The 115,343-nt window shown below is 53.9% G+C and carries 108 protein-coding genes and 3 pseudogenes (2 of these 111 only partly in view); 65 read left to right on the top strand and 46 right to left on the bottom strand.

Going from position 1 to position 115,343, the window contains the following annotated elements:
* From tssM to PW844_RS11300, 3 genes are all read right to left on the bottom strand, one after another.
* Positions 1-731: the beginning of a type VI secretion system membrane subunit TssM gene (gene tssM / locus PW844_RS11310; protein WP_299451635.1), read on the bottom strand. The gene continues 1,384 nt to the left of window position 1, outside the view; the window shows 731 of its 2,115 coding nt (coding positions 1-731); its start codon is at positions 729-731; its stop codon lies beyond the left edge, outside the window.
* Positions 731-1,945, bottom strand: coding sequence for a type IVB secretion system protein IcmH/DotU (gene icmH / locus PW844_RS11305; RefSeq protein ID WP_299451634.1), 1,215 nt, complete (start codon positions 1,943-1,945; stop codon positions 731-733). Before icmH ends, tssM begins: the two co-directional genes overlap by 1 nt.
* Positions 1,946-2,030: 85 nt before the next feature.
* The gene (locus PW844_RS11300) at positions 2,031-2,519 is read right to left on the bottom strand and encodes an SH3 domain-containing protein (protein ID WP_208717176.1); all 489 of its coding nucleotides are present in this window, start codon (positions 2,517-2,519) and stop codon (positions 2,031-2,033) included.
* Between the two features lie 498 nt (positions 2,520-3,017).
* Between PW844_RS11300 and PW844_RS11295 the strand changes: the two genes are divergently transcribed.
* From PW844_RS11295 to PW844_RS11250, 10 genes are all read left to right on the top strand, one after another.
* Complete coding sequence (locus PW844_RS11295) at positions 3,018-4,238, top strand: nitrate regulatory protein (protein WP_299451630.1); 1,221 nt, start codon at positions 3,018-3,020, stop codon at positions 4,236-4,238.
* 265 nt (positions 4,239-4,503) lie between these two features.
* Positions 4,504-5,754: a CmpA/NrtA family ABC transporter substrate-binding protein gene (locus tag PW844_RS11290; protein ID WP_299451628.1), complete on the top strand. Its 1,251-nt coding sequence runs from the start codon at positions 4,504-4,506 to the stop codon at positions 5,752-5,754.
* 11 nt (positions 5,755-5,765) lie between these two features.
* Positions 5,766-6,632 carry a nitrate ABC transporter permease gene (gene ntrB / locus PW844_RS11285; protein ID WP_299451626.1) on the top strand — a complete coding sequence of 289 codons (867 nt, stop codon included), beginning with the start codon at positions 5,766-5,768 and terminating at the stop codon, positions 6,630-6,632.
* Positions 6,633-6,644: 12 nt separating this feature from the next.
* A complete protein-coding gene (locus PW844_RS11280; protein ID WP_299451624.1) occupies positions 6,645-7,433 on the top strand; it encodes an ABC transporter ATP-binding protein in 789 nt (262 codons plus the stop codon).
* Positions 7,434-7,443: 10 nt separating this feature from the next.
* A complete protein-coding gene (gene nirB / locus PW844_RS11275) occupies positions 7,444-11,508 on the top strand; it encodes a nitrite reductase large subunit NirB (RefSeq protein ID WP_299451622.1) in 4,065 nt (1,354 codons plus the stop codon).
* Positions 11,505-14,108, top strand: coding sequence for a nitrate reductase (locus PW844_RS11270; RefSeq protein WP_299451620.1), 2,604 nt, complete (start codon positions 11,505-11,507; stop codon positions 14,106-14,108). The genes nirB and PW844_RS11270 overlap by 4 nt, the downstream gene beginning before the upstream one ends.
* Before the next feature lie 11 nt (positions 14,109-14,119).
* On the top strand, positions 14,120-14,935 hold the full coding sequence (cobA, locus tag PW844_RS11265) for a uroporphyrinogen-III C-methyltransferase (RefSeq protein ID WP_299451619.1): 816 nt from the start codon (positions 14,120-14,122) through the stop codon (positions 14,933-14,935).
* Positions 14,936-15,160: 225 nt separating this feature from the next.
* Positions 15,161-16,315, top strand: coding sequence for a flagellar biosynthesis protein FlhB (gene flhB, locus PW844_RS11260; RefSeq protein ID WP_299451617.1), 1,155 nt, complete (start codon positions 15,161-15,163; stop codon positions 16,313-16,315).
* Positions 16,308-18,395 carry a flagellar biosynthesis protein FlhA gene (gene flhA / locus PW844_RS11255; protein ID WP_299451615.1) on the top strand — a complete coding sequence of 696 codons (2,088 nt, stop codon included), beginning with the start codon at positions 16,308-16,310 and terminating at the stop codon, positions 18,393-18,395. Before flhB ends, flhA begins: the two co-directional genes overlap by 8 nt.
* Position 18,396: 1 nt before the next feature.
* Positions 18,397-18,792 carry a flagellar protein FlhE gene (locus PW844_RS11250; RefSeq protein WP_299451614.1) on the top strand — a complete coding sequence of 132 codons (396 nt, stop codon included), beginning with the start codon at positions 18,397-18,399 and terminating at the stop codon, positions 18,790-18,792.
* Positions 18,793-18,829: 37 nt separating this feature from the next.
* On the opposite strand, the gene argS is transcribed toward PW844_RS11250, so the two are convergent.
* Together argS and PW844_RS11240 are read right to left on the bottom strand one after the other, a co-directional pair.
* On the bottom strand, positions 18,830-20,560 hold the full coding sequence (gene argS, locus PW844_RS11245; protein WP_299451612.1) for an arginine--tRNA ligase: 1,731 nt from the start codon (positions 20,558-20,560) through the stop codon (positions 18,830-18,832).
* A 177-nt stretch (positions 20,561-20,737) separates the two neighbouring features.
* Positions 20,738-20,860 (bottom strand): hypothetical protein, encoded by a 123-nt coding sequence (locus tag PW844_RS11240; protein WP_299451610.1) that lies wholly within the window; start codon positions 20,858-20,860, stop codon positions 20,738-20,740.
* A gap of 314 nt (positions 20,861-21,174) precedes the next feature.
* On the opposite strand from PW844_RS11240, the gene PW844_RS11235 reads away from it, so the two are divergent.
* Positions 21,175-21,735, top strand: coding sequence for a VOC family protein (locus PW844_RS11235; protein ID WP_299451608.1), 561 nt, complete (start codon positions 21,175-21,177; stop codon positions 21,733-21,735).
* Here the strand turns inward: PW844_RS11235 and PW844_RS11230 are convergent.
* The gene (locus PW844_RS11230; RefSeq protein ID WP_299451606.1) at positions 21,732-22,877 is read right to left on the bottom strand and encodes a MalY/PatB family protein; all 1,146 of its coding nucleotides are present in this window, start codon (positions 22,875-22,877) and stop codon (positions 21,732-21,734) included. The two genes, PW844_RS11235 and PW844_RS11230, sit on opposite strands and share 4 nt — an antisense overlap.
* 87 nt (positions 22,878-22,964) lie before the next feature.
* Between PW844_RS11230 and cutC the strand changes: the two genes are divergently transcribed.
* On the top strand, positions 22,965-23,717 hold the full coding sequence (cutC, locus tag PW844_RS11225) for a copper homeostasis protein CutC (RefSeq protein WP_299451605.1): 753 nt from the start codon (positions 22,965-22,967) through the stop codon (positions 23,715-23,717).
* A 767-nt stretch (positions 23,718-24,484) separates the two neighbouring features.
* Here cutC and PW844_RS11220 read toward each other — a convergent pair.
* A complete protein-coding gene (locus PW844_RS11220; protein WP_084875423.1) occupies positions 24,485-24,673 on the bottom strand; it encodes a ribbon-helix-helix protein, CopG family in 189 nt (62 codons plus the stop codon).
* A gap of 384 nt (positions 24,674-25,057) precedes the next feature.
* On the opposite strand from PW844_RS11220, the gene PW844_RS11215 reads away from it, so the two are divergent.
* On the top strand, positions 25,058-25,906 hold the full coding sequence (locus tag PW844_RS11215; RefSeq protein ID WP_084875420.1) for a hypothetical protein: 849 nt from the start codon (positions 25,058-25,060) through the stop codon (positions 25,904-25,906).
* A gap of 51 nt (positions 25,907-25,957) precedes the next feature.
* Here the strand turns inward: PW844_RS11215 and PW844_RS11210 are convergent, their stop codons facing one another.
* On the bottom strand, positions 25,958-27,055 hold the full coding sequence (locus PW844_RS11210; RefSeq protein WP_299451602.1) for a glycerol dehydrogenase: 1,098 nt from the start codon (positions 27,053-27,055) through the stop codon (positions 25,958-25,960).
* Between the two features lie 175 nt (positions 27,056-27,230).
* On the opposite strand from PW844_RS11210, the gene PW844_RS11205 reads away from it, so the two are divergent.
* Positions 27,231-27,851, top strand: a complete 621-nt coding sequence (locus PW844_RS11205; protein ID WP_299451601.1) for a LysE family translocator — start codon at positions 27,231-27,233, stop codon at positions 27,849-27,851.
* Positions 27,852-27,854: 3 nt separating this feature from the next.
* Here PW844_RS11205 and cmoB read toward each other — a convergent pair whose 3' ends face one another.
* The 3 genes from cmoB to PW844_RS11190 all read right to left on the bottom strand — a co-directional run bounded on the left by cmoB (position 27,855) and on the right by PW844_RS11190 (position 30,462).
* Entirely contained in the window at positions 27,855-28,823 is a 969-nt protein-coding gene (cmoB, locus tag PW844_RS11200; protein WP_299451599.1) for a tRNA 5-methoxyuridine(34)/uridine 5-oxyacetic acid(34) synthase CmoB, read from the bottom strand.
* On the bottom strand, positions 28,820-29,548 hold the full coding sequence (gene cmoA, locus PW844_RS11195) for a carboxy-S-adenosyl-L-methionine synthase CmoA (RefSeq protein ID WP_084875409.1): 729 nt from the start codon (positions 29,546-29,548) through the stop codon (positions 28,820-28,822). The genes cmoB and cmoA overlap by 4 nt, the downstream gene beginning before the upstream one ends.
* Before the next feature lie 92 nt (positions 29,549-29,640).
* A complete protein-coding gene (locus PW844_RS11190) occupies positions 29,641-30,462 on the bottom strand; it encodes a DUF72 domain-containing protein (protein WP_299451596.1) in 822 nt (273 codons plus the stop codon).
* Between the two features lie 221 nt (positions 30,463-30,683).
* On the opposite strand from PW844_RS11190, the gene aspS reads away from it, so the two are divergent.
* The 6 genes from aspS to ruvB all read left to right on the top strand — a co-directional run bounded on the left by aspS (position 30,684) and on the right by ruvB (position 36,063).
* Positions 30,684-32,465 (top strand): aspartate--tRNA ligase, encoded by a 1,782-nt coding sequence (aspS, locus tag PW844_RS11185; RefSeq protein ID WP_299451594.1) that lies wholly within the window; start codon positions 30,684-30,686, stop codon positions 32,463-32,465.
* Positions 32,465-32,896 carry a dihydroneopterin triphosphate diphosphatase gene (gene nudB, locus PW844_RS11180; protein ID WP_299451592.1) on the top strand — a complete coding sequence of 144 codons (432 nt, stop codon included), beginning with the start codon at positions 32,465-32,467 and terminating at the stop codon, positions 32,894-32,896. The genes aspS and nudB overlap by 1 nt, the downstream gene beginning before the upstream one ends.
* Before the next feature lie 145 nt (positions 32,897-33,041).
* On the top strand, positions 33,042-33,785 hold the full coding sequence (locus tag PW844_RS11175; protein WP_299451590.1) for a YebC/PmpR family DNA-binding transcriptional regulator: 744 nt from the start codon (positions 33,042-33,044) through the stop codon (positions 33,783-33,785).
* Between the two features lie 37 nt (positions 33,786-33,822).
* Positions 33,823-34,350, top strand: coding sequence for a crossover junction endodeoxyribonuclease RuvC (gene ruvC / locus PW844_RS11170; RefSeq protein WP_084875399.1), 528 nt, complete (start codon positions 33,823-33,825; stop codon positions 34,348-34,350).
* Positions 34,351-34,432: 82 nt separating this feature from the next.
* Positions 34,433-35,047, top strand: coding sequence for a Holliday junction branch migration protein RuvA (gene ruvA / locus PW844_RS11165; RefSeq protein WP_299451588.1), 615 nt, complete (start codon positions 34,433-34,435; stop codon positions 35,045-35,047).
* An 8-nt stretch (positions 35,048-35,055) separates the two neighbouring features.
* A complete protein-coding gene (ruvB, locus tag PW844_RS11160; protein WP_084875393.1) occupies positions 35,056-36,063 on the top strand; it encodes a Holliday junction branch migration DNA helicase RuvB in 1,008 nt (335 codons plus the stop codon).
* Between the two features lie 7 nt (positions 36,064-36,070).
* On the opposite strand, the gene znuB is transcribed toward ruvB, so the two are convergent.
* Positions 36,071-36,856, bottom strand: a complete 786-nt coding sequence (gene znuB, locus PW844_RS11155) for a zinc ABC transporter permease subunit ZnuB (RefSeq protein ID WP_299451586.1) — start codon at positions 36,854-36,856, stop codon at positions 36,071-36,073.
* The gene (znuC, locus tag PW844_RS11150; protein WP_299451585.1) at positions 36,853-37,608 is read right to left on the bottom strand and encodes a zinc ABC transporter ATP-binding protein ZnuC; all 756 of its coding nucleotides are present in this window, start codon (positions 37,606-37,608) and stop codon (positions 36,853-36,855) included. Before znuC ends, znuB begins: the two co-directional genes overlap by 4 nt.
* Positions 37,609-37,685: 77 nt before the next feature.
* Here znuC and znuA point away from each other — a divergent pair, with 77 nt between their 5' ends.
* From znuA to lpxM, 3 genes are all read left to right on the top strand, one after another.
* Entirely contained in the window at positions 37,686-38,654 is a 969-nt protein-coding gene (gene znuA / locus PW844_RS11145) for a zinc ABC transporter substrate-binding protein ZnuA (protein ID WP_299451583.1), read from the top strand.
* A gap of 14 nt (positions 38,655-38,668) precedes the next feature.
* The gene (mepM, locus tag PW844_RS11140; RefSeq protein WP_299451582.1) at positions 38,669-40,003 is read left to right on the top strand and encodes a murein DD-endopeptidase MepM; all 1,335 of its coding nucleotides are present in this window, start codon (positions 38,669-38,671) and stop codon (positions 40,001-40,003) included.
* 126 nt (positions 40,004-40,129) lie between these two features.
* Positions 40,130-41,104, top strand: a complete 975-nt coding sequence (lpxM, locus tag PW844_RS11135; RefSeq protein ID WP_299451580.1) for a lauroyl-Kdo(2)-lipid IV(A) myristoyltransferase — start codon at positions 40,130-40,132, stop codon at positions 41,102-41,104.
* A 40-nt stretch (positions 41,105-41,144) separates the two neighbouring features.
* Here lpxM and PW844_RS11130 read toward each other — a convergent pair whose 3' ends face one another.
* The 4 genes from PW844_RS11130 to PW844_RS11115 all read right to left on the bottom strand — a co-directional run bounded on the left by PW844_RS11130 (position 41,145) and on the right by PW844_RS11115 (position 46,346).
* Entirely contained in the window at positions 41,145-42,083 is a 939-nt protein-coding gene (locus tag PW844_RS11130; protein WP_299451579.1) for an omptin family outer membrane protease, read from the bottom strand.
* A gap of 514 nt (positions 42,084-42,597) precedes the next feature.
* Positions 42,598-43,830 (bottom strand): MFS transporter, encoded by a 1,233-nt coding sequence (locus PW844_RS11125; RefSeq protein WP_299451578.1) that lies wholly within the window; start codon positions 43,828-43,830, stop codon positions 42,598-42,600.
* A gap of 86 nt (positions 43,831-43,916) precedes the next feature.
* Positions 43,917-45,359 (bottom strand): pyruvate kinase, encoded by a 1,443-nt coding sequence (pyk, locus tag PW844_RS11120; protein WP_084875375.1) that lies wholly within the window; start codon positions 45,357-45,359, stop codon positions 43,917-43,919.
* A gap of 108 nt (positions 45,360-45,467) precedes the next feature.
* On the bottom strand, positions 45,468-46,346 hold the full coding sequence (locus PW844_RS11115) for a MurR/RpiR family transcriptional regulator (RefSeq protein ID WP_299451701.1): 879 nt from the start codon (positions 46,344-46,346) through the stop codon (positions 45,468-45,470).
* A gap of 364 nt (positions 46,347-46,710) precedes the next feature.
* On the opposite strand from PW844_RS11115, the gene zwf reads away from it, so the two are divergent.
* Positions 46,711-48,186 (top strand): glucose-6-phosphate dehydrogenase, encoded by a 1,476-nt coding sequence (gene zwf / locus PW844_RS11110; protein WP_299451576.1) that lies wholly within the window; start codon positions 46,711-46,713, stop codon positions 48,184-48,186.
* A gap of 51 nt (positions 48,187-48,237) precedes the next feature.
* Here zwf and dhaR read toward each other — a convergent pair whose 3' ends face one another.
* On the bottom strand, positions 48,238-50,220 hold the full coding sequence (dhaR, locus tag PW844_RS11105) for a dihydroxyacetone kinase operon transcriptional regulator DhaR (RefSeq protein ID WP_299451574.1): 1,983 nt from the start codon (positions 50,218-50,220) through the stop codon (positions 48,238-48,240).
* Positions 50,221-50,655: 435 nt separating this feature from the next.
* Between dhaR and PW844_RS11100 the strand changes: the two genes are divergently transcribed.
* From PW844_RS11100 to PW844_RS11080, 5 genes are all read left to right on the top strand, one after another.
* A complete protein-coding gene (locus tag PW844_RS11100; protein WP_299451573.1) occupies positions 50,656-51,384 on the top strand; it encodes an MIP/aquaporin family protein in 729 nt (242 codons plus the stop codon).
* A gap of 57 nt (positions 51,385-51,441) precedes the next feature.
* Positions 51,442-52,506: a dihydroxyacetone kinase subunit DhaK gene (gene dhaK / locus PW844_RS11095; RefSeq protein ID WP_299451571.1), complete on the top strand. Its 1,065-nt coding sequence runs from the start codon at positions 51,442-51,444 to the stop codon at positions 52,504-52,506.
* A 73-nt stretch (positions 52,507-52,579) separates the two neighbouring features.
* The gene (gene dhaL / locus PW844_RS11090) at positions 52,580-53,203 is read left to right on the top strand and encodes a dihydroxyacetone kinase subunit DhaL (RefSeq protein WP_299451570.1); all 624 of its coding nucleotides are present in this window, start codon (positions 52,580-52,582) and stop codon (positions 53,201-53,203) included.
* 30 nt (positions 53,204-53,233) lie between these two features.
* Positions 53,234-54,658, top strand: coding sequence for a dihydroxyacetone kinase phosphoryl donor subunit DhaM (dhaM, locus tag PW844_RS11085; RefSeq protein WP_299451569.1), 1,425 nt, complete (start codon positions 53,234-53,236; stop codon positions 54,656-54,658).
* A 139-nt stretch (positions 54,659-54,797) separates the two neighbouring features.
* Positions 54,798-55,436 carry a bifunctional 4-hydroxy-2-oxoglutarate aldolase/2-dehydro-3-deoxy-phosphogluconate aldolase gene (locus PW844_RS11080; RefSeq protein ID WP_299451567.1) on the top strand — a complete coding sequence of 213 codons (639 nt, stop codon included), beginning with the start codon at positions 54,798-54,800 and terminating at the stop codon, positions 55,434-55,436.
* Positions 55,437-55,478: 42 nt separating this feature from the next.
* On the opposite strand, the gene PW844_RS11075 is transcribed toward PW844_RS11080, so the two are convergent.
* Entirely contained in the window at positions 55,479-56,378 is a 900-nt protein-coding gene (locus PW844_RS11075) for a LysR family transcriptional regulator (RefSeq protein ID WP_299451565.1), read from the bottom strand.
* Between the two features lie 119 nt (positions 56,379-56,497).
* On the opposite strand from PW844_RS11075, the gene PW844_RS11070 reads away from it, so the two are divergent.
* Positions 56,498-57,277, top strand: coding sequence for an alpha/beta hydrolase (locus PW844_RS11070; protein WP_299451564.1), 780 nt, complete (start codon positions 56,498-56,500; stop codon positions 57,275-57,277).
* 39 nt (positions 57,278-57,316) lie between these two features.
* Here the strand turns inward: PW844_RS11070 and purT are convergent, their stop codons facing one another.
* Complete coding sequence (gene purT, locus PW844_RS11065; protein WP_299451563.1) at positions 57,317-58,495, bottom strand: formate-dependent phosphoribosylglycinamide formyltransferase; 1,179 nt, start codon at positions 58,493-58,495, stop codon at positions 57,317-57,319.
* 163 nt (positions 58,496-58,658) lie between these two features.
* On the opposite strand from purT, the gene PW844_RS11060 reads away from it, so the two are divergent.
* Positions 58,659-59,312, top strand: a complete 654-nt coding sequence (locus tag PW844_RS11060) for a DUF533 domain-containing protein (protein WP_299451562.1) — start codon at positions 58,659-58,661, stop codon at positions 59,310-59,312.
* A gap of 118 nt (positions 59,313-59,430) precedes the next feature.
* Positions 59,431-61,494 (top strand): prolyl oligopeptidase family serine peptidase, encoded by a 2,064-nt coding sequence (locus PW844_RS11055; RefSeq protein WP_299451700.1) that lies wholly within the window; start codon positions 59,431-59,433, stop codon positions 61,492-61,494.
* On the opposite strand, the gene exoX is transcribed toward PW844_RS11055, so the two are convergent.
* Complete coding sequence (gene exoX, locus PW844_RS11050; protein WP_299451561.1) at positions 61,488-62,156, bottom strand: exodeoxyribonuclease X; 669 nt, start codon at positions 62,154-62,156, stop codon at positions 61,488-61,490. The two genes, PW844_RS11055 and exoX, sit on opposite strands and share 7 nt — an antisense overlap.
* A 3-nt stretch (positions 62,157-62,159) precedes the next feature.
* Positions 62,160-62,390 (bottom strand): DNA polymerase III subunit theta, encoded by a 231-nt coding sequence (locus tag PW844_RS11045; protein WP_084875343.1) that lies wholly within the window; start codon positions 62,388-62,390, stop codon positions 62,160-62,162.
* Between the two features lie 151 nt (positions 62,391-62,541).
* On the opposite strand from PW844_RS11045, the gene copC reads away from it, so the two are divergent.
* Genes copC through PW844_RS11030 form a run of 3 tightly spaced genes read left to right on the top strand, consistent with a single transcriptional unit; the run spans position 62,542 to position 64,181 of the window.
* On the top strand, positions 62,542-62,919 hold the full coding sequence (gene copC / locus PW844_RS11040) for a copper homeostasis periplasmic binding protein CopC (protein ID WP_299451558.1): 378 nt from the start codon (positions 62,542-62,544) through the stop codon (positions 62,917-62,919).
* Positions 62,919-63,800, top strand: coding sequence for a copper homeostasis membrane protein CopD (gene copD, locus PW844_RS11035; protein WP_299451556.1), 882 nt, complete (start codon positions 62,919-62,921; stop codon positions 63,798-63,800). The genes copC and copD overlap by 1 nt, the downstream gene beginning before the upstream one ends.
* 33 nt (positions 63,801-63,833) lie before the next feature.
* Positions 63,834-64,181, top strand: a complete 348-nt coding sequence (locus PW844_RS11030) for a YebY family protein (RefSeq protein ID WP_299451698.1) — start codon at positions 63,834-63,836, stop codon at positions 64,179-64,181.
* 287 nt (positions 64,182-64,468) lie between these two features.
* Here the strand turns inward: PW844_RS11030 and PW844_RS11025 are convergent.
* Together PW844_RS11025 and PW844_RS11020 are read right to left on the bottom strand one after the other, a co-directional pair.
* Positions 64,469-64,714: pseudogene (locus PW844_RS11025) on the bottom strand (phage late control D family protein); the annotation flags it as partial.
* Between the two features lie 2 nt (positions 64,715-64,716).
* Positions 64,717-65,010 (bottom strand): annotated as a pseudogene (locus PW844_RS11020) (phage tail protein); the annotation flags it as partial.
* Positions 65,011-65,167: 157 nt separating this feature from the next.
* Between PW844_RS11020 and PW844_RS11015 the strand changes: the two are divergent.
* From PW844_RS11015 to PW844_RS11005, 3 genes are all read left to right on the top strand, one after another.
* On the top strand, positions 65,168-65,404 hold the full coding sequence (locus PW844_RS11015; RefSeq protein WP_299451554.1) for a hypothetical protein: 237 nt from the start codon (positions 65,168-65,170) through the stop codon (positions 65,402-65,404).
* A 133-nt stretch (positions 65,405-65,537) separates the two neighbouring features.
* Complete coding sequence (locus tag PW844_RS11010) at positions 65,538-65,837, top strand: hypothetical protein (RefSeq protein ID WP_299451553.1); 300 nt, start codon at positions 65,538-65,540, stop codon at positions 65,835-65,837.
* A 17-nt stretch (positions 65,838-65,854) separates the two neighbouring features.
* The gene (locus PW844_RS11005) at positions 65,855-66,295 is read left to right on the top strand and encodes a hypothetical protein (RefSeq protein WP_299451551.1); all 441 of its coding nucleotides are present in this window, start codon (positions 65,855-65,857) and stop codon (positions 66,293-66,295) included.
* Between the two features lie 57 nt (positions 66,296-66,352).
* Here PW844_RS11005 and PW844_RS11000 read toward each other — a convergent pair whose 3' ends face one another.
* On the bottom strand, positions 66,353-66,676 hold the full coding sequence (locus PW844_RS11000; protein WP_367187756.1) for a tail fiber assembly protein: 324 nt from the start codon (positions 66,674-66,676) through the stop codon (positions 66,353-66,355).
* 179 nt (positions 66,677-66,855) lie between these two features.
* On the opposite strand from PW844_RS11000, the gene PW844_RS10995 reads away from it, so the two are divergent.
* From PW844_RS10995 to PW844_RS10985, 3 genes are all read left to right on the top strand, one after another.
* Positions 66,856-68,043: a hypothetical protein gene (locus tag PW844_RS10995; protein WP_299451550.1), complete on the top strand. Its 1,188-nt coding sequence runs from the start codon at positions 66,856-66,858 to the stop codon at positions 68,041-68,043.
* A 485-nt stretch (positions 68,044-68,528) separates the two neighbouring features.
* Entirely contained in the window at positions 68,529-68,849 is a 321-nt protein-coding gene (locus tag PW844_RS10990; protein ID WP_299451697.1) for a hypothetical protein, read from the top strand.
* 96 nt (positions 68,850-68,945) lie between these two features.
* Positions 68,946-69,113, top strand: a complete 168-nt coding sequence (locus tag PW844_RS10985; protein WP_299451548.1) for a hypothetical protein — start codon at positions 68,946-68,948, stop codon at positions 69,111-69,113.
* Positions 69,114-69,173: 60 nt separating this feature from the next.
* Here the strand turns inward: PW844_RS10985 and PW844_RS10980 are convergent, their stop codons facing one another.
* Entirely contained in the window at positions 69,174-69,452 is a 279-nt protein-coding gene (locus PW844_RS10980; protein WP_299451546.1) for a DUF6388 family protein, read from the bottom strand.
* A 538-nt stretch (positions 69,453-69,990) separates the two neighbouring features.
* Here PW844_RS10980 and PW844_RS10975 point away from each other — a divergent pair.
* A complete protein-coding gene (locus PW844_RS10975; protein ID WP_299451544.1) occupies positions 69,991-70,638 on the top strand; it encodes a metallophosphoesterase in 648 nt (215 codons plus the stop codon).
* A gap of 3 nt (positions 70,639-70,641) precedes the next feature.
* Here the strand turns inward: PW844_RS10975 and rsmF are convergent, their stop codons facing one another.
* The 3 genes from rsmF to yebS form a co-directional block, all read right to left on the bottom strand.
* Positions 70,642-72,060 carry a 16S rRNA (cytosine(1407)-C(5))-methyltransferase RsmF gene (gene rsmF, locus PW844_RS10970; RefSeq protein ID WP_299451542.1) on the bottom strand — a complete coding sequence of 473 codons (1,419 nt, stop codon included), beginning with the start codon at positions 72,058-72,060 and terminating at the stop codon, positions 70,642-70,644.
* 80 nt (positions 72,061-72,140) lie between these two features.
* Entirely contained in the window at positions 72,141-74,780 is a 2,640-nt protein-coding gene (locus tag PW844_RS10965) for a PqiB family protein (protein WP_299451541.1), read from the bottom strand.
* Complete coding sequence (gene yebS / locus PW844_RS10960) at positions 74,749-75,993, bottom strand: membrane integrity lipid transport subunit YebS (protein WP_299451540.1); 1,245 nt, start codon at positions 75,991-75,993, stop codon at positions 74,749-74,751. The genes PW844_RS10965 and yebS overlap by 32 nt, the downstream gene beginning before the upstream one ends.
* Before the next feature lie 217 nt (positions 75,994-76,210).
* Here yebS and PW844_RS10955 point away from each other — a divergent pair, with 217 nt between their 5' ends.
* The 4 genes from PW844_RS10955 (at position 76,211) to htpX (ending at position 80,640) form a co-directional block, all read left to right on the top strand.
* Positions 76,211-76,711: a GAF domain-containing protein gene (locus PW844_RS10955; protein ID WP_084875316.1), complete on the top strand. Its 501-nt coding sequence runs from the start codon at positions 76,211-76,213 to the stop codon at positions 76,709-76,711.
* A gap of 96 nt (positions 76,712-76,807) precedes the next feature.
* Positions 76,808-77,488 carry an RNA chaperone ProQ gene (gene proQ / locus PW844_RS10950; protein ID WP_084875314.1) on the top strand — a complete coding sequence of 227 codons (681 nt, stop codon included), beginning with the start codon at positions 76,808-76,810 and terminating at the stop codon, positions 77,486-77,488.
* Positions 77,489-77,507: 19 nt separating this feature from the next.
* Complete coding sequence (prc, locus tag PW844_RS10945) at positions 77,508-79,547, top strand: carboxy terminal-processing peptidase (protein WP_299451537.1); 2,040 nt, start codon at positions 77,508-77,510, stop codon at positions 79,545-79,547.
* A gap of 211 nt (positions 79,548-79,758) precedes the next feature.
* Positions 79,759-80,640: a protease HtpX gene (gene htpX / locus PW844_RS10940; RefSeq protein ID WP_299451535.1), complete on the top strand. Its 882-nt coding sequence runs from the start codon at positions 79,759-79,761 to the stop codon at positions 80,638-80,640.
* A 63-nt stretch (positions 80,641-80,703) separates the two neighbouring features.
* On the opposite strand, the gene PW844_RS10935 is transcribed toward htpX, so the two are convergent.
* Positions 80,704-82,065, bottom strand: coding sequence for an MFS transporter (locus PW844_RS10935; protein ID WP_299451534.1), 1,362 nt, complete (start codon positions 82,063-82,065; stop codon positions 80,704-80,706).
* Positions 82,066-82,255: 190 nt separating this feature from the next.
* On the opposite strand from PW844_RS10935, the gene kdgR reads away from it, so the two are divergent.
* On the top strand, positions 82,256-83,047 hold the full coding sequence (kdgR, locus tag PW844_RS10930; RefSeq protein WP_299451532.1) for a DNA-binding transcriptional regulator KdgR: 792 nt from the start codon (positions 82,256-82,258) through the stop codon (positions 83,045-83,047).
* A 42-nt stretch (positions 83,048-83,089) separates the two neighbouring features.
* Here the strand turns inward: kdgR and PW844_RS10925 are convergent, their stop codons facing one another.
* Positions 83,090-83,326 carry a YobH family protein gene (locus PW844_RS10925; RefSeq protein WP_299451530.1) on the bottom strand — a complete coding sequence of 79 codons (237 nt, stop codon included), beginning with the start codon at positions 83,324-83,326 and terminating at the stop codon, positions 83,090-83,092.
* A 219-nt stretch (positions 83,327-83,545) separates the two neighbouring features.
* Between PW844_RS10925 and PW844_RS10920 the strand changes: the two genes are divergently transcribed.
* From PW844_RS10920 to rlmA, 5 genes and pseudogenes are all read left to right on the top strand, one after another.
* Positions 83,546-83,815, top strand: a complete 270-nt coding sequence (locus PW844_RS10920) for a YebO family protein (protein WP_208715350.1) — start codon at positions 83,546-83,548, stop codon at positions 83,813-83,815.
* A gap of 18 nt (positions 83,816-83,833) precedes the next feature.
* Positions 83,834-84,844: an MBL fold metallo-hydrolase gene (locus PW844_RS10915; protein ID WP_299451529.1), complete on the top strand. Its 1,011-nt coding sequence runs from the start codon at positions 83,834-83,836 to the stop codon at positions 84,842-84,844.
* A 529-nt stretch (positions 84,845-85,373) separates the two neighbouring features.
* Positions 85,374-85,446: pseudogene (locus tag PW844_RS29430) on the top strand (DUF2627 domain-containing protein); the annotation flags it as partial.
* 86 nt (positions 85,447-85,532) lie between these two features.
* Entirely contained in the window at positions 85,533-85,742 is a 210-nt protein-coding gene (cspE, locus tag PW844_RS10905) for a transcription antiterminator/RNA stability regulator CspE (RefSeq protein ID WP_001062678.1), read from the top strand.
* A 139-nt stretch (positions 85,743-85,881) separates the two neighbouring features.
* Positions 85,882-86,688 (top strand): 23S rRNA (guanine(745)-N(1))-methyltransferase, encoded by an 807-nt coding sequence (gene rlmA, locus PW844_RS10900; protein WP_299451325.1) that lies wholly within the window; start codon positions 85,882-85,884, stop codon positions 86,686-86,688.
* Here the strand turns inward: rlmA and PW844_RS10895 are convergent.
* The 4 genes from PW844_RS10895 to manX all read right to left on the bottom strand — a co-directional run bounded on the left by PW844_RS10895 (position 86,685) and on the right by manX (position 89,915).
* A complete protein-coding gene (locus PW844_RS10895) occupies positions 86,685-87,143 on the bottom strand; it encodes a DUF986 family protein (protein WP_299451322.1) in 459 nt (152 codons plus the stop codon). The two genes, rlmA and PW844_RS10895, sit on opposite strands and share 4 nt — an antisense overlap.
* 86 nt (positions 87,144-87,229) lie before the next feature.
* The gene (locus tag PW844_RS10890) at positions 87,230-88,075 is read right to left on the bottom strand and encodes a PTS mannose transporter subunit IID (protein WP_013509404.1); all 846 of its coding nucleotides are present in this window, start codon (positions 88,073-88,075) and stop codon (positions 87,230-87,232) included.
* Positions 88,076-88,090: 15 nt separating this feature from the next.
* Positions 88,091-88,891, bottom strand: coding sequence for a PTS mannose/fructose/sorbose transporter subunit IIC (locus tag PW844_RS10885; protein WP_084875295.1), 801 nt, complete (start codon positions 88,889-88,891; stop codon positions 88,091-88,093).
* A 61-nt stretch (positions 88,892-88,952) separates the two neighbouring features.
* A complete protein-coding gene (manX, locus tag PW844_RS10880) occupies positions 88,953-89,915 on the bottom strand; it encodes a PTS mannose transporter subunit IIAB (RefSeq protein ID WP_299451315.1) in 963 nt (320 codons plus the stop codon).
* A 510-nt stretch (positions 89,916-90,425) separates the two neighbouring features.
* Here manX and PW844_RS10875 point away from each other — a divergent pair.
* Positions 90,426-91,988 carry a TerC family protein gene (locus PW844_RS10875; RefSeq protein WP_299451314.1) on the top strand — a complete coding sequence of 521 codons (1,563 nt, stop codon included), beginning with the start codon at positions 90,426-90,428 and terminating at the stop codon, positions 91,986-91,988.
* 29 nt (positions 91,989-92,017) lie between these two features.
* Here the strand turns inward: PW844_RS10875 and PW844_RS10870 are convergent, their stop codons facing one another.
* From PW844_RS10870 to pabB, 4 genes are all read right to left on the bottom strand, one after another.
* Positions 92,018-93,580, bottom strand: coding sequence for an EAL domain-containing protein (locus PW844_RS10870; protein WP_299451312.1), 1,563 nt, complete (start codon positions 93,578-93,580; stop codon positions 92,018-92,020).
* 242 nt (positions 93,581-93,822) lie between these two features.
* A complete protein-coding gene (locus PW844_RS10865; RefSeq protein WP_299451309.1) occupies positions 93,823-95,187 on the bottom strand; it encodes an L-serine ammonia-lyase in 1,365 nt (454 codons plus the stop codon).
* Between the two features lie 194 nt (positions 95,188-95,381).
* Positions 95,382-95,960: a CoA pyrophosphatase gene (locus tag PW844_RS10860; RefSeq protein WP_299451306.1), complete on the bottom strand. Its 579-nt coding sequence runs from the start codon at positions 95,958-95,960 to the stop codon at positions 95,382-95,384.
* Position 95,961: 1 nt separating this feature from the next.
* Positions 95,962-97,320 (bottom strand): aminodeoxychorismate synthase component 1, encoded by a 1,359-nt coding sequence (gene pabB / locus PW844_RS10855; RefSeq protein ID WP_299451304.1) that lies wholly within the window; start codon positions 97,318-97,320, stop codon positions 95,962-95,964.
* A 111-nt stretch (positions 97,321-97,431) separates the two neighbouring features.
* Between pabB and PW844_RS10850 the strand changes: the two genes are divergently transcribed.
* Positions 97,432-97,617 carry a YoaH family protein gene (locus PW844_RS10850; protein WP_299451302.1) on the top strand — a complete coding sequence of 62 codons (186 nt, stop codon included), beginning with the start codon at positions 97,432-97,434 and terminating at the stop codon, positions 97,615-97,617.
* Positions 97,618-97,630: 13 nt separating this feature from the next.
* Here PW844_RS10850 and PW844_RS10845 read toward each other — a convergent pair whose 3' ends face one another.
* Positions 97,631-97,975, bottom strand: a complete 345-nt coding sequence (locus PW844_RS10845) for a RidA family protein (RefSeq protein WP_021183012.1) — start codon at positions 97,973-97,975, stop codon at positions 97,631-97,633.
* A 124-nt stretch (positions 97,976-98,099) separates the two neighbouring features.
* Between PW844_RS10845 and PW844_RS10840 the strand changes: the two genes are divergently transcribed.
* The 5 genes from PW844_RS10840 to rnd all read left to right on the top strand — a co-directional run bounded on the left by PW844_RS10840 (position 98,100) and on the right by rnd (position 104,522).
* A complete protein-coding gene (locus tag PW844_RS10840) occupies positions 98,100-100,010 on the top strand; it encodes an ATP-dependent DNA helicase (protein WP_299451296.1) in 1,911 nt (636 codons plus the stop codon).
* Between the two features lie 53 nt (positions 100,011-100,063).
* Positions 100,064-100,762, top strand: coding sequence for a tRNA (adenosine(37)-N6)-threonylcarbamoyltransferase complex dimerization subunit type 1 TsaB (gene tsaB / locus PW844_RS10835; protein WP_299451295.1), 699 nt, complete (start codon positions 100,064-100,066; stop codon positions 100,760-100,762).
* A gap of 60 nt (positions 100,763-100,822) precedes the next feature.
* Entirely contained in the window at positions 100,823-101,416 is a 594-nt protein-coding gene (locus tag PW844_RS10830) for a Slp family lipoprotein (protein ID WP_299451293.1), read from the top strand.
* Positions 101,417-101,625: 209 nt separating this feature from the next.
* On the top strand, positions 101,626-103,302 hold the full coding sequence (gene fadD / locus PW844_RS10825; RefSeq protein WP_299451291.1) for a long-chain-fatty-acid--CoA ligase FadD: 1,677 nt from the start codon (positions 101,626-101,628) through the stop codon (positions 103,300-103,302).
* A 98-nt stretch (positions 103,303-103,400) separates the two neighbouring features.
* A complete protein-coding gene (gene rnd / locus PW844_RS10820) occupies positions 103,401-104,522 on the top strand; it encodes a ribonuclease D (protein WP_299451288.1) in 1,122 nt (373 codons plus the stop codon).
* A 54-nt stretch (positions 104,523-104,576) separates the two neighbouring features.
* On the opposite strand, the gene minE is transcribed toward rnd, so the two are convergent.
* From minE to minC, 3 genes are read right to left on the bottom strand one after another with little or no spacing between them, the layout of a single operon-like run.
* Positions 104,577-104,846 carry a cell division topological specificity factor MinE gene (gene minE / locus PW844_RS10815; RefSeq protein ID WP_013509389.1) on the bottom strand — a complete coding sequence of 90 codons (270 nt, stop codon included), beginning with the start codon at positions 104,844-104,846 and terminating at the stop codon, positions 104,577-104,579.
* A 3-nt stretch (positions 104,847-104,849) separates the two neighbouring features.
* Positions 104,850-105,662: a septum site-determining protein MinD gene (gene minD, locus PW844_RS10810; RefSeq protein ID WP_299451286.1), complete on the bottom strand. Its 813-nt coding sequence runs from the start codon at positions 105,660-105,662 to the stop codon at positions 104,850-104,852.
* 33 nt (positions 105,663-105,695) lie between these two features.
* Positions 105,696-106,406 (bottom strand): septum site-determining protein MinC, encoded by a 711-nt coding sequence (gene minC, locus PW844_RS10805; RefSeq protein ID WP_299451283.1) that lies wholly within the window; start codon positions 106,404-106,406, stop codon positions 105,696-105,698.
* A 153-nt stretch (positions 106,407-106,559) separates the two neighbouring features.
* Here minC and PW844_RS10800 point away from each other — a divergent pair, with 153 nt between their 5' ends.
* The 3 genes from PW844_RS10800 (at position 106,560) to PW844_RS10790 (ending at position 108,267) form a co-directional block, all read left to right on the top strand.
* Positions 106,560-106,835, top strand: coding sequence for a YcgL domain-containing protein (locus PW844_RS10800; RefSeq protein ID WP_299451282.1), 276 nt, complete (start codon positions 106,560-106,562; stop codon positions 106,833-106,835).
* A 260-nt stretch (positions 106,836-107,095) separates the two neighbouring features.
* Positions 107,096-107,755 (top strand): fumarylacetoacetate hydrolase family protein, encoded by a 660-nt coding sequence (locus PW844_RS10795; protein WP_084875262.1) that lies wholly within the window; start codon positions 107,096-107,098, stop codon positions 107,753-107,755.
* 65 nt (positions 107,756-107,820) lie between these two features.
* Positions 107,821-108,267, top strand: coding sequence for a YcgN family cysteine cluster protein (locus tag PW844_RS10790; RefSeq protein ID WP_299451276.1), 447 nt, complete (start codon positions 107,821-107,823; stop codon positions 108,265-108,267).
* A 38-nt stretch (positions 108,268-108,305) separates the two neighbouring features.
* Here PW844_RS10790 and dsbB read toward each other — a convergent pair whose 3' ends face one another.
* Together dsbB and nhaB are read right to left on the bottom strand one after the other, a co-directional pair.
* Positions 108,306-108,836 (bottom strand): disulfide bond formation protein DsbB, encoded by a 531-nt coding sequence (gene dsbB / locus PW844_RS10785; RefSeq protein WP_208715330.1) that lies wholly within the window; start codon positions 108,834-108,836, stop codon positions 108,306-108,308.
* Between the two features lie 120 nt (positions 108,837-108,956).
* Positions 108,957-110,480: a sodium/proton antiporter NhaB gene (gene nhaB, locus PW844_RS10780; protein ID WP_299451269.1), complete on the bottom strand. Its 1,524-nt coding sequence runs from the start codon at positions 110,478-110,480 to the stop codon at positions 108,957-108,959.
* 140 nt (positions 110,481-110,620) lie between these two features.
* On the opposite strand from nhaB, the gene fadR reads away from it, so the two are divergent.
* Positions 110,621-111,340, top strand: a complete 720-nt coding sequence (gene fadR, locus PW844_RS10775) for a fatty acid metabolism transcriptional regulator FadR (RefSeq protein ID WP_084875254.1) — start codon at positions 110,621-110,623, stop codon at positions 111,338-111,340.
* Between the two features lie 52 nt (positions 111,341-111,392).
* Here the strand turns inward: fadR and PW844_RS10770 are convergent, their stop codons facing one another.
* The gene (locus tag PW844_RS10770; RefSeq protein WP_084875252.1) at positions 111,393-112,928 is read right to left on the bottom strand and encodes a SpoVR family protein; all 1,536 of its coding nucleotides are present in this window, start codon (positions 112,926-112,928) and stop codon (positions 111,393-111,395) included.
* Positions 112,929-113,433: 505 nt separating this feature from the next.
* Between PW844_RS10770 and PW844_RS10765 the strand changes: the two genes are divergently transcribed.
* Together PW844_RS10765 and dadX are read left to right on the top strand one after the other, a co-directional pair.
* Positions 113,434-114,735 carry a D-amino acid dehydrogenase gene (locus PW844_RS10765; protein WP_084875250.1) on the top strand — a complete coding sequence of 434 codons (1,302 nt, stop codon included), beginning with the start codon at positions 113,434-113,436 and terminating at the stop codon, positions 114,733-114,735.
* A 21-nt stretch (positions 114,736-114,756) separates the two neighbouring features.
* Positions 114,757-115,343, top strand: partial view of a catabolic alanine racemase DadX gene (dadX, locus tag PW844_RS10760; RefSeq protein WP_299451258.1) — the 5' portion only. The gene runs 484 nt beyond the window's last position; 587 of the gene's 1,071 nt are visible here — the first part of the coding sequence; its start codon is at positions 114,757-114,759; its stop codon lies off the right edge, out of view.

Genomic DNA, 115,343 nt, shown 5'->3' with positions numbered 1-115,343 from the left:
TCGGCTGAATCGGTCAGCAGATCGGCCACGCTAATAGTAATGATGACGCCGTTAATCGGCTGACGGGTGCGATAGCGTTTCAGCAAATGGATAAAGTTTTGCCATTCGCTGGCATCGCGTGCACGCTGACTCTCCTGCAATGCATAGCGACCGGCGGTGTCGATCAGTACCGCGCTGTCGGTAAACCACCAGTCGCAATGGCGTGTTCCGCCAACACCACGGATTGCCGCGTTGCCAAGGCTATCGGTAAGGGGAAAATCCAGCCCGGCATTAAGCAGGGCGGTGGTTTTACCGGCACCGGGAGCACCAATGATCACATACCAGGGTAACTGATAGAGATAGTGGCTCTGAAAACGTGCCAGCCAGCTTTGCTGTGGACGTCGGCCAAACTGGGTACGCTTCAGGCGCTGTGCGGCTTCACTGAAACGTTGTGTCAGGAGCGTTTCGGTTGCCAGGCGATCGGTTAACTCTTCACTGCTGTCCTGTTGCAACCGGGTGAGGAGTTTACTGTTAAACCACCCCCGCCAGATTGCCGGGATAAACTGGAACAGAACCCAGCAAAAATAGAGGAAGCCCACCACCAACTGGCGTGGCCACACCGGTTCGAGCGGGCGGGTATCGCCCCAGCTCCATAGCGGACCGAGTATCCACAGCACGCAACTCAGCGCGCTGACACCAATAAAGCTCCACAGCAGGCGGTGGGTTAATAAATGCTGAAGTGATGCGCGCATCACTGGCCTCCCTGATGATTGCTGAGGGTTTCCGGTGCCGCGAATAGGGTGATTTCCACCCGGCGGTTGCGGGCGCGGTTTTCATTGCTGTCGTTGGGCAGCAGGGGATTGCTGTCGCCACGTCCTTCAGCTTTTACATTGTGCCCCTCAGCCAACTGCGGATTGAGCAACTGCGCGACGGCGCGAGCGCGGGCAAAGGAGAATTCATAGCTGGAGGCAAAGCGTCCATCCACGGCACTGTCATCGGTATACACGGAAACCAGCACCGTACCTTTCACGGATTTCATCGCACTGGCGACATGTGCCAGCAGGGCGCGTCCCACCTGATTGACGACCGTACCGTCGGCGGCAAACAGTTTATCGGCGGGGATGATCACCTTGCTACCAAATGCACCATCGCTGACTTCCAGTTGCCCGGCGGCGATCACATCGTTAAGGCGCTGATGCAGGTCAAGCAGTGCCTGGGGGGATGTCGGGCGGCGTCCTGGCGTAATTTGCGGTAACGGTGTTTGATAGATGGCGCGCAGCAGGGGTTCCGCGGCGTTGCCCAGACGCCAGTTCAGGCCACTGTAGATCAGGCAGGCCACCAGGGCCGCCAGTGTGACGCAGGCCCACAGTGGCACCATCGGACGGGATAAGCTGCTCACCAGCGGATGGACCTCCACCAGGCGAGCCATCGCGGCAGCGTTATCCGGACGGGTTTCGGCAATCAAATGCGCCAGGCGCTTACGGATGATTTCGCACTGCGCAGGGCCGTTTTCACTGCCGCGATAGCGGCCTTCGTACCCCAGCAGCAGACAATAGTGGATCACTTCCAGCAGCCACAGATGTTGTTCCGGGCTTTGTGAAATGCGTGACAGCAGTTGAAAGACCTTGTCGCCGCCCCAGCTTTCATTATGGAAAGTGACCAGCATGCCATTACCGGACCAGACACCACGGGTGCCCCACGGCGTTTGCGCGGCGGCTTCATCCAGCAGGCTACACAGGCAATAGCGGGCACCAATGATCATCTCAAACGGTAAACCGGCTTGTTTACAGCGGTTTTCGAACTGGCGAACTTCATCGATGAGTAACTGACGTAGCCCGGCAGGATCGTCATGCGTCGCGGCCTGCCGAATCTGAACGACGGCATTGAGGATTGGGGCTGCGGCAGTCAATAAAAGGTTATCATTGCCCGTGACGTTCGCATCACGTGCAGGAGCGTCCTGAGTCATTAAATCGTGTTCTTCCAGGCAATAGTGAAACTCTCTGCCCGCAGAGAGTCAGCCTTCTGCGGGCAATATGCGCCGGATTCCATGATCAGTCTAAGATCCAGGTCGCGGTATCGTTGGTGCGGCATGCCTTGCTGGCACCCCCCACGTCTACACAGACCTGTTTGCTGCGGCGGGGGCGGGGACGGTCACTGCGCACGGTGGCATCGTAACGGCTGCTTTCGACACCCGCTTTCGGCGGCACGTAGCCAATCAGCTGACCCTGCGCTTCATCCGCAATCGCCAGCCAGCTATGCTCAACCCGGCCTAAAACTTCAAAGGTTTTACCGGTTTCCAGGTAACGCACCACTTTGCCGCTATAGTCGGGTGTGGTCATGATGGATGCGCCATATAAGGCACGAAAGCTCTCATTGACCGGCGTGAATTCGCCAGGTGCTGCCACCGCATGACGATGAACCAGTTTAACCCCATTCACTTCACTGGTTACCAGGGTGTCATCTGTGACTGGCGGCGGCGGCGCTTTACAACTCGCCAGAGTGAGCACCGCCAGCAGTGTTAGCACAAGACTCTTATTCACCATGATCCTCAAATTTCATCAGATTAACTACATAATGGGGAGTCCCGGGTGCCTGTTAACGGGCGCAGGAGGCCGGATTATGCAGTGAGAAAGCCATCAAAAAAACAGACAGATTACAGAAAGATAGTGCTCCCGTCAGTCTACCTAAGACTTTTGAGAATTCAAACCATTGCACCGTATGAAATCCCGTGTTAACGGGGAAAACGGGACGATCGTTGGGTGATAAAAAAACTGTGCGCGTGGGGATAGTTAAGCCAATTTAACTTATTTGATGCTATTCGGCGCTCAGGCCAGCGTAACCGCTTTTGATACCCGTCAGGACCAAAAATAAACGGTAAATAAGATTAATCTATTTTCTATTGTAAAAAAAGATTGCGGCAGTAAACAATTTTCTTACTTTCAGAATATCCGCCCCTGATTCGGCCCGTTGCAATATCAGTTCCGGCATGGCTTTTGCTAAGTCTTTTAGTCGAAAAGGTTATTTGCCAGGAGAATGCGATGACTCAGGCTGTGGATTATTTGCAGGCCAGCCGCGCGAGCGAAATTGCCAGCCTGCAACGGCTGCTGCGTACTGGTGAATTAATCACTGCAATCAGTGAGTTAATTCATCTGTTGCAACGCGAAAGAGGCGTCAGCAACATCTGGTTGTGTTCAGACGGACGTTTATTTGGTGATGAGCTGGAAGCGCGCGCGTTGGATGTCCAGCGTGGTCAACAGCACATGCTCGCCGTGCTGCCACCGGCAGATGCGCAACCAGGCTACAGTCGCTTCTGCCTGTTAATCGCGGCGGGTTTACAGGCGCTGGAAGGATTACCCGCACTGCGGTTGCAGGTACAAAGCCAGCAGCTGGCGCATGCACAGGCGATGGAAGCGTTCAACCACATTATCCGCACCTTACTCAATCTGGTGTTTGAAGCGGCGGATACCGCCAGCGAGCCGGATATTTCACGCGCGCTGATCGCGCTGTTCAGCTTTATGCAGGGGAAAGAACTGGCCGGGCAGGAACGCGCCACCGGCTCTGCGGGTTTTGCCGCCGGACATTTTAGTGAGCAGCAGCGGCAACGGTTGCAGGCATTGATTGAAGCCCAGGAGCAAAGTTTCGCCACCTTCAGCCAGTTCGCCGATGCCTATAATCTGCAACGCTGGCGCGCTATGGCTGATGCGGGAGGGGATATTGAACGTCTGCGGCGTATCGCCTGTACCGGTGCGCATTGTGGCGAGAACGGCGTACTGCAATGGTTCCGGTTGCTCACCGCGCGTCTCGATAAAATGAAACAGGTAGAAGATGGCCTGAGTGCCATGTTAATGAGCTGCTGTCAACGCGCCATCGCCGCCAGTGAGCAGCATGATACCCACGCGCCTGTGCTGGCGGATGAGGCCGGTTTCACCTTATATGTCGCAGGGGCTAACTGGCTGGCGGGGCAGGATATCACGCTGGATAGCAATGGTCTGGCCCCTCAACTGGGCCGTTCGGTGCTGTCGCTGATCCGCGAACAGGCGCAGCGTTTACAAACCCAGGCCGATGAACTGGCCAGCATGCGTGCCTCGCTGGATGAGCGCAAAATCATCGATCAGGCCAAGGGCTGGTTGATGCAACAACATGGCTACAGTGAGCAGGACGCGTGGCAGACGCTGCGTAAAAGCGCCATGAACCAGAACAAACGCATCCTTGAAATCGCTCAGGCGATCCTCGCGGTCGCCGCCACGTTAAAGACATAACCCATTAGAGTTAGCTGCACAAACAATGTGCGTATTTTGCGTCAACGCAGTGCGCACCGCTGAACGAAATAAAGGCTTAGCCGCTTAACTGCCTGAAATGTCGCCCTTCACCTTCCTGGCACAGCCTTTGCAATATCCTGAATGACATTACGCATTTGTTTTGCCAATGGCGGCAGAACGAGTGCTTTGGATAAAGGCGTCCGGCCCCGTGCAATTGCATGTGGGAGGACGCCTTTTTTTATTCCTTTTTTTCAGGGTAAAGCGGATGAGCAAAACGCGGTTTTCGATTTCCCGTCGTCAGTTTTTGCTGGGCAGTGCGGTGGTAGGCAGTAGCTATCTGCTGCCTGGCTTACGCAACGCCGTCTGGGCAGCAGGCAGTGATGCGCCGGAGAAAAGTACAGTGCGGGTGGGGTTTATCCCGTTGACGGACTGCGCACCGGTGGTGATGGCGGCCGTGAAAGGATTCGACAAAAAATATGGCCTCAGCCTGCAACCCAGCAAAGAAGCCAGCTGGGCGGCAGTGCGCGACAAACTGACGTCCGGTGAGCTGGATGCGGCCCATGCGTTGTACGGCATGATCTATGGTCTGCAATTGGGTGTGGCCGGTCCGCAGCACGATATGGCCAACCTGATGACGCTGAACAACAATGGCCAGGCCATCACCTTAGCCAACCAGCTGAAAGGTCAGAAGGTGACCGATGCCGCCAGCCTGAAAACCCTGATCGCGGGCAGCGCCAAAGGCACTTATACCTTTGCTCACACCTTTCCCACCAGTACCCACGCCATGTGGCTGTATTACTGGCTGGCAAATGCCGGGATCGATCCCATTGAGGATGTGCGTACCGTGGTGGTGCCACCGCCGCAAATGGTGATGAACATGAAGATCGGCAATATGAGCGGTTTTTGTGTTGGCGAACCCTGGAACCAGCGTGCCATCAGCGACAACATTGGTTTCACCGCCGCAACCACACAGCAAATCTGGCCGGATCACCCGGAAAAAATCCTCGCCACCCGCTCGCAATGGGTCACGGAAAACCCCAACACCGCCCGTGCGCTTACTGCTGCGGTACTGGAAGCCGCGCGCTGGATTGATGCATCCGACGACAACCGACGCGAAACCGCACAAACCCTGGCAGGGCGCGCCTGGATCAACACCAAACCCGAAACCCTGGAAGGCCGCATGTTGGGTCATTACGAAAATGGTCTCGGTCAGCAGTGGCAGGACGCGCATGCGATGCGCTTCTTCCACGACGGTGAAGTCAGCTTCCCGTGGCTTTCCGATGGCATGTGGTTCCTGACGCAACTGAAACGCTGGGGAATGCTGAAAAGCGATCCGGATTACCCTGGCGTGGCACAGAAAATCAACCGTATCGACATCTATAAGCAGGCTGCGGCTGCGGTGGGCAATGTCACGCTGCCCACTGGCGTCATGCGCAGCAGCACCCTGATGGACGGCAAAGTGTGGGATGGCAGCAACCCTGCCGCCTACGCCGCCAGTTTCGCTATTCACCATTAAGAGGAGTTGCCATGAAATCTGAAGCGCGCACCCTGAAACCTCCGGTCAGCGCCGCCGTTCCGACGGCGCAGGTGATCACTCTCAAGCTTCAAACGGCCCCCAGCATCCGCCAGCCCTGGCTGCTGCAACGGCTGATTCCGGCAGGTTGCGGCATGCTGTTGTTGCTGCTGGTATGGCAAATCGCCGCGTTATCCAGCAAAGGCTTTCCCACACCGTACGCCACCTGGCAGGCAGCACTGACCCTGTTTGCCGACCCTTTCTATAACAACGGTCCAAACGACCAGGGCATTGGCTGGAACGTGCTGGCATCGTTACAACGCGTGGCGGTGGGCTTTGGTCTGGCAGCGCTGGTGGGCATTCCGGCAGGCTTTCTGCTCGGTCGCTTCACCTTTGTCTCCCGCATGTTCAATCCGATCATCGCGTTGCTGCGTCCGGTAAGCCCGCTCGCCTGGCTGCCAATCGGCCTGCTGCTGTTTCAGCGTGCTGAACCGGCCTCCAGCTGGACCATTTTTATCTGCTCCATCTGGCCGATGGTGATCAACACCGCCGAAGGGGTGCAACGCATCCCGCAGGATTACCTCAACGTGGCGCGGGTGCTGCAACTGTCTGAATGGACGGTGATGCGCCGCATCCTGTTCCCGGCGGTGTTGCCCGCAGTGTTGACCGGGGTACGTCTGTCCATCGGTATCGCCTGGCTGGTGATCGTCGCTGCCGAGATGCTGACCGGAGGCCTGGGGATTGGTTTCTGGATCTGGAATGAGTGGAACAACCTCAATGTGGAAAACATTCTGATTGCCATTGTGATCATCGGCGTGGTCGGGCTGTTGCTCGAACAAATACTGATGCTGCTGGCGCGTCGTTTTAGCTGGGATAAATAAGGAGCCTCTCTGATGAATCCGATCATTCGTGTGCAGCAGGTGAGCCAGCGTTTTGCCACGGCTCAGGGTGATTTCCTCGCCCTCGACAACGTCAGCTTTGACATCCATCCGGGAGAAACTCTCAGTCTTATTGGTCATTCCGGCTGTGGCAAATCGACGCTGCTTAACCTGATTGCCGGGCTGACCGCGCCGAGCAGTGGTGTGCTGCTGTGTGACAACCGCGAGATCACCGGTCCTGGCCCGGAGCGCGCGGTGGTGTTTCAAAACCATTCGCTGCTGCCGTGGCTGACGGCGTATCAAAACGTTGAGCTGGCTGTGCAGCAGGTCTTTAAAGGCAAGATGAGTCGCAGCGAGATGGCGGAGTGGATCGAACACAATCTCGGCAGGGTGCAGATGAGTCATGCCATGCATAAACGCCCGGGCGAAATTTCCGGTGGCATGAAGCAACGCGTGGGCATTGCCCGTGCGCTGGCAATGAAGCCGCGAGTGCTGCTGCTGGATGAGCCCTTTGGTGCGCTGGATGCACTGACCCGCGCCCATTTACAGGACAGCGTGATGCGCATCCAGCAGGAACTCAACACCACCATCGTGCTGATTACTCACGATGTGGATGAAGCGGTGCTGCTTTCTGACCGGGTGCTGATGATGACCAATGGGCCTGCTGCGCAGGTTGGCGAAATTCTGGCGATTGATTTGCCACGCCCGCGCTCGCGTGTGGCGTTGGCCGATGAGCCGCGTTATCACCAGTTGCGCCAGCAAATCCTGCATTTCCTCTACGAAAAACAGACGGCGGTCGCGTAAGGAGCCGGGTATGCAGCAGCTGATTGTTATCGGAAACGGTATGGCGGGGATGCGCATGGTGGAAACCCTGTTGCAGCGTGCGCCAGGACGTTATGCGATTACCGTCATTGGCCGCGAACCCGAGGGAAATTACAACCGGGTGCTGCTGTCGCCGGTGCTGGCGGGGGAGAAAACCTTCGCTGAAACCCTGATTCATTCCCCGCAATGGTATGCAGAGAACGGTATCAGGTTGCTGGCGGGGGAAGAGGCCGAGTCGGTGGACATCGACGCCCGACTGCTGCACACCGACCAGCGCACCCTGAGCTGGGACAAGCTGGTATTTGCCTGTGGATCGCAGCCACGGATGCCGTCACTGCCAGGCATCGGACAGCCCCATGTGCTGGGATTCCGCACCTTACGCGATGTGGAAAAAATGCAGGCTGAGGCGGGACCGGTGGTGGTGCTGGGCGGTGGCTTGGTTGGTGTTGAGGCGGCAGCGGCACTCTGCCTGCAGGGGCGCGCAGTCACTTTGCTGCACCATCGTCCCTGGCTGCTGGATCGTCAGCTGGATGCCCACGCCGGGGCACTGTTGCAGCAACATCTGACCGCGCGTGGTATCGACTGCCGTCTCGGGGTGTCGTTGCAGCAGGTGGGATCGCAGCAGGTGACGCTCACCGATGGCAGCCAGATCGCCGCACAGCAGGTGGTGATTGCCATCGGCGTCATTCCGGAGATTGCGCTGGCGCAGGCGGCGGGCGTGCCTTGTCAACGCGGCATTCTGGTGAATCGCCAGTTGCATACCGCGATCCCCGGTATCTATGCCCTGGGTGAATGCTGCGAGATTGACGGGGAAACCTTCGGCCTGGTCGCACCCTGTCTGGCACAGGCGGCGGTGCTGGCCGGAAGCCTGGCAGGGGAGCCGGTGGATGATTTTTATTACCAGGAGAGCGGCACCCGGCTCAAGGTCAGCGGCATCGAGATGTTCAGTGCCGGAGACATGAGTGAAGCCCCTTCGCTGACCAGCTTCGACCCGCTAGCGGGACACTACCAGCGGCTGTTCCTGCGTGATGGCGTGCTTTCAGGCGTGCTGTTGTTTGGTGACAGCAGTCCGGCAGCAACGTTACTCACCCGATTACAACGGACCGAACGCGTTGATATCAATGCGCTGTTTGGCCTGGACAACAATACGACGCAGCCAGTGGCTGCAGGAAGCACAATGATGAGCAAACCCATTCTCGCAGTCGTGGGCCACGGTATGGTTGGCCACCATTTTCTTGAGCAACTGGTCAGCCGCGAGCTGCATCAGCAATATCATATTGTGGTGTACGGCGACGAGCCGCAGATGGCTTACGATCGCGTGCATCTGACCGAGTATTTCACGGGCAAAAGTGCTGACGACCTGTCACTGGTAAGTGACAACTTTTTCCAGCAGCACGGCATTGAGTTGCGTAGCGGTTGCGAAGTTAATGCGATTGACCCGCAGCGCCGCAGCCTGCGCGACAGCCAGGGGAACGAACTGGCGTGGGACAAACTGGTGCTGGCGACCGGCTCAGTGCCGTTTGTGCCACCGGTGCCAGGCCATGACCTGTCGCGTTGCTTTGTCTATCGTACGCTGGCGGATCTCGATGCTATCGCCGCCTGTGCGCGTGGAGCGCAACGCGGGGTGGTGATTGGTGGCGGTTTGCTGGGGCTGGAGGCGGCTAATGCCCTGAAGCAACTGGGACTGGAAACCCACGTAGTTGAGTTTGCCCCACGCCTGATGGCCGTGCAGCTGGATGACGGTGGCGCGCAAATGCTGCGTGGCAAAATCAGCGCCCTCGGGGTGCAGGTGCACACCAGCAAGGCGACGGAAGCGATTGAGAGCCAGCCGGACGGCAGCGTGCAACTGCGTTTCGCCGATGGCAGCCTGCTGGATAGCGACCTGGTGGTGTTTTCCGCCGGGATCCGCCCGCGCGATGCGCTGGCGGGTGCGGCGGGCATTACCCTCGGTGAACGTGGCGGCATCGTCATTGATGATGGCTGTGCGACCAGCGTGCGCGATGTGTATGCCATCGGGGAATGCGCCCTGTGGCACGGACAAATTTTTGGTCTGGTGGCACCCGGTTACCAGATGGCGCGGGTGCTGGCCGGACGACTGGCTCAGGAAGAGACGGCCTTCAGCGGCGCGGACATGAGCACCAAACTTAAGCTGCTGGGGGTGGAAGTCGCATCATTTGGCGACGCTCATGGTCGTACTCCGGCCAGCCAGAACTATCAATGGATCGATAACCCGAAAGGCATCTACAAAAAGCTGGTGGTGTCTGAGGATGGCAAAACCCTGCTGGGTGGCGTGCTGGTGGGAGACAGCAGCGATTACGCCAGCCTGCTGCAAATGATGCTGAACAAAATGGCGCTGCCGGAAGCGCCTGAAAGCCTGATTCTGCCGCAACTGGCGGGGTCGCCGGCCAAAGCACTTGGCGTTGCCGCGTTGCCGGACAGCGCGCAGATTTGCTCCTGCCACAATGTCAGCAAAGGCGACATCTGTACTGCGGTGCAAAGCGGCTGCGGTGATATGGCGACGTTGAAAAGCTGCACCAAAGCGGCCACCGGTTGTGGGGGCTGCAGCGCGCTGGTGAAGCAGGTGATGGAGCATCAGCTCGCCAGTCTCGGCGTTGAAGTGAAGAAGGACATTTGCGAGCACTTTGCCTGGTCACGCCAGGAGCTGTATCACCTGATCCGCGTGGGTGAGATCACCACGTTTGATGAGTTGCTGGCCCAGTATGGTCGTGGTCATGGCTGCGAAATCTGCAAGCCGTTGGTGGGGTCACTGCTGGCCTCCTGCTGGAATGATTATCTGCTTAAGCCCGCGCATCTGCCGTTGCAGGACACCAACGATCGCTACTTCGCTAACATCCAGAAAGACGGCACCTACTCGGTGGTACCGCGCGTACCCGGTGGTGAAATCACTCCGCAGGGCCTGATTGCGATTGGTGAAGTGGCGGCGCAGTACGACCTCTACACCAAAATTACCGGCGGACAACGTATCGACCTGTTTGGTGCGCGTCTCGATCAACTGCCCGCTATCTGGGAAGCGCTGATTGCCGCCGGATTCGAAACTGGCCATGCTTATGGCAAATCGCTGCGCACGGTTAAATCCTGCGTCGGATCGAGCTGGTGCCGCTACGGCGTGCAGGATTCTACCGCCTTTGCCATCGCGCTGGAGCATCGCTACAAAGGCCTGCGAGCGCCGCACAAAATTAAAATGGCGGTATCCGGCTGTACGCGCGAATGTGCGGAAGCACAGAGCAAAGATATTGGCGTAATCGCCACCGATAAAGGCTGGAACCTGTATGTGTGCGGCAATGGCGGTATGAAGCCACGCCATGCTGATCTGTTTGCCAGCGACCTGGATGACGACACCTTGATCCGTTATGTCGATCGCATTCTGATGTTCTATGTCCGCACTGCCGATCGTTTGCAACGTACCAGCGTATGGATGGACAACATGGAAGGCGGGCTGGCGTATCTGCGTGAGGTGGTGATTGACGATGCGCTCGGCATCGGTGCCACACTGGAGCAGGAGATGCAGAGGGTGGTGGATCGTTATCAGTGCGAATGGCACACCACGCTGACCGACCCGTCGCGCCGTGCGTTGTTCAGTGCCACCATCAACAGCGAGCAGCCGGACGAAACCCTGCATTACAGTGAAGTACGTGGCCAGCGTCAGCCGGCGGATAACCTCAGTATCCCGGTCCTGACCCTGCCAGCGGAACCGTGGCACGCCATCTGTGATGAGGCGGCGATACCGCCTGCGGCAGGTGTCGGGGCGCGGCTAGGTCAGCAGCGTGTGGCCTTGTTCCGCTTCGGTAGTGCCATTTATGCGCTGGAGGATATTGAACCGGGTACTCAGGCCAGCGTGTTGTCACGCGGCATTCTCGGTGATGTGGCCGGGGAGCCTGTGGTGATCTCGCCATTGTATAAGCAGCGGATACGCCTGCGTGATGGGCAAAGTCTCGACGACCCCCAGCTGCAATTACGTTGCTGGCCAGTGCGGGTTGAGGGTGGCAAAGTCTGGTTGGGTAATCAGCCGCTGCTGGCCCTGGCGGCAGCATCATGAAAACCACCTGTCCCTACTGTGGCGTGGGTTGTGGCGTCGAGATCCATGCTCCTGATGCCCCGGTCAGTGGCGACCGCCAGCATCCCGCCAACTTTGGCCGCCTGTGCGTCAAGGGGTCTGCGCTGGGGGAAACCCTCGGGCAGGAGGGTCGTTTGCTGTGGCCGCAGGTAAAAGGCCAGCGTGCCAGCATGGGGCAGGCGCTGGATTATGTGGCCACAGGATTGCGTGACATCATCCGTCAGCATGGCCCACAGGCAGTGGCGTTTTATGCCTCCGGGCAACTGCTGACTGAAGATTATTATGTCGCCAATAAACTGATGAAAGGTTTTATTGGGGCCGCCAATATCGATACTAACTCGCGGCTGTGTATGGCCTCGGCAGTGGTGGGGTACAAACGGGCCTTTGGTGCCGATGCGGTGCCTTGCTGCTATGAAGATATTGAGCAGGCGGATCTGGTGATTCTGGTGGGGTCCAACGCCGCCTGGGCGCATCCGGTTGCCTGGCAGAGGCTGGTGCAGGCGAAGCAGCAGCGGCCCGGGATGAAGCTGGTGGTTATCGATCCGCGACGAACCGCCAGCTGCGATCTGGCCGACCTGCACCTGGCCCTGCGTCCCGGCAGCGATAGCGCCTTATTTGCCGGATTACTTAACTGGCTAAGCAGCGAGGGTGGCATCGATAGCAGCATGTTGCCGCACCTCGACCATGTCGAAGCGACGCAGGCGGCCTGTACTGACTGGGATCTGGCCGCCGTTGCCCATGCCTGCCAGCTGGATCAGGCCAGCATCCTTGCTTTCTGGCAGCTGTTCACCGCGCATCCCCGCGTGCTGACGTTATGGTGCATGGGGATCAACCAGTCGCAGACCGGCAGCGACAATAATAACGCCATCCTTAACGTGCATCTGCTGAGCGGCAAAATTGGCCGCGCTGGCTGCGGGCCTTTCTCGCTCACCGGCCAGCCCAATGCCATGGGCGGGCGCGAAGTTGGCGGCCTGGCCAATCAACTGGCCGCGCATATGGGGTTTAGCGTGGAAGAGGTGGCTCGACTGGCTCGTTTCTGGCGCAGCGAGCGGGTAGCCTCTCAGCCCGGACTGAAGGCGGTGGAACTGTTCCAGGCGGTTGAGCGCGGTGAGGTAAAAGCGGTCTGGATTATGGGCACCAATCCGGCGGTGTCGATGCCGGAGGGAAATCGCGTGGCTGAAGCGCTGGCGCGTTGCCCGCTGGTGATTGTCTCGGAGGTGAGTGCGGCCACGGATACCAGCGCTTATGCCGACGTGCTGCTGCCCGCCCAGGGGTGGGGGGAAAAGAATGGCACCGTGACCAATTCGGAACGCCGCATTTCGCGGCAACGCAGTTTTGTTGCGCCCGCCGGGGAAGCAAAGCCGGACTGGTGGTTGCTGGCTCAGGTGGCTCAGCGTCTCGGTTATGAGGACGCTTTTGGCTGGCAGCATCCCCATGAAATCTTTATTGAACATGCAGCACTGTCTGGCTTTGAAAATCAGGGACGTCGTGCGTTTGATATCAGCGCCCTGGCAGAGCTCAGTCGTGAACAGTATGACCAGTTGCAGCCAGTGCAGTGGCCGGTTAATCCGGCTGCCCCGGCTGGTACTTCGCGGCTGTTCAGCGATCGCCGCTTCTTTCATCGAGATGGTAAAGCCCGTCTGCTGCCGGTAGCCATTCCGTTATCTACCCCATCGTCCGAACACTATCCGTTGCTGATGAACACCGGGCGTATTCGCGATCAGTGGCACACCATGACGCGTACCGGAGCGGTGCCGCGGCTGATGCAGCATTACGACGAACCTTTTATCTTGCTGCATCCCCATGACGCGGCGACACATGGCCTGAGTCAGGGCGATCTGACGCGGGTGCAATCACAACTTGGCTGGTGGTGTGGCCGGGTGATTATCGATAACGGCCTGACGCGTGGACAGCTGTTTATCCCGATGCACTGGACGCGTCAGTTCAGCGCCCAGGCGAATGTCGATGGGCTGGTGGCGGCGCGTTGTTGTCCGGATTCCGGGCAACCAGCTCTCAAGCAAACTGCCGTGCGTCTGCAACCGCTGCGTCCGCAGTGGCAGGGCTGGTTGTGGCAGCGCGAGCAGGTGGCTCCTCAGCATGTGGATTATTGGTCACGCGCGCCGCAGCCGGGTGTACAGCGTTATGTACTGGCCGGGCAGGGAGCACCCGCCGATTGGTTACAGCAGCAGCCCGGTGCAACTGAGCTGCAATGGCAGCAAGCCCGTGCAGGTCAGCAGTTGCATCTGTTGGGCTGGCATAATGGTCAGCTGGAGCGGGCATTCTATGCCGCTCCCTGGTTACCAGAGATTGACCATTCCTTTGTCGCGTTGGGATTCAGCGAACATCCAGCAACGGCGCAACAACGTCATGCGCTACTTGGCGGACGGCCTGCGCAGGGGGAGAGCCAGGGACGGACTATTTGCAGCTGTTTTGGCGTCGGTGAAGTCGCCATCCGACGTGCCATTGAGCAGGGTTGCCACTCTCCGGCAGCGCTGGGCGCAACGCTTAAGTGCGGCACCAACTGTGGCTCCTGTATTCCGGAGCTGAAACAACTTATCAGCGCGCTTCAGGTAGCGCAGTAGCGGAGGCCATCATGACCCAGGCAATTGAGACACTGGATAAACTGTTTAACCCGCCGGGATTGGATGCGCCACAGGGTCAGGTATGGCTGGTGGGTGCCGGGCCGGGCGATGTGGAGTTATTGACGCTGAAAGCGCTGCGGATGATCAAAAGTGCGGATGTGGTGGTCTATGATCGGCTGGTCAGTGATGATGTCATGGCGGAAGTACCGGCTAGTACGCTGGCGATTGATGTCGGTAAAAAACCGGGCAGTCATGGGTTAAAACAGGCGCAGATCAATCAACTGCTGGTGGATCTGGCGCGTAGCGGGCGCAATGTGGTGCGTCTGAAGGGGGGCGATCCTTTTATTTTTGGTCGTGGTGGGGAAGAGATGGTTTTTCTCCAGCAGGCCGGAATTGGTTGTCAGGTGGTGCCAGGGATTACGGCCGCTGCAGGTTGTGCGGCAGCCAGCGGTATTCCACTGACCCATCGCGAATGCGCCCAGTCGCTGCGACTGATTACCGGGCACGGTAAAACCGGCGAGCCGCAGCTGGATGATCATAGCCTCGCCGCCACCAATCAGACGCTGGTGTTTTATATGGGGCTGAAATGGAGCGCCAGTATTAGCGTACAGTTGCAGGCGCAGGGGCGAGAACTGACCACGCCGGTTGCCATCATTGAGAATGGCACGCGACCAGAGCAACGGGTACTCATCACCACCCTGGAGCAGCTTAGCGAGACAGTAGCCCGCGAGCAGCCGCAATCACCCGCGTTGTTGCTGGTGGGTGAAGTGGTGCGCTTTTATCGCGCGACCAGCGTCGCAAACGCGGCACATTGCGCTATGGTGTAGCCGCGCGATTTATCACGCCATTTTCTGCGATGCCCTGTCCTGAAAGGGCATCGTTTTGAAATGACTCTTTGCTGATACTTTCCTGAACACCCCGCGATATCATCAGTGCAGGCGGTAATTTCCCTTATGGCTAAATAAGCTGACATTTTCCCCCCTTAATCCACGCTTTAGCGTCCGCGCCTTTTGGCATCCTATGCTCAGAATTCCAGTCAGCAGAGGTATGTCGTGGCTGAAGACAGTAGCGATGAGGACAAAACAGAATCGCCCACAGCGCACCGACTAGAAAAAGCGCGTGAGGATGGGCAGATTCCGCGTTCGCGCGAGCTGACGTCATTACTGATGATGTTATCCGGCATTATGATTTTATGGCTGGGTGGCACCAGCATGGCGCGACGGCTGGCGGCGATGGTGGCGACCGGTTTTCGTTTTGATCATGGCATGGTCACTGATGACAAGGTGATCGTGGCGCATATCAGTACCCTGATTGGCCAGGCGGTGCTGGCGGTGCTGCCGCTGATGGCCGGTTTAGTGCTGGTGGCGATGGCTGCACCTATGCTGCTGGGCGGTATCGTCATCAGCGGTAAATCTCTCAGCCTCGATTTAACCAAACTTAACCCGTTAAGTGGTCTGAAACGTATGGTTTCAGGACAAACCTGGGCTGAGCTGCTGAAAGCCATCCTCAAGGCGGTGTTGGTGGGGGCGGTAGCTGGTTGGTATGTCTGGTCACATTGGCCGGAGATGCTGCGTTTAATCAGTGAATCCCCCATGAACGCGCTGGAACATGGCATGAACATGATCGCCGTGTGCTGTTTGCTGGTGATGCTGGGTTTGATTCCGATGGTCGGCTTCGATGTGTTTTGGCAGTTGTACAGCTACTTCAAAAAATTACGCATGTCACGCCAGGATATCCGCGACGAATTCAAACAGCAGGAGGGCGATCCTCATGTTAAAGGGCGAATTCGTCAGGCGATGCGCGCCGCTGCCCGACGCCGCATGATGGCTGACGTACCCAAGGCCGATGTGATCGTCACCAACCCGACGCATTACTCGGTTGCGCTGCAATATAACGAGAAAAAGATGAGTGCGCCGAAGGTGATCGCCAAAGGTGCCGGAGACGTGGCGCTGAAAATTCGCGAACTGGGCAAAGAACATCGCGTACCCATTCTTGAAGCACCGCCGCTGGCGCGTGCGCTATATCGTCATACCGAAATTGGTCAGTTCATTCCGGGGGCACTTTATGCGGCGGTGGCCGAAGTGCTGGCGTGGGTCTGGCAGCTGAGACGCTGGAAGCGTGAAGGCGGCATGATACCGAAGAAACCTAATAATCTGTCGGTCCCGGCAGAGATGGACATTCCAGGAGAGAACAGAAACGATGGCTAATCTGGCCGAAAAGCTGCGGCTACCGGGCAACTTCAAAGACACACAATGGCAGGTACTGGCTGGTCCGGTACTGATCATGATGATCCTGTCGATGATGGTGCTGCCGTTACCCGCGTTCATCCTTGACCTGCTGTTTACCTTTAACATTGCGCTGTCGATCATGGTTTTGCTGGTGGCGATGTTCACCCAGCGCACGCTGGATTTCGCGGCATTTCCTACCATTCTGCTGTTCTCCACGTTGCTGCGTCTGGCGCTTAACGTCGCCTCGACACGTATCATCCTGCTGGATGGTCATACCGGTGCCGCAGCGGCAGGACGCGTGGTGGAAGCCTTCGGCCACTTTCTGGTCGGTGGTAACTTCGCGATTGGCATCGTGGTGTTCATCATTCTGGTCATCATCAACTTTATGGTTATCACCAAGGGTGCTGGCCGTATTGCTGAGGTGGGAGCGCGCTTTGTCCTTGATGGGATGCCCGGCAAACAGATGGCGATTGACGCCGACCTGAACGCCGGTTTGATCGGCGAAGAGGAAGCCAAACGCCGTCGCTCAGAGGTGACCCAGGAAGCTGACTTCTACGGTTCGATGGACGGTGCCAGTAAGTTTGTACGCGGCGATGCCATCGCCGGGATCATGATCATGGTGATAAACGTGATCGGTGGCCTGCTGGTGGGTGTAGTTCAGCACGGTCTGGATCTGGGGCACGCAGCCGAAACCTATACGCTGCTGACCATCGGTGATGGTCTGGTGGCGCAGATCCCGGCACTGGTCATCTCGACTGCTGCTGGTGTTATTGTGACGCGCGTCAGTACTGACCAGGACGTTGGCGAGCAGATGGTGGGCCAGCTGTTTAACAATCCGCGCGTACTGATGTTAAGTGGTGGGGTGATTGGTTTGCTAGGCCTGGTGCCAGGAATGCCTAACTTTGTATTCCTGCTGTTCACCGCTGGGCTATTGGGTCTGGCCTGGTGGTTGCGTGGCCGTCAAATGCAGCCGAAGAAACAACCGGAAGCGTCCAGCGTGGTGAAAAGTCAGGAGACACCTGCCACGGTTGAAGCCTCATGGACAGACGTCCAACTGGAAGATTCACTCGGTATGGAAGTCGGGTATCGCCTGATTCCGATGGTCGATCATTTGCAAAATGGTGAACTGCTGGGGCGTATCCGCAGTATCCGTAAAAAAGTGGCGCAGGAGGTGGGCTTTCTGCCGCCTGTGGTACATATTCGCGACAACATGGAACTGCCGCCCGCACGTTACCGCATTCTGATGAAAGGGGTGGAAATTGGCAGCGGCGATGCCTATCCGGGACGCTGGATGGCGATTAACCCTGGTACCGCAGCCGGCACCCTGCCGGGTGAGGCGACTGTCGACCCAGCCTTCGGCCTGGCGGCTATCTGGATCGACAGTGCGTTGAAAGAGCAGGCACAAATTCAGGGCTTCACCGTGGTGGAAGCCAGTACCGTGGTCGCAACGCACCTCAATCATCTGATTGGACAATACGCCAGCGAGTTGTTTGGTCGTCAGGAAGCCCAGCAGCTGCTGGATCGTGTGACGCAGGAAATGCCGAAACTCACCGAAGATTTGGTGCCGGGCGTGATCACCCTGACCACGTTGCATAAGGTCTTGCAGAACCTGTTGACGGAGAGAGTGTCGATTCGTGATATGCGCACCATTATCGAAACGCTGGCCGAACATGCACCGGTACAGACCGATCCGCAGGAGCTGACCAGTGTGGTTCGCGTGGCGCTGGGTCGTGCCATCACCCAGCAGTGGTTCCCTGGCAACGGGGAAGTGCAGGTGATCGGTCTGGATGCCACGCTGGAACGTCTGTTGTTACAGGCGTTACAGGGCGGCGGCGGTCTGGAACCGGGTCTCGCCGATCGCTTGTTGCATCAGGCACAGGATGCGCTGCAACGTCAGGAAATGCTGGGTGCGCCGCCGGTGCTGCTGGTTAACCATCCACTGCGCGCATTGCTGGCACGCTTCCTGCGGCGCAATCTGCCGCAGCTGGTGGTGTTGTCTAATATGGAGCTGACGGATAACCGCCAGATTCGTATGACCGCCACCATCGGAGGTAAATAACATGCGTCGCGTCTGGCCGGGTCTGTTGCTGTTATTACCCCTGTGGGCAGTGGCGGCGGACGGTGCGTGGCATGCCAGCGCCAGCGGGCCGACTCTCGGGGCGCGCGGTAACTGGCTGGCTTCTCCGCCGCTGCGTGCCACAACAAAGGTGCAGGGAACGATTTCACAGGTGAGTTGGCGCTATCAGCTGAGCCGTCCGGCACCGTCCGGGCTGGTGGTGCGCCTTTGTGCCAGCCAGCGTTGTGTGCTGCTGGAGGGGGCGAGCGGGACGACGCGCGGTTTGGCGCACATCGCTGCTGATGAAACGTTGCACCTGGCTTTTGGATTTAACGGCCGGGGTGCGGTGCCGCCTGGCCTGCGCGTGGTGAGCAGTGAAGTTACCGTGAATTATCACTAGCCCATAAAAAAACCCGCCTTCTGGCGGGTTTTTCGTATTACATACGTTCGACAGTTTTAATGCCGAGGGTATCGAGACCCTGCTTCAGCGTTTTCGCTGTCAATGCCGCCAGTTGAAGACGGCTATTACGCACCTGCTCATCTTCCGCCGACAGGATCGGGCAGTGCTCGTAGAAGCCCGAGAACTGACCCGCCAGATCGTACAGATAAGCACACATCACATGTGGTGTCCCGTCACGAGCAACCTGAGTAATGACTTCTTCAAATTGCAGCAGACGCGTTGCCAGCTGGGCTTCACGCTCTTCAGTCAGTACGATCTCGCCTTGCAGGCCGTCGGCATCAATGCCGGCTTTACGGAACACCGACAGCACGCGGGTGTATGCATACTGCATGTAAGGCGCAGTATTGCCTTCAAAGGCCAGCATGTTGTCCCAGTCGAAGACGTAATCGGTGGTGCGGCTTTTTGACAGGTCGGCGTATTTCACCGCGCCGATGCCCACCACTTCCGCCAGATCCTGCAACTCCTGCGGTGTCATATCCGGGTTTTTCTCACTGACCAGCGCCAATGCACGTTCAACCGCTTCGTCCAGCAGGTCAGCCAGTTTGATGGTGCCGCCGGTACGGGTCTTGAATGGACGGCCATCTTTGCCCAGCATCATACCAAATGCGTGGTGCTCCAGCGGCACGCTCTCAGGCACGTAACCGGCTTTACGCACGATGGTCCATGCCTGTTGCAGATGCTGATGCTGGCGTGAATCGATGTAGTACAGCACGCGGTCAGCATGCAGGGTTTCGTAACGATATTTCGCACAGGCGATATCGGTGGTGGTGTAGAGATAGCCACCATCTTTCTTCTGCACAATCACCCCCATCGGTTCGCCTTCCTTGTTTTTGAATTCATCAAGGAACACCACGGTTGCGCCTTCACTGATCACCGCCAGACCTTTCTCTTTCAGGTCGGCAACGATGCCCGGCAGCATGTTGTTGTACAGGCTTTCACCCATCACATCTTTACGCGTCAGGGTAACATTCAAACGATCATAAACTTTCTGGTTCTGACTCATGGTGATGTCGACCAGCTTCTTCCACATGGTGCGGCAATATTCATCGCCACCCTGTAATTTCACCACATAGCCGCGCGCGATTTCGGCGAAAGCTTCGTCTTCGTCATAAGTGCGCTTGGCTTCGCGGTAGAAGGCTTCGAGGTCAGCCAGTGCGATATCTTCATGATGTTCGTTCTGCTGTTTTTCCAGGTAGGCAATCAACATACCGAACTGCGTACCCCAGTCACCGACGTGGTTGGCACGGATGACATGGTGGCCGAGAAACTCCAGCGTACGCACCGCAGCATCACCGATGATGGTGGAACGGACGTGACCTACGTGCATTTCTTTCGCCACGTTCGGTGCGGAATAGTCAATCACCACGGTTTCGGGTGCCACGCTGCTAACGCCAAGACGGGGTAATACCAGCGCCTGCGCCGCCTGCTCAGCCAGCCACTGGCGATCGAGGAAGATATTAATGAAGCCGGGACCGGCGATTTCGACTTTGCTGGCAATACCGTGCAGATCAAGATGCTGGATCACCTGCTCAGCCAGCTGACGCGGTGCCTGACCGAGCTTTTTTGCCACCGCCATGATACCGTTCGCCTGGTAGTCGCCAAATTGCACCTTAGCGGACTGACGAACCTGGGGTTCGCAATCGGCAGGCGCACCTGCCGCGATCATTGCCTGACTGACTTTGTCGGAAAGAAGAGCCTGAATATTCACCGCGTTACCTTCATATGCTGAAATGGCCCGCCTGCCATGAGCGAGCCGTTGTCGTCATCCCGCAGAGGCGTTCTCGGGCTGGCGGGACGGAAAAAATAAGAGGGGAAGTATACGTGAAATGATAGAGTGCGTCAGCAATCGGTTCAGAGCGAACAATAGCGGAAATTGCAGCGCCGGTTAACGGCGCCGTGTAAAGCGACGAGGATTTTTAACGCTTTTGTCTTCACGCACCTTCCAGTGGCGGGAAATTGCAAATCCCATCAATGCAATCAGGACCGCGACAACAATGAGCATAGACATAGGGCCATTCCTTTTATTTGAGTAGTCACAAATTTATAAGAAAGGATTTCAGGCTGCAATTGTTTGCAGGCTAAATAAGACTTATCTCATTGTATTAATTATGTTTATTAAAAACAGATGGTTAAGGTGCTTTCATAAAGTAACTTTTGGACCTGGGGTTGCGATTAATCCGAATTGAAAGGCAGTTTTATACGGTTTTACGGGCTTTTAGCGTGGAAATCAGATGATTCCGACAGTTATGCCTGAAGAAATTCAGATTCTGCAAGAGTCTGCATTGATTAAAATATCTAAACTAATCGTAAGGTGATTGACGCATGACGATGATTTTTCCTTCGGAACTGAAGGATTTGGAACAGGACCTGCTGCGCTTTGAACAGGCGTTACTCCAATTTGCTGAACGTTTGGGATTGCAGCTCGATCAACACGAAGCCGATCATGTGGCAGTTCGCTGCCATCAGTACGCTACGGCTGAGCGCTGGAAGCAGGGTTTGTTGCAAATCGGCAGCCAGTTCTCTGAAGCTATGATCAATGGTCGTCCGATTTGTTTGTTCAAACTGCATCAGCCCATGCAGCTGGCGGGATGGCAGGTTGAGGTGATTGAGTTGCCCTGGCCGGGTGAAAAACTCTATCGGCATGAAGGATGGGAACATGTGGAAATTGTGTTGCGTGGTGAGCCGGAAACGCTGGGCATGCGGGCGATGGCGCTGCTGGCCGATGAAGCGCTGATGCAACCGGGAATTTCGTTTAAAACCAGCACCCCGCAGGGCGAAAAGGAGCGTTTGCCCAATCCGACCCTGGCAGTGACGGATGGGCAAACCACCATTAAGTTTCATCCGTGGCGACTGGAAGAGATCGTCGCCAGCGAACAGGCTTAACGTCGGGTTGCCACCGTGCGTTGCAGACGTGCGACGGCTTCCTTCAGCGTGGCGCGGGTACAGCCAAAATTGAAACGAACAAAATTATCGTCGCCAAAATCGCGTCCTGGTGAGAGACCCAGCCCGTGCTGTTCAAACCACCGTGCCGGGCTGGCAACGGCAAGCTTGCTGGCATCGATCCAGCCCAGGTAAGTCGCTTCCGGGGATACCATGCTGAGCTCGGGCAGGGCATTAACCTGTTCCACCAGCCAGTCACGATTGGCGCGCAGATAATCAAGCTGTGCTGCCAGCCAGGCATCCCCCTCCCGCCAGGCTGCCTCTGCCGCGACCAGTGCCAGAATGTCCACCGCAGGCACAATCCCCTGACGCGTCTGATTAAAACGTTTACGTAATTCCGGGTTAGGGATGATCGCCATTGATGCGCCCAGCCCGGCAATGTTGAAGGTTTTCGATGGTGAAATCAGCGTGATGCTGCGCTGTGACGCGTCTTCACTGAGTGATGCAAAAGGAACGTGCTGCACGCCGGGGCTAAGGATCAGGTCGCAATGAATTTCATCAGAGCAGACGATCAAATCATATTGTTGCGCAAAGGCCAGCTGTGCCTGCAACTCGTCACGTCGATAAGCGGTACCGCCCGGATTTTGCGGATTGCACAGCATCAGCAAACGTTCATTACCCTGCATCTGTTCATTGACCACCGCCAGATTCATTAGCCAGCGCTGATTTTCTAAGTGCAGCGGCAAGTGGATTTGACGTCGATCCGCCAGTTTCGCCGCAGCGCGAAACGGGGGATAAATCGGGTCCGGAGCGACGGTGCTTTGCGCGGGGTCGGTAAATGCGCGGACCGAAAGATTCAGGCCACTGACGACTCCCGGCAATAATACAATCCATTCCGGCTGGATATGCCAGCCATAGCGCTGCGCCAGACGGGAAATCGTGATATCAATCAATCCGGTTGGCGTAGCGCCGTAACCAAAAACACCGTGCTCTGCCCGGTTTTTTATCGCAGTAATCACGCATTCCGGGGAGCGAAAATCGGTGTCGGCAACCCATAGTGGCAGTACATCCTGATCGCCATATTTGTGCCATTTCAAACTATCGCTGTGACGGCGGTCTATCCATTGGTCAAAATTGAATGCCATAGTTAGTTTTCCACGTAAACTGTCTTCATTGAGCAGACTAACTTAAGCAATCTTCCCGAGCCAGAAGTCATGTGAAAGGAGAAAAGTATGACGAAACTGGAAATATGCTGCTACGGCATCGACTGTGCAATGACTGCGCAGCTGTCCGGTGCTGACCGAGTGGAACTCTGTAGCGCACCCCGTGAAGGCGGGCTGACACCTTCTGCGGGCGTGCTGGAAGCGGCACGACGGCAGGTGACAATTCCGGTGCATCCGATTGTCCGGCCGCGCGGCGGTGATTTTTGTTATACCGCCCACGAGTTCGAAGTGATGAAATCGGATGTGGCGCTGATGCGTGAACTGGGTTTCCCTGGTCTGGTTATTGGCATGCTGGATGAAGATGCGCACGTGGATATCGCCCGTATGCGCCAGATTATGGCGTTGTGTGACGGCATGGCAGTGACCTTCCATCGCGCCTTTGACTTGTGCCATAGCCCAAAACGTGCGCTTGAGGTACTGAGTGATTTGGGTATTGCGCGCATTCTGACTTCGGGTCAGCAGCAAAGCGCGGAAACCGGAATTCCATTATTGCGGGAACTTAATGAGCAAAACGTGGGTCCAATCATTATGGCCGGGGCAGGGGTGCGTCTTAGCAACCTGCAGAAGTTTCTGGATGGTGGAATCCAGGAAGTTCATAGCTCGGCAAGCCGCTTAGTCGCCTCCCCGATGCGCTACCGCAAAGCTGGGGTGTCGATGTGTTCTGAAGCGGAAACCGATGAATTCAGTCGCTACTGTGTTGATGGTGATGTGGTGGAAGCCATGAAAAGCATGATGCAGATGAACACCGTCCGGGTAGCCTGAAATCACGCCAATTTTGCCGCGCAGCACGCCGAAAGCATGACGTGATGTTTGCAAGTACCAAACCCCAGTTTTTCTTGCTGGGGTTCTTTTTGTCTAAAATAAGCATTAACCTCAGTGAAACCTGGTTATACCACGCCGGTGTCCCCTTACTGCGCGTAGTATCAAATATGACGAATCATAAAAATATAAATCCGTCAACCCGCCAATATTAAACTCACATAATCTCCATATTGTCATTACCATGACGTGCAGAGAAAAGAACTTATTACAACTAAAAGCACGGATGATTTATCAACCACAACATTCGTGTGTCATCAATGTAGTACTTTTGGCTGGGGTAAATGGATATGACCATGATTTCACAGGAGAAACTCGTAACTCTGAATCGCATGCGAAACGGAACGGATTATAAGTTACGAGGTGATAAAGCGGTCGGTGTGGAAGTCAGACATGATAATGTACGAAGAAAACGTAAAGAGGTCACTTGCCGGAGCCTGGCACCATTGATGCGCGAAGGTTTAATTGATTTCGTTGTGGTAGTGAGTGATATGACACGCTATTACGAGGTCAGACTCACAGAAGAGGGTGAGAAGATAATAAGGAGTAAGCCACGATAATCTTATCCGGAATGGCATCCCGTCATCACTTTTAATGATGGATAAAGTATGAAACGTAGCGGCGTGATTTATCGCGCAATATCTTTTCGCGTCAATAATAACCCGCGCGCTAAATCGCACCGCTACGCGTCAGGAGTAGAATATGGTGCGTTATTGCCGTTTTAGCGACTGCTCGTAAATATCAATAGCGTTGGCGATGATGGCTGCCTGAGATATACCGGAATGACTCGCGAGCAACTCGATTCGATCGATGGTGTTCAGGGGGAGTTTATAGGTTTTGGGCTTCATACCACGCTTTTCATCGCTGCGTTTCTGAATGTCGCTGGCTGATTGAATCATGCTTAAACCCTCTGTAGAGTTAGGGATAGTAGGGTACGGCTGTTCTCATTAAGATTGCCTTAGGGATTATAAATGGGCGGCAGTGGGCTTAATCTCATGAATAGCCTCACTATAGTGGGTTAATCAGACTTGACTTTGTTCAGAAGAGTTTTTTTAGTTTTAAAATCTATGAAATCCTGCAATGGCAGAAGCTAACATTAAATAGCGGATATAAACCGGGGTTAAATATTTAAAGCAAACTTTAAATAAATCCTGGCGATTCGTCTTTTACTGTTGTGTGATGAGCCACCTTCCCCCTTTGTGATGATCTCCGCAAGCTGACCGTAGCGCATCATGAAAAAAGATGCTTACATTGAAAGTTAAGGCTATTCACGGATAACCATCATGAAATCCATCCCTTGTGCCGTTTTACTGCTGCTTTTTCCGCTCAGTGGCGCTGCGCTGGCTGTCAGCACCGTCTGTCCGCCGTTGAGCAAGAACATCACCAATAGCAACAACTGGATTATGCTGGGGGGGAATGCGAAAGGCGCTGTGCGCCAGGTGATTGCCGGTGAATTTGGTAAAGACGTTGATTCACAGAAACGTATTCTGGGGCAGTTTGATCCCTGTGGTGATTTGATGGTGGCGGACATTACTTATGATAAAAGCGAAAGTAATGTCGTGCTGAGCATGGAACAACATATTGCGCGTGTGCAGGGCGGCTGGGTGGCGGAGTATGCCTATCTGGTGAAAGTCCTGAAAGAGGGGAAAGAAGTGGTGGTGGATAACCGGCAGGGCACCATTAACTGGCAGATGGGGCAGCGGGGTAACATCATCAGTTCCTCTGACAAATTTACCAGTATGGGCAAAAACGGCTTCACCGATACCACTTACCGTTATGACAAACATTTCCGCGTAGAAAGAAGCGTCGCACGTGGCAGCGATGCGCTGACTAACGGTGAGAGTACCTACAACTGGAATCCACAGGGGCTGGTGATCAGCGCCATCAGCGCACGCAGCAAAGATACCTATACCTATGACAATCAGTGGCGTGAGTTACGTCTGAATGGCACGGCGACCACACCGGTCAGTACCATCCGATCGGTGGATGAATGTCAGTTGTGGGATGAGGTAGGAAATTGCACGCTCAGTTATTTGCACGAAACCGAAGTGTTTGAGAAAGGAACCATCGAGCGTCATCTCAGTTCGGCTTACAAATATCAGTATTGGGATAAACCCACTGAAGAGCAGTAGCGATGGCAACAGCGTAGCGGCGCAATCACTCAGGCCGCTACGCAGACTGGATTATTTAACGGTTTTACTGAACGCATCAACTGCCAGAATGGCATTGGCGATGTCTTCCGGTACCAGATGCGGATTCAGGTTCTTCAGCGTATCGCCTTCGCTATTTGCCAGCGCACCCACCCGCACCAGATTCTCCCAGGACTCATGCTCCAGATGCAGTTCTTTCAGGGTGGTCGGCATATTAATCGAACGATAGAAGCGGATGTAGCGCGCGATCTCTTCATCCGGACGCTGCTCCAGCACCATCTGTGTCAGGGTGCCATAAGCCACTTTTTCACCATGGGTCAGATGGTGGATATCCCCGTCGATAGCGGTAAAGCCATTGTGGATGGCATGTGCGCCAGCCAGACCGGCATTCTCAAAGCCAAGGCCGGAGAGCAGGGTATTGGCCTCTACGACAGCTTCAACCGCTGGTGTTACGCGTTTTTCGCTGACGGCGGTGTAAGCGCTGAATCCCCAGGTCAGCAGCGTTTCCTCACAGGCACGGGCGATCGCCAGTCCGGCGATGGTGGGATCGCCATTGACCATCGATTTGGCATGTGAACGTAACACCGCCTGTGCTTCTACCCAGGTAGCAAGACCATCGGCAATACCGGAGGCGAACAGCCGCACGGGCGCGCTGGCACAGACCGCGGTATCGACCAGTACCAAATCCGGGTTTTTGCTATAGAAGCGATAACTTTCAAACACGCCGCTGTCGGAGTAGATCACGGAAAGCGCGCTACATGGTGCATCGGTGGAGGCTACGGTGGGGACAATGGCGACCGGCAGTTTGAGTTCATCAGCCACGGCTTTCACCGTATCCAGCGTTTTACCGCCACCGAGGCCGACAATCACATCACTGCCGGTAGATTTCGCCAGTTGTGCCAGGCGGTTGATCTCATTGCTGGAGGCTTCGCCATTAAACGGTTGACGACTGAATTCGATGCTGGTGGCCTTTAAAGCCTGCTGTGTCCGCTCGCCAATCAGCTGCCAGACGATGTCGTCGGCCACCAGAAAAGCGTGTTTACCCAGCTCTGCGATAGAGGATCCCAGTTCATCCAGCACGCCAGCGCCCTGCACATATTTCCGTGGTGAAGAGAAAATAAACTTACTCATAGCCATAACTCCTTTGGGTGAGAAAAGAGACTGGCACCAAACTGACATAGAAAAATGACGGTAATTTAACCATTGGTGGCAAGTTGAGAATTATTCTCAGTTAATCACGGGAGGTAACTATCGTCTTCCCCTGGTTGCAGCGTTAAGATAGCGGCAAATTTACAGGGAGCACGCCATGACTTTACTGATTTCATTTCTGTTTGCTATCACCATCCTTACCTTGACACCAGGCTTTGATACCGCACTGGTGCTGCGTACTGCGGCTGCACAGGGCTGGAAACGTGCGTCGGCTACCGCGTTCGGTGTCACGCTGGGATGTCTGGTATGGGGCGTGATGGTGGGTCTGGGTTTGGGTGCGTTGCTGTTGGCTTCAGAAATGGCTTATAACCTGTTGAAGTGGGTGGGGGCAGCGTATCTGCTGTGGCTGGGTGTGAAGTTGTTGTTGAATCCGCGTACTCAGGCGGATGACGGGCAGGTTACCACCACAAAAGAACAACGTTATTTCGCCTGTTTTAGTCGTGGGCTGTTGGGCAACATGCTGAATCCAAAAGTGGGGGTGTTTTACGTCACTTTCCTGCCGCAGTTTATCCCGGCCGGTGCGTCAGTACCGTTGTGGTGTACCCTGATGGCGCTGACCCATATGGCGATTGGTCTGGTGTGGAATGCGGTGCTGATCGGTGGCAGCCACTACTTTGCTGCGCACCTGCGTCGTCCTACCGTGTTGAAAGTGATGGATCGTCTGACTGGCTGCGTATTTATCGGTTTCGCCGCGAAGCTGGCGCTGTCGCGGCGTTAAAGATCAGGGCTTACGTGCGACCAGTACCGCGCGCAGCGGTGCTGGATAGCCTTCCACCGTTTTGCTGCTATCGAGTGGATCAAGGAATTCGGCCAGCGATTCGCTGGTCATCCAGTCGGTCCGGCGTTGTTCTTCCACCGAGGTGACCGCGTAATCAACGATACGCACATCGACGAAGCCACACTTCTCCAGCCAGCTTTTTAATGCGGCAGCGGAAGGAATAAAGTAGACGTTGCGCATCTGCGCATAACGTTCGCCAGGTACCAGTACCGCGTTCTCATCCCCTTCAATCACCAGCGTTTCCAGCACCAGCTCCCCTTCACTGACCAGCTGATTTTTCAGCTGCAGCAGATGGTCCAGCGGCGAACGGCGGTGATACAACACCCCCATCGAAAACACGGTATCGAACGCCTGTAGCGCAGGCAGTTGCTCAATACCCAGCGGCAGCAAATGCGCACGACGATCGTCACCCAACAGCTTGCGTACTGCTTCGAACTGACACAGGAACAACTGCATGGGATCGATACCGACCACCAGCTGTGCACCGGCACCGACCATGCGCCACATGTGGTAGCCACTGCCACAGCCGACATCAAGCACCGTGCGTCCGGCCAGCGGGGAAATGTGTGGCTGTACACGCTGCCACTTCCAGTCAGAACGCCATTCGGTATCGATTTCTGTGCCGTAGAGTGAGTACGGCCCTTTGCGCCACGGCATGAGATTACGTAACAGCTTTTCAATCCCGGCACGCTGACGTTCGGTTAGATCATCCTGTTGTGCACTGACGCTATGCAGTAAATCGAGCTGCTGCGGGACAAGTGCGGGAAGATGCTCAACCGATTTTTCCCAGTTACGGAAATGACCGTGCAGATTTTCCCGCTGCCAGGCCGCCACCTGGGCGGGTAACACTTCCAGCCAGCTGGCAAGCGGGCCAGTGGCGATTTGCTGATAGAATCGACCAAAATCAATCATTTCAGTGCCACCAGCGAACCAAAGTTAAAGCACTGGAACCACAGCTCGGCGTGGGAAAAACCCGCCTGTTTAAGCCGCGCTTTGTGTGCTTCGACGCTATCGGTCAACATAACGTTTTCCAGCATGCTGCGTTTCTGGCTAATTTCCAGTTCGCTATAGCCATTGGCGCGTTTGAAGTCGTGGTGCATGTTGAACAGCAGCTCGCCGACTTCAGCATCTTCAAAGCTGAATTTTTCCGACAGCACCAGCGCCCCGCCAGGATTCAGGCCCTGGGCAATTTTTTGCAACAGCAGCACTCGGGCATCGGGTTCCAGGAACTGCAACGTAAAGTTGAGCACCACCAGGGAGGCGTTTTCGATGTGGATATCACGAATATCCGCCTCCAGCACCTGCACCGGCGTATCGGCACGGAAAGCATCGATATGGCGGCGACAACGTTCAACCATCGCCGGCGAGTTATCAACAGCAATGATCTCACAACCCGGCACATGAATATTACGGCGGACTGAGAGCGTGGCAGCACCGAGCGAACAGCCCAGATCGTAGACTTTGCTGTTGGGCTGCACAAAGCGTTCTGCCAGCATACCAATCATCGAAATAATGTTGGAATAACCAGGCACCGAGCGCTGAATCATATCGGGAAAGACTTCAGCCACGCGCTCGTCAAAGGTCCAGTCACCCAGTTTATCGATGGGTGCGGAAAATAGCGTATCGCGGTCAGACATAATGAAATATCCGGAGAGAAAACGGAAAGGGCGCTATTCTGGCAGAAACTGCCGCAGGCTGCACCCGTTTCCCATGAGTGTAGCCCGAGGCGTCAGAACAGGCTGGATTGCTGAGGCCAGATGGGCAGTGCAGGCAGCCGAGGTTCCAGCTGTTGCAACTGGGGCCACAAGGCGGCAACCAGTGGAAAAACCTCACCCATATCGGGGGTGTGAATAAACAACATCGGATCGCTATCTACCAGCCAGCCGGGCAATTTTGCCAGCCACGGCTGAAACATGGGCACAGATTCATCAACACTATCACTGCCGATAAAACGCACCATCGGCTGGTTGCCGGTGCGCACCGCATGTGGCGGTACGCGAGGCTTTTTTTCCCGCGCATGGATGGCCACGGCGGTTTGTGATTGCGAGGCATGTACCGGGCGGCTATCCAGAATCACCCGATTCACGCCGCGTTGTTGCAAGCCGCGATTAAGCGCACGTTCGGCCTCGCCTTTGGCGAAGAACGCCGCATGGCGCACTTCCACACCATAACTGAAGCGATGCGGCAGGCTATCCAGAAAGTGCCACAAATCATTCAGTTGCGCCGGGGAAAAGGCGGCGGGGAGTTGTAGCCAGTATTGGCCGATACGGTTGGCTAACGGGTCCAGCAGACGCAAAAACTCCGCCAGCAAATCATCGCAGTTACGCAGCGCCGCCTGGTGGCTGATGGTGGACGGGAATTTAAAGCAGAAGCGGAAATCGTCATGGGTCATGTCGCGCCAGCGCAGCACCACTTCCTGTCTTGGTAATGCATAAAGCGTCGTATTGCCTTCGACACAATCGAACAGCTGCGCATAATCTGCCAGCGTTGCCAGACCAAATTGTTTCCAGTGTGCATGCTGCCACTGCGGTAAGCCAATACGTAGCGTCAAAACGAACCCCATACGGAAAAATCAGCGACAGGTTAACCTGTTTTAGTCACACTGGGATAACAACCTGTGACAAAAGCAGATGTTTTAAGCGCTTTGGCGCGGCTCTACTTATCCTGTCAGGCTTTTTCCATTATAATAGCCGCCTTTTTTGCGGCAGCATCTCAGAAGGTTACGCGGCCTGATGCTGCCTGGCTGCAGCGGCGAAGTTAAAAGGATACGTTATGCGTACAGAATATTGCGGACAGCTCAATCTGTCTCATGTGGGTCAGCAAGTCACTCTTTGCGGCTGGGTAAACCGCCGTCGCGATCTGGGTAGCCTGATTTTTATCGATATGCGCGACCGTGAAGGCATCGTCCAGGTGTTCTTCGATCCCGATCGTCAGGAGGCTTTCCAGCTGGCGTCTGAGCTGCGTAACGAATTCTGTATCCAGATCACTGGCACCGTGCGTGCGCGTGATGAGAAGAATAAAAACAGCGAAATGGCGACTGGCGAGATTGAAATCTTTGCCCATGACCTGAACATTATTAACCGTGCTGAGCCGCTGCCGCTGGATTCCAACCAGATCAACAGCGAAGAAGCACGTTTGAAATACCGCTACCTGGACCTGCGTCGTCCGGAGATGGCTCAGCGCCTGAAAACCCGCGCAAAAATCACCAGCTTTGTCCGACGTTTTATGGACAACGAAGGTTTCCTCGATATCGAAACCCCGATGCTGACCAAAGCCACACCGGAAGGTGCGCGTGACTATCTGGTGCCGAGCCGTGTGCATAAAGGCAAATTTTATGCACTGCCGCAGTCACCGCAGCTGTTCAAACAGCTGCTGATGATGTCCGGTTTTGACCGTTACTATCAGATCGTGAAGTGCTTCCGTGACGAAGACCTGCGTGCCGATCGTCAGCCTGAATTTACCCAGATCGACGTGGAAACCTCCTTTATGAGCGCCGAACAGGTGCGTGAAGTGATGGAGCGTCTGATCCGTGAACTGTGGATGGATATCCGAGGCGTGGACCTTGGCAGCTTCCCGCAAATGACCTTCGCCGAAGCGATGCGTCGTTACGGTTCTGACAAGCCAGACCTGCGTAACCCGATGGAGCTGGTGGATGTTGCGGATCTGCTGAAAAACGTCGAATTCCAGGTATTCTCTGGCCCGGCCAACGATGCCAAAGGCCGTGTCGCCGCGCTGCGCGTGCCGGGTGGCGCCACCCTGAGCCGTAAGCAGATTGATGAGTACGGCAAGTTTGTTGAAATCTACGGTGCCAAAGGGTTGGCGTGGATGAAGGTCAACGAGCTGGCAAAAGGTTTTGAAGGTGTACAAAGCCCGGTGGCGAAGTTCCTCAACGCTGAGATTGTGGCCGCGATTCTTGAGCGCACCGGCGCGCAGGATGGCGATGTGATCTTCTTTGGTGCCGATCGCGCCAAAGTGGTTTCCGATGCGCTGGGCGCACTGCGTCTGAAAGTGGGTCGTGACCTGCAAATCACCGATGACAAAGCCTGGGCACCGCTGTGGGTCATCGATTTCCCGATGTTCGAAGCGGATGACGAAGGTGGTCTGGCAGCGATGCACCATCCGTTTACCTCGCCGAAAGAGATGACGGCTGAGCAACTGGCGGAAAACCCGGAGCAGGCCATCGCCAATGCTTACGATATGGTGATCAACGGTTATGAAGTGGGTGGCGGTTCCGTGCGTATCCACAACGGCAAAATGCAGCAGGTGGTGTTCAGCATTCTCGGTATTGCGGAAGAAGAACAGCGTGAGAAGTTCGGCTTCCTGCTGGATGCACTGAAATTCGGCACCCCGCCACATGCGGGTCTGGCATTTGGTCTGGACCGCGTCACCATGCTGCTGACCGGCACCGATAACATCCGTGACGTGATTGCCTTCCCGAAAACCACCGCGGCGGCCTGTCTGATGACGGAAGCACCCAGCGAAGCCAACCCGGCTGCGCTGGCCGATCTCGGGATTCAGCTGGCTCCGAAGAAAGACAAGCTTGAGAATAAATAATGGGCTATAAGCATCCGGTTTCGGTTCTGGTGGTGATTTTTGCTCAGGACTCAGGCCGGGTGCTGATGCTGCAACGCCGCGATGACGAGAGCTTCTGGCAATCGGTCACTGGCAGCCTTGAAGCCGGGGAAAGCCCGCTTCAGGCTGCCCAGCGTGAGGTGCAGGAAGAACTGGCGATTGATGTGGTAACCGAACAGCTGCCGCTGGAAGATTGCCATAAGCAAATCGAGTTCGAGATCTTCCCGCACTACCGCCATCGCTACGCGCCGGGCACCACCCACAACCGCGAACACTGGTTCCGGCTGGCACTGCCCGCAGAGCGCGAGGTTATCCTGAGTGAGCACCTTGCCGCGCGCTGGCTGACGCCCACTGATGCAGCAGCCCTGACTAAGTCCTGGAGTAACCGCCAGGCAATTGAAGAATTTATCTGAATGCCAGCCGCCACGCGTTTTTCTGGCGGCACATTCATTAAAATTTAATGAATTGGGTGCGGTCAAACAGAACTGCACCGCAAATATTGAACAGTCAGGTTAGAAAGATACCCTGCATAAGATTTGAGATCGGAGAGAAATTTTTATGGCTGGACATAGTAAGTGGGCGAATACAAAGCACCGCAAGGCGGCACAGGATGCGAAACGCGGTAAGATCTTCACCAAAATCATTCGCGAGCTGGTGACTGCCGCAAAACTGGGTGGTGGCGATGCCGGTTCCAACCCGCGTCTGCGCGCTGCAATGGACAAAGCCCTGTCCAACAATATGACCCGTGACACCATGAACCGTGCGATTGCACGCGGCGTGGGTGGTGAAGATGATTCCAACATGGAAACCATCATTTATGAAGGTTACGGTCCGGGCGGTTCTGCGGTGATGGTTGAATGTCTGAGTGACAACCGCAACCGTACAGTCGGCGAAGTGCGTCATGCCTTCACCAAAACCGGTGGTAACCTCGGTACTGACGGTTCCGTTTCTTACCTGTTCAGCAAGAAAGGGGTGATCTCCTTCGAACCGGGCAAGGATGAAGATAGCGTGATGGAAGCTGCACTGGAAGCAGGTGCGGAAGATGTGGTGAGCTACGATGATGGTGCTATTGACGTGTTCACGGCCTGGGAAGAACTGGGTGCGGTGCGTGATGCACTGGAAGCCGCTGGCCTGAAAGCCGATAGCGCGGAAGTTTCCATGATCCCGTCGACCAAAGCTGAAATGGATGCGGAAACCGCACCGAAACTGCTGCGTCTGATCGATATGCTGGAAGATTGCGACGACGTGCAGGAAGTTTACCATAACGGCGAAATTTCCGATGAGGTGGCGGAAACGCTGTAATGGCGTTTTCTCAACCCCAGATTGCCGGAGACGCATCATGGCGATAATCCTTGGGATCGACCCTGGTTCGCGCGTCACCGGCTACGGTGTTATCCGCCAGACCGGCCGCCAGCTCAGTTATCTGGGCAGCGGCTGTATCCGCACTAACGTTACCGACCTGCCATCCCGTCTCAAGCTGATTTATGCTGGCGTCAGCGAAATCATCACTCAGTTCTCGCCTGATTTTTTTGCCATCGAACAGGTATTTATGGCGAAAAACGCCGATTCAGCACTCAAGCTGGGGCAGGCACGTGGGGCCGCCATTGTGGCAGCGGTCAATCTCGATCTGCCGGTATTTGAATACGCGGCACGCCAGGTCAAACAAACGGTGACCGGCATTGGTAGCGCGGAAAAAAGCCAGGTGCAGCATATGGTGCGCACCTTGCTGAAGTTACCGGCCAATCCACAGGCGGATGCGGCCGACGCCCTGGCCATCGCCATCACCCATTGCCACGTCAGTCAGAACGCGGCGCGGATGAGTGATAGCAAGCTGGTGCTGACGCGAGGGCGTTTGCGGTCGGGCTAGATGAAAACCTAAGGCTGGATATTCATCCAGCCTTTTTTATGGTATATAAACAGGCTTACTCATAGATTAAGGAAGTGCTCAGGTGATTGGTCGTTTACGAGGCAATATTCTGGAAAAACAGCCGCCGCTGGTGTTAATTGAGGCGCACGGCGTCGGTTATGAAGTGCATATGCCAATGACCTGCTTTTATGAGCTGCCTGAGCTAAACCAGGAAGCGATTATCTTCACCCAGTTTGTGGTGCGCGAAGATGCGCAGCTGCTGTTTGGTTTTAATAGCAAACAGGAGCGTGCGCTGTTCCGCGAGCTGATCAAAGTGAATGGCGTCGGGCCAAAGCTGGCGCTGGCAATTCTCTCCGGCATGTCGGCACAGCAGTTCGTGACGGCAGTGGAGAAAGAAGAGATTGCGGTGCTGGTGAAGTTGCCGGGTGTTGGCAAGAAAACTGCCGAGCGCCTGGTGGTGGAAATGAAGGACCGCTTCAAAGGGATGCACGGCGATCTGTTCGGTGGCGACAACGCCTTTACCCTGACCACGCCATCTGCCGTGCCAGATACCAACGATGCGGAAGCAGAAGCTGTTGCGGCCCTGGTAGCGCTGGGGTATAAACCGCAGGAAGCCAGCCGTATGGTAAGTAAGATTGGCCGACCCGATGCGGACTGCGAAACCCTGATCCGCGAAGCCCTGCGCGCAGCCATTTGAGGTAAAGCATGATTGAAGCTGATCGTCTGGTCTCCGCCAGCAGTGTTAACGAAGAAGAGAACCTCGACCGCGCCATTCGACCTAAGCTGCTGTCTGAATATGTTGGCCAGCCGCAGGTGCGAGAGCAGATGGAGATCTTTATCAAGGCGGCGCAGCTGCGTGGTGATGCGCTCGACCATCTGTTGATCTTCGGCCCGCCAGGCCTCGGTAAAACCACGCTGGCGAATATTGTCGCCAACGAGATGGGCGTCAATCTGCGGACCACCTCCGGACCGGTGCTGGAGAAGGCGGGCGACCTGGCGGCGATGCTGACCAACCTCGAACCCCATGATGTGTTATTCATCGATGAGATCCATCGCCTCTCCCCGGTAGTGGAAGAGGTGCTGTATCCGGCGATGGAAGATTATCAGCTGGATATCATGATCGGTGAAGGGCCAGCGGCGCGTTCCATCAAACTGGATCTCCCACCTTTTACCCTGATTGGTGCCACCACCCGCGCCGGTTCGCTGACTTCACCACTGCGCGATCGCTTCGGGATTGTGCAGCGGCTGGAATTTTATAATGTGGCGGATTTGCAACATATCGTTGGCCGCAGCGCCGCCTGTCTGGGCCTGGCGCTTAGCGAAGAGGGTGCACTGGAAATCGCACGTCGCTCACGAGGGACGCCACGTATTGCCAACCGCCTGTTGCGCCGTGTGCGGGACTTCGCTGAGGTGCGGGCCAATGGTGATATGAGCGGTGAGGTTTCTGCCAGCGCGCTGGATATGCTCAACGTGGATAGCCAGGGTTTTGACTACATGGACCGCAAGCTGTTGCTGGCGATTATTGATAAGTTCATGGGCGGCCCGGTTGGACTGGATAACCTGGCGGCAGCGATTGGCGAAGAGCGTGAAACGATCGAAGATGTGATTGAACCCTTCCTGATTCAGCAGGGCTTTATTCAGCGCACGCCGCGTGGCCGTATGGCAACGCAGCATGCGTATCGTCACTTCGGGATTACCCGCGAAGAACAGTAAACCGGCGTCAGGCCGCCGGTTTCTTCGCCATGCTGATGATAAACAGGATGGCGGCGCAGAGCACCACTGACGGGCCTGCCGGGGTATCGTAAAGCGCGGAAAAGCACAAACCGCCGGTGACGGCCAGAATGCCGATAATCACCGCAAAGCCTGCCATTTGCTCTGGCGAACGTGAGAAGCGGCGTGCGGTAGCGGCCGGGATGATCAGCAGCGAAGTGATAATCAACGCCCCGACAAATTTCATCGCCACACCAATCGTCAGCGCCGTCACCAGCATCAGCATCAGGCGCGTGCGTTGAATGTTGACGCCATCCACCTGCGCCAGTTCCGGGCTGATGGTCATAGACAGCAGCGAGCGCCATTGCCACGCCATCACCGCCAGCACAATCACCACGCCAGCGCCCATCATCCACAGGTCCTGTGGCGTAACCGCCAGCAAATCACCAAACAGATACGCCATTAAATCGACGCGCACACCGGACATCAGGCTGACTACCACCAGACCCAGCGATAACGCACTGTGCGCCATAATACCGAGCAGGGTATCGATCGCCAGATGCGGACGACGCTCCAACCACACCAGCCCCAGCGCCAGGCAAACCGTCACCAGAATCACTGCATAATAGGGATTGACGTTAAACAGCAGGCCGAAGGCCACACCGAGCAGTGAGGCGTGGGCGAGGGTATCACCAAAATAGGACATACGACGCCAGACGACAAACGCGCCCAGCGGACCGGCTGCCAGTGCCAGAAACACACCACCCAGCCAGCCGGGTAACAACAGTTCAATCATGACGGGCCATTTCCTTTACGCAGAACAATTCGTCCCTGTAAATCGTGACGATGATTATGATGATGGCGATAAATAGCCAGCTGCTGAGCACCGCGAGGACCGAACATGGCGATAAATTCCGGATGCTGCGAGACCGCCTCCGGCGTGCCGGAACAGCAGATATGGTGATTGAGGCACAGTACTTCGTCAGTTTTTGCCATCACCAGATGCAGGTCATGTGAAACCATCAGCACACCGCAGTTCAGCTCGCGTCGAAGCTGATCAATCAGGTCATACAATGCGACCTGTCCATTCACATCGACCCCCTGAGTGGGTTCATCCAGCACCAGCAGTTGCGGGTCGCTGAGTAGCGCCCGGGCCAGCAACACGCGTTGCGTTTCACCGCCGGATAATTTCTGTAAAGGTGCATGCAGCAGATGCCCGGCCTGCACACGTTTTAACGCCGGTAAGATGGCGTCCGCGCGGCTGCCACGCGACAGACGCATAAAGCGTTCGACAGTGATCGGCAGGGTAGGGTCAATATGCAATTTCTGCGGCACATAGCCGATACGTAAACTGGCGCTTCGTTTTACGCTGCCGGTGTCAGGCGTCAGCAAGCCCAGCACGACACGCACAAGGGTCGATTTCCCGGCACCATTCGGGCCAAGCAATGTCAAAATTCTTCCTGGCTCCAGTGACAGGCTGACACCCGCCAGGACTGGACGTTGGGAGAATTTCACGGAGATATTTTCGAGCGTAACAAGTGAAGGCATGATATTTACAGGTTGCACAGAATTTCGAATGTTATAATATCACATTCCATCACCTGGTCACGATGGAATGACGCATTATGTTACACAATAAAAAGCGCCTTGCTTTTACCCTTCCTGCGGTCGCGATTGCGGCCTCATTTGCTCTGCCAGCATCCGCTGCGGTCGTTGCCTCAATTAAACCGATTGGATTTATCGCCGCTGCGATTGCTGATGGCGTTACGCCGGTGGAAGTGCTGCTGCCGGATGGTGCGTCTGAGCATGATTATGCACTACGTCCTTCAGATGTAAAACGTATAAAAAACGCAGACTTAGTGGTTTGGGTTGGCCCGGAAATGGAAGCCTTTCTGACCAAGTCAGCCGCGGAACTTCCGGCGAACAAAAATCTGGAAATTGCCGAAATTGCCGGGGTAAAACCGCTGCTGATTACCGGTGCTGATGACGATGATGAGCATGATCATGCGCATGATCAGGCACATGGCGCAGCAGATTCCGCTGACCATGACGCCGTTGATGAACATCATCACGGTCAGTTTAATATGCATCTGTGGATGTCCCCAGAGATCGCAAGGCAATCTGCGGTTGCAATCCACGGAAAATTATTGGAACTTATGCCGCAAAGCAAGGCCAAACTAGACGCCAACCTGCAGCATTTCGAAGCAGAATTAGCGGATACGGACAAACACATTGGCGCGCAGCTTGCTCCGGTGCGGAATAAGGGTTACTTCGTTTTTCACGATGCTTATAGCTACTTTGAGAAACATTACGGTTTATCACCATTAGGGCATTTTACCGTTAATCCTGAGATCCAACCGGGTGCACAGCGTTTAAATCAAATACGAACACAGTTGGTTGAGCAGAAAGCCACATGCGTTTTTGCTGAACCACAATTCAGGCCGGCGGTCATCGATGCCGTGTCACGGGGGACGAATGTGCGTAAAGGTACGTTGGATCCATTGGGCATGGGAATCAGCTTAACCAAAGACAGCTACGTGAAATTCCTCTCACAGCTGTCGAGCCAGTATGCCAGCTGCCTGAATGGAGCATAGAGGAATAGGTAAAAGTGCAGCAGATAGCCCGCTCTGTCGCCCTCGCATTTAATAATTTGCCGCGTCCCCACCGCGTTATGCTGGGGTCATTAACTGTTATTACGTTGGCCGTCGCTGTCTGGCGGCCTTACGTTTATCATCCCACCGATGATTCTACTCCGATCGTCAAAAATGTCCCACTGGACAAATTCGAATTGCAGAATCTGCTGCCGGAAGACAGTGAGCCGGTCGATCAATCGACGCCAGAACCGGAAGAAGACATCCCGGCAGACGATATCGATAAAGACGTGCCGGACAATCCGAACGTGCACGATTATACGGTCTCTGCAGGCGATACGCTGAGTAGCGCCCTCAACCAGTATGGTATCGACCTCGGTGACATCAATGCACTGGTCAGCAGCGATAAAGATCTGCGAGGTCTGCGTGTGGGTCAGCAGCTGAGCTGGACCCTGAACGCCGACGGACAGTTGCAGAGCTTCAGTTGGGAGCTTGATCGCCGCGAAACCCGCACTTATCAGCGCCAGTATGACGGCAGCTTTAAAATGCAGCAGGAGCTGCAAAAAGGCGAATGGCAAAACAGCGTGATGAAAGGCGAAGTGCACGGTAGTTTTGCTGCCAGCGCCCGTAGCGCCGGATTGAGCAGCTCGGAAATCAGTAACGTGATTAAGGCGATGCAGTGGCAGATGGACTTCCGCAAGCTACGTGCTGGCGATCAGTTCAGCGTGCTGATGTCGCGCGAAATGCTCGACGGCAAGAGCGCCCAGAGTCAGCTGGTGGGCGTGCGCCTGCATACCGGCGGCAAAGATTACTATGCCTTCCGTGCCGAAGACGGCAAATTCTATGATCGTAACGGTTCCGGCCTGGCGCGTGGCTTTATGCGTTTCCCGACGGTGAAGCAATACCGTGTATCGTCCAACTTTAACCCACGTCGTCTGAACCCGGTCACCGGCCGCATCGCGCCGCATCGCGGTGTTGATTTTGCGCTGCCGATTGGTACGCCGGTATTAGCGGTGGGTGATGGCGAAGTAGTGATGGCGAAGAACGGCGGTGCAGCGGGTAATTACGTGGCGATCCGTCATGGCCGCCAGTACATGACGCGCTACATGCACCTGAGCAAAGTGCTGGTGAAGCCAGGGCAGAAGGTGAAGCGTGGCGATCGCATCGCACTTTCCGGCAATACCGGACGCTCCACCGGGCCGCATCTGCACTTTGAAATCTGGATTAACAATCAGGCCGTTAACCCACTCACGGCGAAACTGCCACGTATGGAAGGGCTGACGGGTAAAGATCGCAGCAGCTATCTGGCAGATGTGAAAACTTACCTGCCGCAACTGGCACTGCAGCAGTAACGCATTATCACGGGCAAAAACGCAAAACCGACGGATTATTCGTCGGTTTTTTGCTATCTGGCGCACGAAGATTGCAAAATTAGTCATCGTCACTATTATTGAGCGGTCATTGTCAGAGGCGAGTGCATGGAAACCCGTAAAAAAAATAACATTGAGTTTATTCCCGTTTTTCAACGTTCTTTTTTGAAGCCGAAATACTGGGGCAACTGGCTGGCGATTGGTGCGCTGGCCGGTATGGCTATGTTACCCGCAAAAGTGCGTGATCCCCTGTTGGGTGGCCTGGGTAAGCTGGCAGGTAAGCTGGCAAAAAGCGCGCGTCGCCGCGCGTTGATCAATCTGTATTACTGCCTGCCGGAACTGAGCGAAGCCGAGCGCGAAACCATCGTCGATGAAATGTTTGCTACCGCCCCGCAGGCGATGGTGATGATGGCGGAACTCGGCATACGCAACCCGGAGCGGGTGCGTCAGCGTGTTGACTGGTTTGGTCGCGACATCATCGACCAGCTACAGGCCAATAATGAAAACGTCATTTTCCTCGTTCCGCATGGCTGGGGTGTCGATATTCCGGCGATGCTGCTGGCATCTGAAGGGCAGATGATGGCAGCGATGTTCCATAACCAGAGCGATCCACTGATGGATTATGTCTGGAATACGGTACGTCGTCGTTTTGGCGGGCGTATGCATGCGCGTAACGATGGCATCAAACCCTTTATCAGTTCCGTGCGTCAGGGCTACTGGGGTTATTATCTGCCGGATCAGGATCACGGGGCGGAACACAGCGAGTTTGTTGATTTTTTTGCCACTTACAAAGCGACATTACCGGCAGTTGGCCGCCTGATGAAAGTGTGTCGGGCGCGCGTGGTGCCATTGTTCCCGGTGTATAACAGTTCGACACATCGTCTTGAAGTCTATGTGCGGCCGCCAATGGATGATTTGCTGGAAGCGGATGATAAAACGCTGGCGCGTCGAATGAATGAAGAAGTGGAAATCTTTGTTCGCCCGCATCCGGAACAATATACCTGGATTCTCAAGCTGCTGAAGACGCGCAAAGAGGGGGATATTGAACCCTACGTGCGTAAAGATCTTTATCCCCGCAAATAACGCAAAGAACCTGTCGGGTTCATCCCGACAGGTTTAGTGATTAGAAGCGATATTGCAGACCTACCGTCACGGTGTAGTTTTTGTTAGAAATACCCGCTGCATCACCACCTACAGACGCTGACTCGCCGGTTGGCGTGTAGATAACCTGAGTGCCGCCTTTACCTTCTTCATATTTGCTGTAAGTAAATTCAGCAAATACTTTGGCATTCTCGGTGACATAGTAACCTGCATCTACAGACGCACCATAGTAACGGGAGTTGGAGGTTTTCTCGCGGAAGGTCAGGTCACGCAAATAGTGTTCGTCATTATCGTGTGCACGAACCCAATCGCTGAATTTAAACTGGGCGTTAAATTCGAAATCATTGATACGGTAATGTCCGACCAGACCAATATACGGCATGGAGAAACGCTGACTGTAACCAATTCCTGCCTGGCCATTCGGGAAGTCACCCACCAGATCGCCATTATCGTAATTATAAGAACCGCCGGTTGCCGTCCAGCTGAAACGCGTCTCCTGATAACCCGCCACCGCACCGACTTTATAATCGTCGCCCTGCAGGAACCAGCCTTTCACATTCAGGTCGTATTCATTGGCGTAATTCACATCGGTACTCGGATGTGATGAGTGATCGGTCCAGCCTGACTGGTTAGCATTCTGCCAGTCGTAATCATCCATATGACCGGAACCGGAAGCCAGAGAAGTCCAGCCACGGGCATTCAGGGTCAGGAAGGACCAGGCATCCCAGGAGATATCACCTTTCAGGATGGCGACATTTTTAATTTTCCAGTCCAGCTGGCTGATTTTACGCGCATTGCTTGTGTCATAAACCAGCTCTTTGGATTTGCCGCCCAGCATCCCCACCGAGGTGGCGACACTCAGGCTTTCTGGTGAAAAGTTTGGTGTAAATTGCGCAGACTCCGCATAAGCGGTCCCTGAAAGCGCGGCCATCATCATTACCGCAACAGCATTCTTGTTCATGTTATATCCCGTGTTTAATTAAACTAATCCTTAAACTGCGCGCACAGACTAATGTGCAGGGGAATGTCAGGCAAGTGTAAGTTTTTCGCTAAGAAAGCGTGCGATCAGAGTTCAGCAAAATTAACTAATAAAAATTTAAGTCCTGACGATAATAATCGATCGTCCTGTAGAAGGTGGAGGGCGGTGCGGATAATTTACCGATTAAGCAATAAGTTAGTTGAACAGGTAAGTTAATATTCAGGGAGGCTATGCCGGTTGGGAGGAGAGAATTAATTTTTATCGCGAATTAATTTGTCTTCATCATTCAGAACAGCATTTTATTTGCGCGACGAATTAATGGGCAATTTGCGTTATGAGAAAAACAGGTGATAAATTAGCCAAAAATAAAGTTCAACAGATGCCCATGAAATCTTTTCATCATTTTTTTTAACGTAAATTTTTTGCTGAAAATATCACCCAATACCAGGCGTTGAATTATCCGATCCGATCATCTAATACAACGCCTGTTAATTAATCAGACTTCAGTGACCTGGCTGCGGCGTTTGCGTTCTCGCAGAAACAACGTCACCAGACCGAACCACATCACACCGCTGGCGCAGTTTATCCCGCTAAACCACGGTGTGCCGCCGCTGAAATAAGCACTTTTCGCCAGCTCGATGCCGATAGCCAGCGTCAGGATACTGATCATGCCCAGCATCGCGGCAATACTGCCTTTGCCTTCATTGCTGGCGTAGAGGGTGAGACGGTACAAGCCGGCGTTGACCATCCCGGCACCAAAGGCATACAGGCTCAGACCCGCCGTCAGCAACAGATAGCTGTGGCTATTCAGCAGGTTTGCCAGCAGCGCAATGCTCAGGCCAATCAGAATCGGCCATGCGGCGAATTTCACCGGTTGCTCAATCGGCACCCGTCCCGCCAGTTTGCCCAGCGTCAGGTTCCCGGCGATCATTGCCAAAAACACCGGCAATTGCAGCAAGGCGTAATGCAGACGCGACAGACCTTCATCATGCATCAGGATCACCGGCGACAGGGCGACCCAGGTGAGTATCGGGATAAACACCAGGCCAATCGCGAAGGAGCCGTACATCACCTGCTTATCGCGTGCCAGACGACCATAGCCGCGCGCCAGGTTTGGCAGGGCAATCGAGTGACTGCGGTCACCGGCGGTTTCAGGCATGATGCGCCACAGCACGATAAAGGCCACGATGCTACAGGCGGCAAACAACCAAAACATGCTGCGCCAGTCACCGACGCTAAGCCAGGCCGCACCGGCCAGTGGACCTGCCAGCGGGGCGAGCAGCGCCACATTCGCCATTAACGCCATCATGCGCACGGCCAGCGCTTCGGCGAAAGCCTCCTGTACGGCGGCATAGCTGACCGCGCCGATAAAGCACAGGCTGATGCCCTGAATAAAGCGCAGAGTGACAAATTGCTCAATGTTCTGTACCAGGGTGGTGAGCATGCAGGCAGCGGCAAAAAACAAAATGCCGAACAGTAACACCGGACGGCGGCCATATTTGTCGGAGAGTGGACCGAGCAGCCATTGCAGTACCACTCCACCCATCAAATAGGCCGTCAGCGAAGTGGAAACCCATTCCGGCCCGACATTGAATTCACTGGTGACCAGCAACATCCCGGGTTGAATCATGTCGTGGGCGATATAGGTGGCAAACTCAAACAACACCAGCGCCAGCGGAAATAACAGCACGCGGCCGGTGAGTTGGGTTATGGGTTGAAAGCGGGCCATCTGGCCTCCTTGTCAGAGAAAATAAAACGCGACTGCCGGGGCAGTCGCGTTTTCCTTGTTGTTACAGCCGCTGTCAGTGGGCGTATTTAGTCTACGCGCAGCACCCGGCTGGTATTGGTGGTGCCGGTGGTCGCCATCACGTCGCCCTGGGTCACAATCACCAGGTCGCCGGAGACGAGGAAACCTTTGTCACGCAGCAGATTGATGGCGTCGTGAGCGGCGGCAACACCGTCGTTGTTGCTGTCGAAAAATACCGGCGTCACACCACGGTATAACGCGGTCAGATTCAGCGTACGCTCGTGACGTGACATGGCGAAGATCGGCAGGCCCGAAGTGATACGTGATGTCATCAGCGCGGTACGGCCTGATTCGGTCATGGTAATGATGGCGGTAACCCCTTGCAGGTGGTTCGCAGCATACATCGCGGACATCGCAATCGCTTCTTCGATGTTGTCGAACTGCACTTCAAGGCGGTGCTTGGACACGTTAACGCTCGGGATTTTTTCCGCGCCAAGACACACTTTCGCCATTGCCGAAACTGTTTCTGCCGGGTACTGACCTGCTGCGGTTTCAGCTGACAGCATCACCGCATCGGTACCGTCGAGCACGGCGTTCGCCACGTCCATCACTTCAGCACGGGTCGGCATCGGGTTGGTGATCATCGATTCCATCATCTGCGTTGCGGTGATAATGGTGCGGTTCAGCTGACGCGCACGACGAATCAACGCTTTCTGAATGCCGACCAGTTCCGGATCGCCAATTTCCACGCCGAGGTCACCACGCGCTACCATCACCACGTCAGAAGCGAGGATGATGTCATCCATGGCTTCCTGGGTCGCTACCGCTTCTGCGCGTTCCACTTTCGCGACCAGCTTGGCTTCGCAACCGGCATCGCGTGCTAAACGACGCGCATAGTTCATATCTTCACCACAGCGTGGGAAAGAAACGGCCAGGTAGTCTACGCCAATTTTCGCCGCAGTGAGGATATCGGCTTTATCTTTCTCGGTCAGCGCTTCGGCTGACAGGCCACCGCCCAGTTTGTTGATGCCTTTGTTATTGGAAAGCGGGCCACCCACAGTGACTTCGGTGAAGACTTTCATGCCCTGAACTTCCAGCACCTTCAACTGCACGCGCCCATCATCCAGCAGCAGAATGTCGCCTGGCACCACGTCAGCAGGCAGACCTTTGTAGTCGATACCGACTTTCTCTTTGTCGCCTTCACCTTTGCTCAGGCTGGCATCCAGCAGGAAGCGGTCGCCAACATTGAGGAATACTTTGCCTTCTTTGAAGGTCGATACACGAATTTTCGGACCCTGCAGATCGCCGAGAATGGCGACATGGCGACCCAGCTTGGCAGCAATTTCACGCACTTTATTGGCGCGTAGCTGGTGATCTTCCGGGGAACCATGGGAGAAGTTGAGTCGTACAACGTTCGCACCCGCCGCAATGATTTTTTCGAGGTTATTGTCGCGATCGGTTGCCGGGCCGAGGGTTGTAACGATCTTGGTTCTTCTGAGACGTCTGGACATGAAGGACTCCGTTGACTAAGTATCGTGCCCCTGTCATCTGGACACGTTGTGGTCACATATTCTATATGATCGATGGGCTGTGATTCGACTCACATTGTAAATGTGATGTTAATTATTTTGCCGTGCATTGATTTCTGTCTGCACTTGCTTCTCCAGGCGCGAATCTCTCAGCGCCTCTTTAACCCGTTTTAGATTCTCGCGGAAAGAGGTGCCGCGCTCAAGGGTAAAACCCGTTGCCAGGACATCGACCATGGTCAATTGCGCCAGGCGGGAAACCATCGGCAAATAGATATCAGTATCTTCCGGAACATCGAGTGTCAGTGCCAGTGTGGCTTCTGCCGCAAGCGGTGAACCGGGGGACGTGATAGCCAAAACGGTGGAAGCGTTTACACGCGCCAGGCGAGCCAGTTCTATCATATTTTTGGTTCGACCAGTATGTGATATGAGAACAAAAACGTCATTTGGTCCACTATTTATGCAACTCATGCGCTGGATCACAATATCCTCCGACCAGATGACCGGCAGATTAAAACGCAGGAATTTATTGGTGGCGTCATGGGCGACCACGGCGGAGGCGCCGAGACCAAAAAAAGCAATTTTATTGGCACGCGTCAGCGCCCGAACCGCCTGCTGAATCACCGCCATATCCAGCTGCTGGCGCACGCGATTGAGACCGGCCAGCGCCGAATCAAAGATTTTATGGCTGTAGCTCTCAACGCTGTCATTTTCTTCCACGTCCCGGCTGACCCAGTTTGGGCCTTTCGCCAGACTCTGTGCCAGTTGCAGCTTAAAATCGGGAAAGCCTCGCGTACCCATGCGGTGGCAAAAGCGGTTCACCGTGGGCTCACTTACCCCGGCGGCTGCGGCCAGCGTGGCGATGCTGGAATGCATGGCTTGCTGGGGGGCGGCAAGGATTTGCTCCGCGACTTTACGTTCCGATTTGCTCAGCGCCTGCAATTGCGCCTGAATCTGTTCCAGCATATTGATAACCCGATGACCACTCATCACTTTTGCCAATTTCATTTATGGATGAAAGGGCGCTCTGTTAACAACAATATACCGTGTAAACTGCAGTCGCACGCAGTTGCGGATAAATGTAAACGCGATTTTTTTGTCATACTTTGACCCGTGATGGGTTTTGCCCCGACAAAAGCAGAAACAGAAAAAGCGTCAAAAGCGCACGTGACAACACACGTTATTCATCAATCGCGTTCAGAGTTATCACACGTAAGCCTGTGCCCGGGTTGTTCCGGCACAGGGAAAAAAGTACATTGTGCTGTAAGAAAATTACAATAAGGACCCGGTAAATGAGGACGCTCGACCGGGTATATCCTGCAACGAGGAGAGGAAAATGGCGGTAACACAAACAGCCCAGGCATGCGATCTGGTGATTTTCGGTGCCAAAGGCGATCTTGCACGCCGGAAACTGTTGCCTTCACTGTATCAGCTGGAGAAAGCCGGTCAGATTCACGACACCACGCGCATTATCGGCGTAGGCCGCGCGGAGTGGGACAAAGACGCATACACCAAAGTGGTGCGTGAAGCGCTGGAAACCTTCATGAAAGAGAAGATCGATGAAGCGCTGTGGGACAAACTCAGCAGCCGTCTCGACTTCTGTAACCTCGACGTAAACGATACTTCGCACTTTTCTCGTCTGGGCAAAATGCTCGACCAGAAAAATCGTGTCACCATTAACTACTTCGCCATGCCGCCGAGCACTTTTGGTGCTATCTGCGATGGTCTGGGTTCAGCCAAACTGAACGCCAAACCGGCGCGTGTGGTGATGGAGAAGCCGCTTGGCACCTCGCTGGAGACCTCTCAGGAGATCAACAACAGCGTGGGCAAATACTTCGAAGAGAGCCAGGTGTTCCGTATCGACCACTATCTGGGCAAAGAAACGGTACTGAACCTGCTGGCGCTGCGATTTGCTAACTCGATCTTCGTCAACAACTGGGACAACCGCACCATCGACCACGTGCAGATTACGGTGGCTGAAGAGGTGGGTATCGAGGGCCGCTGGGGCTACTTTGATAAAGCGGGCCAGATGCGCGACATGATCCAAAACCACCTGTTGCAGATCCTCACCATGATCGCCATGTCGCCGCCATCAGACCTGAGTGCCGATGCGATTCGTGACGAAAAAGTGAAGGTGCTGCGTTCGCTGCGTCGCATCGATCAGACTAACGTGCGTGAAAAAACCGTACGTGGCCAATACACCGCCGGTTTTGTTCAGGGTAAAAAAGTACCAGGCTACCTGGAAGAAGAGGGTGCCAACAAGCAGAGCGCTACAGAAACCTTCGTGGCTATTCGTGTCGATATCGACAACTGGCGCTGGGCGGGCGTACCGTTCTACCTGCGTACCGGTAAGCGTTTGCCAACCAAGTGTTCTGAAGTGGTGGTGTACTTCAAGAACCCGGAAATGAACCTGTTCAAAGATTCCTACGCTGAACTGCCACAGAACAAGCTGACCATTCGCCTGCAGCCGGATGAAGGTGTGGATATCGAGATCCTGAACAAAGTGCCGGGTCTGGATCACAAACACAAACTGCAGACCACCAAGCTGGATCTCAGCTACTCAGAAACCTTCAATCAGTCGCATCTGGCGGATGCTTATGAGCGTCTGTTGCTGGAAACCATGCGTGGCATTCAGGCGCTGTTCGTGCGCCGCGATGAAGTCGAAGCCGCATGGACATGGGTGGATTCCATCATTGATGCATGGAACGCCGATGCGGATGCACCGAAGCCGTATCAGGCCGGTACCTGGGGACCGGTCGCCTCCGTGGCGATGATCACCCGTGACGGACGTTCCTGGAACGAATTCGAGTAAGAAACAGATAAGCCCGCGATTTAGCGGGCTTTTTTATCTGCAAATATCCCTTCAGGTCTTGTAATCTTCCAGATGAATATTGAAGGCTTTTAGCTTTCTCCACAGCGAGGTACGGCTGATCTTCAGTGCCTCGGTAATCTTCATGGCTCTCCCCTTACACTGGATGGCAGCCTGAATCAGGGCGTCCCGCTCCATATCATTAAGACTGTGCAGACCATGGGCTGGCGGCTCGACACCAATATCGCGAATTCTTTCAATCAGGGAGGAAGGAATATCTTTTGCCCGAATCATGGCGCCATCGCTGTAACTGAAGGCGCGTTCAAGCACATTACGCAATTCCCGGTTATTGCCCGGCCAGCTGTAACGCGTTAACAGTTGCAATGCATCGTCAGACAGTGACACGTTTTTACCTACCTCATGACTCATGATTTTCAGATAACGTTTGATCAGCGGTGGAATATCTTCGCTGCGTTCGCGTAACGGCGGGATATGGATATCAAACGACTGTAACTCATACAGTAAATGGCGGCGGAAGCGGTTTTCATCGACGTATTGATTGATATCGACCGTGGTGGTGGTGATGAGGCGGACATCCAGAGGTACCAGCAGCTGGTTGGCTTTGCTCAGTAGCCCGGTTTTCAGCAGTTGCAGCAGCGCGGTCTGTACTTCTGCCGTCAGATATTCGACATTCTCCAGCAGCAATGTGCCGCCTTTAGCCAGCTCGAATTTAGAAATCACATGCTTGTCACCATTAATAACGCCGCCGAGAAACTCGCTGGTCATCGCTTCACGCAGGATTGCCTGGCAGTTAATGGTGATAAAAGGCTTATCCTGACGCTCGCTGGCATTATGAATCGCCTGCGCCAGGTGCGACTTGCCCAACCCTTCTTCTCCGTGCAGCAGTACCGAACCACGTCCTTTCGCTGCCTGCTGTGCCAGACGCATCACGCGCCGAATCGCATTGGAACTGCCCACATAGTCGAGATCGTCAAAGGTCAGACGCGCCCAGACACCACTGTGGCGATGTACCAGTTCACGGATGCGATCGATGGGATGCAGCAGGGCGATATAGCGATCCGAGCTATTATTGGGGCCTTTAACGATCTTCAGGGAGATCGCCAGTGAAATAAAACTGCCATTAAATTCAATAGCGGTTTCAAACAAATCAACTTCACGGTTGTGTTCAATCGCATTAATGATGTTTTGCGGTAATTTAATAATGTCGTGGATATTTTTCCCGAGGATCTTTTCCCCTTTAACATTAAATAAATCGCTGCCGTGAATATTGAGATACAGAATGGTGCCTTTATTGTCCCAGGCCAGCACGCCTTCTTCCACGCCGTCCAGCAGCGCATGGACTTCGCTGAGATGCTGATTGGATTCGGCCAGAACCAGGTCGGTATTCAGCCTGGCGGTAATTTGTTGTTCGATGGAGTGCACCAGCGCCAGTCCCAGTGTCGGCAGGGTATCATTACCGGTTAGCAGGACAAGACCCACCGCGCCCATCACGGTGCTGTCGCTATCAAAAACCGGTGCGGCGCAAATCGTAAATGCGTGCAGGTGCCGGTTGAAATGTTCATAGCCTCTGACGCTGACCGTTTCGTGCAGCAGCAGGGCGCTGGAAACGGCATTATTGCCCATCATGCCTTCCCGCCAGTAGACACTGGCACGGATCCCCAGTGCTGCCAGGCGGGTGGTCATTGCCGGGGTGGCGTAAAATCGCAGCGTACAACCGGTTTCATCAGTAATGAAGATGGCGCAATCCGGCGTATCAAGATATTCGAATATATCCTCGATAATCGGTGAGGAGATATTAAGCATCTCCGATTTGTTGCGGCACAGCGAGTCGAAGGTGATGCCTTTGGCATAAAGTTGTGGTGGCCAGTGATCATGCCGCTGTTGTCGCCGACAACGCAGCCAGGACTCCTTCAGCCAGGGTTTAATATCGAGACGATCCAGACTGGTGAGGTTGTTAAACTCGCCGGGATCTTTGGCGACAAACGCCCGCCATATCGCTTTCATATTGAGACGCATGCGTTGCCTTCCTGCTGAAAAAGATCCAGCGATTAATATTGAGGTACGCGTCTGTCACGCGAACGTAGCGCTATATGTAGAGTATTTTGGTTCTTTCCAGGAAAAGGACGTAGCAATTTGTGACATCGATCGGCAAATATTTTTCCTCAGTTTAGTCAAGAGAGATTTATTTTTAATTGATTGTATTTAAGATGATTTTTAATTTCCCTGTGGAGGGCTGTGAAGTATCTCACATCTTTGAATACAGTATGATGGCGGTCAAATAACCCGTTTTTTCTTCAGCGTGATGTTTCTTTTTGCAACCTTCTCCGGAAAAAGACTGTTTCCGGATTGAACAAAAAAAACTTTTTTACAGCCTTTTTTCCCCTTCCTATTCTCAACTTGTTCTTGCATAAGACGACCAGCTATATCACCTGTTAATTAAAGGAAAGAAAGATGAACATCTTTTTATCAGAAATGGTCGGCACCATGCTGTTGATTCTGCTTGGCGACGGTGTGGTGGCCAACGTGGTATTAAAACAAACCAAAGGAGGAAGTAGCGGCTGGATTGTCATTACCGCAGGCTGGGGCTTTGCGGTGACAGTCGCTGTTTATGCCGTCGGCTGGGTCAGCGGCGCGCATCTCAATCCGGCGGTGACCCTGGCTGTCTGGCTCCAGGGCGGCATTCCTGCAAGCGTGGTGCCGGTTTACATTATCGGCCAGCTTGTCGGGGCGTTTCTCGGCGCGATTCTGGTCTGGCTCACCTACAAGCGCCACTATGATGTTTCCGACGATAAGGGGTTAATCCTCGCCACCTTTTGTACTGGTCCTGCCATTCGTGACTATAAATGGAACCTGGTCACCGAAATTATCGGCACTGCAATGCTAACGTTTGGCGTGCTGGCCATTTTTAACTCGCACAATGGTATTGCTGGCGGCTTCGGACCCTATGCGGTCGGTGTGCTGGTGTGGAGTATCGGCCTGTCGTTAGGTGGCCCTACCGGCTATGCGATCAACCCGGCGCGTGACCTTGGCCCGCGTCTGGCCCATGCGTTGTTGCCGATAAAAAATAAGGGTGGTTCCGACTGGGGCTATGCCTGGGTGCCGATCGTCGGTCCGTTAATCGGCGGCGCGGCTGGCTCATTATTATACACAATCTTGATTCCTGTCTTTACCACCCATTAACCGTCAGCTCCCTTGTCCGTAAGGTCCAGGCGGGGGAGGGCATACGAGGAAGGATTGATGAAAAAGTTGATCAATAAAGTCGATGATGTGGTCAGGGAACAACTGGAAGGCTTTGCTCTGGCGCATCCGGAATTAATGGTAAATACCGAACCTTTCTATGTCTGTCGTCGTACAGATAAACCGAAAGTGGCGCTGATTTCCGGTGGTGGCTCGGGACATGAACCGATGCATGGCGGATTTGTTGGTTTCGGTATGCTCGACGGTGCCTGTCCCGGACATATTTTTACCTCACCCACCCCCGATCAAATGTATGAATGTGCGCAAAAGGTCAACGGCGATAACGGTATTTTGCTGCTGATTAAAAATTACACCGGGGACATTCTCAATTTTGAAACTGCGGCTGAATTGCTGCACGGTGAAGGCATTCCGGTGCAGGTGGCGGTGATTGACGATGATGTCGCGGTCAAGGATAGCCTGTACACCGCCGGACGGCGTGGTGTTGCTACTACCGTGCTGGCGGAGAAAATACTCGGGGCGGCGGCTGAAGAAGGTTACAGCCTCGATGAATGCGTGCAGCTGGCCACACGTATTGGCAACCGGGGACGGTCGATTGGCGTGGCGTTGTCGGCCTGTACCGTTCCGGCGGCTGGCAGGGCCAGCTTTGATTTGGCCGATGATGAAATCGAGTTTGGCATTGGTATTCATGGTGAGCCGGGTATTCGTCGGGAGAAGTACAGCGATTGCGATACGTTGGTCACGGAGATGGTTAACGAAATTCTCGACAATACTCCCTACAGCCGTGTGTTACGACAATGGGACGGTGATAAAGGCGAGTGGGTGGAAAACAGCCAGACTACCGAACCACTCAATGAACAGGACAGTGTGATTGTGCTGGTCAATGGGCTGGGGGGCACGCCGTTGTCGGAACTGTATGCCGTGTATCGCAAAACGGCAGAGCTACTCATCGGGCGCAACATTCATATTGCCCGTAATCTGGTGGGGACCTTCTGCAGTTCCATCGACATGCAGGGAGTATCGATTACGTTATTGAAAGTCGATGAGGAAATGCTGACGTTGTGGGATTTTCCGGTCAGCACGCCAGCGCTACGCTGGAAAATGTAACGCGGTGTCGCGGCCTGGTCGCTGATGACGGGCCGCTTCGGCACCGGATGAAATCACTCTCCGGGGGATAACAATGGTCGTAACCAAGAAACAGGTAATTGACTGGCTGGATGCGTCGGCAGCGGTGTTTGAACAACAACAGGAGTTTCTGACCAATCTGGATCGTGAGATTGGCGATGCCGACCACGGGTTAAACATGAACCGTGGCTTCAAAAAGGTGAAAGAAAAACTGCCGACGCTGGAAGATAAGGATATCGGCACCATTTTGAAAAATACCGGCATGGTGCTGTTATCAAGTATTGGCGGTGCCAGTGGGCCGCTGTATGGCACTTTTTTCATTAAATCCGCCGAGTGCGTAATGGCGAAAGAAGAACTGACGGTGACAGATTTGTACAACATGTACCGGGAAGGGACGGATCGTATCAGCGCACGCGGTATGGCGCATCCGGGTGATAAAACCATGGTGGATACGCTGTCAGCCATTGTCACGTCGTTGCAAAACCAGCAGGAAGCGCCATTGGCAACGGCATTGAGTAGTACCTTGCAGGCTGCTGAGGCGGCAATGAAAAGCACCATTCCGATGAGGGCAGGGAAGGGACGCGCCAGTTATCTTGGCGAGCGATCCATCGGCCATCAGGACCCAGGTGCCACGTCCAGCTATCTGCTGTTTAAAACACTTTGTGAGGTTGTTGGTTAACAGTTGCAGTCCTCAATAAGGTTATGACATATGGTCAATATTGTGGTGGTTTCTCATAGCAAAAAACTGGCTGACGGGGTTGTTGAGCTGGCGTCGCAAATGACGCAGGGAAAAGTGAAGTTCGCGGTGGCGGCAGGGATGGATGACCCGGAGAATCCGATAGGCACTGACCCGGTTGCAATCATGGCGGCCATTGAGGCTGTCATGGATGACGATGTATTGGTGATGGTCGATATGGGAAGCGCGATTCTCAGTACCGATATGGCGATGGAACTGCTGGGCGAGGAGGCCATGACGCGGGTTCAGGTCTGCGCGGCACCGCTGGTGGAAGGCACTGTCGCAGCGGCGGTGGCAGCGGCGGCGGGTCAGCCCATCGGCCAGGTTATCACCGAAGCACACCAGTCGCTGGCGGCTAAATATGCCCAGCTGAATCAGAGCGACTGGCTGGCCGGTGCACCAGCGCCAGTGAGCGACACCAGCAACTATCCTTTGCACTTTTCCTGGACCATAACCAACCCGACCGGTATCCATGCCCGCCCGGCATCGGCGATTGCCCGTAGCCTGAGTCAATTCGATGCCGATGTACAGCTGGCCAACGGTGATCGCGCGCTCAACGCGAAGAGTATGAACAACGTGGCACGACTGGCTATCAAATGTGGCGATGTGATTACCCTGCATGCGCGCGGGCCGCAGGCGCAGCAGGCGATAGACGCTTTTGCTGCACTGGCCGCGACACAATTCGGTGATGAGGTGCAGGGGACCGTTGCGGTGGACGACGCGAAGAAAAAATCGCCAGCGTGGTTATCTGTCACTGTCTGCCGTATTGAACGAGGTAAGCCGCAGCTCCCGACGCTAACGGCTGAAGCAAAACCACAGGCACTTGCCCGGCTCAGCGATGCAATAACGGCCGCGCAACAGGAGCTGGCGGCATTGGTCACCACCACGGGAAAGCAATTATCTGACAAAGAGGCAGCTATTTTCTCCGCGCATCAGATGATGCTGGAAGATAGCGAACTTTATGATGCGACGTGTGAAAAGATGGACCAGCAAAGTGCGCCTGTTGAGCACCTTTGGCTGGCAACCATCAGCCAGATGGCGGATGAGTACCGGGCCATTGAGGATGCTTATTTACGCGAAAGATATGTGGATGTTTATGACGTCGGTATACGGGTACTGCGGTTGCTACTCGGGCACCCGTTATTGACCTTGCCACAGTGGCACACCCCCACGCTGATTATCGCTAATTATTTGTTGCCTTCCGAAATCATGGCGCTGGATAGTGCCTGGATTGGGGGCATTTATTTTACCGACATTGGTGTCCATTCCCACCCGGCACTGCTGGCAGCCGCACGCGGCATCCCGGTGTATATCGATAGCGCACAGCGTACCCAGGCATATCAGGATGGCACGGTGGTTAAGCTGTCTGGTGATTCCGGCGATATTTTACCGCTGTAGTGATTAAGCAGAATGAACCGTGGTTTCAAAAATACTTCGCAGCCAATAGACGCGAGTCACACGAATCTTGTATGGTACGGCTCAGGAACATCCCACAGACCAGGCTCATGGTCTGACTGAAACCCCCTTAGGAAACGTGATGAAAAACTGGAAAACAAGTGCAGAACAGATCCTGACAACCGGACCGGTCGTACCGGTCATCGTGGTGAACAAACTCGAACACGCTGTGCCGATGGCAAAAGCGCTGGTTGCGGGTGGTGTGCGTGTGCTGGAAGTGACCCTGCGTACCCCTGTCGCGATGGATGCGTTACGCGCCATGATTAAAGAAGTCCCCGAGGCGATTGTCGGGGCGGGTACCGTTATCAATCCTCAGCAATTGAAAGAAGTGACCGATGCTGGTGCACAGTTCGTGATAAGCCCGGGCATTACCGAGCCGTTGCTGCGTGCCGCAGTAGAAGGGCCGGTGCCGTTAATCCCGGGTATCAGCACTGTCTCTGAGCTGATGACCGGTATGGATTACGGTCTGCGTGAGTTTAAATTCTTCCCGGCAGAAGCGAATGGCGGGGTGAAAGCGCTACAGGCTATCGGCGGACCTTTCCCGCAGGTGCGTTTCTGCCCGACGGGTGGCATTTCACCGGCAAACTACCGTGATTATCTGGCGCTGAAAAGCGTGCTGTGCATCGGAGGCTCCTGGCTGGTGCCAAACGATGCGCTGGAAGCAGGCGACTGGGATCGTATTACGCGCCTGGCGCAAGAGGCGGTGGCTGGCACTAAGTAAGCCATAATCGCTCTCCGTTACCGGCAGTGCGCTGCCGGTACATCAATTCTCACTGTTGCTGGCAAACGTTGTTTTAAGCCGTTCAATAAACAAGCGTGTTTTGGTATTTACATACTTTGCATTGGGTGTAATGGCGTGCATTGGAAGCGTTGGGCAAGCCCATGCGGGTAAAACCTGGACTAACTCACCGCTTGAAAGATGGCGATTAAAAACAAAAGCCGGGCCATAAGCGATCCCGGCATGTGCCAGCGCGACTTCCAGCATGATCGCGGTATTGTTGGCGAGAAAACGTCGTTTATCATCTGCCTGAATCCATCCCTGTTTATCATCATAAAAATGCCAGGGCGCGGCATTATGGTTACCCAGGTAACCTATCAGCGTATGACTGTGTAGTTCAGCCGGTGTCGCCGGCGCACCCGCAACGGCCAGATAGGCTGGGGTGGCACAGGCCAGTAATGGGCAATCCGCAATTTTTCGCGCAATTAACTCTGAGTCGGATAGATGACCGATACGGAGCGCCAAATCGATACCATCCTCCACTAAATCGATGAAGCGATCCTGTAACTGCAGTGTAATGTTTACCGCAGGAAAATCGGCCAGAAACTGTGCAATCAACGGGCCGAGATACAAGGTACCAAAAGTCACAGGGGCTGCGATACGTAAGGTTCCGGTTGGATTACTTTGTATGTCTGCCGCTTCACGATTGGCCTCTGTCCAGGCTTCAAGAATATGTTTGCTGCTGGTCATGTATTTTTGCCCAGCGTCGGTCAGACTTAACCGCTGCGTCGTGCGTTCAACCAATCTCGCGGCAACCCTTTGCTCCAGTGAGGCGAGATAACGGCCAGCCATTACTGCTGATAACCCAAGTTTTCTTGCCGCCGCCGCGATGCTGCCTTCTTCCACTGCGGCCACGAATACTGCCAGCTCTGTGAAGCGATCCATAATTTCCCGTGCGTATTTTAAGTATGTAATCTATGAACCATGACGATCATTCCCTATTTAAATGTAATGACGCAAGATCTGTCGCAACAAAATGAACATTTCTCTAAACAGGAGGGAAAATGAAAATTATTGCGAACGGTGTTGAGCTGAATATTACAGAATATGGTCAAGGGGAGACTGCCCTGGTGTTTCTGCATTTCTGGGGTGGATCGTCTTTGACATGGCAGGGAGTCATGGCTCGTTTGAGCGAGGATTTTCGTTGTGTCGCCATTGATGCACGCGGCGCTGGCGCTTCTGCTGCACCTGCCAGTGGCTATAATACTGGCGATCATGCTGATGATGTACAGGCGGTGATTCAGACTCTGGAATTACAACGCTATATCCTGGTGGGGCATTCTATGGGAGGAAAAGTCGCACAGTTGATTGCCAGCCGCCACCCGCAGGGACTGTCTGGTGTGGTGCTGGTTGCCTCATCACCACTTGCGCCCATGTCTATCAGTGACGAGCAGAGGGAAATGATGCGTACGGCTTATGCCAGTGAAGAAGCGGCTCGCTGGACAGTGGAAAATATTCTGATTGCCTCGCCGATCGCGACAGAAGCGAAGCAACAGCTTATTCAGGATGCATTGCGTATGGACCCTTTAGCGGTCAGTGGCTGGCTCGATAGCAGTTCAAAAGAGGATTTGCACGCGGTGGCCTCTGCCATAAGGGTACCGGTGGTGGTAGTGACAGGGGAGCGTGATCAGGTTGACCCACTGACAGTGGTGGAAAGACAAATCGCCGTGCACTTTCCCGGCGCGCCATTGCATATTCTTCCAGATAAAGGGCACCTGTTACCACTTGAAGCGGCATCTGAAGTCGCCGACATCGTGCGCAATTTTACGGCAACCGTGCGATAAAGTTAACAGCGGTGAGCACAAGGCTCACCGCTTCAGGAATTAACCTTCAACTTTCACTGCAGCCGCGCTGGCAATGGCGCGGGCGATGGCATCATCGGTATTTTCACCTGTAGCGAGCGCGACACCCAGGCGACGCTGGCCCGCAATTTCCGGCTTGCCAAACAGGCGCAGTTGCAGACCAGCACCCAGCGCCGCTTCGACATTAACGAAACGCACATTGTTGCTTTCCAGCTGCGGCAGGATCACCGCCGAGGCCGCCGGGCCATACTGGCGAATGCCGCCAATCGGCAGGCCGAGGAAGGCACGCACATGCAACGCGAACTCTGACAGGTCCTGTGAAATCAGCGTCACCATACCGGTATCGTGCGGGCGTGGTGAGACTTCGCTAAAGATGACCTCATCACCGCAGACAAACAACTCCACACCAAACAGGCCGTAGCCGCCCAGTGCTTTCACCACTTTCTCGGCGATGTCCTGGGCGCGTTGCAGCGCCAGATCGCTCATCTGCTGCGGCTGCCAGGATTCACGATAATCGCCGTCTTCCTGGCGATGACCGATCGGGGCGCAGAAATGAATGCCATCCACAGCGCTGATGGTCAGCAGGGTGATTTCGAAATCAAACTTCACCACACCTTCAACAATCACGCGACCGGCACCGGCACGACCACCCTGCTGAGCGTAATCCCATGCTTTGTCCAGCTGGCTTGCATCACGAATAAAGCTCTGACCCTTGCCTGATGAACTCATCACCGGCTTCACGATGCATGGGAAGCCGATGGTGTCAGCGGCGGCGACAAAGTTTTCTTTGCTATCGGCAAACTGGTAGGTGGACGTCGGCAATGCCAGTTCTTCCGCCGCCAGGCGACGAATGCCTTCGCGGTTCATGGTCAGACGTGCCGCGCGCGCGGTAGGCACCACTTTTTGTCCCTGAAGCTCCAGTTCCAGCAATTTTTCCGTGGCAATAGCCTCAATTTCCGGCACCACAAAATCGGGTTTTTCCTGAGCAATCAGCGCGGCCAGTGCATCACCATCCAGCATGTTAATCACATGGCTGCGATGGGCAACGTGCATGGCCGGGGCATCGGCGTAGCGATCGACAGCAATCACTTCCACACCAAGACGTTGGCACTCCAGTGCCACTTCTTTGCCCAGCTCGCCTGAACCTAACAGCATGACACGCGTTGCGGCAGGACGCAGCGCGGTTCCGAGAGTCGTCATAATTTCACCTTAGCAGTCAAAATGCGCGCGCAGTATATACGAAAACGTTTGCGTTCTCACCTTTTCCCCCTGATAAGGTTTGCCTTACTTTTCTCCGCTCTGACATTTCCTGACATCTTCTGCGGCAGCATGTGAAACTGGAATCCTAAACAGGAGTTAAACGATGAATAACTGGCTGCAGCAAATTCAATCGGTACTGAAAAAGCAGGGAGGCGCGGGTCAGGGGAGTGGCCTCAGTGACATGCTGGCACCCGGCGCGTTAGGTGGGCTGGCAGGATTGCTGATCGCGAGTAAATCTTCACGCAAGCTGCTGACCAAATACGGCGGAAAAGCGTTAATTATTGGTGGTAGCGCGGCAGCGGGTGCCGTGCTGTGGAACAAATACAAACAGCGGGTGAGTGAAAGCCATCAGAATGAAGCGGGTTATGGTCAGTTGCAAACACCGCTGGACCAGCGCGCAGCACGTCTGGTGACCGCGCTGGTATTTGCGGCCAAAAGTGACGGACATATTGACGATCGTGAACGTGCGACCATCGAACAAAATATTCAGCAGGCTGGCTATGGCGCGCAGGCGGAAGCGCTGATTCAACAGGCGATGAATCGCCCGCTGGATCCGCACTGGTTGGCTGCGGATGTAAAAAATGAGGAAGAGGCACTGGAACTCTACTTCCTCAGCTGCGCAGCCATTGATCTCGACCATTTTATGGAGCGCAGCTACCTCTCTGCGTTGGGGGATGCATTAAAAATCCCCCAGGATGTCCGCGAGGAAATGCAAAAAGATCTTATTGCGGAGAAAGCGACACTCCCCGCCAGTTAACCTGCTCAGGCCACATCAGTGGCCTTCGTTTACATTTTCCTGCCAGCTAATGGCTTGGCTTCGCGCTCAATCGGTGCCACGCTTGCAGAATGTTGTCTCTTCAGGGAAATGAACAATGATAAATCAGCCCAAGGCCAAAAAAATCCCCCATCAAATGACGCTGCACGGGGAAACGCGCACGGACAATTACTTCTGGTTGCGTGACGATGATCGGCAAAACCCCGAGGTGCTCGACTATCTGCATGCCGAAAATGATTACGGCAAAGCGATGATGGCATCACAGACACACCTGCAGGAGCGGGTGCTGAAGGAGATCATTGACCGCATTCCGCAGCAGGATCATTCCGTACCCTATGTCAAAAATGGCTATCGTTACCAAAGCCGTTATGAAAGCGGCAATGAATACGCAGCTTATTATCGCCAACCCAAAGAGGCTGGCACCGATGCGGAGTGGCAACTGCTGCTGGATGGCAACCAGCGTGCATCGCACAGTGACTTCTACACCATGGGCGCGCTGGCAATAAGCCCTGATAATCAGGTGATGGCGCTGGCGGAAGATTTCCTCTCACGCCGCCAGTACGGAGTCCGTTTTCGTAATCTGCAGAGCGGCAGCTGGTACCCCGAGGTGTTAAGCGATGCATCGTCCAGCCTGGCGTGGGCCAATGATTCACGTACTATCTATTATGTGCGCAAACACCCGCAAACCTTGCTGGCTTATCAAGTCTGGCGTCATGAACTGGGTCATCCACAATCTGATGACCAGCTGGTTTATGAGGAAAAGGATGATACCTTCCACCTTAGCGTGCACAAAACCACCTCCGAACACTTTATTCTGATCGCGTTATTTAGCACCACCACCAGTGAAATCCAGCTGATTGATGCGGAGTATCCTGATGCACAGCCCCAGGTGTTTTGTCCGCGCCGACGCGATCATGAGTACACCGTTGATCACTACAATCATCAGTTCTACATCCGCTCCAATCGCGAGGGTAAAAACTTTGGTTTATACCGCAGCGCCTGGCTGGCGGAGCATCGCTGGAAAACGCTGATCCCGGCGCGCGAGCAGGTGGTGCTGGAGGATTTTCAGCTGTTTACGCATTGGCTGGTGGTTGAGGAGCGTTCCCGCGGCGTTACCAGCCTGCGGCAGATCCACTGGGAAAGCGGAGAAAGCACCGGCATCGCGTTTGATGACCCAACGTATGTCACCTGGCTGGCCTACAATCCCTCACCGGACAGCGATACGTTGCGCTATGGCTACTCGTCAATGACCACGCCAACTACCCTGTTCGAACTGAATATGGAAAGCGGCGAACGTCGGGTGTTAAAGCAAACGCCGGTACCGGGCTTTAATCCTGACGACTACAAAAGTGAACATCACTGGATCACCGTTCGTGATGGCACCGAAGTTCCGGTTTCGCTGGTGTATCATCGCCAGCATTTCCAGCCTGACAACAATCCGTTGCTGGTATACGGCTATGGCGCTTATGGCAGCAGTATGGACGCCAGCTTTGGCACCAGCCGCATCAGCCTGCTGGAACGTGGATTTGTCTATGCGATTATCCATGTGCGCGGCGGTGGTGAACTGGGGCAGCAGTGGTATGACGATGGCAGGCTGCACAACAAGATCAATAGCTTCACTGATTTTATTGATGTGACGGAAGCCCTGGTGGCAAAAGGATTTGGTCACCCGCAACAGCTGTATGCCATGGGGGGCAGTGCTGGAGGCTTACTGATGGGGGCGGTGATTAATATGGCGCCGCAGCTCTACCACGGCGTAGTGGCGCAGGTGCCGTTTGTTGATGTGGTGACGACCATGCTCGATCCCTCTATTCCCCTGACCACCGGGGAATACGATGAGTGGGGCAACCCCGAACAGGCGGAGTATTATCACACCATTAGCCAGTACAGCCCCTATGACAATGTGGCTGCGCAAGCTTATCCACATCTGCTGGTGACCACCGGCCTGCATGATTCACAGGTGCAATACTGGGAACCGGCGAAATGGGTGGCGAAACTGCGTGAGCTAAAAACCAATGATACGTTGCTGCTGCTGTGCACGGATATGGATTCCGGCCACGGCGGAAAGTCGGGGCGCTTTAAATCCTATGAAGGGGTGGCGCTGGAATTTAGTTTCCTGATTGGCCTGGCACAGGGTGTGTTACCCGATCACAGCGACTACTGACCCGTCTTCACGTATTTACGCAGCGCCTGCCGCAACGGTGGGCGCAAATCGCGCACGTTCTCCAGCACCCAGCGCAGATAGCCAGGATCTTTGCGTGCAATGCTACCGATGCTCTGTCCGCGATATTTGCCAAAGGGGAAAACATCATCGGCGACCGGTGCGGGTTGGCAGCGACTCACCATTTGTGCCGCGTCCCAGCCGGATTTTTCCATAATGTGAATCAGCAAGGCGGCGGTGATATAGCAGTCATACAACGCGCGGTGCGCATGCAAATCAGCGGGTGGTGTCACATCCAACTTCAGGCTATGGCGCAGCGCCAGGTTGCCATATTTCTGGCCGGGCCACAGCTGGCGCGCCAGCGTCATGGTGCAAATCCATTCACCAGGCATTTCCGGCAGCATCCGACGATCAAAGCTGGCATTATGCGCGACATAATGGGCGCTGCCATGATAACGGCCAATCGCCTGTTCAATGGGCGGTTTATCCGCCACCATGGCTTCGGTGATGCGATGCACCGCCATTGCTTCACGGCTGATAGGACGATCCGGGCAAACCAAATCACTCATCGGATTGAGGATTTGTCCGTCAATAACGTCTACCGACGCCACCTCGACCACGCCACCCTGCAAACCGCAAGTTTCGGTATCGATAACTCGTAACATAGGTTATTTCTGTTTCGGTTCGTAAGGCAGGCGGGAAAGGCTGAGTGACGCCTGGCGATAATGCATCAAACGCTGGCGAAACCACTCACGTAGCGCTTGCGGTTGCTCCCGCTCCACCAAATCGGCGACGACCGGCATATTGTAGCGCTCTTTGAAAGCCACTCCGGCGGCAGCCAGATCGACATTCACTTTGTCTTTCTCTTCCTGCGACAGCAGGGCAAGGTTTTGACTCATGCTTTTCTCCTGTTAACAGGGGCAAAAGTAATGTTTTCATCGTTAAGGATCAAGGGAAAAGGGATCGCATTGCAGGTCTCGACACCCGAAGATCAGCAGCGTATCCTGCTGCCACGCCTGCGGTGGATTGCCGCAATAAAGAGATGACCTGATGAAGAAGACGACCTTAACCCGCATTGCGGCGCTGTTGCTGGCATCATCCACGCTGGCATTTAGTCAGTTTGCCCTGGCCCATGCTCACCTTAAAACGCCGGTTCCAGCTGACAAATCAACCGTTGAAACCTCACCGCAAGCGCTAACGCTGACCTTTACGGAAGATGTTGAACCCGCTTTTAGTGGCGTGGAGATCCGTAATGCGCAGAATCAGGTCGTGCCAGCAGATAAGGCCACGCTCAATGATAAGCAACATGATCAGCTGATTGTTCCGCTCAGTCAGCCGCTGCCTGCCGGCAGCTATCAGGTAAACTGGCACGTGCTCTCGGTAGATGGTCATAAAACCAAAGGCAGTTATACATTTAGCGTGAAATAATGAGCCTGGGTACGCTGTGGATCAGCCTGCGGGTATTCCACTTTCTATCCGCGTTGTTGCTCACCGGCAGCGCGTTCTACACCGCACTGCTGGCACCGAAGCGTTTCCGTCCAATACTGGCGCAACGCCTGTCAGCCATCCTGAAGTTAAGTGCGGTAGTAAGTTTATTCAGCGCCGTGCTGATGCTCGCGACGCAAACGGGCCTGATGAGTGGTGACTGGCATAACGTTGTAGATAGCGATACCTGGCTGGCGGTTTTAGCGACGCGTTTTGGCCAGGTGTGGCGCTGGGAGATCCTGTTTGCCTTACTCAGCGTGCTGGCATTCCTGCTGCGCGGCAACGTGCGACAGCAATTGTTGTTGCTGACCGGATTATTGCAGCTGATCACGTTAGCCGGGGTAGGGCATGCTGCGATGCACGATGGCTGGCAGGGTACGTTGCAACAAACCAATCATGCATTACATCTGATATCGGCAGCATTCTGGAGTGGGGGCCTGCTGCCACTGCTGCTGCTGATGCGTGAAGCCCGCAAGATAGCGCACCGCACCGATGCCATCCGCAGCATGATGCGTTTTTCCCGCTATGGGCATTTAGCCGTAGCGCTGGCGTTGTTAACGGGCATTTTCAATAGCCTGTTGATTGCCGGCCCACCGCTGCAATGGCACCAAACGCCGTGGAGTGAGTTGCTGATTGCTAAGGTGTTGTTAGTAATGTTGATGGTGACCGTTGCGGTGATCAACCGTTACTGGCTGGTGCCGCGTTTTCGCCTGGCGGGCAGTCGCGCAGCCACAATTTTTATTCGCCTGACGCAGTTTGAACTGCTGTTGGCGGTTGTTGTTATCGGGCTGGTTAGCGTGTTTGCCACGCTGGCTCCAGCCTGAATCATCTATACCGATTGAATGTATGAGGACGACATTTTGCTGAAGAAACTGATTCCAGCTTGTGTGCTGCTGACCCTGTGCAGCCAGGCGATGGCGGCACAGATTATTACCATCAGCCGTTTTGAGATTGGCAAAGACAAATGGCCGTTCACGCGTGAAGAAGTGATGCTGAGCTGTGAGAAGGATGGTGCGTTGTTCGCCATCAACCCCAGCACGCTGTTGCAGTACCCGTTGAATGACAAAGCCGAAGCAAACCAGAAATCGGGCCGTGGCACCACGGAATCCATCAGTTCAATTCAGACGGAAGACAAAGCCCACCCGGGACAGAAGATGAGTCTCGAGCCAATTATCGCCCGCGCTCAGGCGCTGTGCAGTCAGTAATTCCTGTCTGAGAGGCGTGGCAACCCGCTACGCCACCTTCCTGCGCTATTCTGCCGTCGCGATCACAGAGTCGGCAGCTTTCCTTCCCTGATGTGATGGTTGGCTGGAAAATAATCACCTGTGGTCTACCTTTAAAAGGCAAGGCGACCTCGCCTGCATTAATGCCAACTTTTAGCGCACGGCTCTTCAAGAGCCATTTCCCTGGACCGGATACAGGAATCGTATTCGGTCTTTTTTTGTCTGCTGTTTATCATCAATAACTTATCGTAAAATCAATGAGTTGGTGCTTATCCTGTCGCCCTCTGTATCACCCTGGTGTAACCGCTGCCGCTCAGGCTATGCGTGACTTTGCTGATGAGCCACGGCTGTGCATCAATCACTGATTTAAATCCGCTCACCGCAACCGGGGTTTTCGGGTAAAGATCAGCCCGGCCCATTGCCAGGGTGATCGAGAACTCGGCAACACCGCGTTGCAGCTTCTCCCACTTCGCTTTGGCGGCGCGCATGGCCGTGGCTTTGCTGGAATAGACCGTCTGTTGGACGTGGTTTCGGCTTCGTCGTCGCCTTCGGCCACGCGCACCACAACGGTGACGGGTTTCGACTGGTCGGCAATCGCCTGCAACGCTGCGGCCAGCGTGCCTTTGACGCCCGCCTTGCCGACTGCGCCCTGCACGTTGGTGATGAGCACCGGCTCATTCAGCGGGAAAGTAGCCGCATCCGCATCACCAGCGGTGCAGACCATGCCGACGATTGCGGTGGATACGGTGGATACGGTGCGCGTGCCGTCGTTTACTTCAGTGACGCGGACACCGTGATGATAATCTGCCATCTGTTGCACTCCTGGTTAAAGGTGTGCTCAGGGTGGCAGCCCGGGCGGGGCGGGGCATGTGATAGAAGTTTGCTGATTGCTCAGCGGGCAGTTACTCTTGAGCTATCGCTCTGATATCCACTGGTACTACAAACAACCAGTTGAAAATGAGGGAACGATGATGATTGCAGGAACCGCAACGAAAGAACCCGGCAGGTATTACACCTTCCAGTCGCCTTTACCGGCTGATGTCTTTTTTGAAGTCCACCCCCGGACGTTGCCACACAATGCACAACCCGTGCTGGATGAAACCAGCGGCATGTGCATAGGCTATTCAGTCGCCCAGGCTCCGGGACTGTGGCAGATTTACGACACGCAGGGACATTTTCTAAGGCTGGAAGAAGCCCCCTCTTGAAACACCCCTGATAGATCCAACCGATATTGGGCTCATTGCTTTTGGCGTCTTCCGTATTTTCCGTGCGGGGCGTGTGCTGTTTGAAGCGGGTACGCGTTCGGCTGTCAGCGCGAAACTCAGCCAGGCGACAATCATGTTTCTCCGTGCCCGGCTTAAAACCGGGTTATCTGCCCGTAACATTAAAATGACTGAAACAGCCGCCCGGCATATGTACGAACCGGGGCGCTATGTTCCATTACATATTCACGAAAAAGCCATCCGTTATGGTAGACGTATGGCTGATCCTCGTAACGGGGAAGGGATGTTTCGCTACGAAACTGAGATGTATAAACTGAATCGTAAGAGAAATGTCACCGAGTATAAGAAGTACACTCTTGAGGTTGTGGTGCGGGAATCAGACTGGACGATTACCCATTTTAAATATTTTGATTAACCGGCAGGAAAGTACGCATGTTTGATATCAGAAATGAAGAATTCGTCTTCGCGGTCTCACCTTTCGAGCGTGTCGTGGATGACGAAGCCGACCCGGTTAATCACCTCTGGGACTGGATTAAGTTTTTCGTGGAGTTTTCCGTCAGCGGGGTGAAAGTACAGTTTCAGACTGAGTTTACAGTCGGCGAACTCAGGGAACTGCGCAATCAGTTTTCCGTGCATTACAAGGCTGTGATGGCTCAGCAGGAAATTAAATCATTCAGTTTTCGCAGCCAGCTTAATCAGCTGAATATGGTTCTGCGGAAAGTCACAGGTGATGATGCAGTGATTGTTGAATATGTTCTGCGCCCTGAAGAACATGCGGATAGCGTTCAGATAAAGGGCGAATTTGGCATTAATGAAAGCCACTTCCCGGACATCCTCAGACGCCTGGATGAAATGATAACCTGGCCGGAATAACATTCTGATTTCCCGGCTATGCGCATAAGCGCCCCCGCTATAACGGGGGCATTTTTTTTATGCGGGCTTATCCGGCCAGACAATATCTGGGGCGGCGACAGTAACCACTGCCTGAACATCCTGAATATATTTCATCCATTCGGTCAGCTTTTCTTTATCAGCATCGGTAATGATGCCGAGCATCAGCTGCGTCTGCCATGCCTGGATCGTGGTATTGGCGCTGCTGATGAGCGTAATCTTCTGATTATCGGCTTCTGCCACATCGGCCTGTTTCTGCGCATCCGCATCTGTTACCCACTTTTCCCCGTCCCATTTATCAAAGCCGGTGGCAGGTTTTAACGTCGTGGTATCCGCCGGATAATCGCCGGTTTCCGTTCTCACCTGGGAGAATCATCAGCCAGATTTGTCGCGAAAAGGGTGCCAATGTAGATTAGCTTGCACAGGATTTCGTTAATGTTTTCTTATGTGTGCATATTGAGTACATTATTACAAACAAGGTATGGATACACTCTGGAGCTGTCCACCAGTGGATCGGCAAGCAATTCATTAATAGGAATAAAATGCGTAAAGAATATTTAATTTTGGGCTTCGTTTTACTTATTACGTTAATTTTCCCTTTGGTGGTTCTATACCTATATCGAGAGTATGTTACGGGAATACCTGTTACGTTCTCTTTAGAAGGCGTTTCTCGTGACTCTGGGAAATGGTCAGATTTTGGTTCTTTGCTTTCTGGGTTATTTACTTTAAGTGGTGCAGTCGCTGCTTTAGCCGCACTGTTATTTGCAATTTTTCAAAATAGACAGCTCTCCGATGAGGCAAAAAAACGATCTATGACGGATCAGGAAACGGCTAAAAAGAATGAGAATTTTATGCGTTTTCAGCTGGAAAGAATGAATTTTGAAAAGTTTAGGATGCATCAGTTAATGTTTAATGACCTGCTGGATAAGGCGGAAGTTGATGCATTTAATAACTTTGCATTTAAATCCAGGATGATTTTTTACAAAAAAATCTTCACAAATAACTCGTTCTCTCAGTGCGACACAAAGGTAGATTTGACATCTGTGAAAGCCGGATCATTAAAAGATATACTCAACTGCGGGGAAAGTATCAATTCTAAGATGAAATCAGGAGAATACATCGACTCACCTCATGTGTTGGTTGATGACATATCTACTCTCCATTCTCTGCTAATGTTAACGGTTGAGAGAGCTGCAAAGGATGGAGACATCATATTTGCAGGTAAGTTTATTGTACTGAATGTGGTTGACTTGCATAATGACTTTGTGTTTCTTTCCGATGTGGTAAATGCACTTTGTACTTTTTGTGAAGTTGATACGAGGGTGAACTTAACGACTAATCTTAGTCTCGGTAAAACCATTATTGCTCTGGTTAACTATGCAAGTCATTTCGATTTCTCTAAAGTTCAGTTTTCAACGTATTCCTATAGCTTTAAATGCGAGTTATATATTCGTAATCTTACAGAGCTTCATGAAATTTTCACGATAGATAAAAATGTCCCACTGTATCCTTTTTTCAAAAATTTCAATAATTACATTCTTGATGCACTTGGAGCGTCAAACATTCATCATGTGACTTCTATGGATGGTTATTTTCTCTTTTTAGACTCCTTTAGACAACGCGTCGCTTCAGCCATTTCAGAAGCGATGACACATGATGTTAATTTCTTTAATATCGGGGAATATTATTTAGGTGAAATAGATAAAATGCGTGCTCGGATTAAGAATTGAGTCTTTTGATAACCCGTTCTTCAACTGGATAATTGTCCTTTTGACCTAAGCCTGATGGTAGCCGCGCAGTCAATAATGATGCACTTGAACCATGTCCGCTCATCGTCACTTCAGCAACGACGGAACGCCTCATACCAAATGGTTGTGACTAACTTCACGAACGCGAGTAAAACTCTGGTTGTGGGGCTATATTTTTAGGATAAATCTTAGATAATTTACTCGCCCCTTCAAGAGCTAAGCCATAGAGAGTGCCGGAGATAAGCGCCGGGTGGGGTACTAATTATTGGCAAAGGCCGCAGAAATGCGGCCTTTTTCCTTTTTTACCCACGATTTGTGTGATACCTGTTCGACGCCCCCGGAACACTGCCGGAGATAAACAAAACCTGTCTGATGATGCTAATCACTCGATTAGGATCTTTTCGCTATGTTAGCTTAACGTCAAACCAGCCATATAGATGGCGTCGATCAAGATGAGAAGAACCGCAATGTACAAGCCTGCTTGCCTTTTCATCATCCTGCTGCTTAGCGGATGCGCTCTGAAACAGTACCCACAATCCGCAAAGGTAAGTGATGAAGAAGCTAAAAATGATGATTGCGCAACATTGCAGCAGGAAATAGCCAAAAGCCATGATGTTCAGCAGCAGATCGCGAAGACCGGGCAGTTTGATGCGTTAACGGTGATTGGCTTTGTGGGGGATTTTGGTATCGGCAACGGGATTGCTAAAGCCAGAGCCAACCAAAAGGCCACCGAACGATTGCAGCAACTGGAGGCGCTGGAAGCAGTACGTTGCCACAATGCATCATAGATAGCTGTCCAACCGCAAATATCCTGAGAGCCAGCCGGGCAAAAAAATGGTATAAAATGGCGCTTTATTGATGTTGCCTGCTTATAAGGATCCTACATGGCAAATACGCAATACCTTCTCTGGGTGATGATTGTCACATTAACCTTATTATCGGTGTTTATTTCCGCGCTGGTTGGCCGGGCTAAATCGCCACGACTGGGTTTCATTACCTTTGCGGTATTATTTCTGGGCTTTATGGCCGCGATTTTCTTTATCACGCGCTAGCTAATGACTAATCCTCTGCAGCAGGTTGCCGCGCTGTTTGTGTGGCAACCATGCCGGGGGTTAAGAAGCGGGGCGCAGTGCTTTACGGTGTTGTGCGATAAGTTGGTCGGCAAGATAGCGATCTTCTTCGTGTTGAGTAATGTAATACTCGTAAGGATCTTTTATACCCAGACTTTCAATATATTCCAGATGAGCACGTTTTATTTCGCGGTTAATATATTGCACTTCATCCATACCCATATCATCAGCATAAACTGGTGCTTTGCTTTTAATCTCAGCAATTAACAGTTTGTTATTTTGCATAAAGGTTTCCAAATCAATCTTATAATAATCTTTCATAAACGGCTCCCTCTCAAACTGCGTTTGTATAAGCCTGGCAAAAAACGGGGAGGCGATGTGGCTGTGGATGCTTACCATTTCATCTCACCGTTGCCAATTGGCAATGTCCATCGTCAAATTCTAACAATTTGATTTATAGAGAGATTAGTTGTCGGGTTTAAATTTTTTAGTGAGAATGATAGTTAATATCATTTAACTTGATCGGAATACTCCGAAGAATTACAGTAGCTGCCGTCCCTCGCAGAGCTAACACCTTTAATGAGTGCCGGAGATAAGCGCCGGAAGGGACGTTCATCAGGGCTGCAGGATGCGGCCGCTGCTGAATCTGGCAGCGACATCACCCTTATCCCACCACCAGCAAATGTACCAGCCGCGCAAGCGTTTCCAGCAGCAATACGCTGCCGACAAAAATGACTACCAATACGCCAATAAATTGTTTACGGCTGTTCACGCTTCCCTCCGATGCCTGCAGGTCGCCAGGCTATACTTTAAGCCGGATTCACTAAACTTCCAGTAAACCAGCTTTCAGGAGACCAATATGTTTTATCAAACGGTCAATGCGGAAGCATGGCGCCACATCTGGGTAGTTGGCGATTTACACGGTTGTCGCACTCAGCTTGATTCACAATTGATTCTGCATCAGTTTGATACGCAGCAGGATTTATTAATATCCGTCGGTGATTTGATCGATCGGGGACCCGACAGTCCCGGTTGTCTGGCATTGCTGGATGAACCCTGGTTTCGATGTGTACGTGGCAATCATGAACAGATGGCTATCGCGGCGTTGCAGGGCGAGGACCCGATGCTATGGCTGATGAATGGGGGTGAATGGTTCTGGCAATTGCGCGGCAGTGAGGTGATTGCAGCGCGTCATGCGCTAAAGCGTTGTGCTGCATTGCCGCTGATTTTGCATCTGCAACTCGCCGACCGCGTGGTGGTGATCGCCCATGCGGATTATCCGGCCAGTCACTACTCACTGGGGCAAGAGGTTGACTGGCATCAGGTGGTGTGGAGCCGCGACCGGCTGGGGCGACATCAGCGCGGTAACTCGGCAGCAATTGAGGGGGCCAGCGATTTTTATTTTGGCCATACCCCGCTGGAGCAACCGCTCAACGCTGCCAATCAACATTATATCGATACCGGTGCCGTATTCGGCAACCGGCTCACGTTGGTGCAGCTGCAGTAACCTTTACCGAAACAAACGACCATCGCGCACCAGCTCGCGCGGGTAGCTATTCTTGATACGATTGCCGACCTTTTTTGCCAGACCGAGTGTTTGCTGCTGCCAGGTCACAATCACCTCATCCCGTTCGGGCAGATGCTCCGGATGGATATCCTGACCGCGATACCAGCTTTCCGCTTCGGCCTCCGTCAGCGCAAAGGCCAGCGAACTATCTGGCTGTGCCAGAGCGACCACGGCTTCGTGTTGCCAGCGATACCCTTTCGGGAAGGTTTCCGCGAGTTTTATACCGATGCGCGAGAAGCGCACTTTACCCAGCCAGCTTTCCAGCGCGGCGGGGAACAGCCACAATTCTTTATCACGCTGCCATAACAGCAAATTATCGTCCCAGTGCAGACCAACTTTTGCTGCTGCCTGCATCACTTCAGCCGTCAATTTCCGGCTGGCAGGTGAAAAGGGGAGTTTGCCGACTTTATAAGTTGGAGCGGGTAATGTCGGTACGCTGGCGGTTTTACGCAGACGTGCGACAAAGAAGCCTTCGCTGTCGAAGATTTGCGGGAACACATGCAGGAAGCCTTCTGGCGTCAGCGCCTTTTCGGCACCCGCGAACAGGCCATCCAGCGGTATAATTTCGACAGCATCAGGATAACGTTGCTGCAGCCAGCTGATGACCTGCTGATTCTCGATCTGGTTGAGCGTACAGGTGGAATAAATCAGCGTGCCGCCAGGTTGCAGGGCGTGAAAAGCGCTGTCAATCAGGTCGCGCTGGGTGGCGGCGATGTCCTCAGTGCTGGCCAGGGTCCAGTTACGCAGCGCATCGGCATCTTTACGCACTACGCCTTCTCCGGAGCAGGGGGCATCCAGCAGGATGGCATCAAACTGCTCGGGCAATGCCGCACCAAACACACGACCATCGAAATGGGTCAGGGCGACATTGCTGACCCCACAGCGGCTGATATTGGCATGTAACACCTTTACCCGGCTGGCGGAGTATTCATTAGCCAGAATCGCGCCATTATTGTGCATCAACGCCGCCATTTGCGTGGTTTTAGAGCCAGGTGCTGCGGCAACATCCATCACCTGACGCGCATCGGGCGCGGCATCAAACAATGCCGTGACCGGCAGCATCGAGCTGGCTTCCTGAATATAAAACAACCCGCTAAGATGTTCCGCCACGCTGCCCAGCGGCAGCGATTCGTCGTCGCGATCAATCCAGAATCCTTCAGCGCACCACGGAATGGGCGTCAGTCGCCAGCCGTAATGTGCGGTACACGCCAGAAAATCAGACACGCTGATTTTTAAGGTATTCACACGCAAGCTGCGGCGTAACGGTTGCTGACTGATGGCGAGAAAACCTTGCAGTTCTTCATCGTTGGGCAGGCTGGCACGCATCAGCGTGAGGAAATCTTCAGGAAAACGTTCGGACACGGGTTTCTTCCGGGGATAGCAAACAGAGCGCGAAGTGTAACACGCGAAAGAGAATCGGGCAGCCAGGCTGCCCGATTTGCTTAGGGTTGTGCGGGGTCGGGAATCGCGGTTCCCCAGTTGCGCCAGTCTTTCGGCGCTTCATCCTGCAACAGGAAGTGTTTGTTCGCACCCGCCTGCGGTGCCAGTGGCACGGTTGGCGGGGTGGCAAACTGAATCCCGCCCTGAATAAATTGCTGGAAGGTGCCGGTTTTGACCACGCCGCCAATCAGGCCGAAATTCAGGTTATAGCCGGATGCCAGCCAGAACACCGAATTGTTGCGCACCAGATGCTGATATTTCTTACTGATGCGCAACGCCACCTGAACGCGGTCCGCCATATTGCCCAGCGAGGTGCCGGTAACGGTACCGACTTCCACCCCACGGAACAGCACCGGTGTACCCACCGAGAGTGAACCGGCTTCTGTTGCGTCAACAAAGATTGTCAGACCATTGAGATAACGTGAATCGGTAATGGTGCTGTCCTGAAGCTCAAAAGTGCGCGCCTGGGCACCTTTGCCCGGATCGACGTTGACATAAGGTTGCAGTAGGGTCTCAAGATGGTTTACGCCAGCGGCAGAAATCTGCGGAGAGACCACCGAGAAACGGCTGCCGATACGGGCAAAGTCCTGTACGTATTCCGGATACAGTACGGCTTTTGCCACCACCTGGTTGTTGTCGGCACTCAGTGAGAGCGACTCGACCTGGCCGACGTTAATGCCAAGATAACGAATCGGCATGCCGGCTGACAGTTTGCTGGCATCATAGGTGTGCAGTGCAATCTGGCTGCCTACGGCGCGTGCGGCGGTTTCCGAAGCATAAAGTACCCGTTTCACCCCTTTTGCCGCTTGCGCACCGCTCAGGTTATCGAAACTGATGGCACCTTTCAGCGCGCGATTCAGCGGTGATGCCTGCACGGTCAGACCGCTACCATTCAACTGCACCTTGGCACCCCCCTCGGCCCAGAACACGCTTTCGCTGGTGAGCAGTTTGCGATACTGCGGTTCGATATGAATCGAGATTTCAAAGGCATCGGCGCGCGGCACAACATTGACCACTTCACCCACCTGGAATTTACGATACAGCACCACAGAACCGGTCTGAACATCAGGCAGGCTGCTGGCTGTCAGTTTCAGCGTGGCAGGGGGCTGATCGCCAGTAATCCCTTCCTCTGCACGCTCAGCATCGCCATACAATGGGTAACGCATCTGCGGGTTGCCTTTTGCCCCCGGAACCAGACGGATACCGCCATCCACCCATTCACGTGCACTGGCACCCAGTACCTGCATGCCATCAAGGCCGAATTTCACGTCAATGCGGCTGTTAACGATAAATTTGCTGTCACCGTGTACCAGATGGCGATATTCCGGATTGATGGCCACCACAAAACTGATGCCTTTTTCGTCCAGTTCCCGTGAGATGACCTGGCCTATCTTCATGCCGTAGAGCATCACCGGTTGTCCGGCGTCGATACCGTAGGTTTCTGGCGCATTAAGTTGCAGCGTCAGGACATCCGGTTTTTGCAGCAAAGATTCACTGGCCGGTAATACGCTAAAGTGATCCTGCGGCTGACCTTCTCCGGGCACCAGTTCAAAGGTATTGCCGGTTAACAGGCTGCTGAGATTGGTATCTGTCAGGCTGATTTTTGGTGAGCGCATTTCAATGCGGGTGCCCGTGCGCATCAATCCGGCGACGGAGGGATCAACGGTCAATTCCCCGGTCACTTTACCGCCAGGCAGCAAATTCAGCTTGGTTAAGGTGCCCACTTCCAGCCCCTGATACATCAGCGGCGTGCTGTCTGCTTTCAGGTTATCACCGCTCGGCAGGTCGAGGCTGACCTGCACCCCGCGCTGGCTTTGTGCGAGGTCGGGATAGAGCTGGTAGTTTTCATCGGTGTCAGCCTGCTGGCCTTCGTCGGGAGAATCGAAGGCAATGGCACCATTAACCAGTGCCGCCAGACTCTCCAGTTTGACTTTGGCACCACTCAGACTGATATCTGCGTCCACGCCAGAAACATTCCAGAACCGGCTCTGTTTTTTCACCAGGTTAATGAAGCGGCGTTCAATCAGCACATCAATGGTCACGCCATCAGTATTACTGTTGATGCTGTAGTCATAGACCCGGCCAACCGGAATTTTGCGGTAATACACCAGCGAACCGGTATTCAGCGAACCGAGATCGGGTGCACGCAGGTGGATCAATAACTCACCGGTATTCACACGGTATTTCGGTTGCGTATCCAGCGCTGTGAAGTGTTCCTGTGGGTTACCGCTGCCCGGCATCATACTGATGTAGTTGCCACCTACCAGAGCATCTAACCCGGAGACCCCGGCCAGAGAGGCTTTTGGTGTCACCAGCCAGAACTGGGTGTTGTCGCGGAGTGCATCACGCATGTCGCTTTTAATGCTGGCTTTAATCTGGATGCTACGATAGTCATTGCTCAGCACGATACCCTGCACCGTACCCACTTCCACACCCTGATAGCGAATAGGCGTGCGCCCCGGCACGATACCGTCCGCAGTCTGGAAGTTGATGGTGATGATGGTCCCGCGTTCCTGATAATTGGTCCATAACAGCCATGCGGCAATCAGCAAGGCGATAATGGGCAGTAACCAGAACGGCGAAATCTTGCGTTTGTTTCGCAGATTTGCGCTAGTCGGTGTAGTCGGCGTTTCCTGTTGCATGTGCATCCCAGATCAGGCGGCTGTCAAGCCACTCTACAGCCATAATGGTCAGGATGACTGCCGAGCCAAAATAGAGCGCGGCAGGTCCCATGGTAAATGCCAGCAGCTGGTCACGATTGACCAGCGACATGGTTAATGAAATGACGAACAGATCCAGCATCGACCAGCGACCAACCCAGGTCACGGCGCGCAGCAAGCGGATGCGGGTTTTCAGCCCCTGTTCACATTTGAAATGAATACTGAGCAGCAGCGTTAACATCACCAGCACTTTGGTAAAGGGCACCAGAATACTGGCGATAAACACCACCGCTGCCACCGGAATATTGCCGGAAGCCAGGCCGAGAATACCGGAAAAAATGGTGTCCTCGCGCCGCGCCCCGTTAACATACACCACAGAAATCGGCAGCAGATTGGCAGGAATGAGCAGCACGATGGAAGCAATTAATGATGCCCAGGATTTTTGCAGGCTGTGGCGGCGGCGATAATCCAGCGGCGTATGGCAGCGGGTACAGCGCCCGCGATCATCTGCCATACCGGTGTGATGGCAGTTCAGGCAAACCTGCCATTGCTCAGGCGGTGAGGTGGGGACTGCCTGCGGATAATAATGCTCCCACAGTTGCTCGACATTAAGATGAATCAGCGTCAGCACGCTAAGTACCGTCAGTGCAATATAAGCCACCATGCCATAACCCACTTCCAGCGTGGCGTAGTCCTGTACTTTGATGGACGCCACCGCGACGCCGACCAGGTAGATATCCAGCATCACCCATTCTTTCAGCTTCTCCAGCATCAGCAATACCGGACGCAGATTCATCCCCAGCGCGTGACCGATGCCCAAATAGCTAATGCCCGCCACCAGCGTCATGGGGGCACCAATGGTGCAAAACGCCACGATGGATGCGGTGATGACATCGCCTTGCTGCGTCATCTGTACCACCCCTTCCAGCAGGCTGGCATTAATGCGCATACCCAGCAGCCGGATATCCACCAGCGGCAGGGTAAAAGCGAACGGCATCAGCATCAGCATGGTGACCGCCATCGCGGTCAGACGCGTCATTGACCAGTCAAAACCACTCTGAATACGAGCGTGACAACGCGGGCAGTAGGCCGCCTGATGCGATTTAACATCCGGTAAGGAAAAAAGGGTATCGCATTGCGGACAACGCTGATAACGTGCGTGGGGCAACGTCTGGCTGATAGCGTGAATTTTCATAGGGTGACGCAAGTGGCCCATCGTTCGTTACAGTTACCGGCATGTCAGGCAGCAGGTTGCTGGCTGAGACATCTGTGGTGGCATGAAGTTCGATCCACAGAAAGCTAAGGGTATAGTAACTAACACAATGATTCACCTTGTGACGCTGGATAATTAGTGCTTATTTTAACAACTGAGTGACACACGCGGCTTCGCTGCGTCGAATTATGGTTAAACAATGAACAAAAAAGCCTTTTACGAGGATTTAAATCGCGATGCGCGTGCGCTGCTGGCGGGGGAAACCTCTTTCCTCGCTGCGCTGGGTAATTGCAGCGCGTTACTGTTTGAACGCCTGGAAGGCGTCAACTGGGCAGGTTTTTATTTGCTGACTGAAGCGAATACGCTGGTACTGGGTCCCTTCCAGGGCAAAATTGCCTGTGTGCGTATTGCTGTAGGCAAGGGTGTTTGTGGCACGGCGATTGCAGAAGAGAAAGTGCAGCGCGTGGAAGATGTGCACGCTTTCCCCGGTCATATCGCCTGTGACGCCGCCAGTAATGCGGAAATCGTGATTCCTCTGAAAGTGAATGGCACGTTAGTCGGTGTGCTGGACATCGACAGTACGGTTTATTCTCGCTTCGATAGTGAGGATGAAGCGGGGCTGGTGGCCCTTACTGACGGGCTTTGTGAAGTACTGGCGGGCAGCGACATTGAAAAATTTCTTCAACTGACGCGCAGCTAATCGACTGGATCACATAGCATTTGGCGATGTTGTCATTATAATGTCGCCTGTTCATGCCTGCTCTGGTCGGCAAACCCGTTGTAATCAGGAAATTTCATGGAAAATCAACCTAAGTTGAATAGCAGTAAAGAAGTGATCGCCTTTCTGGCGGAGCGTTTTCCGCACTGCTTTAGCGCCGAAGGTGAAGCGCGTCCGCTCAAAATCGGTATCTTTCAGGATCTGGTCGAGCGTGTTCAGGGCGATATGGGCCTGAGCAAGACGCAACTGCGTTCGGCCTTACGTCTTTATACCTCAAGCTGGCGTTACCTTTACGGCATTAAAGCGGGTGCCATCCGTGTTGACCTCGACGGCAACGCCTGTGGCGTGCTGGATGAGCAACATGTTGAACATGCGCGCAAACAGCTGGAAGAAGCGAAAGCGCGTGTTCAGGTACAGCGCGAGCAGCAAAAAGCGAAGAAACGTGAAGCAGGTGAAGAGACGGGCGAACGTCGTCCGCGCAAACCGGCTCCGCGTAAAACCGCTGAAGGTGATGCGCCGCGTAAACCGCGTCCGCAGGCACCGCGTGCCGCCTCTGCTGAACGTAACGCTGCGCCACGCCCACCGCGAGCTAAACCCATCACTGATACCTCAACTTTGCAACCCGGCCAGAATATTAAAGTTAAAGCAGGCAAAAGTGCGATGGACGCAACCATTCTTGAAATTACTAAAGATGGCGTTCGGGTACAGCTCGCTTCCGGCATGGCAATGATTGTGCGCGCAGAACATTTGCAGTTCTGAAACGGAGGCTGACCCTGGCATGAACACTATTTTTAAGATCGGTATGATCGCGGGCCTGCTGCTGGCAGGCCCCAGTTTTGCTGCGGATAACATTACCCGCGCAGATCAGATTCCCCAGTTACACGAAGAACCACAGCATCCCACCGTCAGTGAACGCGTCACCTCGCGCTTTACCCGTTCGCATTATCGTCAGTTCGACCTGAATCAGGATTTTTCTGCGAAAATTTTTGATCGCTACCTGAATCTGCTCGATTACAACCACAATGTGCTGCTGGCTTCAGATATCGCGCAGTTTGCCGATAAGAAGACCACGCTGGGTGATGAACTGCGCAGCGGCAAGTTGGATGTTTTTTACGATTTATACAATCTGGCGCAGAAACGCCGCTTTGAGCGCTATCAGTATGCGCTGAGCGTGCTAAATCGCCCGATGAACTTTACCGGCAATGACACCATCGACATTGACCGCAGCAAATCACCCTGGCCGAAAAGCACCGATGAGCTAAATGCGCTGTGGGATGCGAAGGTCAAATTTGATGAGCTGAGCCTCAAGCTGACCGGTAAAGATGACAAAGAGATTCGTGACACGCTGACCAAGCGTTATAACTTTGCTATCCGTCGTCTGGCGCAGAGCAACAGTGAAGACGTGTTCCAGCTGGCGATGACCGCCTTTGCACACGAAATCGATCCGCATACCAACTATCTGTCACCGCGTAACACTGAGCAATTCAACACCGAGATGAGTCTGTCACTGGAAGGCATTGGTGCTGTGTTGCAGATGGATGATGATTACACGGTAATCAATTCGATGGTGGCGGGTGGTCCGGCGGCGAAGAGCAAATCGATCAGCGTAGGCGATCGTATTGTCGGCGTGGCTCAACCCGGTAAACCGATGGAAGATGTCATCGGCTGGCGTCTCGATGATGTGGTAGCCAAAATCAAAGGGCCGAAAGGCAGCAAAGTGCGGCTGGAAATCCTGCCTGCTGGCAAAGGGACCAAAACCCGCATTGTGACCCTGACGCGTGAGAAAATCCGCCTGGAAGACCGCGCGGTAAAAGGCACGGTGCAGACCGTCGGCAAAGAAAAAGTCGGCGTGCTGGATATCCCGGGCTTCTATGTGGGTCTGACGGATGACGTGAAAGTACAGCTGCAGAAACTGCAGAAGCAGAATGTCGATAGCATCGTGATTGACCTGCGTACCAACGGCGGTGGTGCACTGACTGAGGCGGTATCGCTTTCAGGCCTGTTTATTCCAAGTGGCCCGGTTGTGCAGGTGCGTGACAACAATGGCCGTGTGCGTCAGGACAGTGATAATGACGGCATCGTGTACTACAAAGGCCCATTAGTGGTGTTGGTGGATCGCTTCAGTGCTTCCGCGTCTGAGATCTTTGCCGCCGCCATGCAGGATTATGGCCGCGCGCTGATTGTCGGTGAACCGACCTTCGGTAAAGGTACCGTGCAGCAGTATCGTTCGCTGAACCGTATCTATGATCAGATGCTGCGTCCGGAATGGCCTGCACTGGGTTCTGTCCAGTACACCATTCAGAAGTTCTACCGTATCAATGGCGGCAGCACCCAGCGTAAAGGCGTCACGCCGGATCTGCTGATGCCGACCGGCGTCGAAGCGGCAGAGACCGGTGAGAAGTTTGAAGATAATGCCTTACCGTGGGATAGCGTCAGTGCGGCGACCTACACCAAAACCGGTGATATCACGCCGCTGGTGCCGGAACTGACCAAAGAGCATAACGATCGCATCGCCAAAGATCGCGAGTTCCAGTACATCATGAAAGATATTGCGCGCTTCAACGCGACTAAAGACAAACGCAATATCGTGTCTCTCAATCTTGTCCAGCGCGAGAAAGAGAATCATGATGAAGATGCATTACGTCTGGAACGTATCAACGCGCGTTATCAGGCCGAGGGCAAACCGCAGCTGAAGAGCCTCGACGATCTGCCGAAGGATTACAAAGAGCCGGATCCGTATCTGGATGAAACGGTGAAAATTGCCAATGATCTGGCGCAGCTGGAGAAATCCCAGCCGCAGGCAGCGGGCAGTAAATAATCGTTAGGCGTAAATCACAAGCACCGCTTAATGCGGTGCTTTTTTTTATCCCTTAATCCGCTTAATGTTTGCCAGGCGCAGAGACATTACTGAATGTAAAGTTATGTCTTTTTAGACACTTAAAGATTAAGGTTGCTTGAAATGCTGCGTAATGACCCTAGGATGTATATCCGCGTATAAGCGCGAGCACAACTGAGGAAGATTAACGTTTATGATGCGTATTGCTCTTTTCCTGATCACCAACCTGGCGGTGATGTTGGTTTTCGGACTGATTCTCAGTCTGACAGGAATCCAGTCAAGCAGTGTTCAGGGTCTGATGATTATGGCAGGTCTGTTTGGCTTTGGCGGTGCGTTTGTTTCACTGCTGATGTCCAAATGGATGGCGTTACGTTCAGTCGGTGGTGAAGTGATTGAACAACCCCGTAACGAAACGGAACGCTGGCTGATGAACACCGTTGGCCGCCAGGCTCAGCAGGCCGGCATTGCTATGCCGCAGGTTGCCATTTATCACGCGCCCGATATCAACGCCTTTGCGACTGGTGCACGTCGTGATGCATCGCTGGTGGCGGTATCCACCGGGCTGTTACAAAACATGAGTCGCGATGAAGCAGAAGCGGTTCTGGCCCATGAAATCAGCCATATTGCCAACGGCGACATGGTCACCATGACGCTGATTCAGGGTATCGTGAACACCTTCGTGATCTTCATTTCACGTATCATTGCCCAGGTGGCTTCCGGTTTCCTGTCGGGCAACCGCGATGGTGAAGAAAGCAGTAACGGCAACCCGCTGGTCTACTTTGCGGTAGCTACCGTGCTGGAGCTGGTATTCGGCATTCTCGCCAGCATCATCACTATGTGGTTCTCGCGTCATCGTGAGTTCCATGCCGATGCGGGGTCAGCGAAGCTGGTCGGTCGTGAGAAGATGATTGCCGCGTTGCAGCGTTTGAAAACCAGCTATGAACCGCAGGAGCCGAGTAGCATGATGGCCTTCTGTATCAATGGTAAAGGTAAATCGCTCAGCGAGCTGTTTATGTCACATCCGCCGCTGGATAAGCGAATCGAAGCGTTACGCAGCGGTGCATATATGAAGTAATAGCAACAACGAAAAGGGCGCCTCAGCAGGCGCCCTTAGTTTTTAAGATTCGGCAGTTTCACGCTATTGTGTCATGCGCGCCATACTCACCACCGCAGCGACGCTTGAAAAGACACCGGCCAGAATCAGCGAGGCATGAGTGCCGCTCTCACTGAACAGGTTGAACATCAATGCCACCAGCGCAGCCCCGCTGCTTTGTCCCAGCAAACGTGCAGTTCCTAACATACCACTGGCACCACCACTGCGGTTACGTGGCGCGGAGGAGATAATGGTGTGATTGTTGGGCGACTGGAACAGGCCAAAACCCGCACCGCATAGCATCATGCGCCAGATAATATCGGCATCGGCTGGCTGCGAGGGCAGCAGGGCCAGCAGAAACAGACCGGCCGCAAACATCGCCAGCCCCAGTCCACCCAGCAGACCGGCATGCACCTTCTCAATCAGACGACCGGCGATCGGGGCCATTACCATCGTTGCCAGCGGCCAGGGAGTCAACAGCAGGCCGGTGGACACTTCATCACGTCCCAGCACGTTTTGCAGGAAGAAGGGCAGTGAAACCATTGCCAGCATCTGGGCGCAGAATGAACAGATAGAGGTGCCGAGAGAGAGGGTGAAGATGGGAATGCGCAGCAGATCCACCGGCAGCAGCGGTACCGGCATCGCTAACTGGCGACGAATAAACACCACGCCGACCAACAGCAGCGCCACGACTTCACCCAGTGTCAGCCAGTGATTTTGGCCCTGGGCAAAACCACTCAGCGCCGAGATCAACAGGCCAAAGAACAGCGCGTTCATAATGGCACTGGCCACGTCAAACTTCTGTTGCTTCGCTTTCTGCTGGTTATCCGGCAGGAAACGCAGCGCCAGCCACAGAGCAATAATCCCCAGCGGTACGTTAATCAGGAACAGCCATTTCCAGCTGGCAACTGACAAAATAGCAGCTGCTACCGTCGGACCTGCGGCGGTGGACACTGCCACGATCAACGAGTTGATCGCCATGCCGCGCCCAAGAAAGCGCTGTGGATAGATAATGCGTATCAGTGCGGTGTTAACGCTCATCAGCGCCGCGCCACCGAATCCCTGGAGTACACGGGCAAGGGTGAGCATATTCAGTGACGACGACAGCGCACAGAATAGCGATGTCGCGATAAACAGTGCCAGGCCAGCCTGATAGACGCGGCGATAACCGAGCATGTCACCGAGAAACGACAGCGAAAGCAGCGAGATAACGATGGCGATTTGATAGGCGTTCACAATCCATATCGATTCAGCCGGACTGGCGTTTAATTCGCGTGAGATGGTGGGCAAGGCGACGTTAGCAATCGCGCCATCCAGCACCGCCATCATAATGCCCAGCGCAATAGTAATAATTGCGCCATAACGTTGTGGAACGGGTAAACCATCCTGAAGTGAGGTTGCGGACATAGAAGGAATAAGTGAAGTAAGTGAATATCATCATGCTAATCAATTCTGTGCCGGAAAGCATCGTATTGCATGACAAAAAGTATCTGTGAATGTGTCGCTTAGTGCTGTGCATTGCCGCCTGTGGCCTGAAACGCATATACTGGCACTTCTGTTCCGTTTTTTTTGAAACAACCTCAAAAAAGGATACGCGATGGCGAACGCTGATAACGATAAACAGCCCGATTCCGTTTCTTCGGTGATGAAGGTGTTTGGTATTTTGCAGGCGCTGGGGGAAGAGCGCGATCATGGCATTACCGAGCTGTCTCAGCGCGTGATGATGTCAAAAAGCACCGTCTATCGCTTTTTACAGACTATGAAGTCGCTGGGCTATGTGGCACAGGAAGGTGAAACGGAAAAATACTCGCTGACGCTCAAGTTATTCGAGCTGGGTGCCAAGGCGCTGCAAAATGTTGACCTGATTCGCAGCGCCGATGTGCAGATGCGTGAGCTGTCACGTCTGACCAAAGAGACCATCCATCTCGGGGCGCTGGAAGAAGACAGCATCGTTTATATTCACAAAATTGATTCGCTCTACAACCTGCGCATGTATTCGCGGATTGGACGCCGTAATCCGCTGCACACCACGGCAATTGGCAAAGTCTTGCTGGCGTGGCGCGATCGTAGCGAGGTGCAGGAGATTCTGCGTGAAGTGGAATTTCGTCGCAGCACCGCCAATACTATCGTCAGCGCTGAGGCGTTACTGAAGGTGCTCGACCAGGTGAAGGTACAGGGCTTTGGTGAAGATAACGAGGAGCAGGAAGAGGGGTTGCGTTGCATTGCGGTGCCGGTGTTTGACCGCTTTGGCGTCGTCATTGCCGGTCTGAGCATCTCATTCCCGACGATTCGTTTCTCGGAAGAAGGCAAAAACGAATATGTTGCCATGCTGCATCGTGCCGCACGTGCTGTCTCTGAGCAAATGGGCTATCACTACTATCCTTTTTAAACCGATGCGATAAACGGGCTGCGTTACCAGCCCGTTTACTGATCAGTTATCGACCACGTCACCGCTCTTTTTCAGCAGCGGGCAGTCTGTCACGCCGACAATACCGCTATCGGTATGCAGATACTGTGCAGTGATCATGCCACGTGCAGTCAGGTAGCTGCATTGCAGGCCGAGTCCGGCCGCGTTTTTATTGCTGCCGGTTAACACGCCATAACCCGTAAATAACATTGCCAACCAGATAACGGCGATGACCACTATCGCTCGGATGAATAGTTTCATTTTGTCTCCATGTGATACATAACGCAGCTGTCCAGATGTTGCTGCCATCTCTATAGTAGCAGCATGCCTCGCTTTCCTCGCCAGATCGATCAGAGATAACTGAAAGATGGCGCACAGGAAATTCTGCTTTCCGTTCGTGCCCATTATCTTTTGCCGCCGCAAGGCGTAGAATCAGCAGCTGAGTGAGTATTTGACATTAATCAGTAATCTGAGGCAGTTATGAATGAGTTAGCCGCAAATTCCAGTCCGCTGTTCAGCTATGGCGTACTGGCCATCATTATCGTTGTGGCCTTTATCGCCTGGTTCTTTGTTAACCGGGCCAGCGTGCGGGCCAGCGAACAGATTCAATTGCTGGAAGCGCTACTGGAAGAACAAAAGAAACAAAATGCGCTACTGCGCCGTCTGGCCGACGCACAGCCAGACACTGCAACAAAAAGCGAAGAAGAAAGTGAAAAGCGCGATTTTATTCGCTTAATCCCGGAACGTTGATCATCGAGTGGAGAGGTAATGGCCTGGCAAAATCCCTGGTACGATGCGGCAAAAATGCACCACACGCCGCAGGGCTTCCGTAACCCGGAAGAGGAGTTACGGCATCCCGGGGATTTGCAACGCTGGCGGCGTGAGCGCAAAGAGCAGGGGCTACCTCTGCCACCGCAGGCGGGCTATCCGGCATTTATCAGTGACTGGTGCCAGCCGGCTGATTTAAGTGGTGATGATGATCGCATCTGGTGGCTGGGCCATGCCGCTTTACTGCTGCGTGTTAATCAACGTTACCTGCTGATTGACCCGGCCCTGTCGCAACGCGCGTCACCGCTGCCGTTTGTAGGTCCACAACGTAAAACCCCGGCACCGCTTAGCGTTGCTCAGTTACCCCATCTCGACTACGTGCTGATCTCGCACAATCATTATGATCATCTGGATCGCCCGACGGTGAAGCGTATCGCGCGACAATTTCCGCAGGCGCATTTTCTGGTACCGCTCGGTATGGGAGATTGGTGTCGTCGTCGGGGAGTGCGTCACGTGACTCAGCTGGACTGGTGGCAGAGCATTGAGCTGGCCGGTATCCACTTTACTGCGGTACCTGCACGTCACTGGAGTATGCGTTCTTTCTTTGACCGTAACCGTTCCCTGTGGTGTGGCTGGGTGGTCAGGAATACCACGTTAAATTTCTGGTTTTCGGGTGACAGTGGTTACAGTGAGAATCTCACGACCATCGCCCAGAAGCTGGGGCCATTTAACCTTGCCGCCTTGCCGATCGGCGCTTACGCACCAAAATGGTTCATGCGCGGTCAGCATATGGACCCGGACCAGGCGGTGCAATTGTGGCAGCAAATCGGCAGGCCGGTAACCATCCCCATTCACTGGGGAGTGTTTGAACTGGCAGATGAATCGCTGGATGAACCCCCCGCAGTGCTGGTACAGGCACTGCGCACTGCAGGAGAGACGGGAACCGATTTTTCGCCGTGGAGAATAGGTGAGAGCCGCAGTTCGCCGAATATCGATTCAGATTTGTCCTAAGCTCATTTTGTTAAATTCCGCCAGCTGGTGCGTTTTTTTAACATTTAATTGTTGTGACGTTAGAAAAAAATGAGATAAATGCCAAATCAAATTTGTGCATATATTTGGGGCAGGCACGTTTATATTTTCCTGATTTTGGTGCAAAACTATTAATAAGCTGTACTGAATAAAAACTATTGTACAGGATTTGAACTATGCACATATGTTGCGTCAGACGTTAACATTTTGGTGGATTACATTATCCATGCCATATTTTTGCAATATTTTTTGCGTATGTTTATCTGTTTAAATAGTGGTGAATTGGACAGTTCCCCCTAATTCGACTATAACAATTTTTGGTTGTAATGATACTGATCAATAACCTTTTTTTGTGCAGTATCGGCAAACGACGGCGGAAGCGAAACAGGCAAAGCGTGTGCCCTGGCTAGCAATTATGTGCGGCAAGTCGATGACCTTTTAAAAATGGCTTGCCATTAATTTGCGGATATGTGATAACGATTCGTGGGTTAAACGAGGTACAGTTCTGTTTATGTATGGCATCTTCAGTAAAGAAGTTACGAGTAAAGACGTTGACGTTGAATACCGCTTCCTTGCCGAAACCTTAAATTAGTGCCTCATGCAGTAACGTCTCTGGTTTCTCTGTAAGTCTGCCTCCGGGCAATATAAACACTCTAAGGAATTTGCAAAAATGGCAAAAATTAAAGGTCAGGTTAAGTGGTTCAACGAGTCTAAAGGTTTTGGTTTTATCACCCCTGCTGACGGTAGCAAAGATGTGTTCGTACACTTCTCTGCAATCCAGGGTAATGGTTTTAAAACTCTGGCCGAAGGCCAAAACGTTGAATTCGAAATCCAGGATGGCCAGAAAGGCCCTGCAGCAGTTAACGTCACTGCTATCTGATTTCGTCGCCAGGCTGGGTGCCATGCACCGCTGAAACGAATCTTAAAGCCCCGGTCACTGACCGGGGCTTTTCTTTATCCTTTCTGTTACCAGATGACCAGGTTACACTGCGCCGCGAATCGCTAACCCGGAGTTATCTATGTCTTTGATTTGCCCGCTTTGTCACCAGCCACTTCTGTTGCAGGTCACCAGCTATCGCTGTGATGCCGGACATCAGTTCGATCAGGCCAAAGAAGGGTACGTCAATCTGTTACCGGTTCAGCATAAAGGCTCCCGTCAGCCGGGAGATAGCCCGGAAATGTTGCTGGCAAGACGCGAGTTTCTCGATGCCGGATATTATCAGCCACTGCGCGATCACCTGGCCTCATGGCTGGCGCAGCGTCTGCAGGGTGCCTCAGCGCAACTGCTCGATATTGGCTGTGGTGAGGGCTATTACACCGCAGCAATGGCTGCTGCGCTGCCGTCAGCGCAGGTCTGTGGTCTTGACGTGGCGAAGGCAGCCATTCGCATGGCGGCGAAGCGTTATCGCTCAGTAAAGTTTTGCGTGGCTTCAAGCCAACGACTGCCATTCGCCGATGCTTCACTGGATGCGGTTGTGCGCATCTATGCCCCCTGTAATGAAGATGAACTAAGCCGGGTGGTAAAACAGGGCGGGTATCTGCTGACGGTGACCCCTGGTCCGCATCATTTGCAGCAATTTAAAGCGTTAATTTATCGCGAAGTGCAGCTGCATGTGGCGGAGGAGAAGGCGTATGCCGGTTTTCATCAGGTTGAACAGCAAAACCTGGCTTATACCATGACATTGAGCGGTAAAGCGGCAACCACCTTGCTGCAAATGACACCTTTCGCCTGGCGTGCACGTGAAGACGTGTGGCAAACCCTGGCAGAGGCGACTGAGTTCAGTTGTGACGCGGATTTCACCCTGACGCTCTGGCAGCGCGATTAACGTGCTTCCACCAGCGTGTTGTAGATACGTTCTAAATCGTCGAGTTGTTTCACCGCAATCAGCAGACGCCGCTGCTCCAGCTGCATCACCAGGATGCCATCTTCGGACAGGTTCATACTTTGGATGCGGCGATAATCAATCCATACGCCAGCGAAGAACAGACCGTCGTTTTTCATCAACAGTTTCGGACTGCGCAGCCAGAACAGCCAGACTGCCATAAAGCTCAACACCATCAGCAGGGTGGTGGTCAGTTGCGGCCCCTGATGGCTGACGTTATTCCACAGCAGAATCATTAGCAGCACGATAAAGATAGCGCTATCGATTTTATGGCGGCGGCGCAGCGCCACCCGCAATTTGGTTGGACCATTACGGCGCGGCAGAATGGCTTCATCGTAGATGGCGAACAACAGCAGGCCCGCAACCAACAGGACAATCAGGGCGTCAGTCAGTGACATGATGATTCCTTAACAGAAGTTACCTGAACGTTGGCGCTCAGGTAACGTCAATAAGCAGCCGGGAGACATGCTCCCGGCTAAGTCTTTTACAGGCCGAGCAAACCGATCCAGTAACCGAAAATACCAATCGCAAAGAAGCCGACGATAATCCACAGGGCGTTAACTTTACGGCGCAACAGCCACATACAACCAAAGGTTAACAGCAGTGGGATCAGACCCGGCATCAGCTGATCAAGAATCGACTGAACCGTAGTGACGGTGGTTTTACCGGTCTGGTCAGTGATGCGTGATACCACCAGCGGCACATTGACATGTGTCCACTTGTTTACCAACGCCCCCATGACAAACAGGCCGAGGATGGACGCCCCTTCCGTCAGTTTTTGCAGGAAGCCGCCACCCATATCGCTAACGATATCCACCCCTTTACGATAACCGTAAGCCACACCGTAATAACGGGTAAGCAGACGCGCGATATTGAACAAGAGGAAAAACAACAATGGGCCAAGCAGGCTACCGCTCATGGCGATCCCGGCACCTAACGCCGCAAACACCGGACGTACCGTACCCCAGAAAATCGGGTCACCAACACCGGCCAGCGGACCCATCAGGCCAACTTTAATACCGTTTATCGCACCATCATCAATCGCTGCACCATTGGCACGTTGCTCTTCCATCGCCATGGTGACACCGAGTACCGGTGCGGCCACAAACGGGTGGGTATTGAAGAACTCCAGGTGGCGCTTGATGGCCTGTTTACGGTCATCATTGTTTTCCGGATAAAGACGACGAATTACCGGCACCATTGAGAAGCAGAAGCCCAGCGCCTGCATACGTTCAAAGTTCCACGAACCCTGAAACAGGTTGGAGCGCAGGAACACACCACGGACATCGCCGGGGGTGAGTTTCTTTTGAGACTGAGTTGTATCAACCATGATGTCACCTGTTCCTTAATCGAGTTCGTTGTCGAGGTCGTTTTGCGCAGGACCGGCCGCAGCAGCACCGGCAACACGGTTATATTTCGGTGCCAGCTGGATATACAGCACTGCCATTACCACACCAATCACGCCCAGTGCCACCAGGTTGAAGTTGGTGAAGGCGGCAGTAACGAAGCCGAGGTAGAAGAACGGCATCAGGTAGCCAGCGCGCATCATGTTGATCACCATCGCATAACCAACCACCACAATCATGCCACCGGCGATGTTGAGGCCATTGGTGACCACTTCCGGAATCGAACTCAGCAAGGTGTGTACCGCACTGGTGCCGACGGAAATGGCGACGATTAACGCTGGAATCGCGATACGCATTGCCTGCAACAGCAGAGCGGAAACGTGAATCCATGAAATCGCCGACAGGTTACCTTTCTCGGCCGCTTTATCGGCAGCGTGCTGGAAGGCTACGGTGATAGTACGAACGATAATGGTCAGCACCTGGCCAGCTGCCGCCAGCGGAATCGCCAGCGCGATACCTGCACCGACGCTCTGACCACCGGCAATAACCAGAATGGTTGAGATGATGGAGGCGAGGGCGGCATCGGGGGCCACGGCGGCACCGATGTTCATCCAGCCGAGTGCAATCATTTCCAGCGTACCACCGATTATGATGCCGGTTTTCATATCGCCGAGCACCGCACCAATCAGGGTACAGGCCACCAACGGACGGTGGAACTGGAACTCATCAAGAATCGAACCCATCCCGGCGATACAGGCCACAATAAATATCAAAACGATTTGTAGCGAGGTTATCTCCATTGCATTTCTCCTAAGCAAAGGTCACGAATTTTCGCCCACGTACGCAGGCGCAGATGGCGAATTACGGATTTACCTTCGCAATCAGGTCCATCATTTTCAGTTTCGGGTCGTTAGAAACTTTGCGCACTTCCAGTTCAATACCCCGGTCATTGAGTTTACGGAAGGCGGCAATATCCTTTTCATCGACAGAGACCGCGTTGTTAACCTGAGTTTTGCCCTGACGGAACGCCATCCCGCCGATATTGACCGATTTGATATCCACGCCCTGTTCAACAATACGTTCGACATCGGTAGGGTTGGTGAACAACAGCATGACGCGATCGCGGCCATATTTCGGGTTGTTCCAGACGCGAATCATTTTGTCGACATCCACCACATGCGCGGTGACACCGGGAGGGGCGACCTGGGTGAGCAGTGTTTTACGCACATGGTCGTTGGCAACTTCATCGCTGACGACAATGATGCGTGTGACGTTGGTTTCTTTGGTCCAGCGGGTGGCGACCTGGCCATGAATCAGACGGTCATCAATACGCGCCAGACCAATCTTCATGTGCTCGCCAGGAGCCAGCGGTTTCTGCGGCTGCGGAGCGGCTTTGGCAGCCGGTGCAGCAGGAGCGGGTTCTGCCGTTTCAGTTTTTAGCGCCTTCACGCCTTCACGGCCGGCTTCGACCGCGATGTGAATTAACTCCTCCAGTGAGGGATTGTCATCCCGTCCCATCAGTGTTTCCACCAGCATCGGAATGTTGACCCCGGCGATGACATCATGATCCGGTTTATCAACCACGATGCGGCTTGCCGCGTTGAAGGGACTGCCACCCCAGGTGTCGACCAGGAACAGTACACCTTTTGAGGTGTCCATATTGGCCAGTCGCGCCTGATACTTTTCTATTAGCGTTTCTGCATTTTCGCCGGGAACGAAATCAATCCATCCGACATTTTCCTGCTCACCCAACAGCATTTCTGCTGTTTTTAGCAGTTGTTCTGCCGCCCAGCCATGTGTACCAATTACAATAGCAATGGTCACTTGCTACCTCCGTTCGCATGAGAGATTCTCTGGCTTCGCCGGGAATCGATGAAAATTACCGTTGTTGATTCATGTGGATCGTTTCGGGCTAAGATGAAGAAAAGCATCAATTAATAAGCCAAAACTTTCCGCTGCACAGCGATAAGGTCGCGATTTATTTTAGTGAGTGAAAAAATAATTTATGTGATGTTTGTCAGTTATTGAGAGCGTAACGGGGTTAATTTGTGCTTTTATCTCTCCTCCTTTCAGGCTGTTACTGTTTGTAAATGTAAGAAAATTTTTTGACGCCAGAAATGTAACTGATACATTAACGTTCTGTTTATTCCTCAGGAGTACCGGGCTTTAGCTCACCTTTATGGACCGTCACCGACGTCGCTTCACACGTTCTCCGCGCCAGCTGGCGCATGCTTTCACGCCTTCCGGCGTTATCCAAACCGTTAACGATCTGCTGTCTCGCTTTATTGCGCAGACCGGCTCACGTGTACGCATTCCCCTGGTAAGGAGTCATTGATGGAATTTCTCTTCGACCCCTCAATCTGGGCGGGTTTGCTGACGCTCATCGTGCTGGAGATTGTTCTCGGCATCGATAACCTGGTTTTTATCGCCATTCTGGCGGACAAACTGCCGCCAAAGCAGCGCGATAAAGCGCGTCTGATCGGTCTGTCGCTGGCTCTGGTTATGCGACTTGGCCTGCTGTCACTCATCTCCTGGATGGTGACATTGACGCGACCCCTATTCAGCGTAGGCGATTTCAGCTTTTCCGGGCGCGATTTAATTCTGCTGGTGGGTGGTATATTCCTGTTGTTCAAGGCCACGATGGAACTACACGAGCGACTGGAAAACCGCCATCTGGAGCATCAGGGCAACCGCAGCTATGCCAGCTTCTGGGCAGTGGTGACGCAGATTGTGGTGCTTGACGCGGTGTTCTCACTGGATGCGGTGATCACTGCTGTGGGGATGGTGAACCATCTGCCGGTGATGATGACGGCGGTAGTGATCGCCATGGGTGTCATGCTTTTGGCCTCGAAACCGTTGACACGTTTTGTTAACGCGCATCCCACCGTGGTGGTGCTGTGTCTCAGCTTCCTGTTGATGATCGGTCTGTCGCTGATGGCTGAAGGTTTTGGTTTCCATATTCCGAAAGGTTACCTGTATGCCGCGATTGGCTTCTCGATTCTGATTGAGCTGTTTAACCAGATTGCGCGTCGTAACTTTATTCGTCATCAGGCGCATCGTCCGATGCGTGAACGTACCGCAGAAGCGATTTTGCGTCTGATGGGTGGACGTCAGCGTAAGCAAGCCGTCAACACGGAAGAGTCAGCGCTGGTGGAGGCATTGCCGCAGGAAGCCTTTAAAGATGAAGAGCGTTATATGATCAACGGCGTGCTGACGCTGGCACAGCGTTCGATTCGCAGCATCATGACGCCACGTGGTGAAATCTCGTGGGTAGATGTGGAACGTCCGCTGGACGAAATTCGCATTCAATTGCTGGATACGCCGCACAGCCTGTTCCCGGTATGCCGTGGTGAGCTGGATGAGATCATCGGTGTAGTACGCGCCAAAGAGTTGCTGGTCGCGCTGGAGCACGGCATGGATGTGGCGACTTTCGCCGCCAATACGCCGCCGATTGTAGTGCCGGAAACGCTGGACCCGATCAACCTGTTAGGCGTGCTGCGTCGTGCCAAAGGCAGCTTCGTGATCGTCACTAACGAATTCGGCGTGGTGCAGGGTTTGATTACCCCGCTTGACGTGCTGGAAGCGATTGCCGGTGAATTCCCTGACGAAGATGAAACTCCGGACATTATCGTCGATGGTGATGGCTGGCTGGTGAAAGGGGGCACCGATTTGCACTCCCTGCAACAGCTGCTGGATTATCATGAGCTGGTGAAAGCAGAAGATGACCACGCGTCACTGGCGGGTCTGTTGATCGATCAGAAAGGCCAACTGCCGGTGCCGGGTGAGGTGATTAATCTCCCCCCGTTGCATTTCCAGATTATCGAAGCGACAGATTATCGGGTGGACCTGGTTCGTGTGACCCGCGATCGACCGCACGATGAGGAAGAAGAAGCATAATGCTAAACGGCACCCGCGGGTGCCGTTTTTTATGCACTCAATTGCGCCTGATGTTGTTCCAGCCAGTCGGGGAAATCTTCAATCGGCATTGGACGGGCATAGAAATACCCCTGCAAATGATCCACACCACGTTCGCGCAGATAATGCGCCTGTTCCGCCGTCTCCACGCCCTCCGCCACCAGGGCGATATTCAGACGCTGTGCCAGTGAAATCACCATATCAGTCACGGTGGCGTTGATTGCGTCAGTACCGATGGCTGCGGTAAAGATCTTATCGATCTTCAGCACATCCGGCTTCAGGTCTTTCAGATAGGCCAGCGAGCTGTGTCCGGTGCCGAAATCATCAATCGCCAGCCTGACACCAATCTCATGCAATTGGGCCACCACCGACTGATCAATGATGGGTAAAGCATCGCGCTCGGTCAATTCCACCACCAGGCCCGGCAGTGGATTGGCCGGCCACCAGATGCGCTGCAAATCCTCGACGATCGCCCGATCGTGGAAATGGCTGGCGGCGACGTTAATCGCAATATGGAAGGAGGGGCAACGCGGCAGGTTCGGGAGTTCATCCACCACTTTAGCGATGACAAAACGCGTTAGCGGGGCAATTAAATTTTGTCGTTCAGCGAGTGGAATAAATACATCGGGCGCGATCCAGCCCTGGCGCGGATTATGCCAGCGCAGCAGCAATTCGATACCATCACATTCGCCGCTTTTGGCATTAATCAGCGGCTGACAGTAGACCATAAATTCATTGGCCGTGATGCCATAGCTAATTTGCCAGCTAAGACTCATGCGGTTAGCGGTCGCCAGCCAGACAATGTAACCCATCAACAGGCTCAGCAGCACCGCCAGCGGTAACTGCGAGGGCATGGTACTCAGCGCCAGACGGGCGGGCGAGGGGCCATAGAGGGTAATGGTATAGGGATAACGCAGGGATGCCTGATCGTAGGCTACTTCATCATCGGAGGGGACGGTCGGTTCGATCAGCGGATTGCCATACTCCAGGCTTTGGCCGCCAACGTTGAAAATGGCGCGTTCCACCCATGGCAACTGTGGTTCCAGCAGATAATTGGTCATCAGCTCGATATTAATCATCTGAAGCAGACCTTCGCGATTATCCAGCGATTTAGGTGTCCACAGCAATAGCACCGGAGAACCTTTTAACAGGTAATCATCGGTGGTTAACATCATGCGTTGATTATTAATCGCCAGTTCGGGGTAAGTCTGGCTGAAAGAAATATTACTCGGACCATAAATGCTGGAACAATACAGGGTGTCGTTCTGCACCAGTTGTATTGAACGCACTGTTTGCAGCGCGGCGATTTTTTCAATCAGTGGGAAACGCACTTCCGGACAGGGTACGCCAACCAATCCCAGGGTGTTATTGGCGGAGACATCCAGCGGTGAAAACATGCGATCAAAACGTTCTATGGCGCGTGACGCAAAATCCAGTGACTGCTGCTCAATACGTGACTTCTCTTCGATATAACGAAAAGTCAGCGTAAGAATTAATACCAGCGCGGCGATCACTAACGCAATAAGCAAACGCTTACGGCGAAATTGACCAACAAATTGCTGGGCTATGAGCATCAGTAACCACCTTGCAAGGACCAGGATTAAAGCCAAAGTAACGTATAAGTTATCGGCATAGCGGCGGCCAGGTTTAGCACGGCTCAGGAAAAAAAGCGGTACTGAAAAAGCAGCGCGGCCAACGAGGGCCGCGCGTAAATCACTCTATCTGGTTTAACCAGGCGGAGGTAGCAGCAGATGCATAAAAAAGTTCAATCGGTGTTTTTTTGCGCACCGAAGCAAGCTGCCGTATCAGAGAGGAATCAGTCGCATTGCACCTTAATGGCGAGGCCGCCGCGTGAGGTTTCACGATATTTGGCGTTCATATCTTTGCCGGTCTCGTACATGGTTTCGATCACCTTATCGAGCGAAACGCGCGGTTCGCTGGTACGACGCAGCGCCATACGGGCGGAGTTGATGGCTTTGACTGAGGCAATGGCATTACGCTCAATGCAGGGCACCTGAACCTGGCCCGCTACCGGGTCACAGGTCAGACCCAGGTTATGCTCCATGCCGATTTCGGCAGCGACGCAGACCTGCTCCGGGCTGGCCCCCAGCAGCTCCGCCAGACCGGCTGCAGCCATCGAGCAGGCCACGCCCACTTCCCCCTGACAACCCACTTCGGCACCGGAAATCGACGCATTCATTTTATACAGTATGCCAATGGCACCGGAGGCAAGGAAGTAGCGGATATAAATATCCGGCGTGACGTTTTCAATAAAATGATCGTAGTAGGCCAGCACCGCAGGCACGATGCCGCAGGCACCGTTGGTGGGGGCGGTAACGACGCGGCCACCAGCGGCATTCTCTTCATTTACCGCCAGCGCAAACATATTGACCCAGTCGATAACATTCATTGGGTCATTGGAATGTTTGGTCGAGGAGACCAGCAGACGGCGCAGTGATGCCGCACGACGCGGCACCCGCAACGGACCCGGCAGCACGCCTTCGGTATTCAGGCCACGATCGATACATGCCTGCATGGTTTGCCAGACGTTAGCGAAGTAGCTGTAGATTTCCTCACGGCTGTGCAGCGCCAGCTCATTTTTCATCACCAGGCCAGACAGAGACAAACCACTCTCGCGGCAGTGGCTCAGTAACTCTTTGGCGGAGTGAAACGGCCAGGGAACCGAGACCTGATCCAGCACTGGTTGGCCAAAATGTTCTTCATCGACGATAAAACCCCCGCCGATGGAATAATAGGTTTTGCTGAGAATCAGCAGGTCGCCGGCAAAGGCATATAGCGTCAGGCCATTTTCGTGCAAAGAAAGATTTTCGCTACGAAACACCATGCCGCCTTCACGTGGGAAATCAACCTCTTGTGCGCCGTTCGCCAGCAGCAGACGCTCACGCTGTTCGACATCCTGAATAAATGCCGGAATGCCATCGATATCCACAGTAGCGGGTTCAGCACCGGCCAGACCCATAATGATGGCGATATCGGTATGGTGACCTTTACCGGTGAGTGACAGGGAACCATAGACATCGACCGCAACGCGCGTGACATCCTGCAACTTACCCTGTTCGGCCAGCAGATCGACAAATTGTTTACCCGCTTTCATCGGGCCGACGGTATGCGAACTGGATGGGCCGATGCCCACTTTGAACATGTCAAAAACACTAATCACCGGTGACACTCCTCACAAATCTTATTTAGTACGGCGCAGGCCGTTTTATGCGGCTAATAGTAATCGCAGGTGCTGCAACAGGATCAGCTTTTCGCATGAAATAAACTAATTATACAGCACAGAAATAGTTATCCGTTGTCGGCGAAAAAAACAGCAAATGACAGGATGGCAAGCTGCCATGCCAGAGAGGAAAATCAGACGGGAAGGGCGATTTGCTGACCGAGTGCGCGAATAATGCCAGCGGTCATGCCCCAGATAAAATAATCTTCGTACCAGGAGAGCCACACCTGATGCTGCCGGTGGCCCCGGCGCAGTGTCAGGTCGCTGTAGCGACTGAGGCGCAAAGCTTCGGCCAGCGGCATGGCAAAGGCACTTTCGACTTCGTCGGCGTTGATGATGAGCGGCAGCCCGGCGGGAATAATGCCTACCACTGGCGTCACCGCGAACCCGGTGCTGCTGGTGACGGCAGGCAAAACGCCGACCACCTGCACCTGGTCAGGTTGAATCCCCACCTCTTCCTGCGCCTCACGCAGGGCGGTGTGGATCAGTGAATCATCGCTGGCATCCTGCATGCCGCCGGGGAAAGCCACCTGACCGGCATGTTTACGCAGATGTGTGGATCGACGTGTCAGCAACAACCCCGGCTCGGCGGCGTCAATCAACGGTACCAGCACCGCAGCGCGTCGGCCGTTGATCACACTTTTTGGCGCAGCAACCGGGGGTTGCAGCACAAAACGGCTCAGGAATTGATCGAGGGTCAGTGCTCCGTTCATCTTAAAATGGCTCCTGCAGGCTGGGCAGAATACGATTCACTTTGTGCAGCGTTTCCTGATACTCCGCCGTGACGACACTATCAGCCACCAGTCCACCGCCCGCTGCACAGTATAACTGCTGATCTTCGGCAATCAGCGTGCGAATGGTGATGCTGGTATCCATACGGCCACACAGGCTGAGGTACCCAATACTGCCACACCAGGCATTGCGGCGGTGAGGTTCGAGTTCTTCAATGATCTCCATCGCACGGATTTTCGGTGCGCCGGTGATGGAACCGCCCGGAAAACAGGCGCGTAACAGGTCGGTGGCGGCAAGCGTCGCCGGTAACTGCGCGCGTACCGTGCTGACCAAATGATGCACGGCGGGGAAAGGCTCCACCACAAACAGTTCCGGCACGCTAACGCTGCCCGGTTCGGCGACACGACCAATATCATTACGCAGCAGATCAACAATCATCAGGTTCTCGGCGCGATCTTTCTCTGCGTCGGCCAGTTCCTGCGCCTGTTGACGATCGGCCAGCGGGTCGGCCATACGCGGGCGGGTCCCTTTGATCGGCCGGGTCTCAATCACCCGTTGTTGCAGAGAAAGAAAACGCTCCGGGGACAGGCTGAGAATGGCACTTTTCGGCAGGCGCAAAAAGGCGCTGAACGGTGCGCGATTCGTTTCATTCAGGCGCTGAAACGCCTGCCATTCATCGCCGCGATAACTGGCCTGAAAACGCTGGGCCAGATTCACCTGGTAGCAGTCACCCGCCTGGATATATGCCTGCACGGCAGCAAAGCGCTGAGCATACTCGTCAAAACTCAGGTTGGATTGCCAGTCACTGGTGAGGGCAAAGGGCTGAACCGCAGGGGCGGTTTGTGCCTGTAACCACTGCCAGCGTGCCTCAGGATCACCAAGCGCGACCAGTGTCAATTTTTGCTGATGATGATCGGCAATCAACGCCCAGTCATAAATGCCCACCGCCATATCCGGCGTGTTGAGATCCTGTTGCGCCAGCTGTGGCAGGTGTTCGAAACGGCGACCCAGATCGTAACCGAATAAACCTATCGCACCGCCCTGGAACGGCAAGTCTGCCGTAAAAGCGGGCTGAACACCGAGGGCATCACAGTAGCGTTGTACCAGCGTGAGCGGATCGTCGGTTGAACTGAGCGTGGTATCCTGCTTGGTAATTTCTGTCGCTGGGCCGCGGGTCACCAGGGTTACGCGCGGATCGGCGGTCATGATATCGAAACGGTTATCCGCATGATCGGCATGACCTGAAGTCAGCAACATCGCCCATGGCTGATGAGCAAGGGAGGAAAAAAGCTGCGGCAGCGTATCCGGCGTATAATTCAGAGCGAGGGTTTTTACGATCATGAGACAAATCAGATAACAGCAACAAGGGCGTTAGCCTGACATATTTTTTTGCTGCTGGCACCTGTTTGTTCCGCATGGAATAATGCGTCCCCTTTTTCCCAGGAGCGAGTTATGTTTTCAGGTCTTCCGGCATTATCTCACGAACAGCAACAACAGGCTGTCGAGCGTATTCAGGAACTGATGGCGGGCGGTATGGCCAGTGGTCAGGCGATTGCTCAGGTGGCGCATGAAATTCGCCAGAGCCACCAGGGTGAGCAGATTCGGGCGCGTTTTGAAGACGACGAAGACGACGCCTGACGCCCGAAACGCGTTATAACGCGGCGATGATCTTGATTTCGACTTTATATTTCGGGTTCATCAGACCAGCCTGTACAGTGCAGCGCACCGGTGCGTTGCCCGGTGACACCCAGGCATCCCAGGCACGGTTCATCGCCGGGAAGTCGGCTTTGTCGACGAGGAAAATGGTGGCGTCGAGGATTTTGCTTTTGTCGGAACCGACGCGGGTGAGAATCGCGTCAATCACCGCCAGCGCATTGGCCGTCTGCGCTTCCGCATCCTCATCAAGGTTTTCCGGTACACTGGTGTAATACACGGTCTGGTTGTGAATAACGGCTTCGGACATGCGGTGTTCCGGATCGATACGCGTAATAGTCATGATTTTCTCCTTAATTTTCGCGCTGCTAGCCTGACACATCGGCTGGTGTGCTGTCATCTGTTGTGGTCGCATGAGTGGAATCCTGACATAATTACAGTACTTTTTGAGTTATCGGTGAGGATGTGTGGCAGACGATTTTGCAGCTGACGGTGCGCTGGCGCTGGCGATCCCTGGCTTTAAACCGCGTGAAGCGCAGCGCGAGATGGCGCAGGCGGTCGCTGAGGCGGTGAAAACCGGTGGGGAGTTAGTGGTCGAAGCCGGCACCGGTACCGGGAAAACCTACGCTTATCTCGCCCCCGCGCTGCGCGCTGACAAAAAAGTGATTATCTCCACTGGCTCGAAAGCCCTGCAGGATCAGCTGTATAACCGCGATCTGCCCACCATTGCCCGTGCCCTGAAATTTAAAGGCAAAACCGCGCTGCTGAAAGGCCGCTCCAACTATCTTTGTCTTGAGCGGATGGAGCAGCAAACGCAAACCGGTGGCGACCTTAGTGTCCAGGCGCTGGGCGATCTGATTACCCTGCGCGGCTGGTCATCAGAAACCGTTGACGGTGATATCAGCAGCTGTATCGGTGTCGCCGAAGACAGCCCAGTGTGGCCTTACGTCACCAGCACCAACGACAATTGCCTCGGCAGTGATTGTCCGCTGTATAAAGATTGCTTTGTGGTGAAAGCGCGTAAACGGGCCATGGATGCGGACGTAGTGGTGGTCAACCATCATCTTTTCCTCGCCGATTTAGTGGTCAAGGAGAGCGGCTTTGCGGAATTGATCCCGGAAGCGGAAGTGATGATTTTTGACGAAGCGCACCAGCTGCCAGATATCGCCAGCCAGTATTTTGGCCAGCAACTCTCCAGTCGTCAGCTGCTCGATTTAGTCAAAGACATCATCATTGCCTACCGTACCGAAGTGCGTGATGTGCAGCAGCTACAGAAATCCGCCGATCGGTTGGCGCAATGCACCCAGGATTTCCGCCTGACGCTCGGGGACCCAGGCTTCCGTGGCAATCTGCGCGATCTGCTGAACGATAACAACGTGATGCGCATGCTGACTTTGCTGGATGATGCGCTGGAGCTTTGTTATGACGTGATCAAATTATCGCTGGGACGCTCCGCGTTGCTGGATGCCGCCTTTGAGCGTGCCGCCCTCTATCGAACACGCCTGAAACGTCTGCGCGCCATCGACGAACCGGGGTTCAGTTATTGGTATGAATGCTCCAGCCGACATTTCATCCTGGCGCTGACGCCGCTTTCGGTGGCGGAACGCTTCCGGGAAGTGATGGATAATCGGAAAGCCGCTTGGGTGTTCACCTCAGCTACGTTGGCGGTCAATGAACAGATGAGCCATTTCTCCAGCCGGCTGGGGGTCGATAAAGCGAAAACGCTGATCCTCAACAGTCCGTTCGATTATGCCCGTCAGGCCTTGCTGTGCGTGCCGCGCAACTTACCGGAGCCGAACCGTCCTGGAGGTGCCCGTCAGCTGGCGCGTATGATGAAACCGCTGATCGACGCCAACAAGGGACGTTGTTTTTTCCTCTGTACCTCACACATGATGATGCGTGAGCTGGCAGCAGAATTTCGTGCCTCCATGACGCTACCGGTGCTGTTGCAGGGCGAAACCAGCAAAGGGCAGCTGCTGAAGCAGTTTATTGAAGCGGGCAATGCCTTGCTGGTGGCCACCAGTAGTTTCTGGGAAGGGGTGGATGTGCGGGGGGACGCGCTGTCATTGGTGATCATTGATAAGCTGCCGTTTACCTCGCCGGAAGACCCGCTGCTCAAGGCGCGCATGGAAGATTGCCGTATCCGCGGCGGCGATCCGTTTAACGATGTCCAGCTGCCGGATGCGGTCATCACCCTGAAGCAAGGGGTGGGACGTTTAATCCGTGATACCGACGACCGCGGCGTGCTGGTGATTTGCGACCAGCGTCTGGTATCGCGTCCTTATGGTGCGCTGTTCCTCAATAGTTTGCCTCCCACGCCACGTACCCGCGATCTTGACCGCGCCATCCGCTTCGCCCGCGAGCAGGAGAGTCACTAATTTGTGCCAGGCTGTGGTAAGATGCGCGCCATTTTGAATCTCCCGAGGTTGTTATGTCCGCCCGAATTTTAGCCCTGGACACGGCGACAGAAGCCTGTTCTGCCGCTCTGCTGAATCAACAGCACATCGATGCCCGTTTCGAAATCGCCCCGCGTGACCACACGCAGCGCATTCTGCCGCTGGTGCAGGAGCTGTTGCAGGCGCAGCAGCTGGAACTGACCGCGCTTGACGCGCTGGCCTTTGGGCGTGGACCAGGCAGCTTTACCGGCGTACGTATTGGCATTGGCATTGCTCAGGGACTGGCGCTGGGGGCGAATCTGCCGATGATTGGCGTTTCCTCCTTAGCCACGATGGCGCAGGGCGCATGGCGTAAAAATGGCGCGACGCGCGTACTGGCGGCGATTGATGCGCGTATGGGCGAAGTCTACTGGGCAGAGTATCAGCGTGATGCCAATGGCGAATGGCAGGGTGCAGAGACCGAAGCGGTGTTGTCGCCAGAAGCGGCCCAGGCACGTATCCAAAGCCTGAACGGCGAATGGACTACCGTCGGTACCGGCTGGCAGGCCTGGCCGCAATTGCTCACCTCGTCAGGCGCACAATTGCTGTCCAGCACAATCACCTTACCGGCGGCCGAAGATATGCTGCCGCTGGCCGTAGCGGCCTGGCAGCGAGGGGAAACGGTCGCCGTGGAACATGCCGAGCCGGTCTATCTGCGCAATGAAGTGGCCTGGAAAAAGTTGCCGGGACGTTAAGCCAACACGCAACTTATCGCTGCGCTTTCAGTCTAATCTGAGAAATAACAGGAGGCTTTTATGCCAATCAGTCGTAAAGGGATGTCTGGCGCTCTGTTAGCCTGCGCGCTGTTGCTCAGCGGTTGTGTTTCGGTGCCGGATTCCATTAAAGGGAGTTCTCCGCTTCCACAGCAAGATTTATTACGGGTGATGAATGCGCCGCAGCTTTACGTTGGCCAGGAATCACGTTTTGGCGGTAAAGTGGTGAACGTCACCAATCTGAATGGTCTGACGCGTCTGGAAATCGCCACTCAGCCGCTGGATGACAGCGGGCGTCCGCGTCTTGGCTCGGCATCGGTTGGCCGTATTTTTGCCGACATCCACGGATTTGTCGATCCGACCGATGTTAATAATCAGTACGTCACGGTGCTGGGCAACATCAAAGGTAGCGAAAAAGGCACCGTAGGCCAGGCCAGCTATAATTTTGTGGTGATTGATGTGAAAGGCTATCAGCGCTGGCATTTAACCCAGCAAGTGATGACGCCACCACAGCCCATCGATCCGTGGATATTTTACGGACCTACGCGCCATCACCCAGGATACTGGGGACCTAACCCTTACTGGGGCATGTACAGTAGCGGTCCGGCACAGGTACAAACCATTCTGACTGAATAATATTTTATTTCAGTTGTTTACGGCCCGATCGCGGCGCTCGCGACCGGGCTTTTTTATTGCGCACGCAACCGAAGCGCGAAATTTAGTGATGAGCCTCGCAACCTGAACAGGTCGAACCCGGCAAACTGGTACAATCAGTTAAAATATTGTTAATAACACTGATGGCAGAGGCGGCGATGGCTAAGCAACAAGAATCTCGGGGTGAATCTTTGACTAAGGTTTGGCTGAAACGCTATCCGCCAGATGTACCAGCGGAAATTACTGCTGACCGCTATACATCGTTAATCGATCTTTTTGAGCATGCGGCAACGCAATATGCCGATCAGGTCGCTTTCGTTAACATGGGGCAGCCCATGACCTATCGCCAGCTGGAGCAGCAAAGCCGCGCCTTTGCCGCCTGGTTGCAACATGGATTGAAGCTGAAAGCTGGCGATCGGGTGGCTCTGATGATGCCGAACCTGCTGCAATATCCGGTGGCGCTGTTTGGTGTGTTACGCGCCGGGATGGTGGTGGTTAATGTTAACCCGCTGTATACGCCGCGCGAGTTGAAGCATCAGCTTAATGACAGCGGAGCCTGCGCGATTGTTATCGTGTCGAACTTTGCTCACACGCTGGAAAAAGTGGTCGCAGAGACGCAGGTTAAACATGTGATGCTGACGCGCATGGGCGATCAACTGGCCCCGATCAAAGGCACACTGGTCAACTTTATCGTCCGCTACGTGAAAAAACTGGTGCCGAAATACCATCTGCCGGGCGCGGTGCCGTTTCGTCAGGCGTTACAGCAGGGTGAACAGCTGAGTTACCAACGTCCCGATGTCACCAATGATGATCTGGCGTTTTTGCAATATACCGGTGGGACTACCGGGGTGGCGAAAGGCGCGATGCTGACACACGGCAACATGCAGGCCAACCTCGAACAGGCTAAGGCGACGTATGGCAAACTGCTGCGTCCGGGGCAGGAATGCGTCGTCACAGCACTGCCGCTGTACCATATCTTTGCTCTGACGGTGAATTGCCTGCTGTTCCTCGACCTTGGTGGGCAGAACCTGCTGATTACCAATCCGCGAGATATTCCGGGCTTTGTCAGAGAGCTGGCGAAGTTCCCGTTTACCGCGATTACCGGCGTGAATACGTTGTTCAATGCGCTGCTGAACGATGCCAACTTTAATAAGCTGGATTTCTCTACCCTGCGTATGTCTGCGGGTGGGGGAATGGCGGTGCAGAAGGCGGTGGCTGAACGCTGGGAAAAACTGACCGGTCACTATTTGCTGGAAGGTTATGGTCTGACGGAATGCTCGCCGCTGGTGTCGGTCAATCCGTATGACATTACCTGCCACACCGGTAGCATCGGTTTACCGGTACCCTCCACCGATGTGCGCATCGTGGATGAACAGGATAATGATGTGGCACCTGGCGAACCCGGCGAACTTTGCATTCGCGGTCCGCAGGTGATGATCGGCTACTGGCAACGTCCGGAAGCCACGGAAGAAGTGCTGAAAAATGGCTGGCTGCATACCGGTGATATTGTTACCGTGGACAGCGAAGGCTTTATCCGCATCGTTGATCGTAAAAAAGACATGATTCTGGTGTCGGGATTTAATGTGTATCCTAACGAAATCGAAGATGTGCTGATGCAGCACGCGAAGGTGCGCGAGGCTGCAGCGATTGGTGTCCCGAGCGATCTTTCCGGTGAAGCGGTGAAAGTCTGCATCGTGAAGAAAGATCCCAGCCTGACCAAAGAAGAAGTGTTGGATCACTGTCGGCGTCAGCTTACCGGCTACAAGGTGCCGAAGATTATCGAGTTTCGTGACGAGCTGCCTAAAACCAATGTGGGCAAGATCTTACGTCGTGAATTGCGTGATGAGGTGAAGCGGGAAGGGCAGTAGTGCGTACCTCGCTCAATGGTTAACGCCGGCAATGTCCGGCGTTTTTATTGCTTTTAACATGGAGCGCTGCGCGCAGTTAGTCGCGGCGAAAACATAACGTGAATTATTCCCTGATCGACCAAAATGACCAACTGGCTGCGGTGTGCGACAAAGCACGCCAGCATGCTGCCGTGGCGCTGGATACCGAATTTGTCCGCACCCGTACTTACTATCCGCAGCTGGGCCTGATCCAGCTGTTTGATAGCGAGCAATTGGTCCTGATCGATCCCCTCAACATCAGTGACTGGACGCCGTTTATCGACCTGCTGCGTGATACCCGGGTCACGAAATTCCTGCATGCGGGTGGTGAAGACCTGGAAGTGTTCCTGCATCGTTTTGACTGCCTGCCGGACCCGATGATTGATACCCAGATTCTGGCGGCATTTGCTGGTCAGCCGTTGTCATGGGGTTTTGCGGCGATGGTGATGCATTTCGACCAAATCGAGCTGGATAAAAGTGAGGCGCGTACTGACTGGCTGGCTCGCCCGCTGACGGAGCGGCAGTGTGAATATGCCGCAGCCGATGTAGCCTATTTGCTGCCCATCGCCCATCAGTTGCTGGCGCAAACTGAAGCGGCGGGTAACATGGCGGCGGCTCGTAGCGAATGCGAAAACCTGTGCCAGCGCCGCCTTGATGTGCAGGCTCCCAATGAGGCGTGGCGTGATATCACCAATGCCTGGCAGCTGCGCCCGCGTCAGCTGGCGGCATTGCAGCGTCTGGCCGCCTGGCGTCTTAACACCGCACGTCAGAAAGATATGGCGGTTAACTTTGTGGTGCGCGAAGAGAATCTGTGGAAAGTGGCGCGTTTTATGCCGGGCAGCCTGGGTGAGCTGGACCATCTCGGCCTGAACGGTCATGAGATTCGCTTCCACGGTAAAGCGATGGTGGCACTGGTCGCCGAAGCACAGGCGCAGGATGAGGCCACGCTGCCGCAACCGCTGGGCAATCTGATCGACCATCCGCAATACAAACAGACATTCAAAGCGATTAAAGCGCTGGTGCAGCAGGTAAGCGAGGAAACCGGGTTTAGTCAGGAATTGCTGGCTTCACGCCGCCAGATCAATCAGGTGCTGAGTGTGTACTGGGGATTGAAAACCGCATCGCGCACCCCGGAATTGCTCACAGGTTGGCGCGGCGATTTGCTGAAAGCGCGCATCGACGAGATTCTGCAAACCCTGTAAGCGCGATTTTTTCCCCTGCAAACTGCGCAGGGGAAAATCAGGAAACCGCTGGCGTCATTTGGTGACTTCTTCCGTCTCCGGTAGCGTAACGTTCAGCTCCAGAATCGAGATATCATCCCCTTTCTGATCCAGCTGAACGGTTACCATATCCGGATCAATTTTCACATATTTGCAAATCACTTCCAGAATGTCGCGCTTGAGCTGCGGCAGATAGTGGGGCTCACTGTCGCCCCTTCTGCGTTCAGCCACAATAATCTGCAGCCTTTCCTTGGCTATGTTGGCTGTGTTCTTCTTACGGGATAAAAAGAAATCGAGTAATGCCATTGGTTATCCCCCGAACAGGCGTTTCAGGAAACCCTTCTTCTCTTCTTCAATAAAGCGGAAGGGGCGTTCTTCGCCAAGCAGGCGGTCTACGGTATCAGCATAGGCTTTACCGGCATCTGAGGTGGTATCGAGGATCACGGGTTCGCCCTGGTTGGAAGCGCGTAATACCGATTGATCTTCAGGGATCACTCCGACCAGCGGGATACGCAGGATGTCCAGCACGTCTTCCATGCTCAGCATATCACCACGGCTCACGCGGCCCGGATTGTAACGGGTCAGCAGCAGGTGTTCTTTCACCGCTTCCTGGCTATTTTCCGCACGACGGGATTTGGACGAAATGATGCCGAGAATACGGTCAGAGTCACGTACCGAGGACACTTCCGGGTTGGTGGTGATGATGGCTTCATCTGCAAAATACAGCGCCATCAACGCACCTGTTTCGATACCGGCAGGTGAGTCGCAGACGATGAAATCGAATTCCATCGTCGCCAGGTCGTTAAGCACTTTTTCAACGCCTTCACGGGTCAGGGCGTCTTTGTCGCGGGTTTGTGACGCTGGCAGAATATACAGTTGCTCAGTGCGCTTATCTTTAATCAGCGCCTGGTTCAGTGTGGCATCGTCCTGAATAACATTGACGAAGTCGTAAACAACACGACGTTCACAGCCCATGATCAGGTCGAGGTTACGCAGACCGATATCAAAATCGATCACCACGGTTTTTTTGCCTTTTTGCGCGAGTCCAGTGGCGATGGCCGCGCTTGACGTGGTCTTGCCAACGCCCCCTTTACCGGATGTAACTACAATGATGCGTGCCATAAATGTTGATTTCCTTAACGAAAGAAAAGGGGCCTAATTAAGTGTCTGAATGGTGAGCGCGCCCTCTTTGAGGCATAAACGCGCAGCTTTACCAAAAAACTCAGCCGGAATCTGATCCATGATCCAGTACTCCCCGGCAATGGAGACCAACTCTGCGGCGAGGTTGGTGCAAAAAATCTGGCAGTCACGATCGCCGCTGGCACCTGCCAGGGCGCGACCGCGCATCATGCCGTAAATATGGATGTTGCCATCGGCAACCAGCTCGGCACCGGCGCTAACGCTGCTGGTGACAATCAAATCAGCATTGCGGGCGTAGATTTGCTGGCCAGAACGGACTGGCGTATTAATGATGCGGGTTTTATTAACGGTCTCCGCCACCACGGGGGCGGGGGCTGGCTCGGGAACAACCGCTGGCGCATCATTGCGCTTTTTGCGATCGCTCCCCTCAGACAGCACCGGCAATCCGGCACGCGCAATCATCTTTTTCAGCGCATCGTCTTTACAACCGCTGACACCAACGATGCGCAGCCCGGTTGCACTGATGGCTTGCTGCATCTGCTTCCAGTTGATGTCGCCGTTCAATGCCGACACATTCAGCACCACCGGTGCATTTTTCAGAAAGCCGGGCGCCTGGTCGATTTTGTCCTGCAACGCCTGACGAATCACCTCAGGTTGCGAATGGTGCAGATGAACGACTGATAGGGTAAAACTGCTTCCCTTGAATTCGATTGGCGTTTGCGACATCTGTCCTGACTCGTCCTGTTTTCACTACCGTTAGATGAACGCCGATAAAATCGTCATTAACACCCTGCGGTCAATATTCGAAGTTCAGCAAGCATGTTATAGTTACTGCTATATTCAGGCAAGTGACGCCATCAGTTAATTCGAGTAAAAAATATGTTTTGTGTGATCTACAGAAGCCCGCAGCGTGACCAGACTTATCTTTATGTTGAAAAAAAAGACGATTTTTCTCGTGTGCCAGAAGAATTGCTCCGTGGCTTCGGCAAACCCCAGCTATCTATGGTGCTGTCGCTGGAAAAACGCGACAAACTGGCGGGTGCAGATATCAATAAAGTTAAGCAGGCATTGAGCGATCAGGGCTATTATTTACAATTGCCACCGCCGCCGGAAAGTCTGTTGAACATACATCTTCAGCAAAACAAAAAAGATTAATTCGGATTCATCTGTAAATATATCCAGATTTAATCATCAGCGTGGTCGCTTTATTTATTTGCCTGTGGCTAACCCTTAATTGCAGGCAATATCAACCACCCATGGCGATATCGATTAACGTCTTTTGACAATTTACGCACACTCCTTAGCCACAAAGCAGCTTAATATATTGACCCTCAGCCTGCCGCGTTCCGGCACTGAAGCAGACACAACGCGCCAGCTCAACTGGCGTCATACTCAAATCAAAGCAGGGGAATAGCATGTATCAGCATCGTAACTGGCAGGGCGCTCTGTTGGATTATCCGGCCAGCAAAGTGGTCTGTGTTGGCAGCAACTATGCTAATCATATCAAGGAGATGGGAAGTGCAACGCCTGACGAGCCGGTGGTGTTTATCAAACCGGAAACCGCACTGTGCGATCTGCGTCAGCCGCTGTCCATTCCGGGCAATTTTGGTGAAGTGCATCATGAAGTTGAACTGGCCGTGCTGATCGGCGCGACGCTGAAGCAGGCGAGCGAAGAACATGTGGCGAAAGCTATTGCCGGTTATGGTGTGGCACTGGACCTGACGCTGCGTGATGTGCAGGCCGGTCTGAAGAAAACAGGCCGTCCGTGGGAGAAATCCAAAGGTTTTGACAACTCCTGTCCGCTGTCTGGTTTTATCCCGGTCTCTGAATTCAGTGGCGATCCGCAGAACACGGAGTTAAAGCTGGTGGTGAACGGTGAAGTGCGCCAGCATGGCACCACCGCTGACATGATCCACAAAATTCTGCCGCTGATTGCCTACATGAGCCAGTATTTTACCCTGCGTGCAGGCGACGTGGTGCTCACCGGTACCCCGGAAGGGGTGGGACCAATGCGTTCCGGCGATAAGCTGGAAATCTCCCTCGCTGGCCACGGTATTACCACTCGCGTACTGTAAAACTTGCATCGCCGCACCTGAACCTTGTATAAGGTGCGGTCTTTACGTTAATCCGGACCGCCACCATGACCGAACAGCCTTTCTGGCAGACAAAACGCCTTGACCAAATGAACGACGCCGAGTGGGAATCGCTGTGCGACGGCTGTGGTCAGTGCTGCCTGAATAAACTGCAGGATGCGGACACCGATGAAATTTACTTCACTAACGTGGCCTGTAACCAGCTCAATATCAAAACCTGCCAGTGCCGTAACTACGAACGGCGGTTCGAGTATGAAGAAGACTGTATCAAGCTGACGCGGGAAAATCTCACCACCTTCAACTGGCTGCCGCGTACCTGTGCGTATCGCTTACTGGGGGAAGGGAAAGCCTTGCCCGCCTGGCATCCGCTGATTGCGGGTTCGAAGAAAGCGATGCATGCGCAGCGCATTTCAGTGCGGTTTATCGCGGTGCGTGAGAGCGAAGTGAGAGACTGGGAAGAACATATTATTGATCGGCCTGATCGCCATGGCTGAGAAAAAACAGGCAGCGCAGGCTGCCTGTTTTATGTTGTTTAGCGACCAAACAAATCGCGGCGTTTGGCTTTAAACGGCTGAGCAATCAGCACCAGCACGGCAACCAGCAGATAGGCACCGAAAGTCACGATCAGCCACTGCGGCATACTCCAGGTAAGGAAAGTCCAGCCCAGCTCAGAACAGTCACCATGCGCCACAAATACGGCCGGTAACCATTTATCCAGTGGCAGCCAGCTCGGGAAACGTGCGGCAAAATCACAGGTGACAAACGGATTCGGGTGCAGCTGGATCATGGTGTGCTCCCAGGAGAGTCTTAACCCCTCAATCGCACTGTAAAGCCAGATCAGCAACGCCACCCAGCGCAGCGGCGTTTTCGGTGCGATGGCACCGACAATACCCGCGCCCATCACGCCAAACAGCGCGCAACGTTCATAAATGCACATGACGCAGGGTTGTAGCCCCATTACGTGCTGGAAAAAGAGTGCAGTCAGTTCAAGAGCCAGTGCCGTCAGTGCCAACAATAACCAGGCTCCGCGTCCCCGCGAACATTGGTTCAAATATCGCAACATAGTGCTGTTCCTGTAGTCGTTAATGCATCGCAGTGTAAACCAAAAGCGCGTGCGTGCCAGCCTGGACGCGGGAAAAAATCATGTAGAAAAATGACTTATCCTGATCCAGGCCAAAAAACCTCAGAGTTGTGCGGCGCTAAGCCAACCCTGTTGCATGAAATAATCTGTCACAGGCACCAGCCACTCATTAATGCAGAAAAAACCAACCAGTGACAGCACCAGGGTAAAGGGTAAAGCCATCCACACCATGCGACCATAAGAAAGGCGGATCAGCGGAGCAAGAGCCGAGGTGAGCAGAAACAGAAATGCCGCCTGCCCGTTAGGCGTCGCCACAGAAGGCAGATTCGTTCCGGTGTTAGTCGCGACAGCCAGTAATTCAAACTGACGCAGGTCAATGACGCCGCTCTGGAAGGCATGTTTCGCTTCATTGATATACACAGAACCGACGAAAACGTTATCGGAAATCGACGACAGCAGGCCATTAAACACATAAAACCAACTGAGCTGGGATGCCGGGTCGGCCTGTAATACAAAATGGATCAATGGCTGGAACAGCTGTTGTTCAATGATCACGGCCACAATGGCAAAGAAAACCGCCAGCAACGCAGTAAAGGGCAGGGCTTCGGTAAACGCCTGACCCAACGCGTGTTCATCGGTGACGCCGCAGAGTGACGTGGCAAGGATAATCACCGAAAGGCCGATAAGTCCCACTTCCGCCAGATGAAAAGCCAGCGCGATAATCAGCCAGACGCCAATCAGCGCCTGTACCCCGAGTTTTAGAGTTTCCTGTCGGGTGCGCTGTGCACTGGCCTGGCGATCGCTGTCTAGCAAAATGGTACGAACCGCATCCGGCAACGTTTCACCGTAGCCAAATAAGCGGAAACGCTCCACCAGCATGCTGGTGGCAATACCGCACAGCAGCACGGGAACGGTGACCGGTGCCATACGCAGGAAGAACTCGCTGAAGTTCCAGCCTGCTGCGTGGGCAATGATCAGATTCTGTGGCTCACCTACCATCGTCATCACCCCACCGAGGGCGGTACCCACACCAGCCTGCATCATCAGGCTGCGCAAAAAAGCACGGAATTTTTCCAGCGTTGCGCGCGCTTCATCATGCTGGCCAGAATTAGCGGACGCTACACGGTGATAAATCTCGTAAAAACCCATCGCTACGCTGATGACCACAGCCAGCACGGTCAGCGCATCGAGAAAGGCTGAGAGAAATGCGGCGGCGAGACAGAAGGTCAACCCGAGTAGCACCTTGCTACGTATCGACAGCAATATTCGGGTGAAAACGAACAACAGTAGTTGTTTCATAAAGAAGATGCCTGCCACCATAAAAATCAGCAGCAGTAACACTTCAATATTCCCCGCCAGCTCGGCTTTCACCTGATCGGCAGTGGTCATACCGATGGCAATCGCTTCAATGGCCAGCAAACCACCGGGTAACAGAGGATGGCATTTTAACGCCATGCCAAGGGTAAAAATAAATTCCGCCACCAGTAACCAGCCTGCAAAAAACGGGCTGATAAACAGGAAAATCAGCGGATTGATCACCAGAAAAGCAATGAGGGTAAGTTTGTACCATTCGGGCGACTGCCCAAGAAAATTGCGCCTGAATGCCTGCGCATAGCTGAGTTCCATCGACTCTCCCTGAGGTAAATCTTTGATGTTGAAATTTGCGGCAGCGCGCGCTTTTAATCTGTTGCCAGGCTATATCCGCTATAGCCCCTCTGGTATGATGAGTCCAATTACGACAAAGAAAGCAACGAGAAATAAATGCTATGGTGATTAAGGCGCAAAGCCCTGCAGGATTTGCTGAAGAGTACATTATTGAAAGCATCTGGAACAGTCGTTTTCCGCCGGGATCAATTCTGCCTGCCGAACGTGAGCTTTCTGAACTGATCGGTGTAACCCGTACCACGCTGCGCGAGGTATTGCAGCGCCTGGCTCGTGATGGCTGGTTAACTATCCAGCACGGTAAACCGACGCGTGTGAATGATTTCTGGGAAACCTCTGGTTTAAATATTTTGGAAACGCTGGCGCGTCTCGATCACGACAGCGTGCCACAGTTGATTGATAATCTGCTGTCAGTGCGCACCAACATCGCATCGATCTTTATCAGCCGTGCCCTGCGTCATCACCCGGACAAGGCGCGTGACGTGCTGGAAACGGCGCTCAGTTCCGATGACCAGGCCGAGGCATACACCGAGCTGGATTATCGGGTGTTCCGTGGTCTGGCTTTTGCTTCTGGTAACCCGATCTATGGTCTGATCCTTAATGGTCTGAAAGGTTTGTATACCCGCGTGGGTCGTCATTACTTCTCTAACCCGGAAGCACGCGAATTAGCTCGCAGCTTTTATCAGCAGCTGGCTAACCTGTGCGGCGTGGTGCCGACGCAGGAACAGATTGTGGATTGCGTGCGTGATTATGGTCGTCGTAGTGGTGAAATCTGGCATGGCATGCAGAAAAGTATGCCGGAGGATTTGGGCAGCAAGCGCTAACCCATGCTTCAGTTAAAAAAACGCCATCGGATTGATGGCGTTTTTCGTTATCTCACAGTGCCGGGCCGCGTGCCGGACTGCGATCCAGCAGCTCAACGCTGCCATCTTCATTCTGTTGTTCAAGAATCACGTCAAAGCCCCACAGCCGATGTACATGTTTCAGCACTTCGCGACGGCTTTTATCCAGCGGTGCACGCTGCTGCGGGACATAGCGCAGCGTCAGCGAACGATCGCCGCGCAGGTCAACATTGTAAACCTGGATATTAGGTTCCAGATTGCTCAGGTTGTATTGTGCAGACAGCTGCTGACGAATGGCACGATAACCTGCTTCATCATGGATGGCGGCGATCTCCAGATAATTGTTGCGATCATCATCCAGCACGGTAAACAGGCGGAAATCGCGCATCACCTTCGGCGACAGGAACTGGCTGATAAAGCTCTCGTCTTTAAACTCCCGCATGGCGAAATGCAGCGTTTTCAGCCAGTCGGATCCGGCGATGTCCGGGAACCAGTAGCGATCCTCTTCGGTCGGTGACTGACAAATACGCTTGATGTCCTGGAACATGGCGAATCCCAGTGCGTAGGGGTTGATGCCGTTGTACCACGGACTATTGTAAGGCGGCTGGAACACCACGTTGGTGTGGCTGTGCAGGAACTCCATCATAAAACGTTCCGACACTTTCCCCTCGTCATAAAGATGATTGAGGATGGTGTAATGCCAGAACGTGGCCCAGCCTTCGTTCATCACCTGAGTTTGTTTCTGCGGATAAAAATACTGGCTGACTTTGCGCACAATACGCAACACTTCACGCTGCCACGATTCCAGCAACGGTGCATTTTTCTCCATAAAATACAGCAGGTTTTCCTGTGGCTCAGAAGGATAGCGGGCCGCTTCAATATGCACCGACTCCTTCTCTTTACGCGGCAGAGTGCGCCACAAGGTATTCACCTGGCTTTGCAGGTACTCTTCACGGCTTTTCTGCCGGGCTTTCTCCTCCTGCAGCGAGATTTTTTGCGGACGTTTATAACGATCGACACCGTAATTCATCAACGCATGGCAGGAGTCCAGCAGGCGTTCCACCTCTTCAACGCCGTAGCGTTCTTCGCAGTCGGTAATGTAATTGCGGGCAAATAGCAGGTAATCGACAATTGAGCTGGCATCGGTCCAGCTGCGGAACAGGTAATTATTTTTGAAGAAGGAGTTATGACCGTAACAGGCGTGCGCCATCACCAGCGCCTGCATCGTCATGGTGTTTTCTTCCATCAGATAGGCGATACAGGGGTTAGAGTTAATCACGATCTCATAAGCCAGACCCTGCTGGCCGTGCTTATATCGTTGCTCAGTCTCAATGAATTTCTTGCCGAAGGACCAGTGGGCGTAATTGATCGGCATACCCACGCTGGAGTAAGCATCCATCATCTGTTCAGAGGTAATGACTTCGATTTGGTGCGGGTAAGTATCCAGCCCGTAGAGTTTGGCTACGCGGTCAATTTCCGCCAGATAGACATCGAGCAGTTCGAATGTCCAGTCAGGTCCGTCACTGAGTCGTTTACTGTTCCTGGTTGGCTCGTCAAAGATTGTCGTCATAGCGCACCTCTGTTTTGCAGAGTGGCAGGTAACGGAATGTCACCTGTCACGAACGTTTAAGGCTTCATCCTGAGAAAGACAGCCCAAAAAAACTGAGCGAACACATCAATGATAGTCCACTGTCGCTTATCCGAAACCGGAACTCAAACGAATTCTTTTGGCACAAAATCATTCAATTAAACCCCGCAGATGATTTCGTAAACCCAAATATCAATAATGTTCCAATTATCAGAATAAAATTCTGTTTATAAGTGCATTATATGACTGCGGCGCTTTCTCCTGAAAAAAGAGAAAATCACTGGATGGCGCATCATAAATTGCTGGTTAATGATTTTTTAGCATAAAAAATCCTGATTTTGCCGTGTGGGCATGATTTTAGTTACCAGAATGGTAAAAAACATGTGAAATGTCATGGTCAGATGAGAGGTTTTATCAGGTGTCTGGTTATGCTGTGCCGGGCGAATTATGTGGTCAATTATGCTTTTGTTGGGGTGGCGGGGGTCTTATGCGCGTAGTGATTCTGGGAAGTGGGGTGGTCGGCGTCGCAAGCGCCTGGTATCTGGCGCAGGCCGGACATGAGGTTACCGTCATTGATCGTCAGCCGGGTGCGGCACTGGAAACCAGTGCAGGCAACGCCGGACAGATTTCACCCGGCTATGCTGCCCCCTGGGCTGCTCCCGGTGTGCCGCTAAAAGCGGTTAAATGGATGTTCCAGCGTCACGCGCCGTTAGCTGTCCGCCTTGACGGCAGCCGCTTCCAGTTGGAGTGGATGTGGAACATGTTGCGTAACTGCGATATGCGTCATTATCAGGAAAACAAAAGCCGCATGGTGCGTATCGCCGAATACAGCCGTGATTGTCTGAAAGCGTTGCGGGAGTCAACCGGCATTGCTTACGAAGGGCGTCAGGGCGGTACGTTGCAGCTGTTTCGTACCCGACAGCAGTTCGACAGTGCCAGCAAAGATATCGCCGTGCTAAAAGAAGCAGGCGTGCCTTATGAATTGCTGGAGTCACATCAGCTGGCGAGTGCAGAGCCTGCACTGGCGGCGACAGCGCATAAGCTGACAGGCGGTTTACGTCTGCCGAATGATGAAACCGGTGATTGCCAGTTGTTTACCCAGCGTCTGGCTGAGATGGCCAAAGCCGCGGGTGTCACCTTCCGCTTCGATACCCCGGTTGATCACCTGCTGCGTGAAGGCAACCGTATTTACGGCGTGAAGTGCGGCGATGAAGTGATCAAAGCCGATGCTTACGTGGTGGCGTTTGGTTCATACTCCACCGCGCTGTTGAAAGATATTGTCTCTATCCCGGTTTATCCCCTGAAAGGCTACTCCCTGACTATCCCGATTAAAAATCCGGACGCCGCACCGGTTTCCACCATTCTTGATGAAACCTATAAAGTCGCCGTGACGCGGTTTGATGATCGCATCCGGGTGGGTGGTATGGCGGAAATTGTTGGTTTTAACACCAAACTGTTACCGGCACGACGTGAAACGCTGGAGATGGTGGTCAGCGATCTCTATCCTGAAGGCGGTTATGTTGAACAGGCCACTTTCTGGAGCGGATTGCGCCCGATGACGCCGGACGGTACACCGATTGTTGGACGTACGCCGCTCTCCAACCTCTATCTCAACACCGGTCACGGTACGCTGGGATGGACCATGGCCTGTGGTTCCGGTCAGCTGCTGGCCGATCTGATTTCCGGCCAGAAACCGGCTATCGCCTTTGACGATTTGTCTGTATTGCGTTATTTGCCGGGTTTTGAGCCAAACACTTCGCCGCTGCGTAATGCTAACGTAGCGCGCTGAGCATTCAGGGAGAGCAAGAGTATGTCACGTCCTATTGTCGCCACCGTTAATCAACAGGCGCTGCGACATAATCTGGCCGTCGTTCGTCAGGCGGCGCCATCGTCACGCGTCTGGTCGGTGGTAAAGGCTAATGCTTACGGGCATGGTATCCGTCGTGTCTGGCAGAGCCTGGCGGAGACCGATGGTTTCGCGTTGCTGAATATGGAAGAAGCCATCCTGTTACGCGAACAGGGCTGGAAAAAACCGATTTTGCTGCTGGAAGGTTTCTTCCATCCCGAGGATCTGCAACTGATTGACCGCTATCGTCTGACCACCAGCGTACACAGTAACTGGCAAATCCAGGCGCTGACGCAGGCGCAGCTATCAGCCCCGGTTGATATCTACGTCAAAGTGAACAGCGGCATGAACCGTCTGGGTTTCCGCCCGGAGCAGGTTAACGCGGTGTGGCAGGCTCTGCGCGCACTGCCGAATGTGGCTGAGATGACGCTGATGGCACATTTTGCCGATGCGGAAAACCCGCAGGGACTGATCGAACCGATGAAATGCATCGAGCAGGCGGCAGAAGGGCTGCAATGCCCGCGGTCGTTGTCGAACTCGGCAGCGACATT

This window comes from Pantoea sp., assembly GCF_028283705.1.
Lineage (GTDB): Bacteria > Pseudomonadota > Gammaproteobacteria > Enterobacterales > Enterobacteriaceae > Pantoea.
The sequence above is the reverse complement of the archived record's forward strand: the minus strand, read 5'-3'. Positions and strand labels throughout refer to the sequence as shown.

What these genes read in the sequence shown, in the direction of transcription:
- nirB (WP_299451622.1), top strand. Translation starts at nt 7,444, where the DNA reads ATGCAGCAGCTGATTGTTATCGGAAACGGTATGGCGGGGATGCGCATG.
- PW844_RS11250 (WP_299451614.1), top strand. Translation starts at nt 18,397, where the DNA reads ATGCGTCGCGTCTGGCCGGGTCTGTTGCTGTTATTACCCCTGTGGGCA.
- PW844_RS10770 (WP_084875252.1), bottom strand. Translation starts at nt 112,928, where the DNA reads ATGACGACAATCTTTGACGAGCCAACCAGGAACAGTAAACGACTCAGT.
- cobA (WP_299451619.1), top strand. Translation starts at nt 14,120, where the DNA reads ATGACCCAGGCAATTGAGACACTGGATAAACTGTTTAACCCGCCGGGA.
- PW844_RS10765 (WP_084875250.1), top strand. Translation starts at nt 113,434, where the DNA reads ATGCGCGTAGTGATTCTGGGAAGTGGGGTGGTCGGCGTCGCAAGCGCC.
- dhaK (WP_299451571.1), top strand. Translation starts at nt 51,442, where the DNA reads ATGAAAAAGTTGATCAATAAAGTCGATGATGTGGTCAGGGAACAACTG.
- pyk (WP_084875375.1), bottom strand. Translation starts at nt 45,359, where the DNA reads ATGTCCAGACGTCTCAGAAGAACCAAGATCGTTACAACCCTCGGCCCG.
- PW844_RS11290 (WP_299451628.1), top strand. Translation starts at nt 4,504, where the DNA reads ATGAGCAAAACGCGGTTTTCGATTTCCCGTCGTCAGTTTTTGCTGGGC.
- PW844_RS11060 (WP_299451562.1), top strand. Translation starts at nt 58,659, where the DNA reads ATGAATAACTGGCTGCAGCAAATTCAATCGGTACTGAAAAAGCAGGGA.
- PW844_RS11125 (WP_299451578.1), bottom strand. Translation starts at nt 43,830, where the DNA reads ATGGCCCGCTTTCAACCCATAACCCAACTCACCGGCCGCGTGCTGTTA.
- PW844_RS11210 (WP_299451602.1), bottom strand. Translation starts at nt 27,055, where the DNA reads ATGAGTAAGTTTATTTTCTCTTCACCACGGAAATATGTGCAGGGCGCT.
- pabB (WP_299451304.1), bottom strand. Translation starts at nt 97,320, where the DNA reads ATGATCGTAAAAACCCTCGCTCTGAATTATACGCCGGATACGCTGCCG.
- PW844_RS10935 (WP_299451534.1), bottom strand. Translation starts at nt 82,065, where the DNA reads ATGTCCGCAACCTCACTTCAGGATGGTTTACCCGTTCCACAACGTTAT.
- rlmA (WP_299451325.1), top strand. Translation starts at nt 85,882, where the DNA reads ATGTCTTTGATTTGCCCGCTTTGTCACCAGCCACTTCTGTTGCAGGTC.
- minC (WP_299451283.1), bottom strand. Translation starts at nt 106,406, where the DNA reads ATGTCGCAAACGCCAATCGAATTCAAGGGAAGCAGTTTTACCCTATCA.
- exoX (WP_299451561.1), bottom strand. Translation starts at nt 62,156, where the DNA reads ATGTTACGAGTTATCGATACCGAAACTTGCGGTTTGCAGGGTGGCGTG.
- PW844_RS11100 (WP_299451573.1), top strand. Translation starts at nt 50,656, where the DNA reads ATGAACATCTTTTTATCAGAAATGGTCGGCACCATGCTGTTGATTCTG.
- PW844_RS10980 (WP_299451546.1), bottom strand. Translation starts at nt 69,452, where the DNA reads ATGAAAGATTATTATAAGATTGATTTGGAAACCTTTATGCAAAATAAC.
- PW844_RS10965 (WP_299451541.1), bottom strand. Translation starts at nt 74,780, where the DNA reads ATGCAACAGGAAACGCCGACTACACCGACTAGCGCAAATCTGCGAAAC.
- PW844_RS10845 (WP_021183012.1), bottom strand. Translation starts at nt 97,975, where the DNA reads ATGACTATTACGCGTATCGATCCGGAACACCGCATGTCCGAAGCCGTT.
- PW844_RS10885 (WP_084875295.1), bottom strand. Translation starts at nt 88,891, where the DNA reads ATGGAGATAACCTCGCTACAAATCGTTTTGATATTTATTGTGGCCTGT.
- dhaM (WP_299451569.1), top strand. Translation starts at nt 53,234, where the DNA reads ATGGTCAATATTGTGGTGGTTTCTCATAGCAAAAAACTGGCTGACGGG.
- copD (WP_299451556.1), top strand. Translation starts at nt 62,919, where the DNA reads ATGAGCCTGGGTACGCTGTGGATCAGCCTGCGGGTATTCCACTTTCTA.
- PW844_RS10985 (WP_299451548.1), top strand. Translation starts at nt 68,946, where the DNA reads ATGGCAAATACGCAATACCTTCTCTGGGTGATGATTGTCACATTAACC.
- znuB (WP_299451586.1), bottom strand. Translation starts at nt 36,856, where the DNA reads ATGATTGAACTGTTGTTACCCGGCTGGCTGGGTGGTGTGTTTCTGGCA.
- PW844_RS11235 (WP_299451608.1), top strand. Translation starts at nt 21,175, where the DNA reads ATGACGATGATTTTTCCTTCGGAACTGAAGGATTTGGAACAGGACCTG.
- lpxM (WP_299451580.1), top strand. Translation starts at nt 40,130, where the DNA reads ATGGAAACCCGTAAAAAAAATAACATTGAGTTTATTCCCGTTTTTCAA.
- dhaR (WP_299451574.1), bottom strand. Translation starts at nt 50,220, where the DNA reads ATGCGTCTCAATATGAAAGCGATATGGCGGGCGTTTGTCGCCAAAGAT.
- PW844_RS10875 (WP_299451314.1), top strand. Translation starts at nt 90,426, where the DNA reads ATGGAATTTCTCTTCGACCCCTCAATCTGGGCGGGTTTGCTGACGCTC.
- PW844_RS11075 (WP_299451565.1), bottom strand. Translation starts at nt 56,378, where the DNA reads ATGGATCGCTTCACAGAGCTGGCAGTATTCGTGGCCGCAGTGGAAGAA.
- PW844_RS11220 (WP_084875423.1), bottom strand. Translation starts at nt 24,673, where the DNA reads ATGATTCAATCAGCCAGCGACATTCAGAAACGCAGCGATGAAAAGCGT.
- PW844_RS11240 (WP_299451610.1), bottom strand. Translation starts at nt 20,860, where the DNA reads ATGTCTATGCTCATTGTTGTCGCGGTCCTGATTGCATTGATGGGATTT.
- PW844_RS11280 (WP_299451624.1), top strand. Translation starts at nt 6,645, where the DNA reads ATGAATCCGATCATTCGTGTGCAGCAGGTGAGCCAGCGTTTTGCCACG.
- PW844_RS10925 (WP_299451530.1), bottom strand. Translation starts at nt 83,326, where the DNA reads ATGAAACTATTCATCCGAGCGATAGTGGTCATCGCCGTTATCTGGTTG.
- PW844_RS11130 (WP_299451579.1), bottom strand. Translation starts at nt 42,083, where the DNA reads ATGAACAAGAATGCTGTTGCGGTAATGATGATGGCCGCGCTTTCAGGG.
- yebS (WP_299451540.1), bottom strand. Translation starts at nt 75,993, where the DNA reads ATGAAAATTCACGCTATCAGCCAGACGTTGCCCCACGCACGTTATCAG.
- PW844_RS10890 (WP_013509404.1), bottom strand. Translation starts at nt 88,075, where the DNA reads ATGGTTGATACAACTCAGTCTCAAAAGAAACTCACCCCCGGCGATGTC.
- PW844_RS10860 (WP_299451306.1), bottom strand. Translation starts at nt 95,960, where the DNA reads ATGAACGGAGCACTGACCCTCGATCAATTCCTGAGCCGTTTTGTGCTG.
- zwf (WP_299451576.1), top strand. Translation starts at nt 46,711, where the DNA reads ATGGCGGTAACACAAACAGCCCAGGCATGCGATCTGGTGATTTTCGGT.
- PW844_RS11175 (WP_299451590.1), top strand. Translation starts at nt 33,042, where the DNA reads ATGGCTGGACATAGTAAGTGGGCGAATACAAAGCACCGCAAGGCGGCA.
- prc (WP_299451537.1), top strand. Translation starts at nt 77,508, where the DNA reads ATGAACACTATTTTTAAGATCGGTATGATCGCGGGCCTGCTGCTGGCA.
- nhaB (WP_299451269.1), bottom strand. Translation starts at nt 110,480, where the DNA reads ATGGAACTCAGCTATGCGCAGGCATTCAGGCGCAATTTTCTTGGGCAG.
- nudB (WP_299451592.1), top strand. Translation starts at nt 32,465, where the DNA reads ATGGGCTATAAGCATCCGGTTTCGGTTCTGGTGGTGATTTTTGCTCAG.
- PW844_RS10990 (WP_299451697.1), top strand. Translation starts at nt 68,529, where the DNA reads ATGTACAAGCCTGCTTGCCTTTTCATCATCCTGCTGCTTAGCGGATGC.
- PW844_RS10955 (WP_084875316.1), top strand. Translation starts at nt 76,211, where the DNA reads ATGAACAAAAAAGCCTTTTACGAGGATTTAAATCGCGATGCGCGTGCG.
- znuC (WP_299451585.1), bottom strand. Translation starts at nt 37,608, where the DNA reads ATGCCTTCACTTGTTACGCTCGAAAATATCTCCGTGAAATTCTCCCAA.
- cmoA (WP_084875409.1), bottom strand. Translation starts at nt 29,548, where the DNA reads ATGTCTGACCGCGATACGCTATTTTCCGCACCCATCGATAAACTGGGT.
- PW844_RS11295 (WP_299451630.1), top strand. Translation starts at nt 3,018, where the DNA reads ATGACTCAGGCTGTGGATTATTTGCAGGCCAGCCGCGCGAGCGAAATT.
- PW844_RS10915 (WP_299451529.1), top strand. Translation starts at nt 83,834, where the DNA reads ATGGCCTGGCAAAATCCCTGGTACGATGCGGCAAAAATGCACCACACG.
- ruvC (WP_084875399.1), top strand. Translation starts at nt 33,823, where the DNA reads ATGGCGATAATCCTTGGGATCGACCCTGGTTCGCGCGTCACCGGCTAC.
- PW844_RS10830 (WP_299451293.1), top strand. Translation starts at nt 100,823, where the DNA reads ATGCCAATCAGTCGTAAAGGGATGTCTGGCGCTCTGTTAGCCTGCGCG.
- PW844_RS10795 (WP_084875262.1), top strand. Translation starts at nt 107,096, where the DNA reads ATGTATCAGCATCGTAACTGGCAGGGCGCTCTGTTGGATTATCCGGCC.
- PW844_RS10850 (WP_299451302.1), top strand. Translation starts at nt 97,432, where the DNA reads ATGTTTTCAGGTCTTCCGGCATTATCTCACGAACAGCAACAACAGGCT.
- cutC (WP_299451605.1), top strand. Translation starts at nt 22,965, where the DNA reads ATGACGAAACTGGAAATATGCTGCTACGGCATCGACTGTGCAATGACT.
- PW844_RS11010 (WP_299451553.1), top strand. Translation starts at nt 65,538, where the DNA reads ATGTTTCTCCGTGCCCGGCTTAAAACCGGGTTATCTGCCCGTAACATT.
- kdgR (WP_299451532.1), top strand. Translation starts at nt 82,256, where the DNA reads ATGGCGAACGCTGATAACGATAAACAGCCCGATTCCGTTTCTTCGGTG.
- minE (WP_013509389.1), bottom strand. Translation starts at nt 104,846, where the DNA reads ATGGCATTACTCGATTTCTTTTTATCCCGTAAGAAGAACACAGCCAAC.
- PW844_RS11080 (WP_299451567.1), top strand. Translation starts at nt 54,798, where the DNA reads ATGAAAAACTGGAAAACAAGTGCAGAACAGATCCTGACAACCGGACCG.
- dhaL (WP_299451570.1), top strand. Translation starts at nt 52,580, where the DNA reads ATGGTCGTAACCAAGAAACAGGTAATTGACTGGCTGGATGCGTCGGCA.
- PW844_RS11015 (WP_299451554.1), top strand. Translation starts at nt 65,168, where the DNA reads ATGATGATTGCAGGAACCGCAACGAAAGAACCCGGCAGGTATTACACC.
- minD (WP_299451286.1), bottom strand. Translation starts at nt 105,662, where the DNA reads ATGGCACGCATCATTGTAGTTACATCCGGTAAAGGGGGCGTTGGCAAG.
- ruvB (WP_084875393.1), top strand. Translation starts at nt 35,056, where the DNA reads ATGATTGAAGCTGATCGTCTGGTCTCCGCCAGCAGTGTTAACGAAGAA.
- PW844_RS11215 (WP_084875420.1), top strand. Translation starts at nt 25,058, where the DNA reads ATGAAATCCATCCCTTGTGCCGTTTTACTGCTGCTTTTTCCGCTCAGT.
- PW844_RS10870 (WP_299451312.1), bottom strand. Translation starts at nt 93,580, where the DNA reads ATGCTCATAGCCCAGCAATTTGTTGGTCAATTTCGCCGTAAGCGTTTG.
- PW844_RS10975 (WP_299451544.1), top strand. Translation starts at nt 69,991, where the DNA reads ATGTTTTATCAAACGGTCAATGCGGAAGCATGGCGCCACATCTGGGTA.
- PW844_RS11070 (WP_299451564.1), top strand. Translation starts at nt 56,498, where the DNA reads ATGAAAATTATTGCGAACGGTGTTGAGCTGAATATTACAGAATATGGT.
- PW844_RS11205 (WP_299451601.1), top strand. Translation starts at nt 27,231, where the DNA reads ATGACTTTACTGATTTCATTTCTGTTTGCTATCACCATCCTTACCTTG.
- PW844_RS11045 (WP_084875343.1), bottom strand. Translation starts at nt 62,390, where the DNA reads ATGAGTCAAAACCTTGCCCTGCTGTCGCAGGAAGAGAAAGACAAAGTG.
- PW844_RS10995 (WP_299451550.1), top strand. Translation starts at nt 66,856, where the DNA reads ATGCGTAAAGAATATTTAATTTTGGGCTTCGTTTTACTTATTACGTTA.
- ntrB (WP_299451626.1), top strand. Translation starts at nt 5,766, where the DNA reads ATGAAATCTGAAGCGCGCACCCTGAAACCTCCGGTCAGCGCCGCCGTT.
- dsbB (WP_208715330.1), bottom strand. Translation starts at nt 108,836, where the DNA reads ATGTTGCGATATTTGAACCAATGTTCGCGGGGACGCGGAGCCTGGTTA.
- fadR (WP_084875254.1), top strand. Translation starts at nt 110,621, where the DNA reads ATGGTGATTAAGGCGCAAAGCCCTGCAGGATTTGCTGAAGAGTACATT.
- znuA (WP_299451583.1), top strand. Translation starts at nt 37,686, where the DNA reads ATGTTACACAATAAAAAGCGCCTTGCTTTTACCCTTCCTGCGGTCGCG.
- flhA (WP_299451615.1), top strand. Translation starts at nt 16,308, where the DNA reads ATGGCTAATCTGGCCGAAAAGCTGCGGCTACCGGGCAACTTCAAAGAC.
- PW844_RS11270 (WP_299451620.1), top strand. Translation starts at nt 11,505, where the DNA reads ATGAAAACCACCTGTCCCTACTGTGGCGTGGGTTGTGGCGTCGAGATC.
- PW844_RS10800 (WP_299451282.1), top strand. Translation starts at nt 106,560, where the DNA reads ATGTTTTGTGTGATCTACAGAAGCCCGCAGCGTGACCAGACTTATCTT.
- icmH (WP_299451634.1), bottom strand. Translation starts at nt 1,945, where the DNA reads ATGACTCAGGACGCTCCTGCACGTGATGCGAACGTCACGGGCAATGAT.
- htpX (WP_299451535.1), top strand. Translation starts at nt 79,759, where the DNA reads ATGATGCGTATTGCTCTTTTCCTGATCACCAACCTGGCGGTGATGTTG.
- aspS (WP_299451594.1), top strand. Translation starts at nt 30,684, where the DNA reads ATGCGTACAGAATATTGCGGACAGCTCAATCTGTCTCATGTGGGTCAG.
- purT (WP_299451563.1), bottom strand. Translation starts at nt 58,495, where the DNA reads ATGACGACTCTCGGAACCGCGCTGCGTCCTGCCGCAACGCGTGTCATG.
- proQ (WP_084875314.1), top strand. Translation starts at nt 76,808, where the DNA reads ATGGAAAATCAACCTAAGTTGAATAGCAGTAAAGAAGTGATCGCCTTT.
- PW844_RS11005 (WP_299451551.1), top strand. Translation starts at nt 65,855, where the DNA reads ATGTTTGATATCAGAAATGAAGAATTCGTCTTCGCGGTCTCACCTTTC.
- copC (WP_299451558.1), top strand. Translation starts at nt 62,542, where the DNA reads ATGAAGAAGACGACCTTAACCCGCATTGCGGCGCTGTTGCTGGCATCA.
- PW844_RS10895 (WP_299451322.1), bottom strand. Translation starts at nt 87,143, where the DNA reads ATGTCACTGACTGACGCCCTGATTGTCCTGTTGGTTGCGGGCCTGCTG.
- tsaB (WP_299451295.1), top strand. Translation starts at nt 100,064, where the DNA reads ATGTCCGCCCGAATTTTAGCCCTGGACACGGCGACAGAAGCCTGTTCT.
- cmoB (WP_299451599.1), bottom strand. Translation starts at nt 28,823, where the DNA reads ATGATTGATTTTGGTCGATTCTATCAGCAAATCGCCACTGGCCCGCTT.
- cspE (WP_001062678.1), top strand. Translation starts at nt 85,533, where the DNA reads ATGGCAAAAATTAAAGGTCAGGTTAAGTGGTTCAACGAGTCTAAAGGT.
- PW844_RS10920 (WP_208715350.1), top strand. Translation starts at nt 83,546, where the DNA reads ATGAATGAGTTAGCCGCAAATTCCAGTCCGCTGTTCAGCTATGGCGTA.
- PW844_RS10790 (WP_299451276.1), top strand. Translation starts at nt 107,821, where the DNA reads ATGACCGAACAGCCTTTCTGGCAGACAAAACGCCTTGACCAAATGAAC.
- PW844_RS11230 (WP_299451606.1), bottom strand. Translation starts at nt 22,877, where the DNA reads ATGGCATTCAATTTTGACCAATGGATAGACCGCCGTCACAGCGATAGT.